Consider the following 111,337-nt stretch of genomic DNA (forward strand, 5'->3'; position numbering starts at 1 on the left):
CAGCCGGGAGGCCGCAGTACGCTCGTTGCGCTCCTCAGTCGCTCGCTTCGCTCGCTCCCTCCGGTGCTTACGTCGCCTACTGAGGCCTCCCGGCTGCCCCTTTGAGCCCCACCCGACCGCGACCGCACAGCACCTCACGCCTCCCCAGCCTCGTCAGTCGCCTCCGCTTCGCTCCGGCGACTGACTCCCTCGCGCGTGCTCCTCGCGGCCGCAGAAGGCGGCCACTCGGAGGCACGCGCCACCGCCTACATTTATAAGCAACTGTCGCCGTCGCGTACACCTCTTAAAAAAACGCATCGCTGCTGTCGATCCGGTTGGATCGCCCCCGTGGCCGCTACCCGGTCCGGACGCGCCGGTCGAACAGCTCGCGGAAGACGACCGTCGGGAACAGCGGCACGAGCCGGCTCGGGGGGCGCCCCTTGCCGTCGCTCTGATGGACGGTGACGCGTTCGAGCAGGCCGGCGTCGGCCAGCTCGTAGAGCACGCGCCGCACCGTCGACGCCGAGAGGTCGACGCCCGGGCGGGCGGCGATGGCCTCGGTCGCCACGCCGACCGTCGACCGCTCCTCCTCGGAGAGCCCGGCGAGCTCGTAGAGGAGGCGCTGGCGGCTCTCGGGGAGCGCGAGCACCCGGCCCAGCGCCACGCAGGGGCGCGGGACGCCGTCGATGCCGGCGTCGACGTCGCCGGAGCGGACCGTCGACGCCCCCGCCCGCTCCGCGTTGACCGCCGCGCCCATCACGGCGGCGAGCGCGTCGTGGGCGTCGCCCGCGGCCCACTCGACGATCTCGCGGATCTGGTCGTGCGAGAGCGCTTCGCGGCCGAGCCCGGTCGAACACCGGCTCGTCAGCAGCTCGACGAGCACGTGCCGGCGGTACTTCGCGAACTCGACGGTCGTCTCGGGCTCCCAGTCGATCGCGTCCGGCGGGTCGCGGCCGATACAGGCCGGCGTGACCCGATCGCCAACGTCGTTCAGCCAGTCGATCAGCGTCGCCGCCGTCGGCGTCTCGGTCTCGTTCGTGTGGTCGACCGCGACGACGAGGTCGGGGCCCGTGCGCATCGCGTCGCGCAGCGAGTCGGCCAGCTCCTCGGTCCCGATCCCGTGGTCCGGGACGGGGTCGTCGCTCATCGCGGCCAGCATCGCGTGGTACAGCCGGAATCGGGTCGACGCCTTCCGAGCGTCGACGTAGACGAACCCGGGGATCGTCGGCTCGACCGCCCGCGTCGTCGTCTGGATGGCGCGCCGCGGACCGCTGTGGCTCGCCAGCCGGTCGAACAGCGCGGAGACGACCGCCGACTTCCCGCTCCCCTTCGGGCCGTACACGTAGACGCTCGGCGGGAGCGAGCCGGAGAAGGCGGGCTCGAACACGTCGAGGAGCCGCTCTATCGCCGGGCCGCGGCCGACCGGCGAGTCGACGTGTCTGACCGGTGAGACGGCTTCGAAGTCGGCGAGAACGCTCATGCCGGCGTCGTAGCCGAGCCGCCGTTCGATCCGGTCGTCGATGTTCACGGCCGACCCTCCGAGACAGCCGAACAAAACTGGCACGAAGCGGAGTCGGTGCGCGGTCGATCGCGGTCGGGACCGGCGTCGGCGGCAGGGGCGTCGGGACCGGCGGGTGCGTCGGGAGCGACGGAGCGGCCGCGAGCGGCGGCGACGCCGGCCGAGCGACGGCCGTCGCTCTCGAACCGAGCGCCTCGGCGTTCGCGTGTCCGGTCTGGTCTCATTGGTATCCGGCGGCTTGGTCGGAGGGTGTGTCTCGCGTGCGGAACGGTCCCAGGCCGCTACGGGAGAGCCGACGCGGCGTCGGCTCCCGCGAGCGGTCTCAGAGGTACCCGGCGTTCGGCAGGATGCCGAGGATGGCGAGGACGCCCACGACGAGCATCATGATCGCGATGGCCATCGCCGGGGGGTCCACGTGGGTCCCTGAGTGCGAGTAGAACAGCCGCTGGGTGACCTCGCCGACGAGGCCGCTGAGGGCCCCGAGGACGCCGCCGGCGAGCAGCGCGACGACGGCGCCGCTCGTCCCGACCGACGCGAGCGGCGTCACCGCGCCGATGTCCCCGAACGCGCCGACGCCGATCACGGCGCCGACGGAGCCGAGCAGGGTGATGTGGTGTGTCACCGGGATCTTCTCGACGCCGAGGTTCAGGAACAGCAGGCTGATCGCCGAGATGCCGTAGCCGAGGAAGATGCTCCCCGTCTGGAGGTAGATGTACCCGCCGAGGATACCGCCGACGAGGCCGATGGCGGCGACGCCGGACCACTTGTACTGGTGGGGGAGCCACGGCTCGGTCGCCGGCCGGCCGGCGTGCTCTTCCGGACCGCCGTCGGCCTGCGGATGCATGTCGCCGCGCTCGAACGGCGACATGTCGAGCAGCCCCTTCCCGGCCGGCTTCCCGACGATCGGGTAGCCGAACACCGGGCGGGCGAGGAACGCGGTCGCGAACACCGACACCGCGATGAAGTCGGTCGGCGGCGTCATCCCGATGACGTTGATGAAGACGCCGTTCAGCACGCGGGTGAGCAGCATCCCGATCACGCCGAAGACGGCCCCGACGGCGAGGATGTCCGGCTTCGTGCCGAACGCGTACGTGATGTCCTTCCCGAAGTGATATCCGCCGTCGGCGGGGTTCATGTCGGGGTACTTCTTGCCCGCGTACGCCGAGGCGGCGACGCCGCCCGCGAACGCGATGTGCGGGCCGGTTATGGCACCGAACCCGATGACGCCGGTGATGCCCGCGGCGAGCTCGCCCGCGGGGATGCCTTCGATCGCGCCGATCTGTCGCTGAAGGATGCCGATACCCTCGCCGAGGAAGACGACGAACCCGGTGAAGATGAACGCCGGGAGCGCGCCGATCGCGGCCCCGAACGCGCCGCCCGCCAGCGCGGTGATGAGCAGCATGACGAACAGCTTGACCTCGATCCCGAGGACCGGGATCTGGAGGAGGAGCTCGTTCATTTACTCGTCCTCCTCGTCGATCGCCCAGTTCTTCGAGCGCTCGACCGCGTCGTCCCAGCGGCTGTACAGCTTGTCGACCTCCGCCTGGTCCTTCTCGGGCGTGAACTCGCGGTCGATCTGCCAGTTGTCGCGCAGCTCGTCGACGTTGTCCCAGTAGCCGACCGCGAGCCCGGCGGCGTACGCCGAGCCGAGCGCGGTCGTCTCGTCGACCTCAGGCCGCGCGATCTCGGTCTGGATGATGTCGGACTGGAGCTGACAGAGGAAGTTGTTCTTCACCGCGCCGCCGTCGACGCGGAGGCTCGTCGTCTCCACGCCGGAGTCGGCCTCCATGGCCTCGGCGATGTCGCGGGTCTGGTAGGCGATCGATTCGAGCGTCGCCCGCACGATGTGCTCCTTGCTCGTGCCGCGGGTCATCCCGACGATGGTGCCGCGGGCGCGGCCGTCCCAGTGCGGGGCGCCGAGGCCCGTGAACGCCGGGACCATGTAGACGCCGTCGGTCGAGTCGACCGAGCGCGCCAGCTCCGCGGTCTGGGCCGCGTTGTTGATCAGGTCGACGTCCTCGAGCCACTCGATCGCGGCGCCGGTGATGAAGATCGAGCCTTCCAGCGCGTACTGGACGGGCTCGCCGGACATCTGGAAGCCGATCGTGGTGAGGAGCCCGTGGTCGGACTCGACGGCCTCGTTGCCCGTGTTCATCAGGTAAAAGGAGCCCGTGCCGTAGGTGTTCTTCGCGTCGCCCTCGTCGAAACAGGTCTGGCCGAACAGCGCGGCCTGCTGGTCGCCGAGCGCGCCCGCGACGGGCACCTCCTCGCCGAGGAAGCCGTCGGGGTCCGTGTGACCGTAGTAGTCCTCGTCTGAGGAGGGGCGCACCTCGGGCACCATCTCCTTCGGTACGTCGAACTCGTCGAGCAGCTCGTCGTCCCACTCCAGGTCCCGGATGTTGTACAGCATCGTCCGGGAGGCGTTGGTGACGTCAGTGATGTGGTTGCCCGTCAGGTTGTAGATGAGCCACGAGTCGATGGTGCCCATCACCAGCTCGCCGGCGCGGGCGCGGTCGCGGAGGTCGCCCCCGCGGGAACTCTGCATCTTGAGCGGCTCCGCGTTGTCGAGGATCCACTCGGTCTTGGTCGCGGAGAAGTACGCGTCGGCCTCGAGGCCGGTCTTCTCGCGGATCTCCTCGACCTTGTCCGCCTCCTGGAGCTCCTCGACGCGGTCGGTCGTCCGCCGGTCCTGCCACACGAGGGCGTTGTGGACCGGTCGCCCGGAGTCTTTGTCCCAGACGATGGTCGTCTCGCGCTGGTTGGTGATGCCGATCGCTTCGAGCTGGTCCGCCTCCAGCCCGGCGTCCGCGAGGCCGTCGAGGACGACCTGCTGGGTGTTCTCCCAGATCTCCATCGGGTCGTGTTCGACCCAGCCCGGGTTCGGGTAGATCTGTTCGTGCTGTTCGTAGGCGTTCGCGACGACCTGGCCCTCATGGTCGAACACCATGAATCGGGTGCCGGTCGTCCCCTGGTCTATCGCACCGACGTACTGTGTCATGTTGTGGATCCCTCCTGTGGCGCTGGTCCGTGCGCGGCGGTGGCCGGGTCGCACTCGCCGTCGAGAGCGATCCCGACGCCGCGTCCGCTGTCGCGTCGCGCGTCCGCTCGGTCAGACCCGTCCGGAGCCGACCCGAGGCGGCCGCGAGGCGTATCGACGCCGCCGCGACATATCTTCACGGAAGCTACCACGCCAATCGTGAACATAATGTACTACCATAATAATCTTCCTGTTAAAATCCGGATACCGGCGGGAATGAAAAAGTATAGTATATAAACGCACCGGCACCGACAGCGATTACACTACTTGAATGACCCTGATAGTTATGGGTAGGACGCCTCGGGAGGTAAAGTAAAGTGGTCGTGGTCCAAGGGCCTCGCATGGACAGACAAGTGGACGTCGTCGTCGTCGGTGGGGGGTCGACGGGGTGCGGCGTCGTCAGGGACCTGGCGCGGCGCGGGCTCGATACGGTCCTCGTCGAGAAGGGGAACCTGACGCACGGCACGACCGGACGGATGCACGGCCTCCTCCACAGCGGGGGCCGCTACGCGGTCTCGGACCGGAAGAGCGCGAAGGAGTGTATCGAGGAGAACATGGTCCTCCGCGACATCGCGGGTCACTGCGTCGAGGAGACCGGCGGGCTGTTCGTCAAGCGACCGGAGGACTCCGAGGAGTACTTCCAGGAGAAGCTGGAGGGGTGTAAGGCGTGCGACATCCCGGTCGAGGTGATCGACGGCGAGGAGGCGCGGCGCCGCGAGCCGTACCTCGCGCGCGACGTGGAGAAGGCGATCGCCTTGCCCGACGGCGCGGTCGACCCCTTCCGCCTCTGCGTCTCCAACGCCGCCGACGCCCGCGAGCACGGCGCGCGGGTCGAGACGCACGCCCCGGTGACCGACGTGCTCGTCGAGGACGGCGAGGTCGTCGGCGTCGAAATCGAACACGAGACCGGCCCCGGGAAACGCGTCCATCGCGAGCCCGGGACGACCGAGGAGATCCGCGCGCGCCACGTGGTCAACGCGACCGGCGCGTGGGCGGGCAACGTCGGCGAGATGGCCGGCGTCGACGTGGAGGTCCGCCCCTCGAAGGGCGTGATGACGGTGATGAACACCCGGCAGGTCGACACCGTGATCAACCGGTGCCGGCCGAAGGGCGACGCCGACATCATCGTCCCGCACGAGACCGCCTGCATCCTCGGCACGACCGACGAGGAGGTCGACGACCCCGAGGACTACCCCGAGGAAGACTGGGAGGTCGACCTGATGATCGAGACCCTTTCGGAGCTCGTGCCCGCGCTCGAAGACGCCCGGACGCTCCGGTCGTTCTGGGGCGTCCGCCCGCTCTACGAGCCCCCGGGAACGGGCACCGAGGACCCGACGGACATCACGCGCGACTACTTCCTCCTCGACCACGGCGACCGCGACGACCTGCCGGGGATGACGACCATCGTCGGCGGGAAGCTCACCACCTACCGGATGATGGCCGAATCCATCTCCGACCACGTCTGCGAGACGCTCGACTACGAGGCGACCTGCGACACCGCCGAGGCGCCGCTGCCGGGCTCGGAGAGCGAGGCGCGCATGGAGGAACTGATGGACGAGTTCGGCCTCCGCTCCCCGGTGGCGCGGCGCTCGGGCCAGCGGCTCGGCTCGCGGGCCGACGACGTCCTCGACGAGTACGACCCGAACCCGATCGTCTGTAACTGCGAGAGCGTGACCCGCGCGGAGGTTCAGGACGCGATCGGCGAGGCCGGCTCCGACCTCAACGCGGTCCGCCTGCGGACCCGCGCCTCGATGGGGAACTGTCAGGGCGGCTTCTGTACGCACCGGATCGCCGCGGAGCTGGCCGAGGAGTACCCCGAACCGGTCGTCCGCGACGCCGAGGACGAGCTGTATCAGGAGCGCTGGAAGGGCCAGCGCCACGCGCTGTGGGGCGAACAGCTCTCGCAGGCGATGCTGAATCACATGCTCCACGCGACGACGATGAACCGCGACGGCGACCCCGCGAGCCGCGACGAGGACGTCGACTTCGGCGCGTTCGACGCGGGCGCCGACGCCGGTGCGACCGATGTCGACGGGTCGGGAGGCGAGGAAGGTACCGTGGCCACCGACGGAGGGCGCTGAATGGCGATAAACAGCGACGTCCTCGTGGTCGGCGGCGGCCTCGCCGCGGTCACGGCGGCGGTGTCGGCCGCCCGCGAGGGCGCGGACGTGCGGCTCGTCTCCCACAAGGCGAGCACGCTGCGACAGGCCTCCGGGCTGATCGACGCGCTCGGCTACGTCCCGGCGACCGAGCCGGCGAAGCCGCTGCGCGACGGGCCGCCGACCGCGGGTCGGGAGCTCGACCCCGACGAGTGGCCCGACCCCGAGGGGCCGCTCGCGGAGCCGTTCGAGGGGGTCGACCGGCTCCCCGAGAGCCATCCCTACCAAATCGTCGGCACCGAGGCGCTCCGCGACGGGCTCGACCTGTTCGACGACCTCGCGGGCGACGCGTACCGCGGCGGCCACACCGACCGCAACGCCCTCGTGCCGACGTTCGGCGGCGCGGTGAAGCCGACGGCGCGGTATCCCGCCGCCGCCGAGGCCGGGCTCGCGAGCGACGACCGACCGATGCTCGTCGTCGGGTTCCGGTCGCTCACGGAGTACGACGCACGCGCCTTCGCCGGGCGGCTGGAGGCGGCGGGCGTCCCGTTCGACGTGGCAGGGGCGGAAGTCGAGTTCGCGGAGGCGTTCCGCGCCGACGCGAAGATAACCCGGCTTGCGAAGGCGCTCGACCACGACGAGGCGATCGACGGGACTCCCGCCCGCGAGGCGCTCGCGAAGGCGGTCTCGCCGCACCTCCACGACGCCGTCGACGAGTCCGGCGGCGTCGAGCGCGTCGAGCGCGTCGGCTTCCCGGCGTTCCTCGGCGACGACCGGGGCGAAGAGGTCCGCGAGGAGCTCGCCGACCGGCTCGGTGCCGACGTGTTCGAGATCCCAATGGGGCCGCCAAGCCTCCCGGGGCTCCGCTTGGAGGACCGGCTGTTCGACGCGCTCGACGCCGAGGGCGTCCGGTTCGAGACCGGCAATCCCGTCGTCGGCGTCGAGTCCGCGAGCGACGGTCGGGTGGAGGCGGTCGCGGTCGACCGGAAGGGGCGGACGGCGCCGTACGGCGCCGACGCCTTCGTGCTGGCGACCGGCGGCCTCGTCGGGAAGGGGCTCGACTCCGACCGCGAGGGCGTCCGCGAGCCCGTCTTCGACCTGTACGTCGACCAGCCGGATGACCGGTACGAGTGGTTCGTCGACGACGCGTTCGGCGACCAGCCGTACGCGCGGTTCGGCGTCCGGGCCGACGAGCGGTGTCGGCCCACGGACGCTGACGGCGAGGTACAGTACGAGAACGTGTTCGCGGCCGGCGGCGTCGTCGGCGGCGCGGACGCGGCGCGGGAGAAGTCCGCGAGCGGGGTGTCGCTCGCGACCGGCATCGTGGCCGGGCGGCAGGCGGCGACGGAGGCGAACCAATGACACGACACACGGAGGACGACGGAGACGCAGGGGATTCGAACCGAGCGAGCGAACCGAGCGTCGACGGGCCGACCCCGGGCGTCCCGGAGGCCGGTCGCGACGAGCAGCCGTCCATCTTTGTTCCCGATGAGGGGGAGATTCCGGAGGCGAATGCGACTGACGGCCGCGACGCGGGGCGGACCGGTGGGGGGCCGGCCGCCGACCGCGCCGCCACCGACGGCGGCGTCGAGAGCGCCTCGGGCGGGGCCGAGAGCGCGACCGGTGGAACGGACTCGGCCGAGCTCGACCCCGACGCGTACGACCCCGTCGACGTGTTCCCGGGCGGTGACCTCGACCTCCGCGAAGGGGCCGACTCCTGTTACAAGTGTACGAGCTGCGATACCTCCTGTCCGGTGGCGGAGGTCGACGACGAATTCCCCGGCCCGAAGTTCCAGGGCCCCGAGCAGTGGCGGCTCAAGCGGAAGGACGACCACGACATCGACGAGTCGATCAACTCCTGTTCGAACTGTATGCGCTGTGATGACGCCTGCCCCTCCTCCGTGCCGCTCTCGCAGATGCACAACGAGGCCCGCGGGCAGTTCGTCGAGCGGCAGATGGAGAAGCTCTCGGTCGAGTACATTCGGAATCGGATTCTGGCCAACTACCGCACGTCGGCGAGCCTCGCGAGCAAGTTCCCGCGGACGGCGTCGTTCGCGATGAACTTCGGGCCCGCGCGGTGGGCGATGGAGAAGGTGATGGGGATCCCCAAGGAGCGCGACTTCCCCGAGTTCGCCACGGAGACGTTCCGCGAATGGTGGAAGGCGCGCGGCGGGGCGCAGGTGGAGAACCCCGACAAGCGCGTGGCGTACTTCCACGGCTGCTACTCCAACTACAACACTCCCGAGGTCGGCAAGGCGATGGTCCGCGTCTACGAGCACTTCGGCTACGAGGTCATGGTGCCGCCCCAGAAGTGTTCGGGCACGCCGATGTTCGCGAACGGGATGTTGGACGACGCGCGCCGCCACGCCGAGACGAACGTCGAGAACCTCGTGGAGGCCATCGGCGAGGGCGCCGACGTGATCGCCTCCTGCACCTCCTGCTCGATGTCGCTGCGTCAGGAGTACCCCGAGCTGTTCGACCTCCACGGGATCGAGGACCTCGCCGAGCACACCTTCGAGGCGCTGGAGTACCTCCGGATCCACGAGGACTTAGAGGGCGAACTCGACGCGGCCGGCGGGCTCGACGACGAGCGCGCGTTCGCGTACCACGCGCCGTGTCACGCCCGCAACCAGGGGCTCTCCCGGCAGGCGGTCGAGACGTTCCGCGACGTCGACGGCGTGACGATGGAGGACGTCGGCGACTCCTGTTCGGGCATCTCCGGCACCTACGGCTGGAAGGAGGAGAAGTACGAGAAGTCGATGGAGATCGGCGCGGAGATGTTCGAACACATGGAGGACGCCGAGGGCGAGGTCGGGATGACGGAGTGTCCGACCTGCGCGATGCAGATGGAACACGGCACCGGCTACGAGATCGAACACCCCCTCCAGCTGCTGGAGGACGCGCTCGGCGCGTAGGCGGCGCCGGTCGTTCTCAGGCCCGATAACCGAGTGGGAATTCTTATCAACCGAACTCGCCGACTCCGGCCCACGTGACTCTCGAACAGTTTCTCGATCGCTTCGACGGACCCGAGCGCTCCGTGGTCATCGTCAACCGAACCGACCCGGATCCCGTCCTGAACATGCTCGTGGACACGTTCGGCGACGACGCAGTACGGGTGGTCGACGGTCGGGTCACGCCGGGCGACGCCGAGCGACCGGCGACCGACGGCGCCGGGATCGCCGGTCCCGACCGACGGGGCGGGCTGACCGCCCGGAAGCTGACGACGACCGCCGTGGTCGACGGGGCGGGCGAGGCCGTCCCATCGATCGACGTGGACGTGCTGCGCCGCCACGACGACGTCCCCTTCGACGGCGACGACCCCGACGAGATCGAGAACCTCGTGCTGCTCATGGAGGGAGACGAGGTGGTCGCCGGCTCGACGCTCGGCGAGCTCGGCGACGCGGTGCTGTTCGTCAACTCGGACCTGTACATCACCGGGAGCCGGTCGCTCGCGGACGTCGACCTCCCCTCGGTGATAAGCGGCCTCGACGACGCGACGTTCACGCTCCGGGGGTACCCCGAGTCGAACCGACAGAAGCTGCTCCTGATCACCATCTCGCGGTTCATCGAGCGGGCGGCGTGGACCGCCGGCGACGGCACCCTGCGCTCGTCGTTCCAGCGGCTCTCGCGCATCGACGACGAGGTCGGCACGCGCGAGGTGTACGAGCGGATTTCGGCCACGGGCGTCGACACGCACCTCTACGGCGTGCCGGACGAGCTCCCGGCGGACCTCGACGCGGTGATCCACGCCGGCGACAACCCCGACTTCACCGACAGCTGGTTCGTGGTGTACCGCCCCCCGGAGGGGCCCCATCCGGCAAAGAGCGACCCGGACAGCGACCTCGTCCGGGGGATCGAGGGGGGCGTCGGCCTCCTCGCGGTCGAGACCGAGCCGCGCGTCTGGCGCGGCCTCTGGACGTTCGACGCGGACCGGATCTCGCGGGTGAACCGGTACATCGAACGGAACCTGTAGGCGCGGCGTCCATTTCCTCCCGCCGGTCGCTGCCCGTATCCAACCCGTGCGTTCATATTCTCGGAGCGGTGACGGGCGGCCATGTTCACGGAGCGGTCCGCGCTCGTCGACGACGCGCGCCCGATGCGGGGGTACGGCGTCGCGGTGACGCCCGGCCGCGGCGGGCCGCTCGTCTTCGTCGCCGGTTACGGCGAGCCGAACCGGCTATACGCCCGGGAGGACGACCGCTTCTCCGACACCGCCTGCGGCATCGTCGCCGACGGGACGCGCCACGGAATGGGGGTGTGCGCGGCCGACCTCGACGCCGACGGCTGCGAGGAGGTGTACGTCCACAACTGCGCGCGCGGCGTCGACGGCGGCGACCCCGACCTCCTCTTGAGCCGCCTGGAGGCCGACCGGTACCGCTGGACGGACGTCTTCGCCCGCGAGGTGAACGCCGACCGCATCGACGTCCGCGCCGGCCGGTCGGTCGCCGCCCTCGACCGGCTCGGGACCGGCCGGTACGGCGTCGCGGTCTCCGGCTACGCCGCCCCGCTCGCGTTCTACGAGCTGGGCGACGACGGCGAGGTGACCGACATGGCCGAGGCGGTCGGCTTAGAGGTCGAGGGGGGCTGCCGGTCGCTGCTCGCGGTCCCGTACCGCTCCCGCGAGGGCGACCTGTTCGCGGGCGTCGAAGGGGGGCCGAACCGGCTGTTCAGCAACCGCGACGGCCACTACGCCCGGACCGACGGCGGCCCCGACCTCTCGGACCCCGGCGGCGACACGCGCGGCGCCGCGCTCGTCGACGAGGGCGGGACGTTCGCGCTCGCGGTCGGCAACGAGTCGGCGCCGAGCCGCCTCCTCCGCTGTTCGCCGGACGGCGGCTACGACGACGTGGCCCCCGATCCGCTCCGCGACGTGGGTCCGGTCCGGACGGTCGTCGCCGCGGACCTCGACAACGACGGGCGAGAGGAGCTCTTCTTCAACGTCTGCGGCGCCGAGAACCGGCTGTTCGAGCGCGTGGACCGCCCCGACGAGCCGCCGGAGTGGGAGCCCGTCGACCTCGGCGCGGCCGCGGAGCCGGACGGGTTCGGCACCGGCGCGGTGGCGGCCGACCTCGACGGCGACGGCGCCCTCGAGCTCCTCGTCGTCCACGGCGAGGTCGCCGCGCAGCCGGTGACCGCCTACGGGGACCCTGACGCGCCCGACGCCGGCTGGCTCCGCGTGCGGCCGACGACGCGCCACGGCGCGCCGGCGCGCGGCGCCGTCGTCACCTTAGAGACCGCCGACGGGGTCCAGCGGCGGACGATAGACGCGGGCGGCGGCTGCCTCTGTCAGACGGAGCCGGTCGCCCACTTCGGGCTCGGGAGCGCGGAGCCGCTGCGCGTGGACGTGCGGTGGCCGGACGGCCGCGAGCGGACCGTCGTCGGTCCGAGCGCGGACCGAGAGATGACCGTCAAACACCCGTCGCTGAAGGCGACCGACCGCGACGCGCGGACGCGGCGATAGCGGCCGAGACGCACCGGGAGCGGGGGCCGCCGGAACGGTAGCCACAGCCGTGGCCAGAACTGCCGCCCTTCGCGGGTTCAAGTGTCCCCGGGCGAACGGGGAGGTATGGTGGATCCGACCTCGGAACTCGAGGAGGACGTCGACGAGGAGTCCGCACCGAGCTGCGCCGCGTGCGGCGAGCCGGCGCTGGGGACCGGGCGACGGACGGTCACGTGGGTCGACGGCGACGACGTCGTCCACCGACACTTCTGTTCGGAGTCGTGCCGCGAGGACTGGGACGACGAGCGGCCGGCGGCGACCGAGTAGTCGGCCGCGGCGCGCGAACTCGGCCCCCGGCAATCCGATTCGACGTGACGGCCGGTGACGGCGGGAGGCTTTTTGCCCGCGGGGGTGGTATCGTTCGGTATGATATCGCTCGACGAGGCCGTGACGGCCCGACTGGAGTCACACGGGGAGCGCTTCGAGGTCCTGATCGACCCCGACGCCGCGCTCGCGATCAAGCGCGGGGAGTTCGAGGGGGACCTCGAAGAGGTCATCGCGGCCGAGGACGTCTTCGAGAACGCCTCGCGGGGCGATCGACCGGCCGAGGAGGACTTAGAGACGGTCTTCGGCACCACGGACCCGCTCGAAATCATCCCCGAGGTCGTCGAGCGCGGGGAGATCCAGATCACCGCCGAGCAGCGCGCGGAGATGCAAGAGCGGAAGCACAACCAGCTCGTGACCACCATCACGCGAAACGCCGTGAACCCGCAGATGGACGACTCGCCGCACCCGCCCGAGCGGATCGAGCGCGCCTTGGAGGAGGCCGGCTTCCAGATCGACCCGATGGAGCCGGTCGAGAACCAGGTCGACGACGCGCTCGACGCGCTCCGACCGGTGATCCCGATCCGGTTCGAGGAGGTGACGATGGCGGTCCAGCTTCCCGCCGACTACGCGGGGTCCGGACAGGCGCAGATCCGCGAGTTCGGCGACTTAGAGCGAGAGGAGTGGCAGAACGACGGTTCGTGGGTGGGGGTCCTCACCTTCCCGGCTGGGCTCCAGAACGACCTCTACGACCTCGTCAACGAACTCACCTCGGGAGAGGGCGACGCCCGCGTGATCAAGGACAAGGACGAACTGCGGACCCGCTGACGGGCCCCCGACGGCCGGCCCGCGGACGCAGTTTCACCGCCTCCGGGAGGTTGATACCGGCGGGACGCGGCTCGGATCGCATGCATCCACGCGCGGCGGAGTTCCAAGAGCGAGCCAGGGATCGGTACGAGGTCGACGTCGAGGTGCTGGAGTTCGACGCGGGCACGGAGACGGCGGCCGCCGCGGCCGACGCCGTCGGCTGCGAGACGGGCGCCATCGCGTCGACCATCGTCGTCTCGCTCGCCGGTGGCGAACGCGACGGCGGCCTCGTCGCGGCGGTCACGAGCGGCGCGAATCGGCTGGACCTCGACGCGGTCGCCGGTCACTTCGGCGCCGACGCCGCCGAGATGGGCGACCCGAGCCGGATCCGGGAAGTCGTCGGCTGGAGCATCGGCGGCGTTCCGCCGATCGGTCACGACGCCGCGCTCCAGACCGTCTTCGACCCGACGCTCACCGAGTACGACACCGTCTACGGTGCCGCCGGGACGCCGAGCGCGGTGTTCGCGGTCGACCCCGAGACGCTCGCCGAACTCGCGGACGCGACCGTCGTCGACCTCACGGAGTGAGGCGGTCGGTCCGAGGCCCGTTCCCCGCGCGCGACCGGGCGGAGTTGTTAATCTCGGGCGCTCTCGGCGGCCGAGTTATTAATTGAGAGTTGTGAAATAATAGCTTTTTTCTATTAACCCGCGCTACCGATCGGTATGACTCACTCACGGCGGTCGGTGCTGCGGCGGGGCGCCGGGCTCGCGGTCGCGGGGACGGCCGCGTCGCTGGCCGGGTGTTCCGGCGCCGCGGACGGCGGGTCCGAGGGGTTCGACTCCGGCTACGCCGCCTTCTTCACCCTCAACGACTGGGCGAACGAGGTCGCGGGCGAGAACGCGAGCTTCGAGGACCCGGTCGACGTGGGGCAGCTCGGTCACGGGTGGACGCCGGACGGGACCCTCGCGGCGGACGTCGCCGTGACGGACGCGTTCGTCTACCTCGACAGCCCGGAGTTCTCGTGGGCGCAGGACCTGGCCGCGACGCTGGAGAGCGACTACGACTCCGTCGCCGTCATCGACGGGCTGGACGGGCTCGAAGGCGACCTGCTCGACTGGGACCACTCGCACGGCGGCGAGGGGGTGGGCCACGACGAGGGGAGCGGAGATCAGGCGGGCGACGACGGGGCCCACGAAGACGACCGCCAGCACGACCCGCACGTCTGGGTCGATCCGGTGTTCGCCGCCGACATCGTCGACACGATCGCGACCGGACTGGGCGAGGCGGACCCGGACCACGCCGACGCGTACGCCGCGAACGCCGAGGAGTACGCCGCGGAACTCGACGCGGTCGACTCGGCCTTCCAGTCGATCGCCGACGAGGCCACTCGCGACGTGGCGGTGCTCGCGGGCCACAACTCGTTTCAGTACCTGGAGGCGCGCTACGGCTTCCGGCTTCGCTCGCCGGTCGGCGTCTCGCCGCAGAACGAGCCGACGCAGTCGGAGATCGCCGACACGATCGAACTCGTCGACGCCGAGGGGAGCGACGTCGTGCTGTACGACCGCTTCCAGTCGCCCCGGCTCGCCGAGTCGATCGTCGAGAACAGCGACGCGACGGAGGCGGTCCCCGTCACGCCTGCCGGCGGGACGACGCGGGAGTGGAACGACGCCGGCTACGGCTACCTCGAACAGATGACCGAGATCAACGTCCCCGCCTTCGAGCGGGCGTTCGGCGCACAGTGAGCCGTTCGGCCCGCGCGACGACCGTCGAGCCGCCCGGCGACGGCGACGCCGCCGGACTAAAAGAGCTAAACGTGCGGCCGCCCCAGATCGGAGACACGCAGTGAGCGCAATCGTCGACCTCGACGGCGTAACCTTCTCCTACGGCGATACCGTCGCCGTGAGAGACGTCTCCCTCACCGTCGAGGAGGGGGACTTCCTCGGACTCGTCGGCCCGAACGGCTCCGGGAAGACCACCCTCCTCCACCTCATGCTCGGTCTCCACGAGGCGGACGAGGGGTCGGTCGAGCTGTTCGGGCGCCCGATCGAGGAGTTCGACGACGGCGGTCGGATCGGCTACGTCTCACAGAAGGCGACGAGCCGCGGCGGCGCGATGCCGGTCACGGTCCGCGAGTGCGTCACCATGGGCCGGTTCGCGCACGCCGGACGGGGGCGCCTCTCGGACGCCGACCGCGCCGCCGTCGCGGACGCCATCGAGACGGTGGGTATCGGTGATCTGACCGACCGGCTCGTCTCGGAGCTGTCCGGCGGGCAGAAGCAGCGCGCGTACATCGCGCGGGCCCTCGCGAGCGACGCGGACCTGCTCGCGCTCGACGAGCCGACGGTCGGCGTCGACGCCGAGTCGCGCGACGCGTTCTACGCCCTCCTCGACGATCTCAACGACGAGGGTATCACGATCATCCTCATCGAGCACGACATCGGCGTCGTCACCGACCGCGCGAACCGCATCGCCTGTATCAACACCGAGCTGTACCACCACGGGGACACCGAGTCGTTCGTCGAGAGCGACGCCCTCGCCGAGGCGTACGGGACGACCGGACAGGTCGTCCACCACCACCACTGATGGCGGGGAACTCGGCCGAGGAGGACGGGGACCGCACGGGCGGCGGGCGGGGGCGCCGCAGAACCGCGGAGCTCGTCGGAATCGGCATCACGGGCGTCGTCGCGGTCGGCATGCTCGGGTTCCTCCTGCTGTACTGGGCGCAGGATCTCCCGGTCGCGAGCGAGCTGTACGCCGCGTTCCGCTCGCTCGGCCGCGCGATGGACGCCGCGTTCGGCACGAACGTGTTCCGGCACCCGATCATGTGGCAGTCGATGTCGGTGGGCGTGCTCGTCGGGGTGGTCGCCCCGCTCGTCGGCTCGTTCCTCGTCCACCGCGAGATGGCGCTGATCGGCGAGACGCTCGCGCACACGGCGTTCGCCGGCGTCGCCCTCGGCATCCTCGTCACCTCCTCGACCGGGTGGAACGGGTCGCTGCTGCTCGTCGCGCTCGCGGTCGGCATCCTCGGCGCGCTCGCGGTCCAGTGGCTCACCGAGCGCACCGAGGCCTACGGCGACGTGCCGATCGCGATCATGCTCAGCGGGAGCTTCGCGGTCGGCACGCTGATCATCAGCTACGGCGACGGGCTCACCGGGGTCAACGTCGAGGGGTTCCTGTTCGGGAACCTCGCGGTGGTCACCCCGGAGGGCGCGCGGCTGATGGGCGCGCTCTCCCTGATCGTCGTCGCCGGCGTGGCGCTGACGTACAAGCAGCTCCTCTTCATCACCTTCGACGAGCAGGCCGCGCGGGTCGCGCAGCTGAACGTCACCGGCTACAACACCCTGCTCGTGGTGCTGACCGCGGTCGTCGTCGTCGGCGCGATGCAGGTGCTCGGCGTCATCCTCGTCGCCGCGATGCTCGTCGTCCCCGTCGCGGCCGCCTCGCAGGTCGCCCGGAGCTTCCGGGAGACGATGTACCTCGGCGTGATCTTCGGCCAGCTGTCGGTGCTCGGCGGCTTCGCGGTCTCGATCGGGTTCGGCCTCCCCTCCGGGGGGTCGATCGTCGTCACGGCCATCGCGGTGTACCTCGCGAGCGTCGTCGGCTCGGGCTCCTCCGTGACGGCCGTCTCGGCGCACGGGTGAACCCGATCGGTCCGCACGGTTTCGACCCGACGCCCGCCCGCGTCCGGTTTCCACAGACCCTTATGTCGCGGCCGCGACCCACGCCTATGGGAGACACCGAGACCTACACGATCACCGGTCCCGACGGTGACGAAGAGTCGTTCGAACTGCCAGCCGGCCTCGTCGACGTGCTCAGCGAGCAGGGCGAGCCCGCGACGGCCGTCGTCTCCGACGTGATCGTCCAGGCGATGGCCCAGCAGGCGCACGTCATCGTCCACCACAGCGAGGGCGACGTGCCCGAGGACATCGCGGAGATGGAGGAGACGGCCGCGGAACTGTTCGAGGAGCGGTTCGGGCAGCCCCTCGAAGAGGCGCTCGGCCACTCGCACTGAGCGGGATCGGCGGCGCGTCGCAGCCGCCGGCCGCGCCCCCGTAACGGCCGAACACGCGCCCCCGTGACGCCCGAACGAGTTCGGCCGACGGGCCGCTTAAACCGATAGAGACCCTACTTTTCGACATGCCTACCGACCCGGACGACGCGGACGCGCCGGTGTTGATCTTCGACGGCGACTGCCCGTACTGCTCGGTCGCGGCCGTCGCGCTCCGCCGGCTCGACGGCGTCGTCGCGGTCCCGTGGGCGGCCGACCCGGTCGGCCCGTTCCTCGACGCGCAGTTCGGCTCGCGCCCGTTCGCGATGGTGCTCGTCGACCCCGCCGAGCGCCGGGTGTACGCCGGGCGCTCGGCCGCCGAGGAGCTGGCCGAACGCGCGGGCACGCCCGGGATCGTCGGGGGGCTCGTCCGCGACAACTACGACCGCATCGCCGACGTCGTCGGGACGCTCTCCGGCCGCGGCCGCGACCCGGCCGATGTCCACGACACCTACCGGCTCGACGACGACGCCGGCGAGATGGTCGGCTCGCTCCGGGCGGCCGCCGACGAGGCGCCGGCCGCGCTGTCGTGAGCAGGGCGTCGGCGGGGAGAGCCGAGGTGACCGACCGATGAGCGACGGCACCGGCGGCAGCTACACCCTCGTCGTCGCCCTGACGGACGACGCGACGGTGTCGGCGGGCGCGCTCGGTGAGTACCGGCTGTCTGCCGGCGCGTACGCCTACACCGGGAGCGCGCTCGGGGCGGGCGGGTTCTCCCGGGTCGACAGGCACCGCCGGACCGCCCGCGGCGACAACGACACCCGGCACTGGCACGTCGACTACCTGCTCGGCCACCCGGCGGCGCGGATCGACCGCGTCGTCCGCAGCGTCGGCGTCGACGTCGAGTGCGCGGTCGCCGAGCGGCTGCCGCCGGGACCGGTCGACGGGTTCGGCGCCTCCGACTGCGGCTGTCCGAGTCACCTCGCGAGCGGGGATCAGGGCGAGCGCAGCGGCGACGCCAACGACGCGCTCGACGCCCTCGCGGAGCGCGCGCTGGCGGCACACGAGGCGGCGGCCGCGTCGTCGGGCGATCCGGACGCGACGGTCGAGGTCGTCGCGGGCTCGGCGGAGTAGTCCCCGAGCTCCGCCTCAGAGGTCGTACCGGTCGACGACCTGCCGCAGCTGCTCCTCCCGGCCGTCCATGGCGTCGTCGCGGAGGACTTCCTCGTCCTCGGTCGGACACGCCAGGTCGGGGACCGGCGTCGGGCGGCCGTCGTCGTCGAGCGCGACGAACGTGAAGTAGGAGGTTGTCGTCCGGCGCGTCTCGTCCGTCCGCGGGTTCTCGGCGCGCACGTCGACCTTCACGTCGACGCTCGTCCGGCCGGTGTTGAACACGTATCCCTCGATGATGGCGACCTCGCCCATCTCGATGGGCGCGATGAAGTCGACGTGGTCCATCGAGGCGGTGACCACCTGTCGGTTCGAGAAGCGCATGCCGGCGATGGCGCCGCAGATGTCCATCCAGTGCAACACGGCGCCCCCGAGCGCGCGGCCGAGGTTGTTCGTGTCGTTCGGGAGCAGCATCTCCGTCATCTCGGTGTGCGAGGAGGCGAGCGTGGCCGTCTCGTCCATGCCCGTCGTGGGAGGGCCGGCGACTTGAACGGCCGGCTTCGGCGGCGGCCGAGCGGGAAGCGAAGCCGAGACCGAAGCGCCCCCTCAGCGCTCCCCAGGGGGGTCCTCGGAAGGGTCGTCGTCGCCGAAGCGGAGCGAGTCCCGCGAGCGGCCCGCCTCGTCAATCACCTCGTCGGTCACGACGATCGGACAGTCGACGCGCACGGCGAGCGCGAGCGCGTCCGAGGGGCGGGCGTCGAAGACGAACTGCTCCGGCTCGCCGTCGTCGTAGCGCTCGGCGTCGACCTTCGCGTAGAAGGTGCCGTCGTGGAGGTCGTCGACCCGAACGCGGTCGATGGCGCCGCCGAACTCCGTGAGGATGTCCACGAGGAGATCGTGCGTGAGCGGTCGGTCGAACGGTTCGCCCTCCAGCGCCAGTCCGATCGAGCGGGCCTGGTCGCCGCTGACGAATATCGGGACGTACTCGCCGCGCGCGGAGAGGATCACCGCCGGGACGTCGCCGCTCGGCGCCGAGCCCGCGCCGACACCGACGACCTCGGCTTCGTGTTCCATACGCGAACGTGGTGGCGGCGGCTTGAATAGCTGTCCCACGCGCGGCCCGCTCGCTCGCGTCCGGTCCGAACACGCGTCCCTCAGTTCGACGCGCGGTGTCCCTCAGTTCGACGCGCGGTACCAGTACGCCCACGCGAGCGTGAACACGACCGCGGCGCCGACGAAGAAGACGACGCCGGGCTCGACGAGCGAGACGGCGTACTCCGCGAGCGGGTCGCCGACGAGCTCGATCGCGCCGTCCGCGCTCTCGGCGGCGGTGTTCTGGTCCGGCACGCTCTCTATCGTGGGGCCGTCGGCGCCGTCCGTCGCGCCCCCGTCGCCGCCAGCCGTGGTGGCCGTCCCCGCGTCGCCGCCGGAGCGCACGGTGAACCGCGAGCCGCCGAGCGACCCGACCGCGAGCAGGCGCTGGACCGCGACCGCCGCGAGGCCGATGATCCCGTACCCGCCGAGCAGCCGCATGAGCGCGGTCTTGATCCCGGTCGACTCCTCGGAGCCGCCCGAGAACAGCACGAGCGGTTCGTCCGCGGCGGCGTACACGTCCATCTCCCGGCCCTTCTCGGAGTAGGCGGTGTCGACGACGTCGACGAGGTCGGCCTCGTCGAGCCGCGAGAGGTGGTACTGGACGTTCTGGAGCGAGGTGTCGACCTCGTCGGCGAGCTCGGACTTCGTCGCCGGGCGGTCGTGGAGCGTCGAGAGGATGGCCCGCGCCGTCTCGGAGCCGAGGGCGGCGATGAGGTCGTCGGCCTCGTCGTCGTCGACGCCGACGACCCGGGGCTCGCGCTCCTCGGGGGTCGCGTCCGGCAGGGAGGGCAACAGCCGGGACATACGAACACGTGAGACGCGTGAGAATACAAATTTGTTGGATCGGCGGGAACGCGCGGACGGTCGGGGTGCGGCCCGGAGCCAGCGACCGACTCACAAACCCTAAACGCGGCGACCGAGTACGAGGGGTGATGACAGAGCCGTCACGGGGGAGCGAGGAGGCGCCCCCGTCGACCGACCGATCCCCGCGGGCCGACGGCGGCGACCTTGACAGCGCGCCGCGCGGCGACGCGGCCGGCGAGGGGAGGGTCACGGTCGTCGGGACCGCGCACGTGTCGGAGCAGTCCGTCGACGAGGTTGAGGAGGCGATAGAGCGGGAACGACCCGACGTCGTCGCCGTCGAGCTCGACGAGGGGCGCTACCGCCAGCTCAACGGCGAGACTCCCGACGACCTCGACGCCGGCGACCTGCTCAAGGGGAACACCGTGTTCCAGTTCCTCGCGTACTGGATGCTCTCGTACGTCCAGACCCAACTGGGCGAGCGGTTCGACATCGAGCCGGGGGCGGACATGAAGGCCGCCGTCGACCTCGCGGAGTCGCTCGGCATCGACGTGGCCCTCGTCGACCGCGACATCCAGACGACGATCCAGCGCTTCTGGGCGCGGATGACGGTCACGGAGAAGCTCAGGCTCGTCGGCGGACTGGCGTTCGGTGTCAGCGACCCGCGCGTCGCCGGCGTGATCGGCGGGCTCTTCGTCGGGATCCTCGCGGGGCCGGCGATCGGCCTCTTCGGCGGCGCGGTGGGGATCACGACGGCGATCCTGACGAGCGTCGCAGCGGGCGTCCTCGTCGCGCTCGCCGTGGGCGTCGTCGTCGACCAAGTGGGCACGCTCGCGCTCTCGCCGGACCAGCGGCTCTACGCCGCTGTGGGCACCGGACTGGCCGCCGGCGTCGCCGCCGGGGTTACGGGCGTCGCGAACGGCGTCGTCTCGACGTACCTCGGCGGCTTCCCCGTGACGGCGATCGGCGGCTTCGGGATCGGCATCGGCCTCGGCCTGGTCTTCGGCGCCGTCCTCGCGGTCGCGGTCGGGGCGTTCGCCGGCGGCGAGGTCGACGCCGAGGCCGGCGGGATCGAGGAGCTCGACGAGGCCGACCTCACCGACACCGACGTGGTGACGATGATGATGGAGGAGTTCCGGCAGTTCTCCCCGGGCGGTGCGGAGGCGCTCATCGACGAGCGCGACGCGTTCATCGCCCACCGGCTCGTCGCGCTCCGCGAGGCCGGGCACGACGTGGTCGCCGTCGTCGGCGCCGGCCACCGGGCGGGGATCGAGGGGTACCTCAGGAGTCCCTCGACGCTCCCGCCGATGGAGGACTTGGTCGGGCAGGAGACCGGACGCGGGCTCCCGTGGAAGAAGGCGGTCGGCTACGCGATCACCGTCGGCTTCGTCGGCTTCTTCCTCCTGCTCGCGCTCGGCGGGGCCGGCAACGCGTTCCTGCTCCGCTTATTCGGCGCGTGGTTCCTGATCAACGGGATCTTCGCGTTCGCGTTCGCGAAGGTCGCCGGCGCGCGCTGGCTCTCGGCCGCCGTCGGGGGCGCCGTCGCGTGGCTGACCTCGATCAACCCGCTGCTCGCGCCCGGCTGGTTCACCGGCTACGTCGAGCTCCGCAGCCTGACCGTCAACGTCGCCGACATCGGCGCCTTGAACGACCTGCTCGCCGACGAGACGCGCTCCGCGGCGGAGCTGGTCTCCGCGATGCTCGACGTGCCGCTGTTCCGGCTCATCGTCGTCGTCGCGATGACGAACGTCGGGAGCATCGTCGCGAGCTTCCTCTTCGCGGCGTACGTCATCCCGGCGATGTTCGGCGCCGAGGTCGGCGGCGTCGAGGACGTCGGGCGACTGCTCGTCGAGGGCGCGATCAACGGCGCCGACCTCGTCCGCGGCGCCGTGGGGGGGATCGCATGAGCGGCGACAGCGCGGTCTCCGGGCGGCGGATCGCGGGCCTCTACTTCAGCGGACAGGAGATCCGCGACCTCCTCGTCGCGTGGCTCGCGCTCGGCGTGGCGTTCACGCTGTTCTTCGTGAACGGAACTGCTGGCTTTGATCGGCTGCTCGCGGCCGGAGTGGTCCCGCCGCTGCTCGTCGGACTGCTCACCGCCGGGGTCGCCTTCCTCCTCCACGAGGTCGCGCACAAGGTCGTCGCGGTCCACTACGACCAAGTCGCGGAGTTCCGCGCGGACAACAGCATGCTGTTTTTGGCCGTGATGAGCTCGCTTCTGGGATTCATTTTCGCTGCGCCGGGCGCCGTCCACCACCGCGGCCAGCTGACGCCCCGCGAACACGGCCACATCGCGCTGGCGGGGCCGGTCGTCAATCTGCTGCTCACGCTCGTGTTCCTACCGGCGCTTCTGATCGGCTCCGTGATCGGAAGCCCTGTGATTACGCTGATCGGGTCCCGCGGGATCGCGATTAACGTCTTCCTCGCGGCGTTCAACCTGATCCCGTACGGCCCCCTCGATGGGAAGACAGTGCTCGACTGGAGCAAGCCGGTGTGGGCCGGCTTCTTCGTCGTTTCCGTCTCTCTCACGGTGTGGCTCGTGGTCGTCCGCAGACTCGGATTCAGCGGGCCATTCTGACAGAGCGCCGCAGTTGTTGACGCCGAACCCCGTGGACCGCCGCGGGGAACGGTGCGCTTTTGCTCCGCGGGCGTGCCCCCTCACACATGACCGAGGGCAACGGCGGCGGCGACGGCGGATCGGCGGGCGAAGACGGGGGACAGGGCGACGGCGACGAACTCACTTACGCGGACGCGGGCGTCGACATCGACGCGAGCGAGGCCGCGACCGCGGCGCTTATCGGCGCGGTCGGGGCGGACACCGAGGCGGAGGGGTCCGGGAGCGAGTACGCCGGCCTGCTCGACATCGGCGACCGCTACCTCGCGCTCGCGACCGACGGCGTCGGGACGAAGCTGCTCGTCGCGGAGGCGCTCGGCGACTACTCGACGGTCGGCATCGACTGCGTCGCGATGAACGTCAACGACCTCGTCGCGGCCGGGGTCCGCCCCGTCGCGTTCGTCGACTACCTCGCGGTCGACGAGCCGGACGAGCGGTTCGCCGAGCAGGTCGGCGAGGGGCTCGCCCGCGGCGCGGAGCTCGCCGACATGGAGCTCGTCGGCGGCGAGACGGCGGTGATGCCCGACGTGATCTCGGGGCTGGACCTAGCGGGGGCCTGCGTCGGCCTCACCGCGAAGGACGGCGTGTTCGACGGCCGGGCGGAACCGGGCGACGCCCTGGTCGGCTGGCGCTCGTCGGGGATCCACTCGAACGGACTCACGCTGGCGCGGGAGGCCGTCACGCGCGACCACGCATACACGGATCCCTGCCCGTTCGAGGGGTACGAGACGGTCGGCGAGGCGCTGCTCGAACCGACGCGGATCTACGCCGACCTGCTCGACCCGATGCGCGCCCACGGCGTCCGCGGCGCGGCCCACGTGACGGGCGGCGGCTGGACGAACCTCGAACGCCTCGGCGGCCACCGCTACGTGATCGACGACGCGTTCGACCCCCAGCCCGTCTTCGAGTTCGTGCAGTCCGAGGGGAGCGTCTCCGACGAGGAGATGTACCGCACGTTCAACATGGGGACCGGCTTCGTCGCGGCGCTTAACTCTGATGACGCCGAGTCGCTGGCTGACGAGACCGATGGTCGCGTGATCGGGCGCGTGGAGGAAAGCGAGGGCGACGAGGGGAGCGTCGCGATCCGCGGATTGAATTTATAAGTGGTTGCTGTGGAATCCGCTCTCGATCGTTTATAAATGGACGGTGGCGTGAGGGTCATTTCTCGCGGGTTTCTACGCGGTCGCTGAGAAGCCGGTACTCGCGCGGCGGACCGCTTCCGATCCTCAGCTGATCGCTTATAAATCGTTGACTCTGGATCTGCGGTGAACACCGCCAAGGTCTCAATCGCTCTTTTATAAATAGCGGATCGCGGATCAACGGCAAACACCGCCAAAGCCCCAGCCGTTCGTTTATAAATAGCGGACCACGGATCGACGGCGAACACCGCCAAAGCCCCAGTCGCGAGCAAGCCGTACGCTCGCTGCGCTCCTCGGTCGCTCGCGCTGCTCGCTCCTTCCGGTGCTTGCATCGCCTACGGCTTGCTCGCGACTGCCCCTTTGAGTCCCACCCGACCGCGACCGCACCGCACCTCACACCTCCCCAGCCTCGCGGTTCGCGCTCTTCGAGCGCTCACCGCGTCCCTCGCGCGCGCGACTCGCGGCCTGCGGCCGCTCGTCGGCACGCGCCACCGCCCAGTTCGTTTATAAATCCCCGTCGTCGCCGTTTCGCGCGGCTTCGACGCGGTCCGCCGTCGACTCCAGCGCCTCGGCGAGCGTTCTCGCCTGCGCGGGCGAGAGGTCGATCTCGTCCGCGTGGGCGGCGAGGTCGTCGATCGCCGTGTTGTCGAGTTCGACCGCCAGCGTGACGTGCTCGGGGTCCTCGCGGGGCGCGGTGACGTTCACGACGCCGGGGGCGTCGGCCTCGAACTCGTGGCCGCGGGCGCGCCCGTCGACGAGGTCCAGCGTCGTGTAGGCGTTCACGCGGATGAGGCGATCCGGCATCGTCAGTCGTCCGCCGGCGTCGGCGGCGCGTCCTCCATCGCGTCGTCCTCGGCGTACGGGTACCACGTGCGCTTCGTGTTGTGCAACATCGGGTCCTCGTAGTCGGTCTCCTCCGGCTCCACGAGGGCGTCGAGTTCCTCGTCGTCGTGGCGGGCGACGAACGCCCGGAACGACTCGTCCCCGTCGCGCTCGGCGGTGAACGACTCGATCAGGTTCGCGATCGCGCCCGGCACCTCGTCGGCGGGCACGCGCTGGGTGACCCACCGAGCGAACCCGGGGTCCTCACCGAGCCCGCCGCCGAGGCCGACGTCGAGCGCCTCGACCGGGTCGCCGTCCTTGCGGGTCTTCATCCCGCGCAGGCTCACGTCGGCGATCTGCGGCTGCGCGCACGAGGCCGTACACCCGGAGAGGTGGATGTGGAACTCGTCGACGCCGTCGGGGAGGTCGACGTTCTCCTTCAGCCAGCGCGCGAACCGGACCTGCCGGTTCTTCGTCTCGACGATGGACAGCGAGCAGAACTCCGTGCCGGTACACGCGACCGAGCCGCGCATGAACGGCGAGGGGTCGGGCGAGTAGTGGTCGAGGAGGTCCGCGTCGAGGAACTCGTCGAGGGCGTCGTCCGGCACGTCGGTGACGATGACGTTCTGTCGCTGTGAGAGCCGGACCTCGCCGGAGCCGTACGCCTCGGCGAGGTCGGCCAGTTCGAGCACGTCGGCCGCGCCCATCCGCCCGACGAGCACGTTCAGCCCGACGAAGTTCGACCCGTCCTTCTGGTCGTGGATGCCGATCAGGTCGTTGCGCTCGCCCTCGCCCGCGTTGTACGTGTACTCCTCGCGGACGTCGCGGCCGGCGGTCTCCAGCTCGAAGTCGACGTACTCCTCTTGGAGCGTCTCGCGGACCTCCTCCGCGCCCCACTCGTCGACGAGGAACTTCACCCGCGCGTTGTACCGGTCCTCGCGGTCGCCGTAGTCGCGGAACAGCGCGGAGAGCCCGCCGGCCACGTCCGACACCCGCTCCGGCGGCACCCAGACGTCGATGTCGCGGGCGAGCCGCGGCTCGTTGCGCGCGAGTCCGCCGCCGACCCTGACGTTGAAGCCGACCGCGTCCTCGCTCTCGCCGCCGTCGGCCTCGCCCTCACCTTCGCCGACGTCTCCGCTTACCGCCTTGTACGCGGGCTCGAACGCGAGGTCGTTGATGTCGCCCTGTCCGGAGCCGTCGGCCGAGCCGGTCACGGACACCTTCCACTTCCGCGGGAGGTTCGCGTGGTCGTCGTTCCCCTTGAACGTCTCGTTGAGGTCCCGTATCACCGGCCACGCGTCGATCACCTCCTGTCCGTCCTTGCCCGCGACGGGGTTCCCGACGATGTTCCGCCACGAGTCTCCGCAGGCCTGCTGGGTCGAGAGGCCGTTCGCCTCCAGCTTCTCGAAGATCGCCGGGACGTCCGACAGCTCGATCCAGTGGAGCTGGATCGACTGTCGAGTGGTGAAGTCGGCGTACGCGTCGCCGAACACCGGGTTCGTCCCGGGGCCGCGGGCGTACTCGTCGGCGATCTCGCCGACGACGCGGAGCTGTCCCGGTTCGAGCACGCCGTTCGGCGTCCCGATCCGCATCATGAAGTACCCCTCCTGGCCGTTCCGCTGGTGGTACAGGCCCCACCACTTGAACCGCTCGAACCACGCGTCCCGCTCGTCGTCCGGGATGGAGTCGAACCCCTCCTCGGCGAACTCGAACAGGCGGTCGCGGATCTCGTTGCCGTACACCCCCGATTTCCAGTTCTCGACGTCCGTTGGCATCGCCCCGGCCTACAGCCGACACCTACATAGCTGACGGCGTGGCGTCAACCTTCCCCGGTGCCCCGCCAACGTGGCACGTGTTGCCGCTACCCTCAGCGCCGCACCCGCCGGACGGCGGCGCGGTCGAATTCGGCGAACTCGCCCCTACGTACCCGCCCGAGCGGGACCCAGCCGGTCGTCCCCGTCGCCCCACACGCGATACACTGGCCGTACACCTTCGCCTCCACGGTGGAGGCGTCGACGCCCACCGACTGGAAGTTCTCGACGACCAGATCCGCGAGCGCGCACTCGCACAGGTCCGGCGCGTCGAGCCGCCACAGTTCGCTGACGCGCACTTCCCGACTGTCGTTGACGGAGATCCACGCACCGTCGTCGAGGACGCGCAATCGAGTGGTCACGCCCGAGGTTCGGGCGCGGCGACCCAATGAGTGACGGTGCTCGCAACCGGCGAGGGTTTCGATGACGGTCCGGTATCGAGAAACCGGTAGACTACACCGCCATACAGGGTGAAATTACTCTCCGGATTACCGGACATGAAATCCGGTATCCGAGAGTAGTGGTTCGATTTACACGCGTACCGACACTTATGGCTCGCGCCCGGTTACGACGGTGTAATGACGGACTCAGTTCCCGGCCCCGCCGACGATCGACCCGACGGCTCGACCGACGACGAGCACCGACAGCACGCGTCCGCGGACGTGGCGCCCGAACTCTTCGACGACGTCTCGGAGCGACGATGACCGAGCGAGGCGGTTCCCGAGCGACCGACGACGACCGAAGAGACGTCGAAAGCGAGGCGAACGCGGACGAAGAGACGGACGCCGGACCCGACGGCGGTGCGGACCACCTCGACGACGTGGAGGACGGCGCGGGCTGTACGGAGATCTGGGAGCGGCTCTCCGAGCGACGGGAGGAGTAGGGCGCGGTCCGGCGCGGTCGGCCCCGCGGAGCGTTACGACAGCTGCGCCGCGATGTCGGCCTCCGTGATGATCCCGACGGTCTCGCCGCCGTCGGTGACCATTACGGCCTTGTAGTGGTCCAGCAGGTTCCGGACCTCGTCGACGGTCGCCGAGGGGGCGACCGTCGGGAACGACTCGCTCATCACCTCGCTGACGGGGTGGTCGCCGACGTTCTCGCCGGCGTGGACCACGTCGCCCTGGCTGATCGAGCCGACCGGCACGCCGTTCTGGAGGACCGGGAGCTGCGAGTACGCCTCCGCCTCCATCAGCTCGACGGCCGCGCTCACGGCGTCGTCCGGCGCGACGCTAATGACGGTCTCGTTCATCAGGTCGGCCGCGCGCACGACCTCGCCTTCCGCCTCTTGGAGGGCGTTGACGATGCGGCGGAGCGTCGAGAGCCGCGGGTCGACGTCGCCGCCCTCGATCCGCGCGATGAGGGGCTGGGAGACGTCCGCGGCGTCGGCGAGCTCGCTCTGGGTCAGATCGAGCGCGGTCCGGCGCTCGCGGAGGTCCTGTGGCGTCGGCAGTTCCATGCCAACTAATTACTTATGGTTATTAGAAAAGCTTTCGGCACCGACCGAACTCGCGCCGGGGCGTCGCGCCTATCGCTCGGCCGTCTCCTCGTCCTCGTCGCCCTCGGTCTCGTAGACGTCGATGACTTCGAGGGGAACGTCGCGGAGCGCGCCGCCGACCTCGCTTTTCGCGATCCGCTCGGCGTGTTCCTCGCTGTCGGCGTTGAAGATATCGATCTCCAAGAGGAGTCCGACCAGGGCCGTGTTCGCCGCGAGGAACGCGGCGTCGAACGGCTCGCCGCAGGCCGGACAGCCGGTGACGCCGGGCTCGACCTCGACGTACTGCTTGTCCGTCTCGTTGAGTCGCTTGCCGGCTTCGCTGACCGCGACGCCGATTGCGTCGTCGGTCTCCTCGACGTCACGGACCAACCAGGCGGCTTCCATCGCGACTTCGTAGTTGCTCATATCCGGGCGGAGGGGCCGCAGGGTTTCCTGTCTTGTGGTTCGCCCGCGGTCGCCGACGGGCCGCCGGCCCCTTCGATCCGGCCGTGAGACACGCCTTACAACCGATCGACGATCGCCGCGGTGACCTCGTCGGTCGTCGCCGCACCGCCGAGGTCGCCGGTTCGCGGCCCGTCGGAGAGGACGCCCTCCACGGCGTCGCGCACCCGCTGGCCAGCCTCGACGTGCCCGAGGTACTCTAACAGCATGGCGGCCGAGAGGATCGCCGCGGTCGGGTTCGCGACCCCCTCGCCCGCGATGTCAGGCGCCGTGCCGTGGACCGGCTCGAACAGCGCGTTGTCGTGGCCGACGTTCGCCGACGGCAGCAGGCCGAGCCCGCCGACGAGCCCGGCGGCCAGGTCGGAGAGCACGTCGCCCGCGAGGTTCGGGCAGACGACCACGCCGTACTGCGTCGGGTCGAGCGGGAGCTTCGTCGCGAACGCGTCCATCAGCTCCTCGTCGGCGTCGACGCCGCGCTCCGCGGCGACCGTCATGACCTCCTCGCGGAACCGACCGTCCGTCTCGCGCATCACGTTCGCCTTGTGCGCGACGGTGAACCCCTCGTCGGGGTCGCCCGCGGGGCCGCGGCCGTCCTCGACGAACTCGCAGGCGTACTCGGCCAGCTCGCGCGAGGCCGACGAGGTGACGACGCGCGTCAGCGTCGAGAGGTCGTCCGACAGGCGGTCCTCGTGGCCGGAGTAGACGCCCTCGGTGTTCTCGCGGAGGAACACCACGTCGGTCTCCGGGCGGAGCGCGTCGACGCCCGGGTACGCCTTGGCGGGCCGGACGTTGACGAACGAGTCCACGGCGTCCCGGAGCGGGAGGATGACGTCGGCGGCCGTCTCGCCGGCCGCGCCGAACAGCGTCGCGTCCGCGTCGGCGGCGAGATCGTACGTCTCCGCCGGGAGCGCCTCGCCGGTCGCCTCCTTCGTCGCGTCGCCCGCGTCCGCCTCGACGAACTCGAAGTCGACCGGAAGCGCCTCCAGCACCTCGACGGCGGCGGGGACGACCTCGCGGCCGATCCCGTCGCCCTCGATGACGACGACCTCGTGGCTCACGCGTCCTCCTCCGGGATGTCCTCGGCAGGAACGTACGGCAGCGACCGGGCGGTCTCGCGGACCGCGCCGGCGTTCGCGCCCATCAGCGCCGTGGTGTCCCAAACGCCCTCGACGAGCGCCTTCCGTTGCGCGTCGTGAACCTCCGCGTCGATCACGGTGTCGCCGTAGGTGACCGTCTCCTCGGCCACGTCGATGTCGACCTCGGCGTCGGGGTTGGCCTCGACGTAGTCCTGAAGCGCCTCGATGTCGCCTTGGTCGGCCGTGACCGTCGGAACCCCGAGCGCGAGGCAGTTGCCCGCGAAGATCTCCGCGAACGACTCGCCGACGACGGCGTCGATCCCCCAGCGCATCAGCGCCTGCGGGGCGTGCTCGCGCGAGGAGCCGCAGCCGAAGTTGGCGTTGACGACCAGGACGTTCGCGCCCCTGTACTTCTCCTCGTTGAACGGGTGGTCCTTCTCGTTGTCCTCGTCGTCGAACCGCTGGTCGAAGAAGGAGAACTGGCCCAGCCCGTCGAAGGTGACGACCTTCATGAACCGCGCCGGGATGATCTGGTCGGTGTCGATGTCGTTGCCCCGGACCGGGATCCCGGTGCCGGAGACCTCGGTGACCTTCTCCGCCGGCGCCTCGCCGTCGCTGAACTCGGGCGAGCTCATACGGTCGCCACCTCCTCCATCTCGCGGACGTCGGTGACCTCGCCGGTCACCGCCGCGGCCGCGACCATGATCGGACTCATCAGCACGGTGCGTCCGTCCTTCGAGCCCTGCCGGCCGACGAAGTTCCGGTTCGAGGAGGAGGCGCTCGCCTCGTCGCCCTCCAGCTGGTCGTCGTTCATGCCGAGACACATCGAACAGCCGGGCTCGCGCCAGTCGAAGCCGGCCCGCTTGAAGATCTCGTCGAGCCCCTCGGCCTCGGCGGCGTCGCGGACGCGCTGGCTGCCGGGGACGACCATCGCGCGCACGTCGTCGTCGACCTCGCGGCCCTCGACGAACGCCGCGGCCTCGCGGAGGTCCTTCAGGCGCGCGTTGGTACACGAGCCGAGGAACGCCACGTCGATGTCGTACCCCTCCATCGTGTCGCCGGGCTCGACGCGCATGTGCTTCTGCGCGCGCCGCGCCGTGTCGCGGTCCTCCTCGGGCAGGTCGTCGGGGTCCGGGATCGGCTCGGTGATGCCCGCGGTCTGTCCGGGCGTGGTCCCCCACGTCACGGTCGGCTCGATCGCCGAGCCGTCGATGGTGACCACGTCGTCGTACTCCGCGTCGTCGTCGGTCCGGACCGACTCCCAGTAGGGTTTCAGCCGCTCGAACTCCTCGGGGTCATCTTCGAAGGCGTCCGTCTCCTTCAGCCACTCGTAGGTGGTCTCGTCGGGGTTGACGTACCCCGCGCGGGCGCCGCCCTCGATCGACATGTTACAGATGGACATCCGTCCCTCCATCCCGAGGTCCTCGATGGCCTCGCCGGCGTACTCGTACACGTAGCCGACGCCGCCGTCGGTCCCGAGCTTCCCGATGATCGTGAGGATGACGTCCTTCGCGGTGACGCCCTCGCCGAGCTCGCCGGTGACCTCGATCCTGCGTACCTTCTGTTTCTCCATGGCGACGCAGCCCGTCGCCAGCACGTCGCGGATCTGCGAGGTGCCGATGCCGAACGCCAGCGCGCCGAACGCGCCGTGCGTCGACGTGTGCGAGTCGCCGCAGACGATCGTCATTCCCGGCTGGGTGAGCCCCTGCTCCGGGCCGATGACGTGGACGATCCCCTGATCGCCGGAGTCCGGGTCGGAGAAGTCGATCCCCGAGCCGCGGACGTTCTCCTCTAACTCCGCCATCATGCTCTCTGCGGCCTCGTCGCGGTAGGGCCGGTCGCGGTTGCCCGTGGGCACGATGTGGTCGACCGTGGCGTGGGTGCGTTCCGGGAACGCGACCTCCTGATCGCGCTCCTTCAGCATGCCGAACGCCTGCGGGCTGGTGACCTCGTGGACGAGGTGGAGCCCGACGAACAGCTGGTCCTGTCCGGTCGGTAACCGAGTCACCTTGTGGCGGTCCCACACCTTGTCGTACAGCGTCCCCTCGCTCATCGGCGCTCACCCGCGTGGCGCGCCGACCGGGCGGTCTCCGAGTGACGGTGCGCGTCGCCGCGTACGCCCATCAGGCGGTCACCTCGGCGCTCTCCTCCTCGTCCTCGTCCGTCGACTCCTCCCACGCGAACAGGCCGCGCAGCTCGTCGCCGACGGCCTCGATCTCGTGGTTCTTCTCCGCGTTCCGGAGCTGCGTGTAGGAGGGTCGTCCCGCCTGGTTCTCCGCGATCCACTCGCGGGCGAACTGCCCGTTCTGGACCTTCTCAAGGACTTCCTCCATGTTCTCGCGGGCGTGCTCGTCGACGACGACGTCCCCCTGCGTGAGCCCGCCGTACTCGGCGGTGTCGGACACCGAGTCCCACATCTCGCCGAGCCCGCCCTCATACATCAGGTCGACGATGAGCTTCAGCTCGTTGAGACACTCGAAGTACGCCATCTCCGGGGAGTAGCCGGCGTCGACCAGCGTCTCGTACCCCTGCTTGACGAGGGAGGTGACGCCGCCGCAGAGGACGGCCTGCTCGCCGAACAGGTCGGTCTCCGTCTCCTCGCGGAACGACGTCTCGACGACGCCGGCGCGGGTGCAGCCGATCGCGGCCGCGTACGCGAGCCCCTCGTCGTGGGCGTCGCCGGTCGCGTCCTGGTACACCGCGAGCAGCCCGGGCGTCCCCTGGTCGTTCTCGTAGTTGCGGCGGACGAGGTGGCCCGGCGACTTCGGCGCGACCATCGTCACGTCGACGTCCTCCGGCGGCTGGATCTGGTTGTAGTGGATGTTGAACCCGTGCGCGAACTGGAGCGTGTCGCCCGCGTCGAGGTTCGGCTCGATCGCCGCCTCGTACACGTCCGGCTGGACCGTGTCGGGGACCAAGACGCTCACCACGTCGGCCTCGGCGGCCGCGTCCGCGGGGGTCTCCACGCGGAGCCCGTCGCTCTCGGCGGCGCTCCGGGAGGAACTGTCCTCGCGGAGGCCGACGATCACGTCGACCCCGCTCTCGGAGAGGTTCTGCGCGTGGGCGTGGCCCTGCGAGCCGTAGCCGAGGACGGCCACCGTCTTGTGGGCGATGGCCTCCTCGTCGGCGTCGTCGTCGTAGTATACTGTCGAGTCGAACGTCTGCGTGTCGTCTTCGGTCATGTGTATCGTGTGTCAGTCGTCGTGGGTGGTCGGTTCGCCGGCCGTTCCGGGTTTCTCTCCTGGGGCCGTCGGGGTGTCTCCGCGCGCGAGCGCGGTCGGCCCGGTCCGCGCGATCTCGACGATGCCGAACCGGTCGAAGGCGCCGATCGCGTTGTCGATGCTCGCCTTGTCGCCGGTGAGCTCGACGGTGATCGTCTCCGGGCCGGCGTCGACCGTCCGGCCGTCGTACATCTCGGAGACGGCGTGGACCGCGGCCGGGTCGTCGGCCTCGACCTTCAGTAAGACGAGCTCGGAGGTGACCGCGTCGCCGGCGACCTCGCCGACCGAGATGACCGGCTTCAGCTTCGCCATCTGCTTTTCTATCTGGTCGATGCCGGGGTCCGTCTCCTCGACGACCATCGTGATACGCGAGTGGCCGTCGACGGTGGTCGGCCCGACCGTCAGGCTCTCGATGTTGAACTGCCGGCGAGAGACGAGCCCGGAGACGCGCGCGAGCACGCCGGGCTCGTCCTCGACGAGCGCGGAGATAACCGCGCGCCGCGACTCGTGTTCGGCCTCGACCACGGGGTCGATCCGGATCCCTTCGAGGTTCCGGCGCCCCTCGGGATGGTCGCGGTCGTCCGGCCCGGGCTGTTCGTCCGGGAGCGGTCGGGAGTCGGCGTCGGGAGTCGTGCGCGAGCCGTCCGCGACGGCCGCGTCGTCCGAGGCGTCGCCGCTCATAGCTGGTCCTCCGCGGCCGCGAACTTCCCGTTCGCGCCGCCGCTCGGCACCATCGGCAGGACGTTCTCCTCGGGGTCGACGTGGAAGTCGACCACGGCCGGTCCCTCGTAGTCGAGCGCCTCCTCGACCGCGGGCGCGACCTCGTCGTAGTCGTCGACGCGCAGGCCGAGGGCGCCGAACGCCTCCGCGAGCTTGTCGAACTCGGGCATCCACGTGTAGTCGGAGGCCATGTGGCGGCCCTCGTAGAAGGCGTCCTGCCACTGGCGCACCATCCCGATGTACTCGTTGTTGAGCACGGCGATGGTGATGTCCAGCTCCTCGCGGACCGCCACCGACAGCTCCTGCATCGTCATCAGGAAGGAGCCGTCGCCGTCGAAGCACACCACGTCGCGGTCCGCCTCGCCCATCGTGTCGGCCGCGACGCGCGCTCCGACCGCGGCGGGCACGCCGTACCCCATCGTGCCGAGCCCGTGCGAGGAGACCCACGTCCGGGGCTCCGAGTACGTCCAGAACTGCGAGGCCCACATCTGGTGTTGGCCGACGCCGGTGGTGACGATCGTGTCGTCGTCGGTCGCCTCGTCGAACGCCTCGACGACGAACTGCGGCTTCAGCGGCTCGTCGTCGGGCGTCGCGTACGTGAGCGGGTACGTCTCCTTCCACTCCTCGCACCGGTCGCGCCACGCCTCGGCGTCGGGCGCCTCGCGGACCGCCGCCGTCAGCTGGTCCAACACGCGGCCCGCGTCGCCGATCAGCGGGTAGTCGGCGTGGACGTTCTTCGATATCTCCGCGGGGTCGATGTCGACGTGGATCACCTCGGCCTCGGGCGCGAACGTGTCGATCCCGCCGGTGAGCCGGTCGTCGAACCGCGTGCCGACCGCGATCAGGCAGTCGGTGTGGGTGATCGCGAGGTTGGCGTAGCCGGTGCCGTGCATCCCCGCCCACGAGAGGCAGAGGTCGTCGTCCTCGGGGAACGAGCCGATCCCCGGCATCGTCGTCGTCACCGGGATCCCGTAGCTCCGGGCGAACGTCCGCGCCTCGTCGCTCGCGTCGGCCTTGATCACGCCGCCGCCGAACAGGCAGACGGGCCGTTCCGCCGACTCGATGGCGCGAGCGGCCTCCTCGACCGCCTCTTGGTCCGCGTTCGGGTCGGGGTCGGTCCCCGCGGGGGCCGTCGCCGGACCGGGCGTCCGGTCGGTGTCGTCCTGCGTGACGTCCTTCGGGAGGTCGACCAGCGTCGGGCCGGGACGCCCCGCCCGCGACAGCTCGAACGCCTCGCCGACCGTGTCGCCGACGGTGTCCGCGCCGCCCGCGAAGTAGTTGTGCTTCGTGATGGGGCGCGTGACGCCGACCGTGTCCGTCTCCTGGAACGCGTCGTTGCCGACGAACTCGGTCGGGACCTGACCGGTCAGCGCCAGCATCGCGTCCGAGTCCATGTCCGCGTCGGCGATGCCGGTGACGAGGTTCGTCGCGCCCGGCCCGGACGTGGCCATACAGAGCCCCGGCTCGCCGGCGACGACGCCGTACGCGTCCGCGGCGTGGGCGGCGCCCTGCTCGTGGGCCATCGTCACGTGCCGGATCGAGGAGTCGTACAACGCGTCGTAGACGGGCATGATCGCGCCGCCCTGAACGCCGAAGGCGGTCTTCGCGCCCGCGGCCTCGAGGGCGGCGACGACCGACTCGGCGCCGGTCGAGACGGGGCCTGCGGCCCCTTCGTCGTCCGGTTCGGTCGGCTCGTCGGTCGCGGTCTCGGCCGACGAGTCGTCGGCCTCGTCGCCGTCGGATCGCGGCTGTGCTGCTGTGTCGCTCATTGTCGTGGTGGTGTGCGGTGTGGCATCTGGCGGGTTGTCGTGTCGGTCGCTGCGAACGCGGGACGAACGGGCGAACGCTCCACGCGCGGGAAACGGCCCGGCCGCCGGCGTTCGGCGGTGCGTCGCGTCGGTGAGGAAAGGGTAGTGTAGGGGGTTATACCCCTACAATAATCGGCGCGACGGCTCCCGGGACGCTCGCGCGCGCCGCGGCCGCGGTGTGCCGTCGCATCTCGCCCGGAGCAACGCGGCCGGGGTATAAATTCCTGTCGGGCGACGCGGCGCGCCGCGCGGCGACGGGCGCCGCGGGGTCGACGCTGGCCCCGGTCAGTGTTCTCCCGCGACCGCGAACGCGGTCGCTCGGGGGGCGATCCGGTCGGGGAAAGGGTCATCAGACCCTGACCTCCTCCTCGCGCGTGACGTCCGCCTCCTCGGCGAACCGCTCGACGTCGCCGGCGGTCACCTGCCGCTTGCCGGCGCCGTACTCCTTGACCCGCTTGGTTATCTTCCGGACCTCGCTGTCCGTCGGGTCGAAGCCGGCCTCCACCAGGTGCTTGCGCACGCTGTGCGTGCCGGTGTGTTTGCCCAGCACGAACTCGCGCTCGGCGCCCACCATCTCCGGGGTCATCACGCCGGTCTCGAACGTGTCGCTGTTCTCGATGACGCCGGCGGCGTGGATGCCCGACTCGTGGGCGAACGCGTTCCGCCCGGTGACGGGCTTGTTCGCGGGTACCGGGATGTCCGAGGCCTCCTCGACGATCCGGGCTAGCTTGGTGATCTGGGTCGTGTCGATGCCGGTGTCGACGCCGTACACCGACTCGACGGCCATCACGACCTCCTCGTAGGCGGCGTTGCCGGCGCGCTCGCCGATCCCGTTGACCGACACCTGCGCCTGCTCCGCGCCGTTCTCGAAGCCCATGACCGCGTTCGCGGCGGCCATGCCGAAGTCGTCGTGGGTGTGGACGTCGACGCGGGCGTCGGTCGCCTCGACGACCGCGTTCACCGTCTCGCCGAAGCTGGTCGGCATCCCGACGCCGCAGGTGTCGGGGATGTTGATCCAGTCGGTTCCGGCGTCGGAGACGGCCTCGACGATGTCGATCAGGTAGTCCGGGTCCGTCCGGGTGGCGTCCATCGGCGAGAACATGCACTCGACGCCGGCGTCTTTCACCTGCTCGACGGCGTCGACCGCGCGCTGCTTCGCCTCCTCGCGGGTCGCGTGCATCGAGTCCTCCAGCTGGACGTCGCTGGTGGAGACGAACACGTGGACCATCTCGACGCCGGAGTCGATGGCGGCGTCGATGTCGCCCTCGACGACCCGCGCCAGCCCGCAGACGGTGGTGTCCGTCGCGGCGGCGATGTCGCTGACGGCCTCGAACTCCGCGTCCGAGTTGACCGGGAACCCCGCCTCGATGACGTGGGTGTTCATGTCGTCCAGCGTCGCCGCTATGCGGCGTTTCTCGTCGTAGCTGAACGAAGTGCGTGGTGACTGTTCTCCGTCTCGCAGGGTCGTGTCGAAGATCCTGACAGGACCGATATCGACGTTAGAAGCTATCGTGCCCTGGAAGAACTCGATCCGCCGGGGTGTCCGACGAAGCCTCCGTGATGTCTGTCATCGGTTCACGACAAGACGGTCGGGTACTTAACGGTTTGGACGATCGCAAAATCGGAGCGGACCGGCAGTTCGGGGCGACGCGGTAGGTTCGGAGGAAACCGCAGGACTGCGTTGATGTCTATACACCTTAATGAGGTAATACACACACCGAGGGTCGACCCCGTATTCCGATCCGGAACTCGATTAATAACACCGGTCGACGTTCGTTTCGTTCGGACGGCGGCCGGCGCGCGGTGCGTGCCAGCCATCCGCACTGACCGAGCCCGGTCGTCACGACCGCCGGATCGCGGACGTCGCTACCGGCCGAGCGCCTCGGTCACCTCGCGGCGGAGCGCGACAAGTTCGGCGTCCGCCCGGTCGCGGGGGCGGTCGATGTCGACGTCGACGACGGACTCGACCGTGCCCGGCTGGCCGCCGAGGACGACGACGCGGTCCGCCAGGTAGACGGCCTCCTCGACGTCGTGGGTGACGAGGACCACGGTCGTCCCGCGTTCCTCCCACACGTCGAGCAGGTGGTCCTGCTGGTCCGCCTTCGTCAGCCGGTCGAGCGCCGAGAACGGCTCGTCGAGCAGCAGCACCGAGGGGTCGTAGGCCAGCCCGCGCGCAAGCGCGACGCGCTGGGCCATCCCGCCGGAGAGCTCGTCCGGCCGGCTCCCGGCGAACCCGTCGAGGCCGACCGTCTCGATCAGGTCGTCGACGCGCTCGCGGGCCGCCGGAGCGTCCGGGTCGACGTCGGCCGGGAGCCCGACCGCGACGTTCTCGCGCACGTCCGCCCAGTCGAGCAGCCGCGGCTCCTGGAACACCATCCCGACGGCGTCGCTGCCGCCGTCGCGCACGTCCGTCCCGTCGACCGCGACGCGCCCGCCGAACTCGGCTTCGAGCCCCGAGAGCACGCGGAGCAGCGTCGACTTCCCGCAGCCCGAGGGGCCGACGACGGCGACGAACTCCTCGTCCGCGACCGCGAGGTCGACGCCGTCGAGCGCGACGGTGTCGTCGTACCGCTTCCGGAGGTCGTCGACCGCGAGGACCGGGTCCGCGGTCGACGAGTCGGGATCGGCCTCGCCGGTCGGCGTCGCCGCATTGACCTCGTCGGCCGACGACGGGGTGACGTCCGCGTCAGCGTCCGACGACACGGTCCCTCACCTCCTTCACCGCGACGTCCGAGCAGTTACCGAGGAAGGCGAAAAGCAGGATCGAGCCCACGATGATGTCGGGCCGCGCGAGGGCCCGCCCGTCGCTCAGCAGGAACCCGATCCCCTGGCTCGCCGCGATCAGCTCGGCGGCGACGACGAACATCCACGCCAGCCCGACGCCGCCGCGGATCCCGACGAGCAGGTCCGGGAGCGCGGCCGGGAACACGACCCGCCGCAGCGACTCGACGCGCCCGAGGTCGTACACCTCGGCGACCTCCAACAGCTCCTCGTCGACCGCCGCGATGCCCGTCGAGAGGTTGAGGTACACCGGGAAGAACGCGCCGACGGCGATGAGCAGCACCTTCGCGGTCTCGCCGATGCCGAACCAGAGGAGGAACAGCGGCACCCACGCCAGCGACGGGATGTTCTTCAGGCTCTGGAGCAGGGGGTCCAGCAGGTCGCTCGCCGTCCGCGAAAGGCCGGTGAGAGTCCCGAAGACGGTGCCGACGACGATTCCGAGGCCCGCGCCGAGCGCCACGCGCTGGAGCGTGATGGCGACGTGGCCCCACAGCTCTCCGGACGCCGCCATCCCGTAGAGGGTCTTCGCCACCCGAAGCGGCGGCGGCAACTGGTAGGCGGCGAAGACGCCGGTCGTGACGAGTGCGTGCCAGACGACGACGAGAGCGAGGGGGACGAACAGTCCGAGCAGGGGGCGGAACCGGCTCGCGGCGGGGAGGGGAACCGGACCGAAGCTGTGGGGCTCGGAGCCGTGAGCCGACCCGCTCGCCGTCGACCCGCGGCCGGAGTCGGACTCGCGGGAGACGTCCGACTCCCGGCGAGTGTCGGCGGCCATCTCAGACGACCTCGCTCGCGAACTCGGAGTCGATCAGCTCGTCGACGTTGCCGGCGGGGTTCGCGTCGTCGGTCACGAGGTCCTCGCGTTCGAGGATCGGCGAGAGGTTAGAGAGGAGCTCGCGGTGCGGTTCGCCCGGAATCGGCTCGGAGAGGTCGTTCCGCTTGGTGAAAACGCGTTCCGCGACCGGCTCGGACATCTCGGAGGCGTCCGCGAGGATCCCCGCGGTCGCTTGGGGATTTTCGATCGCCCACTCGCGGCCCCGCTCGTACGCCTCGAGGACGCGCGTCGCGTCCTCGGTGCGGTCCGCGAGGAACCCGTCGAGGAAGTTCAGGAAGCCGTAGGTGTTGTACCGGGGCTCGCGGAAGAACAGCTCCGCGCCGTCGTGTTCGAGCTCGAGCTCCGCCATGTGGGGGTCGAGCCCGGCCCACGCGTCCACGTCGCCCCGAACGAGCGCGGACTGCCCCTCCGGGTGCTGGAGGTTGACGATTTCGACGTCGTCCGAGCTCAGCCCCGCGTCTTCGAGCGCCTGAAGCAGGAAGAAGTACGGGTCGGTGCCGCGCGTGGCGGCGACCCGCTTCCCCTCCAGGTCCGCCACCGATTCGATGCCGGTCTCCTGGAAGGTGACGAGCGCGGTCCACTCGGGGTCCGAGTAGATGTACGGCGTCGTGATCGGCACGCCGTTCGTGCGGGCCATCAGCGCCGCGATGCCGGCGGTCGAGGAGACGTCCGCCTCGCCGCTCTGGGCGTACTCGTTCGCCTGGTTGCTCCCGAGGCTCAACACCCACTCGACGTCGGTGCCGGTGTCCGCGAACGCCTCCTCGAGCCAGCCCTTCTCGCGCAACACGAGACTGACCGGGTTGTAGTACGCGTAGTCGACCGTCACCGTCCCCGATTCGCTCCCGCCCCCGACGCAGCCGGCGACGAGCGAGCCGCCGATCGCCGCGCCGGTACCGCGCAGGAACTGTCTTCGTTCCATCGTGACTCCTCGTAACGGTGCCACTCATAAGGAGATATGGCTATGGAGAATATTCAACTCCGGCTATGATGTATAGTGGTTATTTAATTTCGTCAATGAGTGCCGTTCACACGGGCGTCGATCGTCGCCTCACGACGTCTGACGGCTCGCCGCGCGTTTCCGATCCGACCTCACGCACCCACGAAGCCGTTCGGCTCGCGTTCCGGGTGCCGGATTATGTTGCTGGTTTCGGCGCCGTCGGCGACATCAACCGCGAGAAAGCACCGACTGCGCCGGCCGGGCGGTCCGCCGCCGCCACGGCTACATCCCCATGTCGGCCGCGGCGTCCGGCACCGGGAGGTCGGGGACGTCGACGCCGAGCAGCTCCGCGGCGTGGTCGAGCGCCATGTCGAACCCGTAGTACCGCTCCAACTCGTCGCCGTCCGGACCGTTCCGGACCTTCAGCATCGCGTACCCCTCGGCGTTCTGCGCGACGGTCGCCTCGCGGCCGTCCCGCGAGAAGGTGAGCAGGCGCTCGCCGTCCGTCTCCTCGTAGCGGGCCGCGACGCCGTTCGCCGTCGCGGTCTCCGTGTCGGTCATACCCGTGATAGGGGCCGGTCCCTGTCGAACCTGTCGGTCGCCGAGCGAACGGAATCGGACCGCGGTCGGCGCCCCGCTATCGCGGGTCCCAGCCGTGGAACTCCGTCCCCGGCTCCAGTTCGAGGTCGAACGCGTCGATCATCCCGCCGAGCGCGTCGTACCCCTCGGCCGCCGCGGCGATGCCGACGATAGTCTCGTCGTCGTACAGCGCCGCGATCCCGTCGTGGGCGACCGCGTCGACCTCGCCGCGGACGACCGCGAGCGCGTACTCGACCAGCGCCGTCTCTCCGTCGCCGAAGGGCGCGAAGTCACCGCGCCCGAGCGCCGCGATCTCGTCGTCGTCGATCCCGACGCCGCGGGCGATGTTGACGTGCTGGTGCCACTCGTAGCGGTTCTCGATCTCGCTCGTGACCGCCAAGATGACGAGTTCGCGCTCCCGGTCGGTGAGGCCGCTGTCGGTCCACAGCGACCCGAGGAACGACCGGATCCCCGCCAACACCTCCGGGTTGTTGCCGACCGACTGGTACACGTGGAGCGGTTTGCCCTGAAGCGACGACTCCAAGAGGTCCTCGTACTCGTCCGGCACGTCCGACGCCTCGGCGTAGGGAACGCGGGCCATGGCGAACGGTCTCGTCCCCGGGGCATAGGTGTACGCGACTCGGTATCGTTCGCCGCGAACGGTATCGGACCGTTCGGTCGAACGGGGGTCGGGGAGCCGTCGGTGCGGTGACGCGACGCTCCGCGATGGCAAGCTTAAGGGACGCCACGCACCAACCTGCGACAATGAGTACCGAGGTGACCCGCCGGCGGGCGTGGGTGATGGCCGCCCGCCCCCAGACGCTCCCGGCCGCGGCCGCGCCGGTGATCGTCGGCGTCGGACTGGCGCTCGGCGACGGCGTGTTCGCCCCGCTGCCCGCGCTGGCGGCGCTCGTCGGCGCGGCGCTGATCCAGGTCGGCACGAACTTCGCGAACGACTACTACGATGCGATCCAAGGCGCCGACACCGACGACCGCGAGGGGTTCACCCGCGTCGTCGCCAGCGGCCTCATCGAGCCGAACGAAGTGAAGCGGGCGATGTGGCTCACCTTCGCGGCCGCGATCCTCGTGGGGACCTACCTCGTCGCCGTCGGCGGCGTCCCGATCCTCGTGATCGGGCTCGCCTCCGTCGCGGCCGGGATCGCCTACACCGGCGGCCCGTACCCGCTCGGCTACCACGGGCTCGGCGACCTCTTCGTGTTCGTCTTCTTCGGCGTGATCGCGGTGACCGGGACCTACTACGTCCAGGCCGCCGCGCTCCTCTCCGGCTGGTTCCCGGTCGGAGTTCCGGGGGGGACCGTCACGCTCGCGGCGCTCGTCGCGGGCCTCCCGATCGCCGCGCTGTCGACGAACATCCTCGTCGTCAACAACCTCCGCGACCGAGAGGAGGACGCCTCGACGGGCAAGCGCACGCTCGCCGTCCGGTTCGGGTACCGCTTCGCCCGCGCCGAGTACCTCGCGATGCTCGCCCTCGCGTACCTCGCCCCGCTGTGGTTCGTCGCGCGCGGCGACGGCCCCGGGACGCTGCTCCCGCTCGTCACCCTCCCGCTGGCGGCGGCCGTCGCGCGGACTGTGCTGACCGAGACCTCGGGCGAGGCGCTCAACCCCGCGCTCGAATCGACCGGCAAGCTGCTCGCGGCGTACGCCGTCGCGTTCGCGGTCGGACTGGCGCTGTGACCGCCGACGCCCCCGGCGGCGAGGACCGGATTCGCGCGATGCGACACCGGCCGTTCGCGCTCGGCCTGGCCCGCCCGCTCGGTACCGCCCGCGGGGAGATCCGTCGCCGAGAGGGGTTCCTGGTCGCGGTTGAGCGCGGGGACGGCGGGAACGGCAGGGGCGGCGCGGTCGGCCTCGGCGAGGCGACCCCGCTTCCGGGGTGGACGGAGTCGCGCGAGGCGTGCGCGGCGGCGCTCGACGGTCTCGACGCCCGGGCTGAATCCGAACCCGTGCTGGAGGCGCTCGACGCGGCGTCGACGCCGGCGGCGCGACACGGCGTCTCCCTCGCGCTCGCCGACGCCGCGGCCCGCGACGCGGGAGCGCGACTCGCGGACCGGCTCGCGGTCGAGGCCGGCGTCGACCCGACGCCCGCGGACGCCGTCCCGGTCAACGCGACCGTCGGAGACGGCTCCCCGCCCGAGACCGCCGCCGAGGCGAGGCGGGCGGTCGAGGCGGGGTTCGACTGCCTCAAGCTGAAGGTCGGCGCCCGAGACGTCGACGCCGACGTCGAGCGCGTCCGCGCGGTCCGCGAGGCGGTCGGTGACGCGGTCTCGCTGCGCGCCGACGCGAACGGGGCGTGGGACCGCGAGACGGCGCGCCGCGCGCTCGACGTCTTGGCCGGCTTCGACCTCGCCTACGTCGAGCAGCCGCTCCCCGCGACCGACCTCGACGGGCTGGCGGCGCTCCGTGAGCGCGACCCGGCCGACGCCGCGGGCGACGGCGTCCCGATCGCGGCCGACGAGTCGGTCGCCGCACGCGGGATCGACGCGGTGCTGGACGCTGGCGCCGCCGACGCGGTCGTCCTCAAGCCGATGGCGCTCGGCGGGCCGGACCGCGCGCTCGCGGCCGCGCTGCGGGCGCGGTCGGCCGGCGTCGACCCCGTCGTCACCACCACGATCGACGCGGTCGTCGCGCGGACGGCCGCCGCCCACGTCGCGGCCGCGATCCCCGACGTGTCTCCGTGCGGGCTCGCGACGGGATCGCTGCTCGCCGAGGACCTGGCGCCCGATCCCTGTCCGATCGCGGACGGGCGGATCGCGGTCCCGGCCGGTCCGGGCCTCGCGGGCGACGCGTTCGACGACCTGCTGCGGTGGTAGCGGGCGGGGGTCGAGCGCGGGTCGGGCGCAGCCCGGAGGACAGCGGACCCGGCTCGCCGCGGGGGGACGGACTTTTCACCGCGACCGGCGAACGGGGGCGTATGAGCGAGTGGACCGACGCCATCGTCGGCGAGCGGATGACGGTCGACAACCAGTTCAACGAGCGCGTCGCGGCGTCGCGCTTCTCCAGCCAGGAGTGGGGACTGATCATGACGGCGACCGAGCTGGAGATCGAGAACGCCGACGACCCCGAGGCCGCTCAGGTCGTCGCGGACACGTCGAGCCTCCCCGCGATCATGCCCGAACTGGAGAACCTCCGGTCGCAGATGTCCGGGATGGGCGGCGCTCCCGGCGGCGACGGCGCCGGCGACTCCGGCGGGTCGGGCGGCAGCGGCGTCGTCGACTCGATCAAGGGCGCGCTCGGCCTCGGCGGCGGATCGGACGGCCCCTCGGACGAGGAACTGGAGGCCGCCGAGCGTCTCGTTCAGGAGTACGCCGACGAGCTACAGGCGCACTTAGAGGAGGTCGGCAAGTGGGAGCAGGTCCGCGTCGCGTACCAGGAGTAGCCGGCGGCCGACGCTCGGCCGGTCGGCGGGCCCTCGTCCCTGGGCGTCACTCCACGTCGCTGCCGCGGAACAGCGTGAGCTCCTCCGCCTCGTAGATGCTGATCAGTTCGCTCACGATCTCGTCGTACTCCTCGTCGTCGACCCGGAGCGCGTCCAGCCGCTCGACCGTCTCCTCGTCGAGGTGTATCTGGGGCATATGTAGTGATTCTCCGTCGGTCGAATAAAAAATGTCGGCGGGGAGTGTCGGACGAGACCGTTACAGACGCAAACCGGTCATCGGTCGGCCGCACGGAGTCAGTCGTGACATTCGGCTTCGTCCCGCAGATCGGTCGGGCCGTCGACGTTCGAATCCTCAGCCGCGAGGGCTCGACGAGCCGACTCCTCGACGTCTTCGACCGTGAGATCGACAGTCGGAGACACGAACTGCCCGTTGAGGAACAGCGTGGTGTCTGGTTCGGTCGAGCAGTCGGCCACCACCTCCGAGGAGAGCATCGGCCGCTCTGCCGGGTCGCGACCGACGAGCCGGGCCTTGTCGTCGAAACAATCGTACACGATCTGATACTCTGCTCCGAGCCACGAGACGGGGGAAAGCACGGTCCGCCACGTGAGACGGTGTTTCGATTCCGTCGCGGATTCGAAGAATGCGAGCCGGGGCGTAGGGGGATTCGGAGGGACCACAACCGTAGAAGCGTCGCCCGCGAACCGGACGGGGGGCCGACCGGAGAGTTGTAGCGTAGCGAGGGACGTGTCGAGGGGGAGACCCACCGAAGCAAGCAACTCGACCAGCGTTCGTATCCGGTCGTCCGGAATCCGACCGTCCACCACCGCGGAACCGGTGCCGCCGCGTCGGACCGCGTCGATGCCGACGGCGACGCGTCGGCTGCCCTCGAAGACGCTAACGGCGGGTGCCGACCGACCGTCCGCTGCCGCGCGGTGAGGGAACTCGACTCGACCGGAGTCCACGATCGGGGCGCCCCCGTCGAGGGGGAGGTCACAGTACAGCAGGTCGACCGATGGGTCCGAGAGTACCTCCGCGACGGTGTCCGCGGTCGGCGTTTCGAGGACCGAAAGCGATCTGACGCCGGCTGCCAGCGACGGGTCCGTGAGCGTCTCACGGAGACGCCGCGCTCGATCGGCGGAATGGACGAGGAGCGTGACGTTCGCTTCCCCGGCGCTCGGAGGGGTCCGCAGAAGTTCGTGTTCGTACGCCGCAGGGAGCGCCGCGGCGGTCCGCGACGGGATCGGATCCGCGTCCGGGTCCGGTACCGGGTCGTCGTCGCGTGGGGAGGACTGTGGACCGTCGGTCGGCCGATCCGCCGTCGTGAGCCCTACCGGGTCGCCCGAGCGCGTCCGCTCGGCCGAACCGCGGACACGGACCGGTGTGAGGACGTGCGCGAGGTGCGGCAGTAGCTCCGCGCCCGCAGGACCGGGGCGGAGTACCGCTTCGGTCGACCATTCGGGGGTATACGCTTCGACCGTCGCCGGGTCGACTTCCAGGTACTCCATCAGCCGCTCGCTTAACGAGCTGTCGTCCAGATTGGGCGGGTAAAACGGGAGTTGCGGGCCGACTTGCTCGTACTCCTCCCTGTCGGAGAGCATGTAACCGTCGGTCCGGACGAGCGTGTCGAGAAAGAACCAGGTGCGTAGCAGTTCCTCCGCTCGTTCTTCGAGTTGGCGCCCGTCGGTGGGAAGCCGCTCCGTGTATCCGGTGTCGAGCCGGACCGCCGGTTCCTCGCCGATCGTCATCCGCGCGCCGAGGTAGTACGCCAGCGTCGAGAGGCGGTACACGTCTGCGTACGTCGGTCGGACGACGACCTCGACGCCCGTGTCGGGGACGGTCAACGGGCTCGGAATATCGAGCGACTCGCCTCGCCGGATTCGGGGCGGATACCCCCGCAGCGTCGGCCAGGACCGCTCCGCGGAGAACTCTTTTATCGACGACCCCAGTACCGACACCGCCTCCGCGAGCGCTTCCGGGTCGTCGGGGACGATGATCGTCGCCTCCGGGCGGCTGTGGAGCGACCGCCCGGCAAGGGTGACCGTCGCCGGACGGTCGAGCGCGATTTCGATCGGATCGGGGCCTTCGACTCCGCTGACGGAGAGCTCCGCGTCTTCGAACCTGAGGGACGCCTTCGTCACACCGGTTATCTCGATACAGTACGTTCCCCGCGGGAACTCCGTCGGCTCGTTGGGCCGCTCGATGAACTCGCCCTCGGCGTCTCGGACGGCGATCGACGTGTACTCCGGAACGGTAAGCCACTCCGCCTCGAAGCTGACCGCCTCGTCGACCGGAAGGGGAAACAGTTCGGGAAGCGCCGGACGGAGATCCGGTTCGCGGTCGACGCCGAGCCGCATCTCCTCGCCCTCGATCACGTCGCGGACCGTGAGCGTCGTTCCGTCGACTTCGAACCCGATCCGCTTGCCCGATGACCCGTCGTTCACTGGATTCTTCTGTTTCGCCAACACGTATGAGGATGTCGGTGATCGCCGCGATACGGGAGTGTAACGCGTGTGAGTCGGCTTCTCGTGGCATGGCTGCGGACACTGACAACAATATTATCACTGTCCGGGCGGGACTGAATCCCATGAACGGCACCGGGTCGGAGCCGATCGAACGGGCCCTTCGTGCGGCGTTTCCGGACCGGACCGTGGACCGGGTGACTGGCGTCGGGCCCTCCTGGAACGGCGCCAACGAGACGGTCGGCGTCGTCTTCGCCGACGGGGAGCGAGCGTTCCTAAAGGTCTCCCTCGCCGACGAGAGCCGACGGCTCGCCCGAGAGTGCGCCGTCCTCGGGTACGTGGGGGAACACGGCCCGCTCCCGGTCCCCGAGGTGGTGGCGGCCGACCCCGACGGCGACCCGGCGTACCTCGCGACGGCGCCGGCCCCCGGCCGCGGGCTGCTGGAGGTCTGCGAGGCCGCGAGCGACGCCGAGCGCGAGCGACTGCTCCGCCGCGTCGGGCGCACGCTCGCCGCGCTCCACGCCGACCGGTTCGCGAGCCACGGGGAGATCGTCGGCGCGGGGGCGAAGAGGGGGACTGCTGCGGAGGGGACGACGGCGGACGGCGGACCGACCGCGTCGGCCGAGTCCGCCGGCCTCTCGATCGAGTTCGCGTCGTGGACGGAAGTGCTGCTCGCGACTATCGAGCGGACGCGCGAGATCGGCACCTCGGAGCGGCTCGCGGACCACTACGACGCCGTGATCGACTGCGTCCGCGCGAACCGGGATCTGCTCGACGGTGCGCCCGCGGCGCTGGTCCACGGCGACGTCACGAAGCCGAACCTCTTCGTGACGACCGAGGGTGAGGAGGCGTCCGCGACCGTCGCCGATGGCGCGGGAATCGCGATGATCGACTGGGAGCTGTCGCACGTCGGCGACCCCGCGCGCGACCTCGTTCGCGCGGAGGACCAGCTGCTCAACGGGTTCGACTCGACCGGTCCGGATCGGTTCGCCGCCGCGCTCCGCGAGGGGTACCGCGAGCGCGCCGGCGGGCTCCCGAGGGGGTTCGACCGACGGCGGCCGGTCTACGAGGCCGTTCGGATGCTCGGTCGCTCGGGCTTCGTCGACCAGTGGGCGACGTACCTCGACGAGCCGCTCGACGACCTCGTCGAACGCGCGGACGCGGCGCTCCGGGCCCGGCTCGACGCGGTCTGACCGGCGGACCGCCCCGGCGGAAACGGCGGCGCTGCCGCCGCTACCGGTTCCACGCGGCGTCGTCCGGGTCGATCTGCCGCTCACCGGGGTCGAGCGCGTCGATCTCTGCGAGGTCGTCGTCCGGCAGGTCGACGTCGACCGCGCGAAGGTTCTCCCGGACGTGGTCGCCGCGCGCCTTCGGGATCGGCACGATCCCGCGGTCGAGCGCCCACGCGAGCGCGACGACCGCCGGCGAGAGGCCGTTCCGCTCCGCGATCTCGACCACCGCCGGGTCGTCGAGGATCTCGCCGCGGCCGAGCGGGGAGTAGCCGACGAGGCGATGGTCGAGCTCGTCGGCGAGGGCTCGCAGTTCCGGCTGGCGGAACCGCGGGTGACACTCGACCTGGTGGGCCGCGATCGGCGCGTCGAGGATATCGGCGGCCTCGCGCAGCAGGTCGGGGGTGAAGTTCGAGACGCCGACGTGGTCGGTTACCCCCGCGTCGCGGAGGTCGTCGAACGCCGGCAGCGTCGCCGCCGCGTCGTACGCACGGATCGGCCAGTGGACGTACAGGAGGTCGACGCGGTCGAGGCCGAGCCGGTCGAGGCTCGCCCGCGCCGTCTCGCGCACGTCCTCGGGGGCGAGGTTCTCCGGGTGGACCTTCGTGGCGACGACCACGTCGTCGCGGTCGACGTCGCTCGCGGCGATCCCCTCGCCGACCGCGGCCTCGTTGTCGTACATCTGCGCGGTGTCGACGTGGCGGTAGCCCGCGTCCAGCGCCGCGGCGACGGTGTCGGTACAGGTCTCGGGGTCGTCGAGCCCGGACGTTCCGAGCCCGATCGACAGGTCCAGCGGTGGCACGCGTTCCGCTTTCGAGCGCGGGGCCAAAAAGGCGCGCGAGCCGGCACGCCGCGATCCCGCGGCCTCGTGCGCGTCTCGCGTCGCCGCAACGTCCCGCATCCTTAATCCGTCGCGCCCGTAGGATCGGTCGATGGCGACCGGTCCCGCGCTCCCCTCGACCCCGGAGCCGCTCCCGCTGGGCGCGCTCTCGGACCCGATCCTCGTGGACCCCGGACCGCGGCTGCTCCGCGCGGTCGTCGAGGCGTACGGCGAGGCCGCCCCGGCGCTCGTCGAGCCGAGCGTCGCGGATCTGGCGAGCGAGGCCGACGGGGCAGACGGGACCGACGGGGCCGGCGACCACGGACCGTCCGAGATCCCGACGCTGAACGTGTTCGCGGGCGAGGCCGCTGTCGACGTCGCGACGGCCGGATTCCGGCCGGCGAGCCGACTCGCGGCGCTCCTCGACGCCGACGTAATCGACCTCCGCGTCATCGACGCGCCGCAGCCGAACCCGGTGCTCGCTGGCGAGGAGACGGGGTTCGCGCTGGTGGAATCGGAGGACCGTGAAGCGGCCGGAGAGGCGAGTCGGTGGCACCGTGTCGGCGACGACGCCTCGCTCCGCGAGCGGTACGCCTCGGCGTTCGCAGCGGCCGAGCCGTACGGGCTCCGGACGCCGAGCCGGCGACGCGTGTTCGAGGGGTTCGCGGGGCGGTGCGACGAGTCTGTCGCGGCCGCGGTGCTCCGCGCGCTCGACGTGGCGGCGAATCCGGACGCCGCGGGGACCGACGGGCCCGACTCCGAGGAGACCCGCGTCCGCGCCTACGCGGTCGGCGCCCGCGAAGGTATCCTCGACCGCACCCTCCGGCGGGCCTGCGAGGACGCCGGGCTCGGGAGCCCCTCGACGTTCACGCGGATAAAGCGGCTCCTTCGCGAGGCCGACCTGATCGAGACCGCGTCCGAGCCGCAGCCGGTCGGGCGGCCGCGAGAGCGGCTCGCGGCTCGCGGCGCGCTCGCGGGGGCCGAGACGCCCGAAGAGACGGTCGCGGCGGTTCGCGGCGTGGCGGAGTGAGAAGCGTTCTAACGCCCATCTCCGGGCGTCATCCCGGAAGGGTTAGTCGTCTTTCGTCTTGATGTCCGCGGAGAGCCCCTGGGCCATCTCGATCTCCTTCGAGTTGTTCAGGGTCCACGCGGTGCGGTCGGTGACGGCCTCGATCGCCTCCCGGGCGGAGGGGTAGCCGTTGCCGGACTTCTTCACGCCGCCGAAGGGGAGCTGGACCTCGGCGCCGATGCACGGGAGGTTCCCGTACGCCAGCCCCAGCTCGGCGTGGTCGCGGTAGTAGTTTATCTGCCGGTAATCCTCGGAGATGATCGCGCCCGCCAGCCCGTAGTCGGTGTCGTTCTGGATCTCCACGGCCTCCTCGATGTCGCCGTCGTACTCCATGAGCGCGACGTGAGGCCCGAACACCTCCTCCCGAGTACACGTCAGGTCGGCGTGGGCGTCGGCCTCGTAGACGAACGGACCGACCCAGTAGCCGTCCTCGTGGCCGTCCGGGATCTCTTCGTCGTCGAGCTCGGTCCGGTCGACGAGTACGTTCACGCCCTCCTCGCGGGCCGCCTCGTTGTTCCGGGTGACCTTCTCGCGGTGTTCCGCCTCGATGAGCGGCCCCATGAAGGTGTCCTCGTCGAGGGGGTCGCCGACCGCGACCGACTCCGCGACCTCGACGAACCGCGCTTTGAACTCGTCGTACACGTCCGTGTGGACGATCAGGCGCTCGGAGGAGACGCAGCGCTGGCCGGTGGTCTTGAAGGAGGACATCACCGCGGAGTGGACCGCGACGTCGAGGTCCGCCTCCTCGGTGACCACGACGGCGTTCTTGCCGCCCATCTCGCAGGCCGCGCGCTTGCCGGCGACGCCGCCGAGCTTCTCCTGGATGTGGTGGCCGACCTCCGCCGAGCCGGTGAAAAGCACCGTCGAGACGTCGTCGTGCTCGACGATCGCGTTGCCCGCGTCACCGAACCCCTGTACCATGTTGAAGACGCCGTCGGGGATCCCGGCGTCGTCGAACATCTCCGCGATGATCTGCGCGCACCACGGCGTCTGCTCGGCCGGCTTGAACACGACGGTGTTCCCCTCGACCAGCGCGATGGCCATGTGCCAGTAGGGGATCGCGACCGGGAAGTTCCACGGCGTGATGCAGCCGGTGACGCCGCGCGGCTTCCGACGCATGTACGCGTCCTTCGAGGGGATCTCCGAGGGGACGATGTCGCCCTTCGGGTGGCGGGCGTCGCCCGCGGCCCACTCGACCATGTGCGCGGCCTCGACCACGTCCGCTCTCCCCTCGCTTATCTCCTTGCCGCACTCCTTGGTGACGATCTCTCCGAGCTCGTCCGTGCGGTCGCGGAGCTCGTGGTACACGTCCCAGAGGTACTCCGCGCGCTGGATCCGCGAGAGCTCGCGCCACTCCTCGAACGCCGCGTCCGCGGCGTCGACCGCGCGGTCGACGTCTTCGGGGGTTCCCTGACGAAACTCCCCGAGCGTCTCTCCGGTCGCGGGGTTCTCGCTCTCGAAGGTCTCGGACCCGTCGCCGTCGACCCATTCGCCGTCGATGTAGTGCTGGTAGGGCTGCGCCATGTTCGGCACATCCCGTCGGCACGTCCAAATAACCCACCCTACCATGGTCGGCAGGGTCTTTGTCATGTGGTGCCAAGGAAAGGTGAACAATGGCGACAACCGACGCGGACGGGGCGGGAGAGTGGGCCGGAACCAGGCTCACGCTGGACCTGTGGCATCCGAACTGCTGGGCGATCGAGGCGACGAAAAAGACCGGCGGTGGCGTCCTCGCACACGCGATATACAACTCACCGAGGGCCGAGAGCGACGCGCCGAACACGGTGAACGGCCTGTTCACGGCGTTCGGAGACACGAACGAGGAGGTCGAAGCGCTGCTCGACGCGATCCGCGAGTCCGACCGCGCGGGGAACCTGCTCGAACTACAGGAGCGGTTCGGGCGCGCTCGGGACGCCCCGGGAAACGTCGTTCGCGAGTTCTTCTTGGAGTACGACCCGGCGGACATGGTGTGCCCGACGCTGCTGGAGTACGGCTTCGTCCACAGCGCGCCGGTCCGGATCGAAGAGGGACGAGAGGAGTGGCAGGTGTGTTTCGTCGGGGAGCGCACGGAGATCCGGGAGTCCCTCGACGCGGTTCAGGAGGCGGCCGGCGCGGAGGTGACGGTAGAGTCGATGTCGTCGTCGGGACACGCGGGGCGGACCCCCCGCGAGCAGCGGCTCGACACGCTGACCACGACCCAGCGGAAGGTGTACGAACACGCCCGCGATGCGGGCTACTACGAGTGGCCCCGAGAGGCGTCGACGCGCGAGCTCGCCGACGACCTGAACGTCTCGAAGACGACGCTGCTCGAACACCTTCGGAAGGCGGAGTCGAAGCTGCTGGACCCCTAATCGGCGGTGTCGACAGCGGAGCGAGTGTTACGGAGCGTCAGTTGCGATACGATATTTAAATACCCGCAAGTGGCGGCGACGAGTGCTTATAAATGAAGGCGGTGGCGCGTGCCGGTGAGCGCCGCACCGCGGCGCGAACCGCACGCGCGAGGGAGTCGGGCACGACGAGGGCGACCGAAGGGAGCCCGAAGGACGCGCCCGACGAGGTTGGGGAGGGATGAGGCTGCGGTGCTGTGCGGTCGGGTGGGACTCAAAGGGGCAGCCGCGAGGCGGGCGCACGCTCGCTGTCGTTCGAGACGCCGAGGGCGTCTCGTGATGACGAGAGAGCTTTGCTCTCTCGAACCACGCTCCTCACTCGGTCGCTACCGCTCCCTCCCTGCGGTGCTTGCGTCGCCTGCGCCCGCCTCGCGGCTGGGGCTTTGGAGGTACTCGCCACCGATCTGCTGGTAGCTATTTATAAATAAGCCGTTGAGGCTTTGGAGGTACTCTCCGTCGATCTACTGTCAGTTATTTATATGCGAGCGGCTGGGGCTTTGGCGGTGTCCGTTGTCGATCCATCAATCACTTATAAACAGTTGACCGCAACACCACGCTCTGATTGATAAATCGTAACGCCCGATCGCCGGTCTCTGACCCAGTTCGTTCAGCTCCCGACGACCGCGCGCAGCGCGAACAGCGCGTTCGACTTGCGCTCCCGGATCCGCCGGTAGAAGTAGGAGAACCACTTGGAGCCGTACGGGATGTACTGGTAGACCGTCACGTCGTCTTCGGCGGCGAGTTCGAACTGCGCCGACTCCCGGACGCCGGTCAGCATCTGTACTTCGTAGGAGGTCCCGTGTTCGGCGTACAGCTCCGTCGCGTACTCTATCATCGCGGGGTCGTGGCTCCCGACGGCGACGCCGTCGTCGAACGCCTCGAACATGTAGGCGAGGCAGTCGCGGTACGACTCGTCGACTCGCGCCTTCTTTTTATAAGAGATCTCGGCCGGCTCGTCGTACGCGCCCTTGACGAGTCGGACCTTCCCCGGGAGGTCGGCGAGCCGTTCGAGATCCTCGCGGGTCCGCTTCAGGTTCGCCTGTACGCAGACGCCGACGTTGCCGTCCGTCTCGACCGCGTGCCGTTCGAACGCGTCGAGCGTCACGTCGGTGGTCTCGTGGTCCTCCATGTCGATCCAGACGAACGTGCCCGTCCCGTCGGACCCGGTCGCCGCCGGGGCGTTGGCCGCCTCGACGATGCGCGCGAGGTTCTCTTCGAAGACGTCGTCGCCGACGTCGAGGCCGATCTGGCTCGATTTGACGGAGACGCAGGCGTCGACGCCGCGCTCCGCGATCGCCTCGACGAGGTCGACGTACGCGTCGGCGTCGGCGTCGGCGGGGGGCCGTTCCTCGTAGTGTTCGCCGAGCAGGTTCAGGATGCCGGCCACGCCGCGGTCGTTAAGCCCCTCGACGTGAGCGAGCGCCGCCTCCGGCGTCTCGCCGGCGACAAAGTTGCTCGCGATGGGCGGTATCATACGATCACCGCGGATCCGAAGCGGTATATATTGGTACCCGACCAATTGTTCCGAAAATAAATTTCTGTATAAAATGTATTCACTGCCACTACCTGCTGATTCACCGATCTGTCCCGCTCGTCCCGACCATGGACGGGCCGGGGTTAAGGTAGCCGAATGTGCTCGGGACTATCGGAAACATATGTCACGAGATACCACGGACACGACGGACCGGCGAACGCTGCTGAAGCTGACCGGCGGTGCGGGGCTCGTCGGACTGTCGGGCTGTCTCAGTACGACCGACGACGGGGGCGAGGGCAGCGACGGCGGCGACGGCGGCGAGGGCGGCGAGGGCGACGACGGCGGCGAGGGCGACGACGGCGGCGAGGGCGACGACGGGGGAGACTCGACCGAGGCCTACGAGATCGGGATGGTCGACTCCCAGACCGGGTCGCTGTCGGCGTTCGGCGAGCGGAACCAGCGCGGCGTCAACCTCGCCCTCTCGCGCGTCAACGAGATCGGCATCAACGGGCGAGACCTCGACATCGTCGTCGAGGACTCCGAGAGCGAGAACCAGGGCGGGATCGCGGCCGCCCAGAAGCTCGTCAATCAGGACGGCGTGCCGTTCCTGATCGGCGCGGTCGGCTCCGGCGTCTCGCTGGCCATCTACGAGAGCGTCATCGAGGGGACCGACGTCGTTCAGCTGAGTCAGAACTCCACCGGACTCAACCTCACAGAATTCCCGGGACTGCTCCGGATGTCGCCGTCGGGACGGAGCCAGTCGCTCGCGCTCTCGAACCTCATCACCGACGACGGCTACGACGAGGTGGCGATCACCTACGTCAACAACGACTACGGCCAGAGCCTCACGGACGCGTTCGTCGACGCGTACGACGGCGAGGTCGTCTACAACACGCCCCACGACCAGGACCAGCAGTCGTACTCCAGCGTCATCTCGGAGATGAACAGCTCCGGCGCCGACGCGTGGCTGTTCATCACCTACCAGGCCGAATTCGCGACGATGGTCAACGAGGTGTACTCCTCGGGGTACGAGGCGCAGTTCTACGGCGCCGACTCCGTCTCCGGCGACAACGTCTTAGAGAACACCCCCGAGGGGAGCATCGAGGGGATGAAGATCGTCGTTCCGTCCGCGCCCGTCGAGGAGGAGAACTACCAGTCGTTCGCGGACGCCTTCGAGTCCGAGTACGGCCGGCAGCCGACCTCGTGGGCGGCGTACGCGTACGACTGCGTGATCAACGCCGCGCTCGCGATTCAGGCCGCCGACGAGTTCTCCGGCGCGGCGCTTCAGGACACCGTCCGGCGCGTCTCCGGTCCGGAGGGCGAGGAAGTGACCTCGTTCGAGGCCGCCAGCCAGATCCTCGCGGACGGCGGCGGCCCGGACGACGTCGACTACCAGGGGGTCAGCGGCCCCATCAACTTCGACGAGAACGGGGACCCGGTCGGCTTCCTTCAGGTCCTAGAGGTCCAGGACCACGCGTACGAAGGCATCGACTTCATCGAAGGCTAATTCCGACCGATGACCGTCCTCGGATACCTGGCCAACGGGTTGGTGTTCAGCAGCATCATCGTCCTCGGCAGCATCGGGCTGTCGCTGGTGTACAGCATCGCGGACTTCGCGAACTTCGCGCACGGCGACACGATGACGATCGGCGCGTACTCGGCGCTCGTGACCTTCGGCGCCGTCGGCGGGCTCGGCGGCGCGGTGTTGGGGCTCCCGTACGGCTTCTTCCTGGCCTTGGTCGTCGGGATCGCCGTGGCCGCGGTCGTGGCGGTCGCCACCGAGAAGCTCATCTACGAGCCGCTCGACGTCGACTCGATCGGCCTGCTGATCACGTCGATCGGGATCGCGTTCATCTACCGCGCGGTGATCCAGATCCGGTTCGGCTCCGACTTCACTCGGTTCGACGTCCGGCCGCTGCGGCCGATCGAGGCCCTGGTACAGTACGGCGTCCGGATAACGCTCCACGACGTCGCGATATTCGGATCGGCGGTGGCGCTCGTCGTCGGGCTCCACGTCCTGCTCCAGTACACCGACCTCGGTCGGAAGATGCGCGCGATGGCGGACAACCCCGACCTCGCGCGGGTCAGCGGTATCCGGACGAAGCGGGTCAAGCTCTGGACATGGGTCATCGGCGCCGGGCTCGCCGGCGCGGGCGGCGTGTTCCTCGGGCTCTTCAACCAGCTTGCGCCCCGGATGGGCTTTAACCTGCTGCTGGTGATATTCGCGGCGGTGATCCTCGGCGGGATAGGCTCCGTCTACGGCGCGATGGCGGGCGGGTTCCTCATCGGCATGATAAATCAGCTAACGCCGTTCTTCTCCAACGTGGTCGAGGCGCTACCGATCCGTCCGAACTGGCTCGCGACACTGATCGAGAACCTGGTCACCATCGAGTACGCGAACGCGATCGCGTTCGTGATCATGGTCGTCGTGCTGTTGGTCCGCCCCAACGGGATCGCCGGGGAGGGTGCGACATGAGTCTCCTCGACGACCCGAAAGCGGCGTTCGCCGACCTGACCCGCCCGGAGTGGTGGGTGCTCGGCGTCAGCGTCGCGTTCCTGCTGTTCCTCTTCGTCGCGATGCTCACCGGCGGGCTCAGCCCGACGTACTTCCTGTTCCTCGTCGGACTGGCGGGGATGTACGCGCTGTTGTCCTTCGGCCTGAACGCCCAGTGGGGGTTCACGGGCCTGATCAACTTCAGCGTCGCCGCGTTCTTCGGCATCGGAGCGTACGGCACTGCGCTGATGACCGCGAGCGGCTCGCCGATAGCGGGGGGGTTCAACCCCCTCGTCGGGCTCGCCGTCGCGCTCGTCGTCGCGTTCGTGCTGGCGCTGCTGATCGGTATCCCGACGCTCCGGCTCCGGGCCGACTACCTCGCCATCGCGTCGCTCGGACTCGCGGAGGTCGTGCGGCTGATCGTACTCAACGAGCGGTGGCTGACGAACGGCAGCGCGGGCCTTCGCGGTATCCCCGGATTCTTCGTCGGGTGGCCGGTGCTCTCGACGTTCCCCGAAGCGATGCCGGGACTCCGGTTGGAGGTAGTACCCGGGTCGCCGGTGTTCCTCGAAACGCCGTTCTGGCAGGCGTCGCTGAACGGCCTGTTGGTGGTGGCGTTCGCGGGGGGCGCGTACCTCGTACTCAGGCGTGCGCACCGGTCGCCGTGGGGGCGCGTGCTGCGCACGATCCGCTCCGACGAGGACCTCGCGCGGGCGCTGGGCAAGAACACCTACTCGTTCAAGATGCAGTCGTTCGTCCTCGGCAGCCTGATCATGGCGCTGGCCGGCGTGTTCTACGCGCATCTGAATCTCTACGTCGGGCCGGGCGACCTGGACCCGATCACGACGTTCTACGCGTGGGTCGCGGTAATCCTCGGCGGCAGCGGCTCCAACCGCGGGGCGCTGTTCGGCGGTGTCGTCATCGTCACGATCCGCGAGGGGACGCGCTTCCTGAACGACGTGGCGCTCCCGATAGACCCCGCGCCGCTACGGTTGCTGTTGATCGGCGTCGTCATCGTCGCCGTCATGCGCTACCGGCCTCAGGGGGTCCTTCCGCCGCAGCGGGAGCTGATCTGGCCGAGCGCCGTCGACGGGGGCGGAACGCCCGAGACGCCGGACAGCGGCGTCCGCGAGCGCAAGGGAGGTGGCGGCGATGAGTGACGCCGACACCGAGAACGTCGTCCTCCGCGTCGACGACCTCCAGAAGTCGTTCGGCGGGCTCGCGGCGACCGACCACGCCACCTTCGACGTCGAGCGCGGGACGATCACTGGCCTCATCGGTCCGAACGGGGCCGGCAAGTCGACCATCTTCAACCTCATCTCCGGGTTCTACGAGCCGGACGGGGGGACGGTCGAGGTGAACGGGACGGACGTGACCGGCATGGAGCCGTACGAGGTCGCCGAGCGCGGCCTCGTCAGGACGTTCCAGACGCCCCGGAAGCTGGAGGGGATGACGGTGCGCGAGGCGATGCTGGTCGGGCCGCGGAAGCAGCCCGGCGAGTCGTTCCTCACGCTGTTCACCTCGCCCGGCACGGTCGCCGAGAGCGAGTCGGCCAACCTCGCCGAGGCGGAGCGGATCTTGGAGGAGTTCGAGATCGACCACCTCGCGACCCAGCCCGCCACCGACATCTCCGGCGGGCAGATGAAGCTCGTCGAGCTCGCGCGGGCGATGCTCGCCGAGCCGGAGGTGCTGCTGCTCGACGAGCCCGTGGCGGGGGTGAACCCGACGCTGGCGAAGAAGCTCAAAGAACAGATCCGGCGGCTCAACGAGCAGGGGACGACGTTCCTGCTCATCGAACACGACATGGAGTTCGTGATGGACTTGGCGGACCCGATCGTCGTCTTAGATCAGGGACACGTCCTCACCGAGGGGCCGCCGCACTCGGTCCGCAACGACCAGCGCGTCATCGACGCGTACCTCGGAGGCGGCGCATGAGCGACGGAATGACGGACGACACGACCGGGGCCGCGGACGGGCCTCACGGCGGAACCGATCCCGTGCTCTCGCTGTCGGGCGTCGACAGCGGGTACGGCGAGGTACAGGTGCTCGACGACTGCTCGGTCCGGCTCAATCCGGGCGAGATCGTCTGTCTGGTCGGCCCGAACGGCGCCGGCAAGTCGACGGTCCTCAAGACCGCGTTCGGGATGTTGACCCCGTGGACGGGGACCGTGGAGTACCACGGCCGCGACATCGGCGGGATGGCGCCCGAGGAGATCGTCCGCGAGGGGATCGGCTACGTCCCCCAGACCGACAACGTGTTCGGCTCGCTGACGATCGACGAGAACCTCCGGATGGGCGGCGTCGCCCGCGACGGGGGGCTCGAAGAGGTGATCGAGACGCTGTACGACCGGTTCCCGATCATCGACGAGAAGCGCGGCTCGAAGGCGAAGACGCTCTCCGGCGGCCAGCGCCAGGTGCTCGCGTTCGCCCGCGCCCTGGTGATGGAGCCCGACGTGCTGCTCATCGACGAGCCCTCCGCGGGGCTCGCCCCCAACACGGCCGACGACGTGTTCGAGGACGTCCGGGAGGTCAACGACATGGACACGGCGATCCTCATGGTCGAGCAGAACGTGACGAAGGGGCTCGGCATCTCCGACCGCGGCTACGTCCTCGATCAGGGGACCGTCCGGTTCGAGGGGACGCCGGAGGAGCTGCTGAACGACGAGGAGGTCTCCCAGCTGTACCTGGGCGGCTGAGTCCTCTCCCGGCTCGCCTCCCGATTCCACTCAATGCCCACGTTCGGACGGTACGCGTTCGCCCTCGCGCCCCTCGCAGCCGCGGCGCTGTGGGGCGGGATGTACGTCGTCAGCAAGTGGGGGTTCGCGCTGATCCCGCCGGTGACGCTCGGGTTCCTCCGGGTCGCGCTGGGCGCCGGGACGCTCTGGCTCGTCGTCGCCGGCCGCGGCGACGCCGCGCCGTCGCGCGAGGAGTGGCCGACGTTCGCGGCGCTCGGCGGCTGGGTGACCCTGACGGTCGCCACGCAGTTCGTCGGCACGGAGCTGACGAACGCCAGCCAGGGCTCGCTTTTGACCGTCCTCACCCCGGTGTTCACCGTCGCGCTGGGGGCGCTCGTGCTCGGAGAGCGCGTCACGCCGGCGAAGGCGGGAGGGATGACGCTCGCGGGCGTCGGCACGGCGGTCGTCCTCGCCGGGCGGTACGAGCTCGCGTCGATCGCCGCCGGCAACCTCCTCGGCGTGGCGCTGCTGCTCGTCGCGAGCGCGGCGTGGGCCGGGTACACGGTCTGGGGGCTCCGCGCGGTCAGGCGACACGGGGCGCTCCGCGCGGCGACGTACTCCTCGCTTGCGAGCGTCCCGATGCTCGGAGCCCTCGCGGCCGGCGAGCTGTGGTATCTCTGCCGCTCGCCGACCGAACTCCCGCTCACCGTCGAGTCGGCGGCCGCCGTGTCGTACCTCGGACTCGCGTCGACGGCGGCGGCGTGGTTCCTCTGGTACAAGGGACTGGAGTACGTCTCCGCCGGGACGGTCGCCGCGTTCTTCTTCGCACAGCCCGTCGTCGGCGCGGCGCTCGGGGCCGCGCTGCTCGGGGAGTCGCTCGGCCCGGACTTCCTCGCCGGCGGCGCGCTGATGGCCGTCGGCATCTGGATCGTCAGCCGCGAGCGCGCGGGTCCCGTCGACGGACCGGCGGACTCGACCGGGGACTGAGACGGGTATCGGCGGCGAGGAACCCCTACGCCGTGCGCTTCTCGAGTTCGCCCGTCAGCGTCGCAGCGTCGAAGTCGTGGTCCGGGCGGATCGCGACGAAGTCGAGGAACCGGCGCGCCGCGAGGAGCTCGTCGGGCGAGTAGCTCGTCAGCGCGGCCTCGATCGCGTCGGCCGCGCCGATCAGCGGCTCCAGCGCCGCGAGCGCGCTCGCGAGGTCGTAGGCGCGGGCCGCCTCGCGCCCGTCCTCGCTCACGCGGGTCGCGTCGATGACGTAGAGCTCGCCGTCCGCGACGAGGACGTTCTCGGCCCGGAGGTCGCCGTGGGCGAGCCCGGCGTCGTGGACCGTCCGGAGCGTGGCGAAGAGGTCGGGCGCCAGCCCGGCGACGGTCTCCGCGTCGAGCTCGCCGAGGGTGCGGAACTCGGGGAGGTACTCTAAAACGAGCACGCCGAGGCCGTCGACCTCGAACGCCTCGATCGGCTCGGGCGCGTTGACTCCGAGCTCGCGGACTCGCCGCGTCGCCTCCAGCTCGTGGCGCGCCATCTCGTACGGGGTCTCGTGGCGTTCGAAGAAGCCCTCCGTGCCGGCCGAGAACGCCCCGAGATTCCGCCCCGTCGTGAACAGCGCGTGGACGAGCGTGTTCTGTCGCGTGATCACCTTCACGAAGAGGTCGTCGTCGACGACCATCGGCGTCGACAGCCAGTTGTCTGCGTCGAGGAACCGCACGCGGGTCTCGTCGCGGTCGTACCGGTCCGCCAGCTCGCGCGCGACCCGCTCGATGTCGGGCCAGTCGACGCGACCGCGGACGAGCTGCCGGAACTCCATACCGGTGGAACGCGGCGACGACGCTTAAAAGGCGTCCTCGGGCGCCGTCACCGCTCGATCGTCGCGGAGCCGCGTCGGTCGCGCGAGGACCGGCCCACCTCGACGACGTGCTCCCCCGCGTCGACCGTCCACCCCGCGGAGGCGTCGTACCGCTCGAACGCGCGCTCGTCGAGCTCGATCTCGACCGTCGTCGACTCGCCGGGAGCGAGCTCGACCGCGGCGAACCCGCCGAGCTCGCGGGGCGGACGGATGCGCTCGTCGGGCGCGGCGGGCGCGGCGGGCGTGTCGGAGACGCCGACGTACGCCTGCACGACCTCCCGACCGGGTCTGGCGGCGACGTTCGAAAGCGTCGCCTCGACCGTCGACGGGCCGACCGCCTCGACGCCCTCGTACCGGAACTCGGCGTAGCTGTGACCGTGTCCGAAGGGGTAGGTCGGGCCGTCGCCGGTCGCGTCGAAGTGGCGGTAGCCGACGAGCAACCCCTCGTCGTACACCGCCTCCCCGTCGACGCCCGGGAAGCGGCGCTCGTCGGCCGTCGGATACGCGTCTTCGGGGGCGAACGTCACCGGGAGCCGCCCGCCGGGGTCGGCGTCGCCGTAGAGGACCGCCGCGGCCGCCTCGCCGTGCGCCTGTCCGGGGTACCAGCCCGCGAGGACCGCGTCGACGTCGTCGCGCCACGGCGTCTCGATCGGCCCGCTCGCGTTCGCGACGACGACGGTCCTGTCGGCGGCGTCGGCGACGGCGGCGATCAGGTCGTCCTGTCGCCCCGGGAGCCGGAGCGAGTCGCGGTCGGCGGCCTCGGTCGCGCGGTCGCGGACGAAGACGACGGCGACGTCCGCGCCGGCGGCCGCCGCCGCGGCCCCCTCGATATCGACCGATCGCTCGTCGTCCCCTTCGGCGTCGACGGCACCCGGATCGTCAGGACCGCCCTCGGGAGCGACCTCGTCCTCGCCGGGATCGCCCGCGCCGTCCATCGCCTCGAACATCGAGATCCCCTCGACGCGGGGCAGCCCGGGGGCGACGGTCACCGCTCCGTCGGCGCGCGCCTCGATCCCCTCGCGGGGGGTCGTCCGGACGAACGGCGTCACCTCGGAGGAGCCGCCGCCCCCGAGCAGCGCCTCGTCGACGTTCGGACCGACGACCGCGACGTCGGCGTCGTCCGCGAGCGGCAGGACGCCGTCGTTTTTCAGCAGGACGGTCCCGCGGGTCGCGACCGTCGCCGCGAGGTCGCGGTGTTCCGGGGTGTCGAGCGCGCCCGTCGTCGCGTCACCGCCCGCCTCGCCGTCGCCGCTCGCCTCGCCGTCGAGGTGCCCGACCGCGTCGAGCGACCGGAGGATCCGCGTCACCATGTCGTCGAGCCGAGACTCGGGCACGTCGCCGCGCTCGACCGCGGGACCGAGCTCCGTCGCGTATCGCCCACCGCTCGTCGGGTCCGGCATCCCGCCCGCGAACGGGGAGTCCGCGGCCGCGTCGAAGAGGCCCTCCGGGGCGGCTTCCTCCCCCGCGGCGCCTGCTCCCTCTGTCCCGTCCACCCCCGCCGCGTCGCCGTCCGTCGGTTCGACGCCGGCGTCGGGGGCGACCCCCATCGATTCGAGCAGCTCCTCGACCGAGGTACCGGGCATCTGGAGGTCGAGCCCGGCGTTCGCGCTGTCGACGACGCTCTCGGTGCCGAACCAGTCGGAGACGACGTAGCCGTCGAACCCCCACTCGCCCTTGAGTACGTCGGTGAGGAGTCTCTCGTGTTCGCTCGCGTACGTCCCGTTGACGCGGTTGTACGACGACATCACCGAGCCGGCGCCGGCCTCGACGGCGTCGCGGAACGCGGGCAGGTACAGCTCGCGGAGGACGGACTCGTCCACCCGGGCGCTGACCTCGGCGCGGCGGGTCTCCTGGCTGTTCGCGACGTAGTGTTTCGGCGTCGCGACGACGCCGGCGGACTGGATCCCCTCGGTCACCGCGGCCGCGAACGCGCCGGCGTGGACCGGGTCCTCGGAGAAGTACTCGAAGTTGCGTCCGCAGTGCGGCACTCGGATCAGGTTCGTTCCGGGGCCGAGGAGGACATCCTGCCCGCGCGCGGTCGCCTCACGGCCGAGGGCTCGCCCGAAGCGCTCGGCGAGGTCGGGGTCGAACGTCGCCGCGAGCGCCGGCGACGACGGGAAGGCGGTCGCCGGCTCGTCGGTCCGGACGCCGAGCGGGCCGTCGGTCAGCCTGATCGGCGGGATCCCGACGCGCTCCACGCCGGGGACGAACCCCGTCGCCGTCCCCTCGACGTCTTCGGCCCCGTGAACGAGGCCCACCTTCTCCGCGAGCGTCAGCTCCGCCACGACGGCCGCGATCCCGTCTCGGTCCATGTCGACCGAACTCGGCGAGGACGCACTTAGCTCTTTCAGCGGCGAGGCGTGCGGTCTAACACGGTCGTTCGCATCGTTTATGCCCGCCGGCCGCAATTCTTGCCCATGGACTTCGAGGTACCCGCCGAACATCGGATGATACGCGACACCGTCCGGGAGTTCTGCGAGGAGGAGATCGCGCCCATCGCGCAGGCAATCGAGGACGAACACCGGTTCCCCGAGGAGGTGTTCGACTCGCTCGCGGAGCTCGACGTGATGGGGATCCCAGTCTCCGAGGAGTACGGCGGCCTCGGCGGCGACCAGCTGATGTACGCCCTGGTCACGGAGGAGATCGGGCGCGTCTCCGGCGGGATCGGCCTCTCGTACGCCGCGCACACCTCGCTGGGCGCGAAACCGATCGAGCTGTTCGGCACCGACGAACAGAAGGAGCGGTGGCTCCGCCCGCTCGCGGAGGGCGAGAGGCTCGGCGCGTGGGCGCTCACGGAGCCGGGCAGCGGCTCGGACGCCTCCGACATGGACACGACCGCCGAGCACGACGCCGACGCGGGCGAGTACGTGCTCAACGGCACCAAGCAGTTCATCACGAACGCGAACGTCGCCAACTCGATCCTCGTGAAGGCCGTCACGGACCCCGAGGCCGGCTACGACGGCATTTCGACGTTCATCGTCGACCCGGAGAACGACGACGGCTTCGAGGTGACGACCGTCTGGGACAAGATGGGACTCAACTCCTCGCCGACCTGTGAGATCCAGTTGGACGACGTCCGGATCCCGGAAGACCGGCTCCTCGGCGAGGAGGGCGAAGGGTGGACACAGACGATGAAAACGCTCGACGGCGGACGGATCTCCATCGCCGCGCTCTCCGTGGGCCTCGCGCAGGGCGCCTACGAGGCCGCGAAGGAGTACGCGGGCGAGCGCGAGCAGTTCGGCAAGCCGATCGCGAAGTTCGACGCGATCCGCGACAAGGTGGTCCACATGCACCGTCAGATCGAGCGCGCCCGCCTGTTGACCCACCGCGCCGCGTCGAAGTACGACGCCGGCGAGTCGGTCACGCGCGAGTCCGCGCTCGCCAAGCTCGACGCCAGCGAGGCGGCCCGCGAGGTGGCCGAGGAGGCGGTCCAGACGCTCGGCGGCTACGGCTACACCACCGACTTCGCCCCGCAGCGCTTCTACCGCGACGCGAAGCTGATGGAGATCGGCGAGGGGACCAGCGAGATTCAACACGTCGTCATCGGCCGCGAGCTCGGCCTCTAGCGGGGAACCGGACCCCTCGGACCGTCGGCGCGGCGCGCCTCAGGGGAACGCTATCAGGTCGTCGTCGACGGCCCGAAGGCTCTCGGCGAGCCGCGAGTCGTCCGGTACGGCCCGCTTGAACGGCTCCGAGCCGAACTCGATCTCGCCGTTGACCGAGACCAGTCCGAGGTCGGCTGGGTCGCCGTCGAGGCCGGTCAGGAACGCGACGGTGCGGACGGCGGGCACGTCCCCCGCTCGCGCCTCGGGGTCGACGGAGCCGTACAGCGTGCGGTTCGTCGCGACGTGGTGGACGCAGGTCGGCGTCGGCGCGAAACACAGCAGGTAGCGCGCGCCCGGATCGGTGCGGCCGAGCTTGGGACGGAGCGCGTGGCGCTCGTCGGCGTGGAAGTACCGCTCCATCCGCCGGTACTGCCGGAGGACCTCGTTCGCGCCGGTGGCGCGGCGCACCGCGGCGTCGGCCTTGAGCTCGATCACCCGGTCGACCGGCTCGGGGGTCCGGGTCCGGACGACCAGGTCGACGACCCCCTCTCGCCCGTCGGCGTCGTACGGCTCTTCGAGCCGGATCGTCGGATCGTCGACCGTCGCCTCGTAGTGTTCGACGAGCCGGGTCGCCAGCGCGTCTTCGCGCATTGGTCGCCGGGAGGGTCCGGAGCGCGATAAACCCGCCCCTCACGGCGCGGGCACCGGACTCCGAGCGGGTCGATCGGGGTCCGATTCGTTCCCGGTGGCCGAGAGCCGTCCGGGGGTTTGTATGTCTTCAGCCCCTAACTCAATCGATGTCTGACAAACTGTCCAGACGGCGGTATCTCGCCGGAACCGGCGCCGCGCTGACCATCGGAACGCTCGCCGGCTGTTCCGGCGGCGGCGACGGCGGCGACGGGTCTGACGGCTCCGACGGCGGCGACGGCGGGACCGCCGTCGATGACGTGCCCAGCGAGATCGACGAGTACCTCTCGGACGCCCGCATGTACGAGGGTACGATCATGGATTTCACCGGGCAGGACGAGGTGACGGTTCAGGTCGGCGCCGGCGACGTCGGGTTCGCCTTCTCGCCGGCGGCGATCCGCATCGACTCCAGCACGACCGTCGTCTGGGAGTGGACCGGGACCGGCGGCGCGCACAACGTCGAGTCGGTCGAGGGGTCCGAGTCGGACTTCAGCAGCGGGAGCGCCGTCTCCGAGGAGGGACACACCTTCGAGCAGTCGTTCGACAACACCGGCATCCAGCTGTACCAGTGTACGCCCCACCAGGCGAACGGGATGCTCGGCGCGATCGAAGTCGTCGAAGCCTGAGCGGCCGGCCGCTGCTCGGTCCGGAACGCGAACGCGACTTTTTCCGTGAAGTGCCGGAATTCACGAGAGGAACGACCAGCGGACGTCGACGATCCGGTCGTGTTCGCTGGTGACGGTCGGTCGCGCGAGGTGGTCGTTGGCGTTGGCGCCGACCTCGTCGAGCCGGGACAGCGCGTCCTCGAGCGTGCGGTCCGAGCGCTCCACGGCGGAATCGCGCTCGTAGGGGGCGTCGATCGGGTTCGCTCGGGAGTTCGCGATCGAGATAGCGTCCGTGAGCTCGCCGCCGATCGCGTGCGGCGGCTGGTGGAAGTGCCAGTCGCCGACCGTGAGGAACAGCCACACGTCGCCGTTGATGGCGTGGTACTCGCCGGTGACCCGATCGGCGTCGTACGCGACCATCCGCGAGAGGACGGCGGTCTTGAGCCGGTAGAGGGCGTCCTTCCGCGCCGAGCGGACGTTGCTCTCGGTGACGTCGCCGCGCTCGTAGGCCGCGGTGGCCTCGTCGGCGAACTGCTTCGCGACCTTGTTGACGACGTACAGCGATTCGAGCAGGTCGTCCGTCGGTTCGAGCGGAGTCACGGCGGATATCGGTCGGGGCTGCGACCGGCCGGAGTTCCGGCCGTCGCGCGGATATGCGTTTCGGGATCCGAAACCTCGGCGCGGCTCCGTTCGACGCCGGCGCGCGGCCTGCTCGATGCCGGTGCGCGGCCCGCTCGGCGTCGACACCGTACACCCCGGATGGTTAATTCTTTAAGCGCAGGGACGAAGTGGAGTGTAAGATGGCGCACGACTCCGTGAAACTGTACTCGGCGATCTACGTCGCCCTCCTCGTCGCGGCGACGTTGAACTTCGCGCTCTTCGAGACTTCGTTCATCGAGTTCACGTACACACAGGCTATCGTCGGGACGCTGGTGATCGCGTCGGTCAAGACGCTGCTCATCGTCGCGTACTTCCAGCACCTCCGCTGGGAGAACCGCTCGCTCACCTACCTGATGGGGCTCGCGCTCGCGCTCACCATGCTGCTGATGGCGGCCGCGACGTACTCGATCTCGTAACGACTCTCGTTCCTGCGGACGGTTCTTTCCGAGTCGCCCCGTCTCCGCGGTATCCCCACTTCGCCCCGTTCGAGGTTCGACTCTTGAGATCACCGGCTCGCTGCCGATTTATCACTTAGTAATATTAATTAGTTATATCAGGGTGCGGAACGAGCGGCCGACGAGATGGGCTTCAGCGACCGACTCCTCGAAGCCGGATCGGAGATATGGGACGCGCAGAAGGAGCACCCGTTCGTCGTCGAACTCGCGGACGGCAGCCTCGACGAGGCGGCGTTCCGCCACTGGGTGAAACAGGACTATCGGTACCTGCTCGACTACGCTCGCGTCTTCGCGCTTGCCGGGGCGAAGGCCGACGACGAGGCGACGACGCGGCGGCTCACCGGAACCGCCCACGCCACGCTCGACGACGAGATGGACCTTCACCGCTCGTTCGCCGCCGACTACGGGCTCTCGCCCGCTGACCTAGAGGCCGTCGAGAAGGCGCCGACCTGCGCCGCCTACACCGACTTCCTCGTGCGAACGGCCCACGAGGGGTCGATCGCGGAGATCGCGGCCGCGGTCTACCCGTGCGGACAGGGGTACCTCGACGTCGCCGACCACATGGCGTCGCTCGCGGCCGAGGAGCACCGGTACACCCCGTTCATCGAGAAGTACACGAGCGACGAGTTCCGCGAGACGGTCGGATGGATGCGCGAGCTCGTCGACCGCTACGGCGAGGCGTACCCGGGCGAGCGCGACGCGATGCGGGCGGCGTTCCTCCGGAGCGCCCGCCTCGAACACGCGTTCTGGGAGATGTGTTACACCGAGGAGGAGTGGTGCGTCTAAGGCGACGAGCCGACCGAGGCGTCTCGGTCAGCGGCCGCGCAGCGGGTGAGACCCGCTCAGAACGGGTACTCGCGCGGCTCGTGCTGGATCGAGATCCACTTCGTCTCGGTGATCTCCGAGAGGAACGCGTCGCTGTTGTAGTGGCCGACGCCGGAGGCGCCGACCCCGCTGAACGGGACGTGCGCCTCGTCGTTGATCGGCTGGTCGTTGATGTGGACGTTGCCCGTCTCCATGCGGTCGGCGATCTCCTTCGCCGTGCCGAGGTCGCCGGAGTGGACCGCACCCGAGAGCCCGTACTCGGTGTCGTTGGCGATCGCGACCGCCTCGTCGACGTCCGAGAACGGGATCACGGGCGCGATCGGGCCGAAGTGCTCGTTCGCCGCCGCGGGCATGTCGTTCGTCACGCCCGAGAGGACGGTCGGCGCGACGACGAGGGAGTCGTCGACGCCGTCGACGTCGACCGTGTGGCCCCCCGTCTCCAGGGTCGCGCCCGCCTCGACCGTCTCGTCGACGTACTCCAGCATCTCGTCGCGCTGCGACTCGTCGATGATCGGGCCGACGATCGTCTCCGGATCGTGGACGCCGCCGGTCGGCAGCGACTCGGCGCGCTCGACGAGGCCCGCGACGTACTCGTCGTAGATGTCCTCGTGGACGACGTGTCGGTTGATCGAGATACACACCTGTCCCTGATGGACGAAGGAGCCGAACGCGGCGGCGTCGAGCGCGCGGTCGAGGTCGGCGTCCGCGGTGACGACGTGCGCGTTGTTGCCGCCCAGCTCCATCGCCGGGACGGCGAGGTTCTCGCCGGCGAGGCCCGCGACGTGCTTGCCCACTTCCGTCGAGCCCGTGAAGGCGACGACGTCGCTCTCGGGGTGGCTCGCGACGCGGTCGCCGATCTCGGAGCCGCGGCCGGTGACGACGTTCAGGACGCCGTCGGGGAGGTCGGTCTCCTCGAACAGCTTCGCGAACAGCAGCCCGCCGGTGATCGGGGAGTTCGTCGAGGGCTTGAGGACGACCGAGTTCCCGGCCGCGATCGCGGGCGCGACCGCCCGCATCGAGAGGTTCAGCGGGAAGTTCCACGGCGAGATCACCGTGACGACGCCCTTCGGGCCGACCCGTAGCTGGTTCTCCTTGCCGGGGATGTTGGAGGCGGCGTGTTCGCCCTTCATCCGGCGCGGGAGCGTCGCGGCCTCGCTCGCGTGGTCGCTCGCGATCTGGATCGACGTCTCGCCCATGATGGCGGAGCCGCCGACCTCGTGCTCCAGCAGCTCGATTATCTCGTCGGCGTGCGCGTCGAGCGCCTCGTGGAACTCCTCGATCACCGCCTGCCGCCGGGCGGGCGGCTGCTCGCCCCACGCCTCCTGCGCCTCGGCCGCTGCCTCGTAGGCCGCGTCCACGTCGGCCTCGGTCCCCGAGGCCACCTCGGTCACCGTCTCTCGCGTCGAGGGGTCCTCGACCGCGATGGTCTCGCCGCGCTCGCTCGCGCACCACTCGCCGTCGACGTAGAGCTCGTCCCACGCCGCGTCGATCGATAGGTCACTCATTGCGTTTTACCAAACGGTAGAAAAAGGGAAAAGGGGTTAGATAGCGGTGATGCCGACCGGATCGCGGGCGACGTGCGACCGAGGAAGGCGACGCCGCGACGACCGCTCCAACAGACTTTACCGCTTGGTAAACGACGGGGGACGTATGAGTCAGTTCGACCGGTCCGCCGGCGTCCCGGCCGACGGAGAGCGGACGGACCGCATCGACGGCGCCGACGCGTCGGCAGCGACCCCGCGGACCGAATCGCGGGTCCCGCCCGCCGAGGTGTTCTCGGTCCTCGGTAACGAGACGCGGGTCGAGGTCCTCCGCGCGCTGCTCGACCTCGGCGGCGACGAGTCGCCCGTGAGCTTCACCGACCTGTTCGAGCGGGTCGACGCGACGGACAGCGCGAACTTCAGCTACCACCTCGACCGGCTCACCGGCCACTTCATTCGCCGGGGCGACGACGGCTACGAGTTCCGCGCGCCCGGACGGAAGGTCGTGAGCGCCATCTTCACCGGCGCGCTGACCGAGCGCGCGCAGCTGGGCTTCTTCCCGGCCGAGGGGTCGTGTCACGCCTGCGGCGGGGACCTCCACGCCTGGTACGTCGACGACACGCTCTCCGTCGGCTGCGCCGACTGCGGCGCGATCCAGGTGAGCTACCCGTTCCCGGCGGGCGCGCTCGACGGCCGCTCGACCGACGACCTGCTGGACGCCTTCGGCCACTACGTCCGCCACCACTACTGCCTGGCCGCGGACGGCGTCTGCCCCGAGTGTACCGGGACGGTCGAGACCGACCTCGTGCGCACCCCCGAGGAGGAGGGTCAGGAAGTCGCCGTCGAGCACGCCTGCCGGCGCTGTAGCTACGACCTCCGATCCACCGTCGGTCTCCTGCTGCTCGACGACGCCGACGTGCTCCGATTCCACGCGGACCGCGGCGTCGACCCGAGCTCGGCGCCGTTCTGGACGTTCGACTGGTGCGTGAGCGACGCCGCGACGACGGTCGTCTCCGAGGAGCCGCTCCGCGTTCGCCTGACGATCTCCTGCGCGGGCGACGAGATGCGCGTGGGCGTCGACGAGACCGGAACGGTCGTCGAGACCGACGCACCCGAACTCGACGCGCGGTAACCGCCTGAATACAGACGGTCAGCGCTCGACGAACGCGAGTAGCGACGATTTTTAATAAAAGAAGGTGCGGGGGCGGGGGCTTCCGCGGCCGCCCGGGGCCCGCGCCGGGGAGGACCAAGTGCCCCCCGGGAACCCGGCCCTCCGCGCCGGCGACAGCACCGCGCGAGGGAGTCGGCCGGTCGGAGCGAAACGGAGACCGGCCGACGAGGCTGGGGAGGCGTGAGGTGCGGTCGCGGTGCTGTGCGGGTGGGGCTTTGGAGGCGTTCACCGCCGGTCACCAGTTTATCATTTATAAGCGAACAACCGTTTCGGACGGGAGAGTCTCCGGAGCCCCGACGTTCCATAGCCGAGAAGGGAGAGAAATCGCCGCCGAGACCGCCCACAGTATCGATCCGTCACCGGCGGCGGGCGCACGGAGCGCGGAAACGTCACGTCAGACCAATCGCGCGGTCGACTACCTAATTACTCGAACAGCTCGACGGCCTGCTCGTAACGGCTGGACGGCTCGTCCCAGTCGACGACTTCGAAGAAGTTGTCGACGAACTCGCCGCGGGCCGGGCCGTAGTCGTGGTAGTAGGAGTGCTCCCAGACGTCCAGCGCGAGGATCGGGTGGCCGCCCCAGATCGCGCCCTGGTCGTGCTTGTCGACCACGACGTTGCGGAGCTGGTTCGAGAACGTGTCGTACACCAGCAGCGCCCAGCCGCTGGCCGCGGAGGCTGCCGCCTCGAACTCGCCCTTCCAGGCCTCGTACGAGCCGAAGTCCTCCTCGATGCGGTCGGCCAGCGCACCCTCGGGCTCGTCGCCGCCCGCCGGCGACATGTTCTGCCAGAACAGGTCGTGGAGGATGTGGCCCGAGGAGTTGTGGGTCACGTTGCGGATGGCCCCGCCGGACGAAGAGAAGTCGCCCGCCTCGCGGTTCTCTTCGAGCGTCTCTTCGGCGGCGTTCCAGCCGTTGACGTACCCCTGATGATGGGTGTCGTGATGCCATTCGAGCACCTGCTCGGAGATGTGCGGCTCAAGCGCGTCGTAGTCGTACGGCAGCGGATCGAGTTCGTAGCTCATTGTTGCGTTCCCACCTACTCGCGGCAGAGGTAAGAAGCTTCTCTGTAGCGTATTCAAGTAAAATATCAGTACGTTCTATACACCACTAAATATAGCTTTCAAGCCTTTCAAAAACGAATATAGAGAAATTAGCTAAGAGAGCTGTCTATTTCTCGGTTCCGTAATCGTGATGCTTATCGTCTGTAATCGACACCCTTCGAACGTGACTGAAAACGAGTCGAGCGCGACCCGACCGGCGCCCCTGTCGGGCCAAATCGTCCGCCACGGCACCGGGGTGAACTCGAACCGGGCCTTCCCGACCGAGGAACATCCGCAGCACCTCGATCCGTTCGTCCTCTTCGAGCGGTTCTACATCGAGCCGGACCAGGGGTTCCCGATGCACCCGCACCGCGGGTTCGAGATCGTCTCCTACATGATCGAGGGCGGCATGGACCACGAGGACAGCCTCGGGGTGACGAACACCGCCCGCGAGAACGAGGCGATGCACATCACGACCGGCGGCGGGATCCGGCACTCGGAGTTCCCCGCCGACGGCGCCGGCTGTAACGGGCTCCAGCTCTGGGTGAACCTGCCTCGCGAGGACAAAGAGATGGATCCCGACTACTCGGACGCCGCGGTCGACGAACTCCCGACCGAGGAGTTCGGCGGCGCGACGGTCACCGCGGTCGTCGGCGACGGGTCGCCGCTGTCGACGCACACGCCGCTGGAGTACCTCGACGCCGAGGTCACCGACTCGTGGCGGTGGGAGGTCCCGGACGAGTGGGCCGGCTTCCTCTACGTCGTCGACGGCGCGGGGACGGTGAACGTCGATGGGGCCGGCTCCGCGGACGCGATCGCCGAGGGCGAGGTCCTCCCGGTGACGGACGCCGAGGCGGTCGACGTCGCCGCCGACGAGTCGCTCCGCGCGGTTGCGGTCTCGGGTCGCCCGCACGGGGAACCGATCCGCCAGCAGGGCCCGTTCGTCCTCTGAGGGCCGCCGGCCCGCGACGAGGGGACGACGCCGGCCACGCGCGACGGAAGATCCGACCGAGTTTTTTGTAGCCGGAGCGGTATCTGCCCGCATGGACCTACGCGAAGCAACCGCCGAAGACGTCGACGCGGTCCGGTCGGTCGCCCGGGAGTCGCTCGTGGCGTCGTACGGACACGCGGTCGACGAGGAGCTGTTGGACGAGGCCGTCGAGGAGTGGTACGACGCCGGCGACCTCGGCGACGACGTCGAGGACGACGACGCGGTGTTCCCGGTCGCCGTCGTGGACGGGGTCGTCGTCGGGTTCGCGGAGAGCTACGTCGTCGGGCGCCGCGAGCGCGTCGGCGAGATCGACTGGCTCCACGTCCATCCGGACCACAGGGGGTCGGGAATCGGCTCCGCGCTCCTCGAACGGGTCGAGTCCGCGCTCCGCTCGGCCGACGTCGACCGCATCGAGGCGCGCGTGCTCGCCGACAACGAGGCGGGCACGGAGTTCTACGAGCGCGAGGGGTACGAACTCACCGGCGAGCGCGACGTCGACATCGGCGGCCAGACGTTCACGGAACGGGAGTTCCGGAAACAGGTCGGCCGGCTCAGGGGTATCTCCGAGGCGACCTACCAGACCGAAGACGGAAGGACGGTTCACGTCGCGTTCGACGAGAGCGACCGCGGCTCGCAGGCCCCGTTCTACGTCGCCTACGTCGACCCGGACCACGAGCGTCGGTACGGCTACCTCTGCGGCAACTGCGAGGGGACGGATATCGCGATCGACACGATGGACCGGATGGAGTGCCGCGACTGCGGGAACCGCCGGAAGCCGGCGCGCTGGGACGCGGCATACTGACCGCGAATTACCCACTGACCGCGAATTGCCCCGCGGAGCGGTGCGGGCCCCTCAGAGCGTCTCCTTCACGCCGATGACGCGCTCCTCGGCCTCGCGGCCGGGATCCCACTCGCTCCCGTCGCGGTCCGACTCGCGGTGTTCCTCGACGGTCCGCGCCATCGCCTCGTCGACCGGCGTCGACTCCCAGCCGAGGTCGCCGAGCGCGCAGGTGTCGAGCAGGTGGGGGTACTCGCGGTAGAGCGTGAAATCCTCCGGATCGAGGTCGCCGGCCGCCAGCGCGTCGTCGCTCGCCGTGACGACTTCGCACTCGGCGCCCGCGACGTCGGCGATCGTCTCCAGCGTCTCCCGCAGCGTGAGCGCGTGCCAGTCGCCGACGTTGTACGCCGCGCCCGGCTCGCCGCGCTCGGCGACGATCCGCAGCGCGCTCGCGACGTCCTCGACGTACGCCCGGTGCCAGAGGTTCTGCCCGTCGCCAGGGACGACCACGCGGTCGTGGGTGAGCACGCGGTCGATCCAGTAGTCGAGCCGCTCCGTGTAGTCGTGTGGGCCGTAGACGATACACGGGCGGACCGCCATCGCGGAAACCCCCTCCTCGGCGGCCGCGAACACCGCGCGGTCGCCCTCGGCCTTCCGGTTGCCGTACGTCTCGTGCGAGTCGTCGGTCGCCTGCGCGTCCGTACACGGCTCCAGCGGCGTCTCCCCCTCTCGTTTGGGGATCTCCTCGGCGGCGTAGCTGGACCCCGAGGAGATGTACACGTAGCCGTCGACGTCGGCGAAGACCTCCGTCGCAGTCTCCACGTCTGCTGGGTGATAGGCGACGCAGTCGATCACGACGTCGGGCTCGACCGAGAGCTTCGCGGCGCGTAACGCGGTCTCGTCTTTCCGGTCGCCCTCGACGTGGGTCACCCGGTCGTCGTCCGCGAAGGGGTTCTCGTGGTTCCCCCGGTTGAATATCGCGACCTCGTAGTCGTGCGCCAGCAGTTCCTCGACGGTGTGGCGGCCGATGAATCGCGTGCCGCCGACGACGAGCGCCGTGTCTGTCATACGCGGGATCGGACGAGCGAGGTAAAAAGCGTGGCCGAACCGGAACGCGACGGGCCGGCTCAGTCGTCGCCGCTCAGGCGTCGTCGCCGCGAGGACCGTCGCCGCGCCACCGGCGGTACAGGAGGTACGCAATGCCGAGGCCGATGCCCCAGGTGCCGACCCCGAACACCGCGAACGCGGCCCCGTAGAGGAACTCACCGAGCGGAACGCCGAACATACCCGAGTTCGGCGCGTCCGGCACATAAACGCTCCGAGAGATGGGTAGCTTATCGGGGCGGGAACTCCTACTGCCGTCCATGGCAGAACGCACTCGCCGGCGGCCCTGGCTCGCCGCCCTGCTCGCGCTCGTCGTCTCCGGACTCGGTCACGCCTACCTCCGCCGATGGGCCCGGGCGCTCGGCTGGTACGTGGCGGTCACCGCGGCGGTGTTCGTGTTCGTTCCCGAGTCGGCGATATCGGGCGTGTTCGCCGGAGACCCCCCGACGGTCCGAGAGGTCGCCCCCGCCGCAGCGGTCGTCGGCGCCAGCGTTATCGACGCGTACGTCGTGGCGCTCCGGAACAACCGGGCGTACGAGCGAGAGCGGGAGGCTGCCCTCGCGACCGGCCGCACGGAGTCGACCGACCACGGGACGGCGGAGGAACCGAACGCGCCGTCCGCGGGGACGGCAGAGGAACCGAACGCACCCTCAACGAGGACGACGGACGACGGCGGGACCGTGCGCTGTCCGGAGTGCGGGAAGGAGACCGATCCGACGTTCGACTTCTGTCAGTGGTGCGCCGAACCGGTGGGTGAGGACGACGCGTAAGAGAACAAAAAACCGAACCGCGAACCGCCTCAGAAGAGGTAGAACAGCGGGAAGATGAACACCCAGACGATGTCCACGAAGTGCCAGTAGAGGCCGAAGTACTCGATCGGCCGCTCGTCGTCGAGGTAGTGCCCCTGGTACGCCCTGACGAACAGGAAGATGGCGATCACTAAGCCGAGCAGCACGTGGATCCCGTGGAGCCCGGTCGTGACGTAGTAGATCGACGCCTGGATCGGGTCACCGTGGGCGTTCGCGGAGATGGTCACGCCCCGGTCGAAGATCTCGTGGTTCCACTCCCACAGCTTGATCGCCATGAACGTGAACCCGAGCAGGATGGTCGCACCGAGCGTCGCCAAGAGCCCCTGCCGGCTCTCGCGGCGAGCCGCGACCAGCGCGAGGATGACGGTGAACGAGGACGTGATCAGCACGAAGGTGTTGATGAGCCCCGGCAGCGACTCCGTCAGCGGCGACCAGGTCATCCAGCCCGCGTTGTAGCGGACGAAGATGGCCGCCGAGAGGAACGCGCCGAAGACGATCACGTCGGAGGCCAGGAAGAACCACATCCCCAGCTTCACCTTCTCGACGCCGTTGAACGGCCAGCGCTCGGCGAACTCCGAGGGCGGCGCGTAGAAGTCCTCAAGCCCCCACTTCACGCCGGTGTAGAGGAGCCCGACGAGGCCGGCCACGATAGCGGTCGGGTACAAGGCGTTAGAGATGACGACGTCGCTCTGCATGGCCGTCTCGCCCAGCTCGACGGTGACTGCCTCCGCGAAGCCGGAGAAGCCGAACAGCGTGACGCCGAGCGCCACGGCGAGCGCGAACGGCCAGATGCTGGCGTGGCTCGGGTGTTTGTCCCAGTACGGGTACTCGGAGATGTGCGCCGAGTGGCTGTCGCCGCCGTCGGTAGCGACATCGCCGTTGTCGTCCGTCTTCATCGCGGGCCCGCCGTCCGGCACGTAGTCTTTCACGAACTCCAGCTTCCCGGAGGCGTACGACGGTCGGTTGGGCCAGTTCTCAAGCGGCGGGGGCGAGGAGACCGCCCACTCCGCGGTCCGCGAGTAGTCCCACGGGTTGTCGCCGGCGGGCTCGCCGGAGACGAAGGACTTCGCGAAGTTGTAGAACATGATGAAGAAAGAGAACCCGAGCACGAAGGCGCCGATCGTCCCGAACTGGTGGTAGATCTGGAACTCGGGGTTGTACTCGAACACCCGGCGGGGGGTCTCCCAGCCGAGGAACATCGAGAAGTAGACGGCGTTGAAGCCGATGAAGAAGATCGCGAAGTGGAGCTTCCCGAGGAACTCGTCGTACATCTTCCCCGTGATCTTCGGGAACCAGTAGTAGGCCCCGCCGAACAGCGCCGTCGCGCCGCCGAACATCACGTAGTGGAAGTGCGCGACCACCCAGTAGGTGCCGCGGAACTCGTAGTCGAGCACGATGGCGCCGAGGAAGACGCCTGTGATCCCGCCGAGGATGAACAACAGCAGGGCGCCGAACGCGAACAGGAACGGGGTCGTGAACTGTATCCGCCCCTTGATCAGCGTGTAGATCAGCGCGAAGACGACCAGGTCGAAGGGGAGCGAGATGCCGATGGTCGTCGCCATCATCAGCGTCTTGATCTCCAGGTTGATCGTCGTCAGGAACATGTGGTGCATCCACACGAGGAACGACTGGACGGAGATCAGACAGATGGAGATGATCACCCACTTCCGCCCGACGAGGCGGCGACCGGAGAACGTCTGGAACAGCTCCAGCATGACGCCGAGCGCCGGGAAGAAGACGATGTACACCTCGGGGTGACCGAAGAACCAGAACAGGTGGCCCCACAGGAGGGAGCCGCCTTCGGTCGCCGAGAAGTAGACGCTGCCGAGGACGCGGTCCGCGGCGAGGATGAGCCCGACCGCGAGCAGCGCGGCGAACGCGAACAGCATCATCCACACGGTCGCGAGCATCGACCAGGTGAACATCGGCATGTCCATGATCCCCATCCCCTCGGCGCGGGAGTGGTGGATGGACGTGAGGAAGTTCACCGTCGACGCCGTGGTCCCGGTGACGAACATCGCGAGCGCGAGTACTGCGCCGGTCGAACCGATACTCGGCGTGTACATCGGCACGTTGAGCGGGGCGTAAATCGTCCACCCCGCCGACAGCGTGCCGCCCTGGAAGAAGCTGATCGCGAGGAGGAGGCCCGAGCCCAGGTACAGCCAGTACGACAGGGCGTTCAGCCGCGGGAACGCGAGGTCGTCCGCGCCGATCTGAAGCGGCACGAAGTAGTTCGCGAAGCCGAACGCGAACGGCGAGAGGAACCAGAACACCATTATCAGCCCGTGGGCGGTGACGGCCTCGTTGTACGCCAGCCCGGAGAGTATCTGGCTCGTCGGGTCCCACAGCTGGAGGCGGATGAGCAGCGCCATCACGCCGCCGAACAGCAGGAAGAACAGCGCGGTGATCGTGTAGAGGATTCCGATGTCCTTGTGGTTGGTCGTCACGAACCAGCGCTTGACGGAGGTCGTCGGCGGGAGTCCGCTCATGCGCTCACCCCGCCGGGCGCGGCGAACCCGGCTCCCGGCGCCTCGATGCTGGCGCTGGACGTGCCGTTGCTCGCGGAGCTGTTACCGGTACCCGCGTACCACTCTTCCCACTCGTCTTGCGGGATGACCGTGATCTGTCCCTTCATCGCGGAGTGACCCGCACCGCACAGCTCGAAGCACTGGACGCGGTAGGTCGCCTCCCCGCCTTGTGCCTCGACGTCCTCGGAGCTCACAGCGAACCACACCTGACTGTAGTCTCCGGGGATGGCGTCGGACTTTATCCGTAAGTCCGATGAGCCGAAGTTGTGCCAGACGTCTCTCGACGTGATGTTGAGGTCGATCCGCTGATCGGCCGGCACGATCAGTTCACCCCGTTCGGTGTGCCCGTTCGGGTACTCGTAGGCCCAGCCGTACTGGTACCCCTCGACCATGATCTCGATGTCTCCCTCGTCGCCGGTGTCCGGTCCCTGCTCGACGTAGAGGAGCAGCCCGTACGCGTACACGACGAGGCTGATGACGACGATCGCGCTCAACCCGAACGAGAGGAAGAGCTTCTTCGCTTTCGGACCGCCCTGTCCCGTCGGGAGCTCGCCGACGACCGGTGCGTCGAACTCCTCGTCCGATCGGTTTCCGTCGTCGCGGTACTTGTACACGTTCCACAGCGTGTACGACACGACGATGGTGCCGACGAGGGTGCCGAGCGCGAGGAAGACGAAGAAGATCTCGTCGAAGACCTCCGCCTGTGCGCGCCAGTCGCCCCCTTGTTGTAGGATAACTGGATCTATCATGTTCGTCTGTCTGCTCTTGTACCACCCTTAGCGATGGTACACTTATCTCTTGTGTAGCGGGGCGGGCGATCGGGGGGCCGAAGCGCGGATCTTCCGCTCCGGACGCGACGACGCCGACCGGTCGATCGACGCGTCGAGCGCAGGACCGTCGAGCGTGGCGAAGCCCGCGCGTCGAAGCGTCGAAGGGTATTTGTACGCGCGAACGGAGCCCCTAACAACGGACATCCATGACATCACTGACCCTCTTGAGTACGGGGCTGATGGGCCTCCTCGTCGTCGCCACGTTCGTCGCCGTCGCCGAAATCGGAGCGAAGCGAGTCGCTCCCGGCCGCGACGAGGCGGGCGGACGCTACGAAGCGATCGTCGGGACGCTCGGCGACGTCGCCCGGACGCCGGTCGTGTGGGCGGTCTCGTTCGTCGGCATCACCGTCCTCGTCGGCGGGAGCATCCTCCTCGGCGTCGGGAGCTTCGGGATCCCCGAGGGGCTCGCCGGGACGCTGGTGAGCGTCGCGTACCTGACCGTCGGACTGCTCCTCGTCGGCTTCGTCTTCCTCGGCGCCTACTTCGCGACGCGGAGCCGCGGACTCGGAAACGCACACGGCGTCGCCGCCGGGTCCCTCGCGACCGGCGCCGCGGGCCTCGTCCTCATCACCGTCCAGCTGATCTTCGGCGTCGTCGGCTGACCCGCTCGGTTTCCGCTTTGCCGTCCGGTCGAATGTCGCTCGCCGGTCAGCGCCCGCGCTCGGCGCCGGACCCGCGGAGCCCGTCGTCGAGACCGAGACCGACCAGCCCGCCGTACCGGTCCCACACGACGACGAGCGACGGGACGAGCAGGATCGAACAGAGGTACGCGTAGAACACGCCCAGCGCGAGCAGGACGCCGAAGTCGCGGAGCAGGGGAATGACGGCGAGCCACAGGACGCCGAGCCCGGAGACCGTGGTGAGCATGCTGCCGGTGAGCGCGCCGCCCGTCCCGGCGATGGTGACGTCGAGCGCCTCGTCGATCGGGAGTCCCCGCTTGTACTCGTCGACGAACCGGTGGACGAAGTGGACGGTGTAGTCGACCCCGAGCCCGATCGAAACGGAGAGGATCGGCGCGTTGATCGGCGTCAGCGGAATGGCGAAGAGCCGCATCGACCCGACGAGCAGCCCGACCGTGACGAGGACGGGGACGAGGTTGAGGAGCCCGTACACCGCCTTCCCTTCGAGGTACGCGTACGACAGCGCCAGGAACAGCGCCGTGAGCCCGAAGGCGGCGAAGAGGCTGCGGATCGCCGACTCGGTCAGTAAGTCGATCACCGCCTCGTTGACGACGAGGGAGCCGGTCGGCACGGCCTCAAGGGGGGTCCGCTCGGCGAGCTCGCGCACGTCCGCGACCGCCTCGGAGTTGTCGACGCCCGGGCGGATCGTGTAGTCGATCCGCGCGCTGCCGCGGTCGGCGGCCACGTAGCCGCGCGCGCGACCCTCCGCGGAGGAGTCGAGGAGCGCGTCGTACACCTCGTCGACGTTCCGGTCGGGCACGCCGTTGCCGAGGCGGTCGTTGCGCTCGACGAGCGCCGCGAACTCGGGGTCCCGCTCCGCCCGGTCCTCGATCACGGTGACGACGCTCGTCGCCTGCGCGCGCCGCTCGTCGGTCGTCGCGAAGGTGTCGGGGGGGTTGCGCGTGGTCCGGTCGATCAGCTCCAGCGAGGTGTCGTCTCTGACGGACTGGTCGATGTACAGCGTCACCGACCCCACGAAGTCCTGTTCGAACTCCTCCTCGAAGAGGGTCAACACGTCGAGGAACGTGTACTCCGTCGGCGCGAACGGCTCCGGGAGGTCCGCGTACGTCTCCAACCGCTCTTGGTCGGGGAAGAACGCCTCCTCGGAGAACTCCGTGTTCACGCCGGTCCCGTAGGCGCCGCCGACCGCCCCGCCGACGAGGAGGAGGGCGACGACCGCGACGGGGGCGATCCGCGAGAGGTCGACGCCGACGTGGAGGACGCGCGCGAGCCGGGACCCGCCGGCGCCGAGCGCGCTCGTGCCGAACGTCGGGATCGGGAGCCGCTCGCGCCACCGGTCGGAGAGCACCTTCGCGGCCGGGAGGAAGACCCCGAAGATGATCAGCGTGAACGTGATCCCGGCGGCCGCGACGATCCCGAAGTCGCGGTTGGGGTCGAACGGGCTCACGACGTTTGAGACGAGCCCGAACACCGTGGTGATCGTCACCAGCAGGAAGGCGATAAGCAGCTGGTCCGTCGTCGTCCGCATCGACGCCTCGATCCCGGTCCCGGTCGACCGCTCCTCGCGGTAGCGGTTGACGATGTGGATCCCGAAGTCGATCCCGACCGCGAGCAACAGCGGGAAGACGGTCACCAGCGAGTCGGAGAACGGAATCCCGGCGTACCCCATGAAGCCGAAGGTCCACAGGAGCGACAGGAGCAGCGCGGCGATCCCGATCGCCATGTCGAACGGGTCGCGGTACGAGAAGATCAGGAAGCCGACGATCAGGATTAGCGCCGCCGGGAACACGATGATCGCGGTGTCCGTCAGCAGCGCGGTGATCTCCGACTGGAGGACGCCGTCGCCGAAGAGGATCGCGTTCTCGCCGGCCTCGTTGCCGGGGACGGAGTCGACGACGTCGACGCTTCGGGTCTGAAGCTCGGTCACCCGCGCCGTCGTCGCCGATTCGGGCAGGTCGTAGGTGATCCCCACGATCGCGGTGTCGGCCGCCTGCGCGGTGGGGTTGTAGTCGACCGACACCTGCGCCGCGATCGCGCCGGTCGCGTCGGCGTCGGCGATCGCGGTCCGCAGTTCCGCGGGCGTCGCCTCGGCCACCGCGTCGCGGCGCTCGGCCGCGCTCGCCGCGTCCGGCTCCAACTGCCGCGCGATCGCGTCCGCGTGGCTCGACGTGGACGCGACCCGGAGCGTCGACCGCGACTCCAGCCTGTGTTGGGTCTCCAGGGTCCGGACCAAGGCGTCGCGGGAGAGGACGTTGTCGTCGGAGACGATCACCTGCGCCGATGTCGCGGAGCCGCCGATGGACGTCTCGAACTCCTCGTCGATCTCGTCGAGCGCCCGCTGAGCGGGGATGTCCTGCGTGAACTGGTCCGCCCCCGCGCTCGTCTCGATGCCGGTCAGCCCGCCGGCGAAGCCGGCCGTGACGAGGAGAAACACGGCGATCACCGCCAGCGGCCGCTCGGTGACGACGCGGTCGATCCGCTCGATCACCCGGTCGGCCGCGGTCACCGGCGCCCCCCTGTCCGGCGCGTCCTGTCTCGGGGTCCTGTGACGTGTCTCCTCATCCGATCACCGCCGTCGGTACCAGACGGCGCCGCCGACCGCGGCGACGACGAGGAGGACGCCGACGGCGATCAGGCCCGCGGGCGTCCCGCCGTCGTCGGCGGCGGCGGTCACGGTGACCGGGACCTGCGCGACGTCCGAGATGCGGTCGTTGCCCCGTTCGTCGTCGTACCGGAAGTCGAGTTCTATCGGGTGTTCCTCCACGCTCGCGCTCCCCGCGGCCGACACCTCGAACCAGATCCTCGCGGACTCGCCCGGTTCGAGCTCGTCGACGAACGCCTCGTCGTTGACCGCCGTCAGCGGGCTGTCGGCGTAGAGGCCGGCGTTGATCGACGAGAGGGTCTCCGGGCGCTGGTTCGTGATCGTGGCGTTGATCCGCCGGGTCTCGCCGGCCGGAATCGTGGCGTTGTCGACCGCGAGGTCAAACTCGGGCTGGCGGGGCGCCACCTCGACGCGGCGGGTCTCCTCGGCCGCGAGCGTCGCGTCGCCGCTCTCGTACTCGGTCGTGAACCGGAACTGTCGCGGGCCGGGGTCGGCGCTCCCGCTCACGTCGACGTCGAAGGTGAAGTTCGCAGACTCGCCGGCCGGGATCGTCGGAAGCGCGTACCGGCTCTCGCCGAGGCTCACGCGGTTGCTCCCGGAGTCGGCGACGAGGACCGCGTTCTCGACGTCGAGCGGTCCCTCGTTCGTGATCGTGCCGGAGACCGTCCCCGAGTACCCGACCTCGAGCGTCCCGGAGACGTCGTCCAGCGAGAACGCCTGCTCGCGGAGCGGGACGACGCCGGCGCGCGCGGGCGCCGCGGCCTCGTCGATCCCGTTCGGATTCCGGTAGTCGACGGTCGAGGAGAGCGCGTACGCGCCGCCGCCGAACGCCTCGCTGACCGACGAGTCGAACGTCACCGTCCGGTTCTCGCCGGGCGCCCAGTCGCCGACGAAGGACTGGCCGCCGCCCTCGCCGGCCCCGAGCCGGACGCCCGGGCTGGTCGTCGTTCCGGAGACGACGGCGTCGCGCGCGGTCTCGTCGCCGACGTTCGCCATCGTGACCGTCACGTCGCCGCTCCCGCCGACCTGCGCGTCGGTGTCGGTCTCCAACACCGCGAACCGCGCGCCGTCGTCGACCACGATGGTCAGGTCGAAGTCGTCGATGCCGCGCCGGTCCTTGTGGTCGTTGAACTCGGGGATTATCTCGAAGGTGTACCGGTAGCGGGCGGTCGCCTCCACCTCGTACCTGCCGTCGGGCACGTCGTCGGGCACGGTCACGTCTAGCTCGACGGGGACCGGGCTCGCGGCGGTCGAAACGTCGCCGACCGGGATCTCGCCGTCCTCGACGTCGATCGGCACGTCACTGTCGTCGATCTCGAGGGTGAGCCCGCGAGCGGTCGTGACCCGTGAGTCGAGCTGGTTGCCGATCTCCATCTCGCCGGTGTTGACGATGTCGACCGTCACGGTCGACTCCGCGCCGCTGGGCACCGACCCCCGGGAGAGGAACAGCTCCAACACGGGCGACCCGCGGACCTGTCGGGGAGTGGGATCGCTCGTCTGCGCGACGGAGCCCTCCGCGTTCGGGCCGTCGATCCCGGAGAGCGCCGCGGCGTCGCCGCCGCCCGCCGTCCCCGCGCTCGGGGCCGCGGCGCCCGCGAGCGAGACGCCGACGAGTAACGCGCTCACCGCGACGGCGGCGAGCGCGGCGGTCGCGAGCCGCGTCGACCGACTCATCGATTCCCTCCGCCGGACCGGTGGGAGGGTCTGGTCGCGCGCGGCGATCGGTCGTACCGTGACGCGTCGGGTCGAGTCATACGTTGCTGTCAGGGGCCCGCGGCATAAGCGTGTTGAATGAACGTTCAATCAGGACCGATATATACCGGACCCCTCTATGCGTCGTATGAACGACCCGTTCGCGGAGCCGTCGGACACTCGACAGGCGATCCTCGGCGCGGCGTTCCGCGCGCTCTGTGAACACGGGTACGCGAACGTCACGATCCAGCGGATCGGCGACGAGTTCGACAAGAGCCCCTCGCTCGTCTACCACCACTACGACGGGAAAGACGACCTGCTGATCGACCTCCTCGGCTTCCTGCTCGACGAGTTCGAGGCGTCCGTCGCGGACGGGGCCGTCGCGGACCCGTCGGGAGCGGATGCGGCTGCCGCGGAGGAGGACGCGCCGGAGATGGCCCCCGAGGAGGCCTTCGAGCGCTCTGCGCGGGAGCAGCTCGACGGCTACCTCACGGCCGCCGTCGACCCCGCGTCGCTCGACGACGCGTACGCGCCCGACGAGCGGTTCGTCACGGTGATGACCGAACTCCGCTCGCAGGCCGCGAGCGACGAGGCGTACCGCGACCACTTCGACCGCAGCGACCGCGTATTCGGAGAGTACCTCGAACGGCTCGTGCGCGAGGCGGCGGCCGAGGTCGCCGGCGGCGGCGCCGGAGTGGCGGACGACGACGCGTCCGATGCCTCGCCCGACGCCGTCACCGCGTCGGAGGTGGCCGCGACGCTCCAGACGTTCGCGACCGGCGGGATGTTCCGCTGGGCGACGACGAACGACGAGGCGTGGATCGCGGGCTCCCGCGCCGGGATCGACCGGTACTTGGAGGCGATGCTCCCGCTCGTCGAAACCAGCGCTTCGGGCGAGTAGGGCCGGAAGCGTCGTTTCGGGGCCGAGACGCGCTCAGCGGTCGGTAACGCCTTCGGCGTCCATTCGCGAGACCTCCTCTTCGAGCCACTCGCGGAGCCACTTCACGCGCTTGATGCGCTGGTGCGCGATGCTCTCGGCGGTGTCGGAGACGACGCGCTCGGTGTGGTCGTGGGCGCGCTGGAGCACGCGGTCGACCATCTTCGCGGCGTCCATGTGCGTGCGCGACTCGTACCCCATCCGCAACAGCATGAGGACGGCGCCGTTGGCGCCGACCTTGTCGAGCACGTCGGCCTCGATCAGACACCGGCTCTCCAAGGGCACGTCGTCGAGGTCGCCCGTGTACGAGTGGTCGACGACCGCCCCGCACACCTCCTCGATGAACGACTCGGGGTAGTTGCCGCGGCTCTGGAGGTACTCGCGGGTGACGCGCGCGCCGGCCTCCGCGTGGACGTCCTGTTCGGCCTCCAGCTTCGCGACATCGTGGAAGACGGCCGCGACCCGCACGACGTCCACGTCGGCGCCCTCGGCCTCGGCGATTTCCGTCGCGAGGTCGACGACGTTGAGGATGTGGTTGAACCGGTACGACGCCGAGTGCCACGGGTACCAGCGCATCCGTCCGCCGTCGTCCTCGCCCTCGACGCTGGCCGCGAGGTAGTCGCGGACGAACCCCTTCATCTCCTCGAAATCCTCGTCGCTCACCTCCGTTTCCTTAATTTCGACGCCCACCGGGACCACCTCGGGCGAAAAGATCGTGATTCATTACCGTCACCGAGGAGCGTTTCGGTCTTAGGCGTTACGACGGAGTCTCGCGCCGATGCGTCGGCGGACGGCCGTCGAGGGAAGCGGCCGTCGGCCGATCGGAGTGCGTCGACGCGACGCGGGACGCTTAACAGGGTCGCGGGCGCATCGACCTCTATGTCGAGCCCCTTCGGGAGCGGCGACCGCGCTCGGTTCCAGCGGGCGGCGGCGGTGAACGTCGCCGGCAACGCGGTGAAGATCGCCGTCGAGGGGGCGGTGGGGATCACGTTCGGCAGCGTCGCGCTGGTGGCCGACGCCGCCCACTCCGTCGCCGACCTCGTCGCGAGCGCGGTCGTGTTCGTCTGGGGGGGCTCGCGGTACGAGAGCGCCGACGAGACGCACCCGCACGGCCACCAGCGGATCGAGCCGCTGACGGCGCTGCTCGTCGGCGCGACCATCCTCGTCCTCGGGCTCCTCCTGTTGCGCGAGTCGGTCCTCGGGCTGCTCGGGACGCACAGCCCGCCCCGGAAGAGCCTCCTCCTCGTCGCCGCGCTGCTGTTCGCGATGGCGGACATGTACCTGCTGTACTGGTACACGGAGCTGGTGAACGCCGACCTCGGCTCGACGGCGCTCGCCGCCCTCGCGGTCGACTGCCTCAACGACATCTACACCACGATCGCCGCGCTCGTCGGCGTGTTCGGCGTGTTCCTCGACGTCCCGATCCTCGACCCGGTCGCGGGCGCGCTCGTCAGCGTCCTCGTCGTCTACCAGGGGGTCGAGATCGGCCGCGAGAACGTCACCTACCTCGTGGGCGCCGCGCCGCCGCCGGGCGACCGCGAGCGCGTCGTCGCCGCGCTCCGCGATCACCCCGCGGTCGAGGGGGTCCACGACCTCACCGTGTTCTACGACGGGACCGACCTGGAGGTCGAGGTCCACGTCGAGGTCGACGGCGAGATGACGCTCCGAGAGGCCCACGACGTGGAGACGGACCTCGTCACGAGCCTGCGCGCGCTGGAGGACGTCGGCGACGTCCATGTCCACCTCGACCCCTCGGGGCTGGGCGAGTGGAAGGACGCGCCGGAGGGGCCGGACGTCGTGGAGTGAGCCCGCGCGAACTGCACTGAAACCGCCGGCGGCGTGCGGGTTTTGCTCCTTCGGTCCCTACGATCCGACATGCTCGGCCGCCGCTTGCTGGAGATGACGTGGCGCGACGCGCTGTTCTGTCACTGGCCCGTCGATCCCGCCGTCGTCTCCGCCACGCTCCCCGACCGGCTCTCGGTCGCCACCCACCGAGGCGACGCGTACCTGAGCGTCGTCGCCTTCGTGATGGACGACATCCGTCCGCGCGGGGCGCCCGTCGGGCTCTCGTTCCCGGAGCTCAACCTCCGGACCTACGTCGAGGGCCCCGGCGGTCCGGGCGTCTACTTCTACAACCTCGACGCGGCCGACCGGATCGGCGTCGCGGCCGCGCGGCGTCTGTTCGCGCTCCCGTACTACCGCGCGGCGATGGACGTGTCTCGCCCCGAAGCCGCCGATCGCTCGGAGCGCGCGAGCGCCCCCGTTCGGTTCACCAGCCGCCGGACCCACCCCGGCGTGCCCCACGCGCGGTTCGACGCGACCTACGAGCCGACGGGCGAGGCGTTCGCGGCCGAGCCGGGGTCGCCCGACGAGTTCCTCGCCGAGAACTACCGGTTCTACGCCGCGGGGAACCGACTGTACTGCGGGGAGATCGCTCACGACCCGTGGCGGCTCCGCGAGGCGACCGTCGACCTCCGGGCGAACACCCTGTTCGAGGCGAACGGGTTCGACCGGCCCGACGGCGACCCGATCGTCCGCTACGCGGAGCCGATCGAGGTGGGCGCGGACCGGATCCGATCGGTCTGACGAACGGTATTTAAATGATCACGAGCGACGACGGCGATTACTTATAAAGAGCGGTGCGGTGGCGCGCCCCGGTGAGCGGCCCGGAGGGCCGCGAACCGCGAGGGACCTTCGGTCCCTCTGGCAGCCGGCGCGTAGCGCCGGCGACGCCGGTGCGAGGGAGTCGGTCGCCCGGAGCGAAGCGGAGGGCGACCGACGAGGCTGGGGAGGCGTGAGGTGCTGTGCGGAGCGGTGCGGGGTGGGACTCAAAGGGGCAGTCGCGAGGACGAAGCACGGCGACGGAAGCACCGCAGCGAGTGAGCGGAGCGAACGAGCGAGGAGCGCACCGAGCCGCGCGAGTCCTCGCGACTGGGGCTTTGGAGGCGTTCACCGCCGATCCAAGGTGACTCAGTTATAAACGAGTGGCTGGGGCTTTGGAGGCATTCACCGCCGATCCAAGGTGACTCAGTTATAAACGAGTGGCTGGGGCTTTGGAGGCGTTCACCGCTTCGTCTATCACTTATAAACGGCCGGCAACGGAACCGAGAGTCTGGTTATAAACAACCACGCGACTACCCCGATTCGATAACCCTCGCTAACGCTCGTCGCTCGCCGGCTACGGGAACAGGCCGCGGTACTCGTGGGCCCTCGCCGTGCGCTCCAGCGCGAGCGTGTACGCCGCGGTCCGCAGGTCGGGGAGGTCCTTCGTGTCGTACTGCTCGATCGTCTCGTCGAACGCCGTACCGATGCGGCGCTCCAGCTCGGCGTTAACCGTCTCCAGCGGCCAGGAGAACTCCTGTGCGTTCTGGACCCACTCCAGGTACGAGACGATGACGCCGCCCGCGTTCGCGAGGATGTCCGGCACGACCTGGATGTCGCGCTCGGAGAGCGCCTCGTCGGCGGCGACCGTCGTCGGCCCGTTCGCGGCCTCGACGACCGCCGACGCGCGGAGTTCGTCGACGTTGTCGGCGGTGATCACGCCCTCGACGGCGGCCGGGATGAGGACGTCGACGTCGAGGGTCAGAAGCTCCGCGTTGGTGATCGCGTCCGGGTCGTCCCAGCCGGAGCCGTCCGCGTTCCCGCGGTACTCGCCCGCGACGTACTCCTCGATCAGCCCGCCGGCGTCGACGTGCGCGCCGAGCGCCGCCACGTCGAGGCCGTCCGGGTCGTACGCCGCGCCCGACACGTCGGAGGTGGCGACCACGTTGGCGCCGGACTCGTCGAGGAGCCGGGCCGCGTTCGACCCGACGTTGCCGAACCCCTGGATCGCGACGGAGGCGTCGGAGAGGTCGCGGTCGAGGTACTCGAAGAGCCGCTCGGTGACGAGCGAGACGCCGCGGCCGGTCGCCTCCACGCGACCCGGCGTCCCGCCGATCTCCAGCGGCTTCCCCGTGACGACCTGCGGGATGGAGTGTCCCTCGTACATCGAGTAGGTGTCCATCATCCACGCCATCGTCTGCGGGTTCGTGTTCATGTCCGGGGCCGGCACGTCGGTCTCGGGGCCGATCATCCGACGGATCCCCTCGGTGTACCGGCGGGTGAGCCGTTCGAGGTCCTGGTCGGTGAGCTCCTTCGGCTCGCAGATCACGCCGCCCTTCGCGCCGCCGTACGGGAGGTCGACCAGCGCCGTCTTCCAAGTCATCCACCCGGCGAGCGCCTCGACCTCGCGCTGCGTGACCGAGGGGTGGAACCGGACGCCGCCCTTGAACGGTCCGCGGGCGCTGTCGAACTGACACCGGTACCCCTCGAACACCTCGACCTCGCCGGACTCCAGCCTGACCGGGAGCGTCACCTTCAGCGTGCGCTCCGGGTGTTTGAGCCGCTCGAACACCCCGTGATCCACGTCTGCGTACTCCTCGGCGCGGTCCATCTGGGCGAGCATGTTCTCGAACGGGTCGTCGGCCATGGCCGGGACGACTCGATGACGGGTGATATCGGTTTCGGCAAGTATCGCCTCCGAAAGAGAGTGTCTCACACGATCTTTCGTCCGTTCTCCTCGGCCGTTTCCGGCCGGACTTATACGTCGGGGCCGTCAACCGCCGTTCATGACACACGGACACGCGACGGGGGACCGTCGATGACGACGCAGACGCTTCACCCCCGAGTCCAGGTCGTGTGGGTCCTCCGCGCAGTGCTGCTCTCGGCGCTGGTCACCGCCCCGTTCGCCGCCGGCGCGTACCTCGAGTACCTCCCGCGGTGGGCGCCGGTCGCCGTCGGGGTCGTCGCCCTGACGCTCACCGTCGCGCACGCGCTGCTCCGCTACCGCCGCTGGAGCTACGAGATCCGCGAGGACGCGATCTACCTCGACCGCGGCGTGGTCACGCAGGTGCGGACGACGGTGCCGCTGGTGCGGATCCAGCACGTCGACTCCCGCCGCGGCCCGATCGAGCGGACCGTCGGACTCGCCTCCTGCGTCGTGTACACGGCCGGCTCGCGGGGCGCGGACGTTCGGATCCCGGGGCTGACGCCGGACGGCGCGAGCGACCTCCGCGAGGAGCTGAAGCGGCTGGCGATCCGCGCCGACGGGGAGGACGCGGTGTGAAGTTAGCGCCGCAGTCGGTCCCGTACCGCGCGCTCCAGAAGGCGGCCGGGACCGCCGTCGCGCTGTTCGTCATCGTGAACAGCGGCGGGTTCGGCCTCCCGCTCGCGGTCGGCGGGGGGGTCGCAATCGTCCTCGCCACCCTCGCGTACGAGGTCGCGTACTACCGCCGGTTCGAGTACGTCCTCACGGAGGACACGCTCGACATCTCCTCCGGCGTCATCTCGCGGCGCGAGCGGGAGATCCCGTACCGGCGGATCCAGAACGTCGACGTGAGCCGCGGCGTGCTCCAGCGCGCGATCGGCGTCGCCGCGGTCGACTTAGAGACCGCCGGCGGCTCCAGCACGGAGGGGTCGATCCGGTTCGTCACGCCCGCGGAGGCGACGCGGCTCCAGCGCGAGGTCCAGCGCCGGAAGTCGGGCTCGACCCGCCGAGGCGACGCCGGCGAGGGGACCGCGGCCGAGTCCGACACGCTCGACCGCGGGCGCGACGACGCGTTCGCGCCCGACGAGGAGGAGCTGTTCGCCATCTCGCCGAGCGAGCTGGCCTTAGTCGGGGCGCTGTCGTTCGACGGTCGCCTGATCGGCCTGCTGGCGTTCCTGAGCTCCGGGTCGTTCCCGGTGCTGTCGAGCTTCCTGCCGGAGACGTCGGCCGCCGCGCTCACCGCGACGGCGTTCGTCGGCGTGGCGGCGCTTTTCATCGCGTCGTGGCTCATCGGCGCGGGCGTCGCCTTCTCGAACTACTACGGCTTCCGGCTCTCTCGCGCCGGCGACGAACTCCGGTACGAGCGCGGGCTGTTCCGCCGGTACAGCGGGTCGATCCCGACCGAGAAGGTCCAGACGCTGCGGATCACCGACAACCCCGCCAAGCGCGCGCTCGGCTACGCGAGCCTCTCGATCGAGACCGCGGGGTACGCCCCCGGACAGGACTCGGAGTCCGGCAACCAGTCCGCCGTGCCGATCGCCGCGACGGAGCGCGTCTACCGGCTCGCACACGAGATCGAGTCGTTCGGAACGCCGGATTTCAACCGGCCGCCGAAGCGGATCCGGTGGCGGTACGTCATTCGGTACGCGCTGGTCGTCGGGGTGCTCACGGCCGTCGCGTACGGCGTGGACTGGTACGTCTCGCCGTCGCTCCCGTGGTACGGCGTCGCCGCGCTCCTCGTCGTCGTCCCGCCCGCGGCGCACCTGAAGTGGAAGCACCGCGGCTACTGGGTGGGCGAGGACCACCTGCTCACGCGGAACGGCTTCTGGAGCCGGACCGTCGCCGTCGTCCCGTACTACCGGATCCAGAACGTGATCGACAGCCGGACCGTCTTTCAGCGCCGGTGGGGCGTCGCGACGATCGTCGCCGACACGGCGGGGACCAGTTCGCTGACCGGCAGCGACGCCGCGGCCGTCGACTTCGAGATCGACGAGGCCGAGGACCTGAAGGAGACGCTCACCGAGCGCCTCGCGACCGCCGTCGCCGAGCGGCGCGGCGAGGGGACCGACTCGTTCGAGTGGATCGAGGCGGACGCGGACGCGACGCCGGCGGAGGCGGCATCCGGGAACGCGACGCCGGCGGAGACGGCGTCCGGGAACGCGACACCGACGGAGACGTCGGCCGCGGACGCACCGTCGACGGACACGGCGCCCGGGGACGCCTCGCCGGCGGAAGAAGCGTCCGAGGACGCGCGGACCGGCGGGGAGCGCGCTGACGAGACCGAGCAGAACGGCGACGACCGTCCCGGCGCCGCGAGCGGCGGGGAATCCTCCGACGAAACCGAGGCCGACGACGCGCCGGAGATCCCCGAGGACGGCGTCGTTCGCCCGGACTTCTCGCCGAGCGACCGCGACTACTCGGAGCCCGCGGAGCGGATCGACACGGGCGGATACGCGGTCGACCAGAACCCCTCGGACGCCGACGTCGCGCACGGGCCCGGCACCGAGAGCGACGAGCAAGAGCCGGCCGATGACGATGGATCGGGCGACGACGGCGAAAGGGACGACGACGAAGAGACGGACGAGGAACCCGGCACGGGCGACGACGGCGAGCCGCGCCCGTAACCGACGCGGCCGGCGGCCTTACTCGTCGAGCAGCTGCTGAGCGATCGTGTTCCGCAACACTTCGCTCGTACCTTCGTAGATCTCCGAGAGCTTCGCGTCGCGGTAGAAGCGCTCGGCGGGGAAGTCCTTGGTGTAGCCGTAGCCGCCGTGGATCTGGATCCCCTCGTTGGCGACCTCGCGAGCGATCTCGGAGGCGTACAGCTTCGCCTGCGCGGCCTCCTTGATGTACTCCTCGTCGCGCATCTTCAGGTCGGCCGCCTCGTGCATCAGCAGCTCCGCGGCGCGGGCCTTCGTGTCCATGTCCGCGAGCTTGTGCTGGATGGCCTGGAAGTCGGAGATCGGGCGGTCGAACTGCTCGCGCTGTTGCGCGTACTCCTTCGCCTCGTCGAGCGCGGCGCGCGCGATGCCGACCGACCGGGCCGCGATCGTGATCCGGCCGCCGTTGAGCGTCTTCAGCGCGTGGACGAACCCCTCGCCCTCCTCGCCGAGCAGCCGGTCTTCGGGGATCCACATGTCGTCGAACCGCAGCTCGGCGGTCGGACACCCCTTGTCGCCGAGCTTGTCCTCCGTCCCCTCGACGACGAACCCGTCGTCCTCCTCGGGGCGCACGACGAACGACGAGATACCCTTCCGGCCGGCGTCGGGGTCGGTCTTGGCGAACAGCGTGACCGTGTCGGCGACGGAGCCGTTCGAGATCCACAGCTTCCCGCCGTTGACGAGGTACCCGTCGCCGTCGCGCTCCGCGGCGACGCCGCTCCGTTCCGAGGCGCTCCGCGCCTCGCGCTCGGCCGTGGTCGACATCGCCGGCACGTCCGAGCCGGCCTCGGCCTCCGAGAGCGCGAACGCACCGATGTCCTCGGCCGTGTTCAGGGCGGTGAGGTACTCCTCCTTCTGCGCCTCGTCGCCGAACTCGTAGATCATGTTGCCGGCCAGCGACGTGTGGGCCGCGACGACGGTCCCGAGCCCGCCCGAGCCGCGGGATATCTCTTCGAGCCCGATCGCGTAGCTGTGGTAGTCGAGGCCGGCGCCCTCGTACTCGACCGGGAACGGCATCCCCATGAGGCCGAGGTCGGCCATCTCCTCGACCAGGTCGGCGGGGAACTCGTCGGCCTCGTCGATCTCGGCCGCGCGGGGGACGACCTCCTCGTCGACGAACGCCGCGACCGTGTCGCGGATCTGACGCTGCTCTTCGGTGAGCGTGAACTCCATGTCGGGGCGTTCGGGCGGGCGGACTTAGCCGTTTCCACACGGTTGTACACGGGTCGGCGGTTCGTCGGCGCGGGCGGGGACCGAGTCGTGCGGTTTCGTCCGGTCGTCCCGCGGGCAGCGCCCGACGGACGTTCCACGAGGGTTTTTATGCGTTGTGCCGTAAAGGCTGGCAACTGAATGAGCGGACGAGAACACGGCCCCGCGGAGGCCGACCTCGCGTGGTGTCACGAGGCGGTCCAGGGGGTCTCGCGGACCTTCGCGCTGACGGTCGACGTGTTGGAGGAACCGATGGCGTCGCAGATCTGCGTCGGCTACCTCCTCTGTCGCGTCGCCGACACGGTCGAGGACGCCGGGCACATCCCGCCGGACGCCCAGAGCGACGTGTTGCGGACCTATCGGCGAGCGATCGACCCGGACGACGGGAGCGACATCGGCGAGTTCCGCGAGGCGGTCGACGAGTGGCTGCCCGAGGAGCGCGACGACGACTGGACCGTCGTCGCCGAGGCGCCCACCATCGCCGCGACGTTCGAGGAGCTCGACCCCGAGGCGCAGGAGGCCATCGTGCCGCCCGTACTGGAGATGGTCGACGGGATGGCGATGTTCGTCGACCGCCACGCCACCGAGGGCGGGCTCCGCATCGACGACCGCGACGAGCTGGAGCAGTACTGCTACTACGCGGCCGGCACCGTCGGCAACCTCATCACGAACCTCCTCACCCGCGGCGACATCGGCGAGGAGCGCGCGGAGCGCCTGCGGGAGACCGCCGAAGAGTTCGGGCTCCTCCTCCAGCTCGTGAACGTCTCGAAGGACGTATACGACGACTACACCGAGGAGAACAACGTCTACCTCCCCGCCGAGTGGCTGGAGGCCGAGGGGGTCGACCAGGAGCGCGTCGTCCACCCCGAGAACCGCGAGTCGTCCGCGCGCGTCGTCGACCGCACCGCCGACTACGCCCGCTCGTTCCTCGACGACGCGCAGGCGTACCTGGAGACGATGCCGCTCTCGAACGGGAACACGATGGAGGCGTGGACCGTCCCGTACCTGCTCGCGGTCGGCACCCTCCGCGAGCTCGGGAGCCGCCCGGAGGACGCGCTCACCGAGACCGGCGTGAAAGTGTCTAGACAGGAGGTGTTCGCGGTGATGTCGGCCGCGAGCGACGTTGGCCGCGACTCGCTCGCGGAGCTGCGACAGACCATCGCCCGGACCCCGTTCCACCGCGCGGTCGGGTCGGCCGACTGAGCGTCGACGCCGGGGCAACGGTTCTCCTCGTCCGTTTCTCACAGCCGCGACCGCGCCCGCGACACCGCGGGGACGCTGACCCCGATCGTCTCCCCGAGCGCCTCGGCCGCGCTCAGGAGCCACTCCGCGCGCTCGACCCGCGAGTCGAGGTCGCCGGGCCCGATCCGGTAGCGCTCGACCAGCTCCTCGACGGTCGCACCGCCGATCCACTCGTCGAGGATGCGCGCCGTCTTCACCGACTCCAGCCACGCCTCGAAGTCCTCCGGCTCGGTCATGTCCGTGGTGAGGTGCGCGGCGTTCGTCCGGGCGAACTGGTAGACGTCGGCGCGCTCGGCGTTCCCGAGGTACGTGTCCTGCATGTCCGGCGTGTCGCAGATCACCTCGAAGGCGGTGAGCGTCGTCGCCGACATGTCGGCGGCCGCGCGGAGCCCGGCGACGATCCGCTCGCCCGTCTCGGGACGGACGTACTGCTTCGAGGTCGTCTCGCCGACCGCGGTCGCGACGAGCCGGTAGTCCTCGACGCCGCCCGTCTCCCGGGCGACCATCCCGGCCGCGACGAGGTCGTCGACCGCGACGGCGACGGCGTCCGCGAGGCCGCCCGCCCCCGTCTCGCGGGCGTAGAACGTCCCCTCGAACACGTCGAGGATCTCCGACTCGGTCGCCGCGAACCCGGTCGCGACCGCCGCGAGGACGTGGGTCCGGAGCGCCCCCGGGTCGGCGAGCTGCGACTCGACCGCCTCGGGCTCGCCCTCGACGTACCGCTCGCGGACCTCGTCGCGCGTGTCCGCGTCGGCGACGAGGACCGCCTCGCCGTGGGGGTCGAGCCCCGGACGCCCCGCGCGGCCGCACATCTGGTGGACCTCCAGCGTCGGGATCCACGCCATGCCGCCCTCCCCGTACCGTCGCTGGTCCCGAACGACGACGCGGCGGGCGGGGACGTTGACGCCGGCCGCCAGCGTCGGGGTGGCGCAGATACAGGCCACGTCGCGCTCGCGGAACGCCGACTCGACGACCGCGCGGTGCCCCGAGCGGAGGCCAGCGTGGTGGAACGCGACCCCTGCGCGCAGGCAGTCCCCGAGCTGCCGGCCGGTCAGCGTGCCGTCCACGTCGGTCGCGTCCTCGGCCGCCGCCGCGGCCGCTCCCTCGACCCCCAGCGCCGCCGCGAGCCCCTCGTCCGCGAGCCGCTCCGCGAGGTCGACCGCCTCGCGGCGGGAGCGGACGAACGCGAGGCACTGGCCGCCGTCGGCGACCGCGTCGGCGACCAGGGCGGCCGTGACCTCCGTGGGGTCGTGATCTTCCTCCGGGTCGGCAACCTCGTCGCCGGCCACACCGTCGGCGTCGGTCGCACCGTCGGCGTCGGTCGCACCGCCGTCGCTTTCCGCCTCGCCGGCGGCCGCGACCTCGACCGACAGGCTCGTGCCGTCGTCGAACGCGACCTCGCCGCCGACCGCGACGCCGGTCCGGAGCTCGACCGGGCGCCAGTCGGACTCGACGAGGGCGGCGTCGAGCCAGTCCGCGATCGCCTCCGGGTTGTCGACCGTCGCCGACAGCGCCACCGTCTGGAGGTCGGGATTCCGGCGCCGGAGCGTCGCCAGCGTCACTTCGAGGGTCGGTCCGCGCCGCTCCGCGCCGAGCAGGTGGACCTCGTCGACGACGACGCACGCGAGTTCGTCGACCCACGAGGCGCCGTTGCGGATCGCGGAGTCCACCTTCTCGCTCGTGGCGACGACGACGTCGTTGCCCGCGAGCGCCTCGCCCGTCGCGTCGAAGTCGCCGGTGGAGATGCCAACGTCGACCCCGGGTAGCGCCGCGAACGTCTCGTACTTCTCGCGGGCGAGCGCGCGGAGCGGACAGACGTACAGCCCGGGACCGTCCGCGGTCAGGAGCGCGAGCTGGGCGACGAACGTCTTCCCCGACGCGGTCGGCACCGCGGCGACGACGTCGGCGCCCTCGCAGACGCCCGCGTCGACCGCCGCGCGCTGCGGCGGGTACAGCTCGCGCACGCCGCGCTCGGCGAAGTGGTCGACGACGGGCTGAGACAGCGGCAGGTCCCGGACGCGCATGTACCGCTCGTTCGTCGGGACCGGTGATAAAGATACGAGGGAATACCCCCGTCTTTAGGCGGGGGTCAAGCGGACAATAGCTGACACACCCACCGACGACGCTATGGCCGGATTTCCAACCGTTCTATCAGTAGCATTAAAACGCCGACAGACTATAGTATGCGATACGGATGAAGACCACACGGCATGCGACCTATAACCTCAATTATCACATAGTGTGGTTGCCGAAGTACCGCAACTCGGTACCCAAAGGCGAGGTCGCCAGCCGCGTCCGGTCCATCCTCCACGAGATAGCCGACAACAAGGGCGTCGAAATTCTTGACCTCACCGTCCAGCCCGATCACGTTCACCTCTTCGTCAGTAGTCCACCCAAGAACGAACCGGCGCTCCTCGCCAACTGGTTCAAGGGGATTTCCTCGCGCAAGTACAACCACCGCTACGCCGACCACGACGGCGAGAAAATCGGATGGGCGCGAGGGTACTACGCAGGGACCGCCGGGCACGTTTCGAGTGAGACTGTCGAGAACTACATCCAGCAACACAAGGAGGGCGATTCGTGACCGAACTCACGAAGACGCTTGAACTCAAGCTTGTGGACCCGAACGCCCACAAGCGGCGGAAACTCCAAGAGACACGAAAGGCATACCGGCACGCCCTCCAAGACGCCTTCGACCAGAACTGTACCACACAGACCGAAGCGAACGACGTGGTGGTCACCTACGATCTGAGCGGGTACGCGAAGAACGCGCTCAAAAAATACGTCCCGCAACTCACGACGACCTACAACGCGGACGAACTTCACGACGACCACCCTGTTCGATTCACCAACGAAGGGCTACGGCTCGATCACAAGCCCGAGAACGCTATCGAGTGGTACGTCAAGATTCCGCACCACGAGGACTACCACCTCTGGCTGCCAGCACAGCCGAATCCCGAACAACGAGACTGGCTCGAAGCGGTGAACGCTGGGGACGCGGAGATGGGGGAGAGTCGGCTGTTCGAGCGAGACGGAACGTGGTATCTCCACGTCACCGCCACCCGCGACGTGGGGGAACGCTCTGAGGCGGCCGCCGAAGAACGGACGCCTATCGGAGTGGACATCGGGGAAGCGTCACTCGTCACGGTGTGTCACCGCGACGACCACGGTTCTCCGACCGCGCCAGAACCGTGGGCCGACGAGGGAAAGACCGTTCGTCGGCTCCGCAAGACCTATTTCACCGCCAAGCGCCGACTCCAGACACGGGAAAGCGAGCGGATCGCGGAGTCGTTCGGGGACGACCTGTGGAACCAGATAGACGACGTGTTCCACCGCGTCACCCGCAACGTCGTGGAGTACGCAGAGTCCGTCGAGAATCCCGTGCTGGTTCTGGAAGACCTGACGTACATCCGGGAATCGATGGACTACGGCGAGTATATGAATCGGCGTCTCCACGGGTGGGGATTTGCCAAACTCCACGCGCAGATACGCTACAAGGCCGTTGAGAAGGGTATCCCCGTCGAGACGGTGAATCCACGCAACACGTCGAAGGAGTGCCACGCTTGCGGTGAGGTAGGATACCGCCCGCGACAGGCGACGTTTAAGTGTACGAACGACGCTTGCTGGATGGGCGAGTACCAAGCGGACGTGAACGGCGCGATTAACATCGCAGACCGCTACCTCAGCGGAGAGAGCCATTCAAGAGAACACACGGATGGCGATGACTCGGCTGAGGATGGGGGGCGTTTGACCGCCCCGCAAGACAGCCACGCCGATGCTGAGACCCAGCAGGCGACGCGTGGAACGAATGCGTCTTGAAACCGTCAGGCCACGCTCGGCCTGAAATCCCGTGGTGGGATTCCCGCGTCTTCAGACGCGGGAGGAGGTCAAAAAGAGTCGGCGGCGTCCCCCTCGGTCCGGTTCGGTCGCGGGCTACCCGTCGGCGTCGAAGTCCTGGAAGAGCTTCTCGTAGTCCTCGTCGTCGGTCGCGACCGCGTCGCGCGACTCGTCGGCCCGCTCGCGGAGCTCCTCGATCCGCTCGGTGAGCCGCTGGTACTCCTCGTTGTCGGCGAGGTCGCTCGCGCTCTTCTCCGACTCCAGCATCGCCTTCTTCGAGGTCAGCGAGAACAGCTCTTGGACCTCGGAGTCGTACTCGCCGCGCCGCAGCAGTCCCTCGACGGTCTCTCTGAGCGTCTCGCTCGTGACGGGCTTGACGAGGTAGTCGTCGAACCCCATCTCCAGGATGTCGAAGTCGGGCTCGACGGCGGTGACCATCGCGACCCGGCAGTCGATGCCGCGGTCGCGAACGGCCGTGAGGACCTCGTCGCCGGAGAGGCCGGGCATCCGGCGGTCGAGGAGGATCGCGTCGACCTCGTCGTCGGCCTCGTCGAGCTGATCGAGCGCCTCGCGGCCGCCGTACGCGGTTCGGACGCGATACTCGTCGCCGAGCCAGGCGGCGTACAGGTCGGCCAAGTCGGGTTCGTCCTCGACCACGAGGACCAGCGGCGGTTGCTCACTCATGGATGACGGGAGCGAGGGGGTGTTCGCTCACACGTTTCGTCTCGCCGCTGGCTATATTAAAATACCTCTTCGACGCGCCGGGAAACCGGTCCCGCCGTCGCGCTCGGGTCCGGTCGCGTCCGCCCGAGCCGGCCGTCCGGGTTACTCGGCCAGATTACTTGCCTGGGTTATCCGTCCGGGCTACTCGTCCGGGCTGTAGTTGGGCGCCTCGTCCGTGATCATCACGTCGTGCGGGTGGCTCTCGCTCTGGCCCGCGGTCGAGACGCGGACGAACTCCGCGCGCTCGTGGAGGTCGGGGACGGTCTCCGCGCCGACGTACCCCATCCCGGAGCGCATCCCGCCGGTGAGCTGGTGGAGCTCGGAGGCGAGGCTCCCCTTGTACGGGGTCGCCGCCTCGACGCCTTCGGGGACGAACTCCTCGTCTTCGTCCTCCTCCTTGAGGTAGCGGTCGCCGCCGCCGGACTTCATCGCGCCGACCGATCCCATCCCGCGGTACTGCTTGTACTTTTTCCCCTGCATCGTGATGACGCGGCCCGGCGCCTCGTCGGTGCCGGCGAAGTAGGAGCCGAGCATCACCGCGTCGGCGCCAGCCGCGAGCGCCTTGATCGCGTCGCCGGAGTAGCGGATGCCGCCGTCGGCGATGACGGGCACGCCGTGACCGGCGGCGACGTCCGCGACCTCCGCGACCGCGGTCATCTGGGGCATCCCCGCGCCGCTGACCACGCGCGTGGTACAGATCGAGCCCGGCCCGATGCCCACCTTCAGCCCGTCGGCGAAGTCGACCGCGGCCTCGGCGGCCTCGCGCGTCCCGACGTTGCCGACGACGACGTCGGCGTCGACGGTCGCCTTGATCGCCTCGGCGGAGTCGAGCACGTTGAGGTTGTGCGCGTGCGCGCAGTCGATGAAGATGACGTCGACGCCGGCCTCGTCGGCCGCGACGGCGCGCTCCTCCTCGAAGGGGCCGACGGCGACGCCGGCGAGCAGGCGCCCGGTCTCGTCGCGGGCGGCCTCCTCGTGCTCGCGGCGCTGGAGGATGCCCTGCATCGTGACGAGGCCGACGAGCCGGTCGTCGCCGTCGACGACCGGGACGCGCTCGATCTTGTGGTCGTACATCAGCTCCAGCGCCTCGCGGGCCTCGACGTCCTCGGGCGCCGTGATGACCTCGTCGGTCATCGCCTCGCGGACGGCGTCTTCCTCGCCGACCTCGAGGTACGGGCGGATGTCGGTGCCGGAGATGATCCCGAGGACGGCGTCGTCCTCGTCGACGACGGGAGCCCCGGAGACGCCCTGTCGCTCCATCACGGCGTCCGCCTCGCTGACGGTGTCGTCCGGCGAGACGGTGACGACGTTCTCGCGGCGGATGACGAGCTCGTGCGCGCGCTTGACGCGCTCGACCTCGGCGGCCGTCTCCTCGACGGTCATGTTGCGGTGGAGGACGCCGAGGCCGCCCTCGCGGGCCATCGCGATCGCGAGGTCGCTCTCGGTGACGGTGTCCATCGCCGCCGACAGCACGGGGACGTTGAGTTCGACGTTCTTCGACACCCGCGTGCTGAGGTCGGCGTCGTCGGGCTCGACCCGACTCTCCTTGGGGCGGAGCAGTACGTCGTCGAACGTCAGCGCTTCCGGAACCTCGAGCTTCGCCGAGAACCGGCCAGAATCTGTCGCCATATAATGCGTCATGAACGGCCGATGAAAAGCGTTGCGAGACGGCACGGACGTGGTGGTTAGTCACATTCGAATCCGTGTTGTATACACGATTATGTGTATTCAACCGCGGAGCGCGCTCACACGTGACCCGTCGGACGCGGCTCGTCGTCCGACGGAGATCGCCGCTCACGGAGCGGGAGAGAGCCGAGAGATGATCGGGGAAACCCCGTGTGTGTCGACGTATCGTCATCGAAGGCGATTTTTCTCCGTCGATCCATCGTGTCGTGCGGACACGTCTCACACAACCTTTAACGCGACCGAAACACGTATATCAGATATGGACTCCGACAGTCCCGTGAACGTGCGCATCGCCGGCCAGCCGAACGCCGACCTCGGCGTCCGCTTTACAGCCGGCAATCCGCGCAAACGCTTCACATGGGCTCGTCGGGCCTCCCGCGGCGTGGACTCCGCGTGCCGGTCCCCAGACCACCGCGAGTCGCACGCGTCCCACCGCCACCCCGCCGGTCAGGGCTATCGTCCCTAAATGAGCACGTCACGCCACCCGGTCGCCCTGCGGCTCGAACAGCAGGTCGGGAGCGCGACGAAGCTGCTCGCGACCGTCATGGCCCTGCCGCTCGTCGACGGCATCTTCCCCGCCCTCGTCGTCGCCGGCGTCCTCGGCTCGGCCACGGGCGTCGTCGAGACCGGCATCCTCATCTTCGGCGGCTCCGCGACCGCCGCGGTGATCCTCGCGGAGATGGACGGCTCGCGCCGGGAGATGGCGACCTCGGTGCTGCTTATCGGCGCGGTGATCATCCCGGTCGCCGCCGTCGAGGCCGCCCTGGCGCCGACGCTCCAGGGGCTCCTCGATCTGCCCGTCTTCGAGCGGTTCGCCGGGCTCGTCATCCTGACCGTCGCCGCCAAGACCGCCAGCTCGGAGGTCGGCGAGTACCTGCCGAGCCCGGGCGTGATCATCGGGCTCGGCCTCGTCGCGAGCTTCGACCCCTCGGGGTTCGCCTTACGGACCTCGACCGAGTACGTGGTCAACGGCACCGCGGCCGCCGCCGTGGGCGTCGCGTTCGCCCTGTCGATCGCGCTGCTGTCACCGCACCTCCGAGGCCGCGTCGACATCGACCGGTTCCGGTTCGGCTCCGCGGTCGCGCTGGGGGTGCTCGCGCTGCCGATCCTGCTCGGCCCGTTCGACCTCATGCAGACGGACGCGCCCATCGCGCTCGCGGTACTCGCCGTGACGACCCTGTTCGCGTACGACCCGAACACTGACGGCGTGGCGGGCCCCACCGGCGACGGTGACGCGCCCGACGGTGACGAGTCGACGGACGAGGGCGCGGACGAGGAAGACGGAGACGCGACCGACGACGAGGGCGCGGACGAGGAGCCGCCGAGCGACCCGCCGCTCGACGCACCCCCGGAGGGACCCTCCCCCGTCGTCGACGACGACGTCGCGGTCCTCGCGAACGGCGGCGAGGGGCGCGAGACCGACGACGACCCGGACCCCTTCACGGACGACGACTCGCGGGCGCCCTGGCTGTAGTTCCGGGATAATCGGTCGCGGACCCCGGCACGTTCGACCCGCGTCGGTCGTCGATCCGCGTCCCGCGCGTGTCGCCGGGGTTTAGGTACTCGACCCCGAACGGCAGGTATGTCGAACCGCGTCGTTCAGGGGCGGATGGTGACGCCCGAGAAGCTCGCAGAGCTGGTCGAAGGGGAGTCGGTACTGGAGGCCGAGTCGATCGCGGACGCCGACCGCGACTGCCCGGAGTGCGGCGGCGACGTCATCTCGGTCGGCTACATGCCGAGCGTGACCGAGTTCGTCACCGGCTACAAGTGCCAAGACTGCGACTGGAGCGACGACGACCGGGAGTAGCGTCGGTCGGATCGCCGAGGTGTCACGCGTTTTCGGTCGCCGCCGTCGCGCCCGCGAACGCCCTCGATCGAAACCCCTTTATCCGCGTTTCGGCAACGTTCTGATGCGAGATCACGCGGGGCTGTGGCCAAGCCAGGCATGGCGACTGACTCCAGAGGCTTGCGCCCGGGACGACACTCCAGACTGATATACCGAGCGGCCGACTGATCATCGGTCGTGTTGACGACCCTCTGGAGTTCCGAGGCGCACCGGAGATATCAGTCGATCGGGGGTTCAAATCCCTCCGGCCCCACTTCCCGCCGTCGCGAGCAACACCGCGAGCGACGGCGACGTGCTGAGGTGGGATTTGAACCCAGCGGACGAGCGGAGCGAAGTCCGCGTGGTTCACAATCCCTCCGGCTCCATATTACTCCGAAACGCTTCGTAATTGGCAGCAGAGGCTCTGTTCATTAAGTTCTCCGCCTCCAAGGATAATGGTATTCATTCGATCAGGGAATAATGACACGCGACATGATACAATTTGGAAAGATGATGTAAAGCGAAAGTAGACTATCTTGAGCGTCCTCAATGCGCCTAATCTCTCCACCCTATTCTGGCAAAAACACCGTGAGAGGTATAGAAAACAGATAGCCCTCTCAACAGAAATCAGAATCGGAATTCAAATGACTGAATGGTTGTAACACAGGATGTCCGAATGTCAGAAGATAGCAGTTCTACCCACGTACCCAGCCAGCCCGTTGTTGTCCAAGAAGATACCCATCAAAACGAAATTCCGGAGAATATCGACTCAGAGCTGTATTCAGCAGATAGCCCCACTAACTCGTTCCACGAGTTCACAATCGAGCGTGGAGACGAACTCGTTGAAGCACTCCGCAATAACGGCTACACGGTCAAATTCAGAGAGCGGTGACATTCCGCTTGGACTTCGATGGGAGCGGATAGGTTCGGTGTGCTCAGTCTGTCTGAGGCATGGCTCACTCCTCGCCAGTCGGTTCCAACGGAAGACGCTCGGGATCGACATCCTCGTATGGTTTGTCAGAGCTTAAGATGGGATGCCACGAGTTTCGGCAGTAGCGGCATGGAACGAATCGAACGCGATCATTCGGTCATCGAAATAATTCACAGCCGTCAACAACCCCACCCTACTTCGCTCACCCTGACGGGTTCGCTCGTTGAGGGAGGGGCTTGTCCGTGAACTCAGCCTCAAACCCGTCCGGGTGGGCGGTGAATCCGCCACTTGGCGTCACTGTTCCAGACTTGAGGGCGAGTTGACTGTCGCCCGTCCGCCGAGACGACTGTTGGCCTCGACGGACATACCGCATCCCGATGTTCTTCGCCGCGTTGTAATCCGCGTTCGCTTCCGATTCGCACTTCACGCACCGGAACTCCGTGCGAGTTCGGCGATTCTCGTCTGCCGTGAATCCACACTCGGCGCACCGTTGCGACGTGTACGCCGAACCCACTTGCTTCACAGAGATGCCGACTGCTTCGGCTTTGTACGCCACTTGCTCGTACAGCGTTCCGAACGCCCACTTGTGCCCCCACGACGCACCCGTTCGGTCGCGGATGTCAGTCAAGTCCTCGAACGCGATCACGTCGCACTCGTATCGAAGTGCTTCATCCACAATCGCGTTCGACGCTTGGTGAACAACGTCACGAACATATCGTCGTTCGCGTCCACTTGATTGTTCGAGCGTTCTGTGGGCGCTTCGCGTGCCTGTCTGTTGGAGTCCCGCACGGACTTTCTCGAACTCGCGGAGGTTGTGTGAGAGTTCGCGCCCACTGATGAATCGTGCTGTGCTGGTGACGGCGAGGTTTTCAATACCGAGATCAACCCCGAGAACCGTTCCGTCCTCGGCGGTGTCTCGCTCAGTGTCGGTCTTGGGTCGGCGGAAGCCGATGTGTAAAAAGTAGTCGCCGTCACGAGCGGTGAGTGTGCTTTCCGTGACGCTCCAGTGGTCGGAGTCGAGGTACTGCCGTTGGTAGCCATCCTCGGCTTCAGGGAGCGCAAGTTCACATCGGACGCGACTCTCCGTCGTGGAGAGTGACACTGTATCGTCATCGAACAGCGTCATCGTTCGAGTGTCGTACGTTACCGTGGGTGCGGTGAACGTGGGTTTACTGGCCTGCTTGCCGTTCGAGTGGCGTTCGAGACAGCCGGTGATGGCTTGTGCGGCTTGATGGGTGGCGAGGATCGCGTGCTGACTCCCGAGGTCGGTTTCTTCGCGCACGTCGTCGTAAGCGAGGGGTTGTACGTCGCTCTTGGCGTTACACTTCCCCCACGCCATGTCCGTGGCGAGTTGGCACCCACGCTTCCACTCGGAGATGGTTTCCTCAAGCAACTCGCGTTGCTCATCGTCTACCGAGAGGCGAGTGATTGCCGTCCGACGCACGTAGTCGTCTGCCACAGTTTCAATGTGTGTGAGCGGCAATTTATAAGCTGGTGTTTGTTACAGATACGAACGCGCTCCTCCCCTCCCTACTCGCTCCCCTCGGTCGCTCCTTGAGGAAGGGGACTCCGCGCTATCGCTTCAGTTGAAACCCTATTCTTCAAATATAAATTAGGATGAAACACCCGGTCGCTGAATGGTGCTTCTCGATCGGTAGCGGGAGTGGGTATAGCACGTCTTGAGAGCGGTCGTTTATAAGTCAGATTGCGGTGTTGCTGTCGGCTGTTTATAAGTGGCCGACGCTACCGCGGCGAGTGCCTCCAAAGCCCCAGTCGCGAGGCGGGCGCACGCTCGCTGTGCTCCTCGCTCAGTCGCTGGCGCTCCTTCGCTGCGGTGCTTGCGTCGCCTGCGCCCGCCTCGCGACTGCCCCTTTGAGTCCCGCCCCGCACCGCTCAGCACCGCAGCCTCACGCCTCCCCAACCTCGCCGCTCACGCCCTGCGGGCGTTCGCGGCGTCCCTCGCGGGCTGGCTCGCGGCCGCCGGTGGCGGCCGCTCGCAGGCGCGCCGACCGCAGCCGGGTTTATAAGCGATCGTCGGCATCGCTCTCGGTCATTTAAATACGACATCACGGCAGGCGATCTGCGATACTCACTCCCGTTCTCGCTCATCTCTTCCTCTGTACTGACCACGCCCCGGTCAGAATGTATCACTTCCTAAGGATTTCAACAGAGCCGTTCAGCCCAAGGTTGGTCTGAATCGTGATCGGCCCCTAACGGAGTAGGGAATAGAGACGTACTCGACGGACAGGAACAGGCTCGTCGGCCGGTCGTCGGCGTCGAAAATTCGATTTGGCTTCCAACTACCGACGAGCCACGATCCGCGCGGCCATCACGCCGACGAGCGCGATCATCCCCGCCATCGCGAGGTAGATTCCCAGCCCGATCAGTTCGCCGTTCGCGCCGTTCACGCCCGCGAGGCCCAGGAACACGACGGCGATGACGGCGTGGAGCGCGAGCACGCCGGACGGGACGTTCGCTCCGAGGTCGAATCCGATGTCCATGCCGTTCGCTTCGGCGGGCGTCGGAAAAAGTCGTCCGGTCGGACCGCGCGACAGCGGCGCTACGAGCGCGGCTCGTCGGGCAGGTCGAACACGTCCTCGACGCGCGCGTCGAACTCGCGCGCGATGCGCCAGGCCAGCTCCAGCGAGGGGTTGTACTCGCCCTTCTCGACGTAGAGGACGGTCTGTCGAGTCACGTCGACGCGGTCGGCAAGCTCGGCCTGGGTCAGCCCCGCCTCCTCGCGGAGCTCGCGGATGCGAGTGTCGAACTCCACGATCACGCCTCCACGCCCCGCCGCCGCACCCAGGCGCGCGTGCCGTGGGCGACGGAGGAGACGCAGATCGCGGCAGCGGCCCAGACGACCACGACGCGGGCCTGCGCGTAGGCGGTCTGTGCGACGCCGTCGATCCCGCCCGTCGCTTGGAGCGCGGACCCGACGAGGAAGACGGCGAGCGAGGCCCCGAACAGCAGCACCGCGGCGCGGCTCGCGGCGGTCCGCGTGAGCGCTCGGGTACGCTCGTCGGTCGGCGTGTAGCCGACGCGGTCGGCGAGCGTACGGCTCACGGGGAAGAACGCGACGAACAGCACCGCGCCGCTGGCGATGAGCGGGGCCGACTCCCGGGCCAGTCCGAGGTTGAGCGTCAGCACCGTGACGAGCATGTGAACGGCCCGTCCGATGCGGTACTTCGTGCGAGGTCGCATGCGGTTGTCACCTCTGTGTGTTAATTCAATCTAACGTTATATATTTCTTACTCCGATCGGTGAGGCGGGGCACCGTCGCTCGCGAGGGGCAGGTCAGATCGCACAACGAGAGCGGATTCGACGGGGCGGTACCGAGTCGGGGTCGTCAGAGGAACGGCCGGCGAACGGGCGGCAGTCGCCCGTTACAGCACGTCCCCGATCCGGACCGGCTCGCCGTCCAGATCCGGGTCCTCGGCGACGATCGTCAGGACCTCGTGGTCGGTGACGTCGCGGTACGACTTCCCGGTCGCATCCTCGATCAGCGTCTTCTCTAGCTCGAACTCGGTCCCCTCGTAGACGACGTCGACCCCGCGGTCGGTGAACGTCAGGTCGGTACTCATGCGTCGGCGTAGGCGGCGTATCTGTAAAAGGAGCGCGACACTGGTCGGGGCCCGCTGAGGGCTATCGGGTGCGAGGGTCTCTCGACGGCGGCTACTCCTCGTCGTCGTCGCGCATCTCGGAGAGGCGGCCGACGAGGTCGTCGGTGTCGGCGTCGCCCTCGATGGAGACGTCGCCGTCGTGGTCGTTCTCGTGGACGTTCACCGCGTCGTCCTCGTCGGTGTCGACGTCCTGGTCCTTCTGTTCGCTCTCGTCGTACGATCCGAATCCCATAGGTGCCTCTTCGGCGGCGCACTGAAAAGCGCAGCGACCGTGATCCGCCGCGGTAGGGATTCACGTCCCATCTCGGGCGAGGCCGCGGCGGAAGTACAGCGGAGGCGCCGCGGAGGTGCGGGGGAGGTGCGGCGGAGGTCGGCGGAGACGCGACGCCGTGCGCCCGCGTCCGACGCCCGTCCGACGCCCCGTACCGTTTATACGGGCGGGGCGACTGCTCCCGGTGTGTCGCTGCGAGGAGACGGTCCGATAGAGGAGCTCGCGATCCCCTCGGGGACGACCGTCGAGGAGCACGACGTCGTCGTCGACGGCGACGTGCTCGTGGGCGGCCAGTCGACCGTCGAGCTCGGCGTCCGCGGCCGCAACGTCGCGATCGGCGAGCGCGTGCGCGTCGGCGACGACATCGAGGCCGAGGGCGACTGCCGGCTCGACACCTGGTGTTCCGTCGACGGCAACGTGCTGGTCGGCGAGGACGCGTACCTCGGCGAGCGGGTGACTGTCACCGGCCGCCTGATGGTGTCCGGCGACCTCGACATCGGCGACGACGTGACGATCGAGGAGGGGTTCGAGGCCAACGGCTGGATCGTCATCCGGAACCCGGTGCCGACGATCGTCTTCTACTTCATCGTCCTCTCGCAGCTGCTGCGCGTCGGCGAGACAGACGCCGCCGACGAGCTGGCCGAGGCGCTCGCCGACGGCGACGACGTCCGGGATCCCCTGCTGGTCCCGCGGAGCGCCGAGATCTCCGACGACGCCTGGCGCGTGTCGACGCCTGCCACGGTCGGCGACGACTGCCGCCTCCACGGCAACCTCCGCGCGGCGTCGATCCGCGTCGGCGAGCGCAACGAGGTGTTCGGCTCGCTGCGCGCCCGCGAGGACGTCACCGTCGGCGCCGACACGGTCATCCACGGCGACGTGACGACCCGCGGCGGGACCGTGACCGTCGAGAGCGGCGCGCGCGTCCTCGGCGACGTCTCCGCGGGCGACCTCGTGGTGTACGACGGCGCGGAGATCCAGGGCACCCTCCGGGCCCGCGGCGAGATGAAACTGATCCAAGAGACGGACGGAGAGGCCGACGGCGCGAATGAGACCGACGCTGACGACGCGGACGAAGCGGACACTCCCGACGCGGACGAAGCGAACACTCCCGACGCGAGCGAGACCGACGCTCCCGACCCGGACGAGGCGGACACCGACGACGTCGACGGCGGCGCCGATACCAACGGCGACGAATCCGAGACAAACGACGAGTCGGCCGAGAACGAACCGTCGGCGTCCGGCGACGTAGATGGACGGGAGGCTGCCGACGACGAGACCGCCGACGGCGACGAAACCGCCGAAATTGACGAAGAGGCCGACGACGAGACCGCCGAGGAGGCCGCGCCGGTGACCGCCGACGCGGCGACAGCCGAAGACGAGTCCTGAGCGCGGACGGGTCAGGCGTCGGGTTTCGCGGAATTCTCCTGCGCGCTGACGACCTCGGCTACCCGTCATGAGGCCGTACTCGGCGTCCGCCGGCTGTCAGGTCCCTCTCAGTCGCCGTCTCCGTCGGGAGCGACGAACACCTCGTCGTCGAGCCGTGCGCAGACCTCGTCGGCGAGCGCCCGGAGGTTCACGGTGTCCTCGCGGTTGTACGAGACGAGCGTCTCCAGCGCCGCCTCGTCGCCGCGCTCGTACTCGCGCCAGAGACGGACCGCGTCGCGCCCGGAGATGTCCGGGCGGTCGCGGTCGATGCCGAGCCGTTTCTCGATCGGTTTCAGCCCGCCCGAGAGCCCGATCCGCTTCGCGGGGTACATCAGGTCGAGGTGGGGGGTGTCGATCTCGACGTCGAAGGAGGTCTCTAAGAAGGGGACGTCGAAGCGCGCGCCGTTGAACGTCGCGAGCAGGCTCGCGTCGGCGAACTGCTCACGGAGGCGCCGCGCGGTGAGGTCCTCGTCGGCGACGAGCGTCGTCGTCTCGCCGCCCTGGTGGAAGCTGACGGTCGTCACCCGGTCGCGCCGCTCGTCGAGGCCGGTGGTCTCGATGTCGAAGAAGCAGGTCTCCTCGCGGAAGTTCTCGTAGAGCCGCCAGCGCTCCCCCGAGGGAAACTCCCGGTCGAAGTAGGCGGCATCGCCGTCGTCGAGTCGCGCGAGCGCCTCCGCGATGAACGACTCGATCCGATCGGCGGTCGTCGCCCCCACGCCCGCGACGTCGACCGCGGGGTCAAACTCCTCCCACCTCGTGACCCCTCGCTCCCAGAGGCGCCGTTCGGTCGTCTCGCCCACCCCCTCGACGGGGATGAAGCTGTTCTCGATGCGCATGTCCGTCCCGGAGCGACGCGCGGGCAAAAAGCCGACGGGAACGTCCGCGGGTCCCGGACGACGAAGAGCTAACACGGTCCGAGTCCGACAGGGACGCGTGACCGACCGCGCGAACAGACGAGGGGAAGACGCGAACGCCGAAACCGACCGGACGGAGCCGTCCGACGTCACCCTGATCGGTCACCGCGGCTGCGCCGGGCAGTACCCGGAGAACACGGTCGCGGCCGTCGAGCGCGCGGCGTCCCACGTCGACGCCGTCGAGGTCGACGTGCGGCGGTGCGCGAGCGGCGAACTCGTCGTCTTCCACGACGCGGAACTGGATCGGCTGACCGACGCCGCCGGGCGCGTCGCGGACGCCGACTGGGACGAGCTCCGCGAACTGACGGTCCTCGACTCCGGCGAGCCGATCCCGCGACTCGAAGAAGCGTTCGACGCCGCGCCCGACGGTCTACTCCTCAACGTCGAACTCAAGGTGCCGGGGATCGCGGTCGACGCGGTCGACGCCGCTCGACGGGCGGCCAACGACGTGCTGTTCTCGTCGTTTCATCCCGAGGCGCTGGCGTCGCTTCGGGACCGCGACCCGTCGACGGACCGCGCGCTGCTCGTCGCGGACGGGGGCGTCGAGCGCGCGGTCGAAGCGGCGACGAACCTCGGGTGCGTCGCGGTCCATCCCCCGATCGACCTCGCGACCGGACCGGGGTTCGTCGACGCGGCGCACGAGGCCGGGCTCGCGGTGAACGCGTGGACCGCGCGCGACCGCGAGGACGCGGAGCGGCTCCTCGCGGCCGGGGTCGACGGAGTGATCGCGGATCGGTGGGACCTGCTGCCGGGAGCGAGGGAAACGTCGCGAGATTAAGTGAGTCCCGCCCCAAGCTCGTCGACATGTGCGGCCGCTACACCCTCTTCACCCCGACCGCCGACCTCGAAGCGCGGTTCGGCGCCGACTTCGGCGACCACGAACCCAGTTACAACTGCGCGCCCGGCCAGTCGCTCCCGGTGATCGCCGAGGAGGACCCGTCCGAAGCGACGCGGATGGAGTGGGGACTGACGCCCTCGTGGGCCGACGAGTCGTTCGATCTCATCAACGCCCGCGCCGAGACGGTCCGGGAGAAGCGGAGCTTCGCGGACGCCTTCGAGCGGCGGCGCTGCCTCGTCCCCGCCGACGGCTTCTACGAGTGGGTCGACGGCGAGCGGGGGTCGGGCAAGACCCCCTACCGCGTCGCCTTCGAGGACGACCGCCCGTTCGCGATGGCCGGCATCTACGAGCGGTGGGAGCCGCCCGAACCGGAGACGACGCAGACCGGCCTCGGCGCGTTCGGCGGCGGGAGCGCGGGCGGTGAGAGAAGCGAGGGGGACGACGACGGCGTCGTCGAGACGTTCGCGATCGTGACCTCCGAGCCGAACGACCTCGTCGCGGACCTCCACCACCGGATGGCGGTGATACTCGACCCCGACGCCGGCGAGGAGGAGACGTGGCTCGGGGGCGACGCGGACGAGGCGGCCGCCCTGCTCGATCCCTACCCGAGCGACGAGCTGGCCGCGCACCCGGTGTCGACGCGGGTGAACTCGCCGAGCGTCGACGCGCCGGAGCTGATCGAGCCCGTCGCGGGGGACTGAGCGACAGAGAAGGGTCGCAGCGTTCGCGACCGCTCAGGGCGCGACCAGGTCGACGACCGTCTCGTCGTCGACGACGACGTTGTACGCCCCCTCGTCCTCGTTCCAGAGGACGAGCCCGTTCTCCACGAAGACGACCGACCCGTAGCCGGCCTCTCGGAGGTCGCGGTTCAGCGCCGTCTCGCGGGTACAGACGAGGTAGTGGTCGGTCGCCTGCGAGCCGTCGCCGACGCGGTAGAGGGCGTTGTCCCCCTCGCTCAAGTCGTGGCTCAGCTTCACCGCGAGCAGGTTCACCCGGTCGGTGACGTGGCGCTCCGACTCGGCCATGCGCGCGCACCGCTCCGCGCTCGCCTCGACGTCGACCCGGCGCTTGCCGTCGCGGCGGAGGATCGAGTAGGCGAACTGGACGTCGACGTTGACGAACTCGCCCGGCTCGTCGGTCTCGCCCCGCGCCGTCGCCTCGTCGAGCCGGCGCTGGAACGGCGGGACCGCGATGTCGGGCGCGACGTCGAACGACCAGCCGCGGTCGCTCGGCACGGCGTCGGGCCACAGCCGCAGCGCCGGCGAGTAGATTTCGGCGTCGCGCCCCGGGTTGCCGCCGGACGCGACGAGCTCGCGCTCGACCCGACGGAGTCCGATCGCGGTGTTCCGGTCCGCGGGCGCGAACGCGACGAAGCTCCCGTCGGGCGCGAGCGCGTCGAGCGCGGCGTCCGCGACCGCGACCGGGTCGGCCAGCTCCGAGAGGACGTTGCCGAAGAGAACGAGGTCGAAGGGGTCGTCCGTCGCGGGATCCGCCCCCCCGGCGTCGCCGCCCTCGCCGCCCCCTTCGAGCCCGAGGAACGCCTCGGCGGTCGTCTCGTGGACCGTCGTCCGGAAGTTGCGGCCGGTCTCCTCTAACATTCGGTCGAGGACCTCGGTGGCCGCGCTCGGCTCGACGGCGTGGTAGTCGACGACGGCGTCGTCGGGGAGGTAGTCGTGGAGCCCGAGCGCGGGCCCGCCGACGCCCGCGCCAACGTCGAGGACGCGGAGCGTCCGGTCCAGCAGCCCGTTCTCGGTCAGGTCGTCGAGGACGTAGCCGACCGTCGCGTAGTACGCCGGCAGGTGGTAGATCGCGTAGCCGAGCGCCGCGACGCGGTCGTACTCGACCTCGTTCTCGTAGAGGTAGTCGGTCTTCAGCCGGCGGACGCGCTCGCGGAGCGCGTCGCCGGACTCCCCGCGG

Annotated in this window: 109 protein-coding genes, 1 tRNA gene and 1 pseudogene (1 of these 111 cut by a window edge); 56 read left to right on the plus strand and 55 right to left on the minus strand. The window is 69.6% G+C overall.

Features of this window, described 5'->3' with window-relative positions; all coding sequences use genetic code 11:
* Positions 1-334 precede the first annotated feature (334 nt).
* From AC4NMM_RS02170 to glpK, 3 genes are all read right to left on the minus strand, one after another.
* Positions 335-1,507: a Cdc6/Cdc18 family protein gene (locus tag AC4NMM_RS02170; RefSeq protein ID WP_491923416.1), complete on the minus strand. Its 1,173-nt coding sequence runs from the start codon at positions 1,505-1,507 to the stop codon at positions 335-337.
* A gap of 313 nt (positions 1,508-1,820) precedes the next feature.
* Positions 1,821-2,957: a DUF7973 family transport facilitator gene (locus AC4NMM_RS02175; RefSeq protein WP_096393333.1), complete on the minus strand. Its 1,137-nt coding sequence runs from the start codon at positions 2,955-2,957 to the stop codon at positions 1,821-1,823.
* Positions 2,958-4,496 carry a glycerol kinase GlpK gene (gene glpK, locus AC4NMM_RS02180; protein ID WP_491923417.1) on the minus strand — a complete coding sequence of 513 codons (1,539 nt, stop codon included), beginning with the start codon at positions 4,494-4,496 and terminating at the stop codon, positions 2,958-2,960.
* Positions 4,497-4,876: 380 nt separating this feature from the next.
* Here glpK and glpA point away from each other — a divergent pair, with 380 nt between their 5' ends.
* The 14 genes from glpA (at position 4,877) to AC4NMM_RS02250 (ending at position 18,327) form a co-directional block, all read left to right on the plus strand.
* The gene (glpA, locus tag AC4NMM_RS02185) at positions 4,877-6,616 is read left to right on the plus strand and encodes an anaerobic glycerol-3-phosphate dehydrogenase subunit GlpA (RefSeq protein WP_491923418.1); all 1,740 of its coding nucleotides are present in this window, start codon (positions 4,877-4,879) and stop codon (positions 6,614-6,616) included.
* A complete protein-coding gene (gene glpB / locus AC4NMM_RS02190) occupies positions 6,617-7,996 on the plus strand; it encodes a glycerol-3-phosphate dehydrogenase subunit GlpB (protein WP_491923419.1) in 1,380 nt (459 codons plus the stop codon). It abuts the gene before it with no gap.
* Entirely contained in the window at positions 7,993-9,549 is a 1,557-nt protein-coding gene (locus AC4NMM_RS02195; protein WP_491923420.1) for an anaerobic glycerol-3-phosphate dehydrogenase subunit C, read from the plus strand. The genes glpB and AC4NMM_RS02195 overlap by 4 nt, the downstream gene beginning before the upstream one ends.
* 74 nt (positions 9,550-9,623) lie before the next feature.
* A complete protein-coding gene (locus tag AC4NMM_RS02200) occupies positions 9,624-10,607 on the plus strand; it encodes a hypothetical protein (RefSeq protein WP_491923421.1) in 984 nt (327 codons plus the stop codon).
* 81 nt (positions 10,608-10,688) lie between these two features.
* Positions 10,689-12,095: a CRTAC1 family protein gene (locus AC4NMM_RS02205; RefSeq protein ID WP_096393327.1), complete on the plus strand. Its 1,407-nt coding sequence runs from the start codon at positions 10,689-10,691 to the stop codon at positions 12,093-12,095.
* Between the two features lie 105 nt (positions 12,096-12,200).
* A complete protein-coding gene (locus tag AC4NMM_RS02210; RefSeq protein ID WP_096393326.1) occupies positions 12,201-12,401 on the plus strand; it encodes a DUF7576 family protein in 201 nt (66 codons plus the stop codon).
* Positions 12,402-12,500: 99 nt separating this feature from the next.
* The gene (locus AC4NMM_RS02215; protein WP_096393325.1) at positions 12,501-13,226 is read left to right on the plus strand and encodes a ribosome assembly factor SBDS; all 726 of its coding nucleotides are present in this window, start codon (positions 12,501-12,503) and stop codon (positions 13,224-13,226) included.
* Between the two features lie 80 nt (positions 13,227-13,306).
* Positions 13,307-13,792 (plus strand): aminoacyl-tRNA deacylase, encoded by a 486-nt coding sequence (locus AC4NMM_RS02220; protein WP_491923422.1) that lies wholly within the window; start codon positions 13,307-13,309, stop codon positions 13,790-13,792.
* A 135-nt stretch (positions 13,793-13,927) separates the two neighbouring features.
* Positions 13,928-14,947: a metal ABC transporter substrate-binding protein gene (locus AC4NMM_RS02225; RefSeq protein ID WP_491923423.1), complete on the plus strand. Its 1,020-nt coding sequence runs from the start codon at positions 13,928-13,930 to the stop codon at positions 14,945-14,947.
* 100 nt (positions 14,948-15,047) lie between these two features.
* Complete coding sequence (locus AC4NMM_RS02230; RefSeq protein ID WP_096393322.1) at positions 15,048-15,788, plus strand: metal ABC transporter ATP-binding protein; 741 nt, start codon at positions 15,048-15,050, stop codon at positions 15,786-15,788.
* Entirely contained in the window at positions 15,788-16,846 is a 1,059-nt protein-coding gene (locus tag AC4NMM_RS02235) for a metal ABC transporter permease (protein ID WP_491923424.1), read from the plus strand. The genes AC4NMM_RS02230 and AC4NMM_RS02235 overlap by 1 nt, the downstream gene beginning before the upstream one ends.
* A gap of 86 nt (positions 16,847-16,932) precedes the next feature.
* Positions 16,933-17,217: a DUF7545 family protein gene (locus AC4NMM_RS02240; protein WP_096393320.1), complete on the plus strand. Its 285-nt coding sequence runs from the start codon at positions 16,933-16,935 to the stop codon at positions 17,215-17,217.
* A 125-nt stretch (positions 17,218-17,342) separates the two neighbouring features.
* A complete protein-coding gene (locus AC4NMM_RS02245; RefSeq protein ID WP_491923425.1) occupies positions 17,343-17,786 on the plus strand; it encodes a DUF393 domain-containing protein in 444 nt (147 codons plus the stop codon).
* A 37-nt stretch (positions 17,787-17,823) separates the two neighbouring features.
* The gene (locus AC4NMM_RS02250) at positions 17,824-18,327 is read left to right on the plus strand and encodes a GIY-YIG nuclease family protein (protein ID WP_491923426.1); all 504 of its coding nucleotides are present in this window, start codon (positions 17,824-17,826) and stop codon (positions 18,325-18,327) included.
* 15 nt (positions 18,328-18,342) lie between these two features.
* On the opposite strand, the gene AC4NMM_RS02255 is transcribed toward AC4NMM_RS02250, so the two are convergent.
* From AC4NMM_RS02255 to AC4NMM_RS02265, 3 genes are all read right to left on the minus strand, one after another.
* Positions 18,343-18,825, minus strand: coding sequence for an acyl-CoA thioesterase (locus AC4NMM_RS02255; RefSeq protein ID WP_491923427.1), 483 nt, complete (start codon positions 18,823-18,825; stop codon positions 18,343-18,345).
* Positions 18,826-18,909: 84 nt separating this feature from the next.
* Complete coding sequence (locus AC4NMM_RS02260; protein ID WP_096393316.1) at positions 18,910-19,377, minus strand: bifunctional nuclease family protein; 468 nt, start codon at positions 19,375-19,377, stop codon at positions 18,910-18,912.
* A gap of 102 nt (positions 19,378-19,479) precedes the next feature.
* Positions 19,480-20,202 (minus strand): ArsR/SmtB family transcription factor, encoded by a 723-nt coding sequence (locus tag AC4NMM_RS02265; protein ID WP_096393315.1) that lies wholly within the window; start codon positions 20,200-20,202, stop codon positions 19,480-19,482.
* A 128-nt stretch (positions 20,203-20,330) separates the two neighbouring features.
* On the opposite strand from AC4NMM_RS02265, the gene AC4NMM_RS02270 reads away from it, so the two are divergent.
* The 3 genes from AC4NMM_RS02270 (at position 20,331) to purM (ending at position 23,916) form a co-directional block, all read left to right on the plus strand.
* Positions 20,331-22,106 carry a TraB/GumN family protein gene (locus AC4NMM_RS02270; protein ID WP_096393314.1) on the plus strand — a complete coding sequence of 592 codons (1,776 nt, stop codon included), beginning with the start codon at positions 20,331-20,333 and terminating at the stop codon, positions 22,104-22,106.
* A complete protein-coding gene (locus AC4NMM_RS02275) occupies positions 22,103-22,777 on the plus strand; it encodes a zinc metalloprotease (protein ID WP_491923428.1) in 675 nt (224 codons plus the stop codon). Before AC4NMM_RS02270 ends, AC4NMM_RS02275 begins: the two co-directional genes overlap by 4 nt.
* An 86-nt stretch (positions 22,778-22,863) precedes the next feature.
* The gene (purM, locus tag AC4NMM_RS02280; protein WP_491923429.1) at positions 22,864-23,916 is read left to right on the plus strand and encodes a phosphoribosylformylglycinamidine cyclo-ligase; all 1,053 of its coding nucleotides are present in this window, start codon (positions 22,864-22,866) and stop codon (positions 23,914-23,916) included.
* A 540-nt stretch (positions 23,917-24,456) separates the two neighbouring features.
* On the opposite strand, the gene AC4NMM_RS02285 is transcribed toward purM, so the two are convergent.
* From AC4NMM_RS02285 to AC4NMM_RS02295, 3 genes are all read right to left on the minus strand, one after another.
* Positions 24,457-24,756: a DUF6360 family protein gene (locus AC4NMM_RS02285; protein WP_491923430.1), complete on the minus strand. Its 300-nt coding sequence runs from the start codon at positions 24,754-24,756 to the stop codon at positions 24,457-24,459.
* Positions 24,757-24,758: 2 nt separating this feature from the next.
* Positions 24,759-26,549 carry a nitrite/sulfite reductase gene (locus AC4NMM_RS02290; RefSeq protein ID WP_491923431.1) on the minus strand — a complete coding sequence of 597 codons (1,791 nt, stop codon included), beginning with the start codon at positions 26,547-26,549 and terminating at the stop codon, positions 24,759-24,761.
* 92 nt (positions 26,550-26,641) lie between these two features.
* A complete protein-coding gene (locus tag AC4NMM_RS02295; protein WP_172863921.1) occupies positions 26,642-26,947 on the minus strand; it encodes a DUF8134 family protein in 306 nt (101 codons plus the stop codon).
* A gap of 216 nt (positions 26,948-27,163) precedes the next feature.
* Here AC4NMM_RS02295 and AC4NMM_RS02300 point away from each other — a divergent pair, with 216 nt between their 5' ends.
* Positions 27,164-27,289, plus strand: a complete 126-nt coding sequence (locus AC4NMM_RS02300; RefSeq protein ID WP_269459581.1) for a hypothetical protein — start codon at positions 27,164-27,166, stop codon at positions 27,287-27,289.
* Positions 27,286-27,468: a DUF8595 family protein gene (locus tag AC4NMM_RS02305; protein ID WP_491923432.1), complete on the plus strand. Its 183-nt coding sequence runs from the start codon at positions 27,286-27,288 to the stop codon at positions 27,466-27,468. The genes AC4NMM_RS02300 and AC4NMM_RS02305 overlap by 4 nt, the downstream gene beginning before the upstream one ends.
* Positions 27,469-27,501: 33 nt before the next feature.
* On the opposite strand, the gene AC4NMM_RS02310 is transcribed toward AC4NMM_RS02305, so the two are convergent.
* From AC4NMM_RS02310 to AC4NMM_RS02375, 14 genes are all read right to left on the minus strand, one after another.
* A complete protein-coding gene (locus tag AC4NMM_RS02310; protein WP_096393308.1) occupies positions 27,502-28,041 on the minus strand; it encodes a CBS domain-containing protein in 540 nt (179 codons plus the stop codon).
* A gap of 69 nt (positions 28,042-28,110) precedes the next feature.
* Positions 28,111-28,485 carry a DUF555 domain-containing protein gene (locus tag AC4NMM_RS02315; RefSeq protein WP_096393307.1) on the minus strand — a complete coding sequence of 125 codons (375 nt, stop codon included), beginning with the start codon at positions 28,483-28,485 and terminating at the stop codon, positions 28,111-28,113.
* Between the two features lie 95 nt (positions 28,486-28,580).
* Positions 28,581-29,579, minus strand: a complete 999-nt coding sequence (locus tag AC4NMM_RS02320) for an isocitrate/isopropylmalate family dehydrogenase (protein WP_491923433.1) — start codon at positions 29,577-29,579, stop codon at positions 28,581-28,583.
* Positions 29,576-30,232, minus strand: coding sequence for a 3-isopropylmalate dehydratase small subunit (gene leuD, locus AC4NMM_RS02325; RefSeq protein WP_491923434.1), 657 nt, complete (start codon positions 30,230-30,232; stop codon positions 29,576-29,578). Before leuD ends, AC4NMM_RS02320 begins: the two co-directional genes overlap by 4 nt.
* Positions 30,229-31,650: a 3-isopropylmalate dehydratase large subunit gene (leuC, locus tag AC4NMM_RS02330; RefSeq protein WP_491923435.1), complete on the minus strand. Its 1,422-nt coding sequence runs from the start codon at positions 31,648-31,650 to the stop codon at positions 30,229-30,231. Before leuC ends, leuD begins: the two co-directional genes overlap by 4 nt.
* A gap of 70 nt (positions 31,651-31,720) precedes the next feature.
* On the minus strand, positions 31,721-32,779 hold the full coding sequence (gene ilvC / locus AC4NMM_RS02335; RefSeq protein WP_491923436.1) for a ketol-acid reductoisomerase: 1,059 nt from the start codon (positions 32,777-32,779) through the stop codon (positions 31,721-31,723).
* A gap of 12 nt (positions 32,780-32,791) precedes the next feature.
* A complete protein-coding gene (gene ilvN, locus AC4NMM_RS02340; protein ID WP_096393302.1) occupies positions 32,792-33,499 on the minus strand; it encodes an acetolactate synthase small subunit in 708 nt (235 codons plus the stop codon).
* The gene (ilvB, locus tag AC4NMM_RS02345) at positions 33,496-35,307 is read right to left on the minus strand and encodes a biosynthetic-type acetolactate synthase large subunit (protein WP_491923437.1); all 1,812 of its coding nucleotides are present in this window, start codon (positions 35,305-35,307) and stop codon (positions 33,496-33,498) included. Before ilvB ends, ilvN begins: the two co-directional genes overlap by 4 nt.
* A 388-nt stretch (positions 35,308-35,695) precedes the next feature.
* The gene (locus tag AC4NMM_RS02350; RefSeq protein ID WP_491923481.1) at positions 35,696-36,877 is read right to left on the minus strand and encodes a LeuA family protein; all 1,182 of its coding nucleotides are present in this window, start codon (positions 36,875-36,877) and stop codon (positions 35,696-35,698) included.
* A gap of 335 nt (positions 36,878-37,212) precedes the next feature.
* The gene (locus AC4NMM_RS02355) at positions 37,213-38,049 is read right to left on the minus strand and encodes an ABC transporter ATP-binding protein (protein ID WP_491923438.1); all 837 of its coding nucleotides are present in this window, start codon (positions 38,047-38,049) and stop codon (positions 37,213-37,215) included.
* Complete coding sequence (locus AC4NMM_RS02360) at positions 38,033-38,902, minus strand: ABC transporter permease (RefSeq protein ID WP_096393298.1); 870 nt, start codon at positions 38,900-38,902, stop codon at positions 38,033-38,035. Before AC4NMM_RS02360 ends, AC4NMM_RS02355 begins: the two co-directional genes overlap by 17 nt.
* Position 38,903: 1 nt before the next feature.
* On the minus strand, positions 38,904-39,881 hold the full coding sequence (locus AC4NMM_RS02365) for a substrate-binding domain-containing protein (protein ID WP_491923439.1): 978 nt from the start codon (positions 39,879-39,881) through the stop codon (positions 38,904-38,906).
* 300 nt (positions 39,882-40,181) lie between these two features.
* A complete protein-coding gene (locus AC4NMM_RS02370; RefSeq protein ID WP_096393296.1) occupies positions 40,182-40,460 on the minus strand; it encodes a DUF7111 family protein in 279 nt (92 codons plus the stop codon).
* Positions 40,461-40,536: 76 nt separating this feature from the next.
* Positions 40,537-41,079, minus strand: a complete 543-nt coding sequence (locus AC4NMM_RS02375) for a carboxymuconolactone decarboxylase family protein (protein WP_096393295.1) — start codon at positions 41,077-41,079, stop codon at positions 40,537-40,539.
* A 164-nt stretch (positions 41,080-41,243) separates the two neighbouring features.
* Between AC4NMM_RS02375 and AC4NMM_RS02380 the strand changes: the two genes are divergently transcribed.
* The 3 genes from AC4NMM_RS02380 to AC4NMM_RS02390 all read left to right on the plus strand — a co-directional run bounded on the left by AC4NMM_RS02380 (position 41,244) and on the right by AC4NMM_RS02390 (position 43,875).
* Positions 41,244-42,173, plus strand: a complete 930-nt coding sequence (locus AC4NMM_RS02380) for a 1,4-dihydroxy-2-naphthoate polyprenyltransferase (protein WP_491923440.1) — start codon at positions 41,244-41,246, stop codon at positions 42,171-42,173.
* Entirely contained in the window at positions 42,170-43,309 is a 1,140-nt protein-coding gene (locus tag AC4NMM_RS02385) for a mandelate racemase/muconate lactonizing enzyme family protein (RefSeq protein WP_491923441.1), read from the plus strand. The genes AC4NMM_RS02380 and AC4NMM_RS02385 overlap by 4 nt, the downstream gene beginning before the upstream one ends.
* Before the next feature lie 101 nt (positions 43,310-43,410).
* The gene (locus tag AC4NMM_RS02390) at positions 43,411-43,875 is read left to right on the plus strand and encodes a DUF5799 family protein (RefSeq protein WP_491923442.1); all 465 of its coding nucleotides are present in this window, start codon (positions 43,411-43,413) and stop codon (positions 43,873-43,875) included.
* Between the two features lie 46 nt (positions 43,876-43,921).
* Here the strand turns inward: AC4NMM_RS02390 and AC4NMM_RS02395 are convergent, their stop codons facing one another.
* Together AC4NMM_RS02395 and AC4NMM_RS02400 are read right to left on the minus strand one after the other, a co-directional pair.
* On the minus strand, positions 43,922-44,071 hold the full coding sequence (locus AC4NMM_RS02395; RefSeq protein WP_017342927.1) for a DUF7557 family protein: 150 nt from the start codon (positions 44,069-44,071) through the stop codon (positions 43,922-43,924).
* A 98-nt stretch (positions 44,072-44,169) separates the two neighbouring features.
* Positions 44,170-46,317 (minus strand): hypothetical protein, encoded by a 2,148-nt coding sequence (locus tag AC4NMM_RS02400; protein ID WP_491923443.1) that lies wholly within the window; start codon positions 46,315-46,317, stop codon positions 44,170-44,172.
* 143 nt (positions 46,318-46,460) lie between these two features.
* Here AC4NMM_RS02400 and AC4NMM_RS02405 point away from each other — a divergent pair, with 143 nt between their 5' ends.
* The gene (locus AC4NMM_RS02405; protein ID WP_491923444.1) at positions 46,461-47,528 is read left to right on the plus strand and encodes a phosphotransferase family protein; all 1,068 of its coding nucleotides are present in this window, start codon (positions 46,461-46,463) and stop codon (positions 47,526-47,528) included.
* A gap of 40 nt (positions 47,529-47,568) precedes the next feature.
* Here the strand turns inward: AC4NMM_RS02405 and AC4NMM_RS02410 are convergent, their stop codons facing one another.
* A complete protein-coding gene (locus AC4NMM_RS02410) occupies positions 47,569-48,366 on the minus strand; it encodes an aldo/keto reductase (protein ID WP_491923445.1) in 798 nt (265 codons plus the stop codon).
* A 130-nt stretch (positions 48,367-48,496) separates the two neighbouring features.
* On the opposite strand from AC4NMM_RS02410, the gene AC4NMM_RS02415 reads away from it, so the two are divergent.
* Positions 48,497-49,414 (plus strand): transcriptional regulator TbsP domain-containing protein, encoded by a 918-nt coding sequence (locus tag AC4NMM_RS02415; protein WP_491923446.1) that lies wholly within the window; start codon positions 48,497-48,499, stop codon positions 49,412-49,414.
* A gap of 42 nt (positions 49,415-49,456) precedes the next feature.
* On the opposite strand, the gene AC4NMM_RS02420 is transcribed toward AC4NMM_RS02415, so the two are convergent.
* A complete protein-coding gene (locus tag AC4NMM_RS02420) occupies positions 49,457-50,977 on the minus strand; it encodes an aldehyde dehydrogenase family protein (protein ID WP_491923447.1) in 1,521 nt (506 codons plus the stop codon).
* Between the two features lie 89 nt (positions 50,978-51,066).
* Here AC4NMM_RS02420 and AC4NMM_RS02425 point away from each other — a divergent pair, with 89 nt between their 5' ends.
* Positions 51,067-51,804 carry a helix-turn-helix domain-containing protein gene (locus AC4NMM_RS02425; RefSeq protein WP_092921624.1) on the plus strand — a complete coding sequence of 246 codons (738 nt, stop codon included), beginning with the start codon at positions 51,067-51,069 and terminating at the stop codon, positions 51,802-51,804.
* Between the two features lie 643 nt (positions 51,805-52,447).
* Here AC4NMM_RS02425 and AC4NMM_RS02430 read toward each other — a convergent pair.
* On the minus strand, positions 52,448-53,314 hold the full coding sequence (locus AC4NMM_RS02430) for a proline dehydrogenase family protein (RefSeq protein WP_491923448.1): 867 nt from the start codon (positions 53,312-53,314) through the stop codon (positions 52,448-52,450).
* Positions 53,315-53,495: 181 nt separating this feature from the next.
* Between AC4NMM_RS02430 and AC4NMM_RS02435 the strand changes: the two genes are divergently transcribed.
* The 6 genes from AC4NMM_RS02435 to AC4NMM_RS02460 are packed head-to-tail and all read left to right on the plus strand — an operon-like array spanning position 53,496 to position 59,470.
* Positions 53,496-54,821: an ABC transporter substrate-binding protein gene (locus AC4NMM_RS02435; RefSeq protein WP_491923449.1), complete on the plus strand. Its 1,326-nt coding sequence runs from the start codon at positions 53,496-53,498 to the stop codon at positions 54,819-54,821.
* A gap of 9 nt (positions 54,822-54,830) precedes the next feature.
* Complete coding sequence (locus tag AC4NMM_RS02440; RefSeq protein WP_491923450.1) at positions 54,831-55,790, plus strand: branched-chain amino acid ABC transporter permease; 960 nt, start codon at positions 54,831-54,833, stop codon at positions 55,788-55,790.
* Positions 55,787-56,968, plus strand: coding sequence for a branched-chain amino acid ABC transporter permease (locus AC4NMM_RS02445; RefSeq protein WP_092921616.1), 1,182 nt, complete (start codon positions 55,787-55,789; stop codon positions 56,966-56,968). The genes AC4NMM_RS02440 and AC4NMM_RS02445 overlap by 4 nt, the downstream gene beginning before the upstream one ends.
* Positions 56,961-57,743, plus strand: coding sequence for an ABC transporter ATP-binding protein (locus AC4NMM_RS02450; protein ID WP_096396100.1), 783 nt, complete (start codon positions 56,961-56,963; stop codon positions 57,741-57,743). The genes AC4NMM_RS02445 and AC4NMM_RS02450 overlap by 8 nt, the downstream gene beginning before the upstream one ends.
* Positions 57,740-58,504, plus strand: a complete 765-nt coding sequence (locus tag AC4NMM_RS02455) for an ABC transporter ATP-binding protein (protein ID WP_172863919.1) — start codon at positions 57,740-57,742, stop codon at positions 58,502-58,504. The genes AC4NMM_RS02450 and AC4NMM_RS02455 overlap by 4 nt, the downstream gene beginning before the upstream one ends.
* Positions 58,505-58,537: 33 nt before the next feature.
* Positions 58,538-59,470, plus strand: a complete 933-nt coding sequence (locus AC4NMM_RS02460; RefSeq protein ID WP_096393283.1) for a DMT family transporter — start codon at positions 58,538-58,540, stop codon at positions 59,468-59,470.
* 25 nt (positions 59,471-59,495) lie between these two features.
* Here AC4NMM_RS02460 and AC4NMM_RS02465 read toward each other — a convergent pair whose 3' ends face one another.
* Together AC4NMM_RS02465 and AC4NMM_RS02470 are read right to left on the minus strand one after the other, a co-directional pair.
* On the minus strand, positions 59,496-60,293 hold the full coding sequence (locus AC4NMM_RS02465; protein WP_096393282.1) for an RIO1 family regulatory kinase/ATPase domain-containing protein: 798 nt from the start codon (positions 60,291-60,293) through the stop codon (positions 59,496-59,498).
* A 47-nt stretch (positions 60,294-60,340) separates the two neighbouring features.
* Positions 60,341-62,644 carry a beta-glucosidase family protein gene (locus tag AC4NMM_RS02470; protein WP_096393281.1) on the minus strand — a complete coding sequence of 768 codons (2,304 nt, stop codon included), beginning with the start codon at positions 62,642-62,644 and terminating at the stop codon, positions 60,341-60,343.
* A gap of 105 nt (positions 62,645-62,749) precedes the next feature.
* Here AC4NMM_RS02470 and AC4NMM_RS02475 point away from each other — a divergent pair, with 105 nt between their 5' ends.
* Entirely contained in the window at positions 62,750-63,898 is a 1,149-nt protein-coding gene (locus tag AC4NMM_RS02475; RefSeq protein ID WP_096393280.1) for an acyl-CoA dehydrogenase family protein, read from the plus strand.
* A gap of 39 nt (positions 63,899-63,937) precedes the next feature.
* Here the strand turns inward: AC4NMM_RS02475 and AC4NMM_RS02480 are convergent, their stop codons facing one another.
* The gene (locus tag AC4NMM_RS02480; protein WP_096393279.1) at positions 63,938-64,528 is read right to left on the minus strand and encodes a hypothetical protein; all 591 of its coding nucleotides are present in this window, start codon (positions 64,526-64,528) and stop codon (positions 63,938-63,940) included.
* Between the two features lie 146 nt (positions 64,529-64,674).
* Between AC4NMM_RS02480 and AC4NMM_RS02485 the strand changes: the two genes are divergently transcribed.
* Complete coding sequence (locus AC4NMM_RS02485; RefSeq protein WP_096393278.1) at positions 64,675-65,190, plus strand: halocyanin domain-containing protein; 516 nt, start codon at positions 64,675-64,677, stop codon at positions 65,188-65,190.
* A 60-nt stretch (positions 65,191-65,250) separates the two neighbouring features.
* On the opposite strand, the gene AC4NMM_RS02490 is transcribed toward AC4NMM_RS02485, so the two are convergent.
* On the minus strand, positions 65,251-65,769 hold the full coding sequence (locus AC4NMM_RS02490) for a hypothetical protein (protein ID WP_096393277.1): 519 nt from the start codon (positions 65,767-65,769) through the stop codon (positions 65,251-65,253).
* A gap of 200 nt (positions 65,770-65,969) precedes the next feature.
* Here AC4NMM_RS02490 and AC4NMM_RS02495 point away from each other — a divergent pair, with 200 nt between their 5' ends.
* Together AC4NMM_RS02495 and tenA are read left to right on the plus strand one after the other, a co-directional pair.
* The gene (locus AC4NMM_RS02495) at positions 65,970-66,245 is read left to right on the plus strand and encodes a cytochrome C oxidase subunit IV family protein (RefSeq protein ID WP_096393276.1); all 276 of its coding nucleotides are present in this window, start codon (positions 65,970-65,972) and stop codon (positions 66,243-66,245) included.
* A 165-nt stretch (positions 66,246-66,410) separates the two neighbouring features.
* Positions 66,411-67,070, plus strand: coding sequence for a thiaminase II (tenA, locus tag AC4NMM_RS02500; RefSeq protein WP_096393275.1), 660 nt, complete (start codon positions 66,411-66,413; stop codon positions 67,068-67,070).
* 56 nt (positions 67,071-67,126) lie between these two features.
* Here the strand turns inward: tenA and AC4NMM_RS02505 are convergent, their stop codons facing one another.
* On the minus strand, positions 67,127-68,614 hold the full coding sequence (locus AC4NMM_RS02505) for an aldehyde dehydrogenase family protein (RefSeq protein ID WP_096393274.1): 1,488 nt from the start codon (positions 68,612-68,614) through the stop codon (positions 67,127-67,129).
* Between the two features lie 145 nt (positions 68,615-68,759).
* Here AC4NMM_RS02505 and AC4NMM_RS02510 point away from each other — a divergent pair, with 145 nt between their 5' ends.
* Positions 68,760-69,722 (plus strand): winged helix-turn-helix domain-containing protein, encoded by a 963-nt coding sequence (locus tag AC4NMM_RS02510; RefSeq protein WP_096393273.1) that lies wholly within the window; start codon positions 68,760-68,762, stop codon positions 69,720-69,722.
* Between the two features lie 462 nt (positions 69,723-70,184).
* Here AC4NMM_RS02510 and sod read toward each other — a convergent pair whose 3' ends face one another.
* Entirely contained in the window at positions 70,185-70,784 is a 600-nt protein-coding gene (gene sod / locus AC4NMM_RS02515; RefSeq protein ID WP_096393272.1) for a superoxide dismutase [Mn], read from the minus strand.
* A gap of 202 nt (positions 70,785-70,986) precedes the next feature.
* On the opposite strand from sod, the gene AC4NMM_RS02520 reads away from it, so the two are divergent.
* Positions 70,987-71,754 (plus strand): pirin family protein, encoded by a 768-nt coding sequence (locus AC4NMM_RS02520; protein WP_096393271.1) that lies wholly within the window; start codon positions 70,987-70,989, stop codon positions 71,752-71,754.
* Positions 71,755-71,845: 91 nt separating this feature from the next.
* Positions 71,846-72,595, plus strand: a complete 750-nt coding sequence (locus AC4NMM_RS02525) for a GNAT family N-acetyltransferase (RefSeq protein WP_096393270.1) — start codon at positions 71,846-71,848, stop codon at positions 72,593-72,595.
* Positions 72,596-72,646: 51 nt separating this feature from the next.
* Here the strand turns inward: AC4NMM_RS02525 and AC4NMM_RS02530 are convergent, their stop codons facing one another.
* Together AC4NMM_RS02530 and AC4NMM_RS02535 are read right to left on the minus strand one after the other, a co-directional pair.
* Entirely contained in the window at positions 72,647-73,639 is a 993-nt protein-coding gene (locus AC4NMM_RS02530) for an NAD-dependent epimerase/dehydratase family protein (protein WP_491923451.1), read from the minus strand.
* A 73-nt stretch (positions 73,640-73,712) separates the two neighbouring features.
* Positions 73,713-73,856: a hypothetical protein gene (locus tag AC4NMM_RS02535; protein WP_172863918.1), complete on the minus strand. Its 144-nt coding sequence runs from the start codon at positions 73,854-73,856 to the stop codon at positions 73,713-73,715.
* Positions 73,857-73,935: 79 nt separating this feature from the next.
* Between AC4NMM_RS02535 and AC4NMM_RS02540 the strand changes: the two genes are divergently transcribed.
* Positions 73,936-74,445 (plus strand): zinc ribbon domain-containing protein, encoded by a 510-nt coding sequence (locus AC4NMM_RS02540; RefSeq protein ID WP_096393268.1) that lies wholly within the window; start codon positions 73,936-73,938, stop codon positions 74,443-74,445.
* A 29-nt stretch (positions 74,446-74,474) separates the two neighbouring features.
* Here the strand turns inward: AC4NMM_RS02540 and AC4NMM_RS02545 are convergent, their stop codons facing one another.
* Together AC4NMM_RS02545 and coxB are read right to left on the minus strand one after the other, a co-directional pair.
* On the minus strand, positions 74,475-76,973 hold the full coding sequence (locus AC4NMM_RS02545) for a cbb3-type cytochrome c oxidase subunit I (RefSeq protein ID WP_096393267.1): 2,499 nt from the start codon (positions 76,971-76,973) through the stop codon (positions 74,475-74,477).
* Positions 76,970-77,761: a cytochrome c oxidase subunit II gene (gene coxB, locus AC4NMM_RS02550; RefSeq protein WP_096393266.1), complete on the minus strand. Its 792-nt coding sequence runs from the start codon at positions 77,759-77,761 to the stop codon at positions 76,970-76,972. The genes AC4NMM_RS02545 and coxB overlap by 4 nt, the downstream gene beginning before the upstream one ends.
* Before the next feature lie 260 nt (positions 77,762-78,021).
* Here coxB and AC4NMM_RS02555 point away from each other — a divergent pair, with 260 nt between their 5' ends.
* A complete protein-coding gene (locus tag AC4NMM_RS02555) occupies positions 78,022-78,444 on the plus strand; it encodes a hypothetical protein (protein ID WP_096393265.1) in 423 nt (140 codons plus the stop codon).
* A gap of 46 nt (positions 78,445-78,490) precedes the next feature.
* On the opposite strand, the gene AC4NMM_RS02560 is transcribed toward AC4NMM_RS02555, so the two are convergent.
* Together AC4NMM_RS02560 and AC4NMM_RS02565 are read right to left on the minus strand one after the other, a co-directional pair.
* Positions 78,491-80,989 (minus strand): efflux RND transporter permease subunit, encoded by a 2,499-nt coding sequence (locus tag AC4NMM_RS02560; RefSeq protein ID WP_096393264.1) that lies wholly within the window; start codon positions 80,987-80,989, stop codon positions 78,491-78,493.
* Positions 80,990-81,049: 60 nt separating this feature from the next.
* The gene (locus tag AC4NMM_RS02565; RefSeq protein ID WP_096393263.1) at positions 81,050-82,759 is read right to left on the minus strand and encodes a COG1361 S-layer family protein; all 1,710 of its coding nucleotides are present in this window, start codon (positions 82,757-82,759) and stop codon (positions 81,050-81,052) included.
* Between the two features lie 166 nt (positions 82,760-82,925).
* Between AC4NMM_RS02565 and AC4NMM_RS02570 the strand changes: the two genes are divergently transcribed.
* Positions 82,926-83,678 carry a TetR/AcrR family transcriptional regulator gene (locus AC4NMM_RS02570; protein WP_096393262.1) on the plus strand — a complete coding sequence of 251 codons (753 nt, stop codon included), beginning with the start codon at positions 82,926-82,928 and terminating at the stop codon, positions 83,676-83,678.
* Positions 83,679-83,711: 33 nt separating this feature from the next.
* On the opposite strand, the gene AC4NMM_RS02575 is transcribed toward AC4NMM_RS02570, so the two are convergent.
* On the minus strand, positions 83,712-84,413 hold the full coding sequence (locus AC4NMM_RS02575) for an HD domain-containing protein (RefSeq protein WP_004596336.1): 702 nt from the start codon (positions 84,411-84,413) through the stop codon (positions 83,712-83,714).
* 180 nt (positions 84,414-84,593) lie between these two features.
* Here AC4NMM_RS02575 and AC4NMM_RS02580 point away from each other — a divergent pair, with 180 nt between their 5' ends.
* Both AC4NMM_RS02580 and AC4NMM_RS02585 read left to right on the plus strand, forming a co-directional pair.
* Positions 84,594-85,520 (plus strand): cation diffusion facilitator family transporter, encoded by a 927-nt coding sequence (locus tag AC4NMM_RS02580; RefSeq protein WP_491923452.1) that lies wholly within the window; start codon positions 84,594-84,596, stop codon positions 85,518-85,520.
* A gap of 69 nt (positions 85,521-85,589) precedes the next feature.
* Positions 85,590-86,300 carry a YqjF family protein gene (locus AC4NMM_RS02585; RefSeq protein WP_491923453.1) on the plus strand — a complete coding sequence of 237 codons (711 nt, stop codon included), beginning with the start codon at positions 85,590-85,592 and terminating at the stop codon, positions 86,298-86,300.
* A 592-nt stretch (positions 86,301-86,892) separates the two neighbouring features.
* Here the strand turns inward: AC4NMM_RS02585 and AC4NMM_RS02590 are convergent.
* Positions 86,893-88,182: a Glu/Leu/Phe/Val family dehydrogenase gene (locus AC4NMM_RS02590; protein WP_491923454.1), complete on the minus strand. Its 1,290-nt coding sequence runs from the start codon at positions 88,180-88,182 to the stop codon at positions 86,893-86,895.
* Between the two features lie 171 nt (positions 88,183-88,353).
* Here AC4NMM_RS02590 and AC4NMM_RS02595 point away from each other — a divergent pair, with 171 nt between their 5' ends.
* Complete coding sequence (locus tag AC4NMM_RS02595) at positions 88,354-88,818, plus strand: PH domain-containing protein (protein WP_491923455.1); 465 nt, start codon at positions 88,354-88,356, stop codon at positions 88,816-88,818.
* A complete protein-coding gene (locus AC4NMM_RS02600) occupies positions 88,815-90,863 on the plus strand; it encodes a PH domain-containing protein (RefSeq protein WP_491923456.1) in 2,049 nt (682 codons plus the stop codon). The genes AC4NMM_RS02595 and AC4NMM_RS02600 overlap by 4 nt, the downstream gene beginning before the upstream one ends.
* 18 nt (positions 90,864-90,881) lie before the next feature.
* Here AC4NMM_RS02600 and AC4NMM_RS02605 read toward each other — a convergent pair whose 3' ends face one another.
* Positions 90,882-92,072: an acyl-CoA dehydrogenase family protein gene (locus tag AC4NMM_RS02605; RefSeq protein WP_491923457.1), complete on the minus strand. Its 1,191-nt coding sequence runs from the start codon at positions 92,070-92,072 to the stop codon at positions 90,882-90,884.
* A 177-nt stretch (positions 92,073-92,249) separates the two neighbouring features.
* Between AC4NMM_RS02605 and AC4NMM_RS02610 the strand changes: the two genes are divergently transcribed.
* Positions 92,250-93,311, plus strand: coding sequence for a phytoene/squalene synthase family protein (locus AC4NMM_RS02610; protein WP_491923458.1), 1,062 nt, complete (start codon positions 92,250-92,252; stop codon positions 93,309-93,311).
* A gap of 38 nt (positions 93,312-93,349) precedes the next feature.
* Here the strand turns inward: AC4NMM_RS02610 and AC4NMM_RS02615 are convergent, their stop codons facing one another.
* Complete coding sequence (locus AC4NMM_RS02615) at positions 93,350-95,374, minus strand: DEAD/DEAH box helicase (RefSeq protein WP_491923459.1); 2,025 nt, start codon at positions 95,372-95,374, stop codon at positions 93,350-93,352.
* A 170-nt stretch (positions 95,375-95,544) separates the two neighbouring features.
* Here AC4NMM_RS02615 and tnpA point away from each other — a divergent pair, with 170 nt between their 5' ends.
* Positions 95,545-95,934, plus strand: coding sequence for an IS200/IS605 family transposase (gene tnpA / locus AC4NMM_RS02620; RefSeq protein ID WP_491923460.1), 390 nt, complete (start codon positions 95,545-95,547; stop codon positions 95,932-95,934).
* Positions 95,931-97,169: an RNA-guided endonuclease InsQ/TnpB family protein gene (locus AC4NMM_RS02625; protein WP_491923461.1), complete on the plus strand. Its 1,239-nt coding sequence runs from the start codon at positions 95,931-95,933 to the stop codon at positions 97,167-97,169. The genes tnpA and AC4NMM_RS02625 overlap by 4 nt, the downstream gene beginning before the upstream one ends.
* 114 nt (positions 97,170-97,283) lie before the next feature.
* On the opposite strand, the gene AC4NMM_RS02630 is transcribed toward AC4NMM_RS02625, so the two are convergent.
* Both AC4NMM_RS02630 and guaB read right to left on the minus strand, forming a co-directional pair.
* Positions 97,284-97,871, minus strand: coding sequence for a HalX domain-containing protein (locus AC4NMM_RS02630; protein WP_491923462.1), 588 nt, complete (start codon positions 97,869-97,871; stop codon positions 97,284-97,286).
* 180 nt (positions 97,872-98,051) lie between these two features.
* Entirely contained in the window at positions 98,052-99,539 is a 1,488-nt protein-coding gene (gene guaB, locus AC4NMM_RS02635) for an IMP dehydrogenase (RefSeq protein ID WP_491923463.1), read from the minus strand.
* Between the two features lie 316 nt (positions 99,540-99,855).
* On the opposite strand from guaB, the gene AC4NMM_RS02640 reads away from it, so the two are divergent.
* From AC4NMM_RS02640 to AC4NMM_RS02660, 5 genes are all read left to right on the plus strand, one after another.
* On the plus strand, positions 99,856-100,062 hold the full coding sequence (locus AC4NMM_RS02640) for a DUF8099 family protein (RefSeq protein ID WP_096393252.1): 207 nt from the start codon (positions 99,856-99,858) through the stop codon (positions 100,060-100,062).
* Entirely contained in the window at positions 100,063-101,070 is a 1,008-nt protein-coding gene (locus tag AC4NMM_RS02645) for a DUF5794 domain-containing protein (protein ID WP_491923464.1), read from the plus strand. It abuts the gene before it with no gap.
* A gap of 108 nt (positions 101,071-101,178) precedes the next feature.
* Positions 101,179-101,403, plus strand: a complete 225-nt coding sequence (locus AC4NMM_RS02650) for a DUF5795 family protein (protein WP_008445657.1) — start codon at positions 101,179-101,181, stop codon at positions 101,401-101,403.
* A 117-nt stretch (positions 101,404-101,520) separates the two neighbouring features.
* A tRNA-Trp gene (locus AC4NMM_RS02655) sits at positions 101,521-101,695 on the plus strand.
* Between the two features lie 402 nt (positions 101,696-102,097).
* A complete protein-coding gene (locus tag AC4NMM_RS02660; RefSeq protein WP_082224245.1) occupies positions 102,098-102,313 on the plus strand; it encodes a hypothetical protein in 216 nt (71 codons plus the stop codon).
* A gap of 64 nt (positions 102,314-102,377) precedes the next feature.
* Here the strand turns inward: AC4NMM_RS02660 and AC4NMM_RS02665 are convergent.
* From AC4NMM_RS02665 to AC4NMM_RS02695, 7 genes and pseudogenes are all read right to left on the minus strand, one after another.
* Positions 102,378-102,538: pseudogene (locus tag AC4NMM_RS02665) on the minus strand (PIN domain nuclease); the annotation flags it as partial.
* Between the two features lie 16 nt (positions 102,539-102,554).
* A complete protein-coding gene (locus AC4NMM_RS02670; RefSeq protein ID WP_491923465.1) occupies positions 102,555-103,811 on the minus strand; it encodes an RNA-guided endonuclease InsQ/TnpB family protein in 1,257 nt (418 codons plus the stop codon).
* Between the two features lie 841 nt (positions 103,812-104,652).
* Entirely contained in the window at positions 104,653-104,853 is a 201-nt protein-coding gene (locus AC4NMM_RS02675) for a hypothetical protein (protein WP_096393247.1), read from the minus strand.
* A gap of 59 nt (positions 104,854-104,912) precedes the next feature.
* Positions 104,913-105,125 carry a helix-turn-helix transcriptional regulator gene (locus tag AC4NMM_RS02680; protein ID WP_096393246.1) on the minus strand — a complete coding sequence of 71 codons (213 nt, stop codon included), beginning with the start codon at positions 105,123-105,125 and terminating at the stop codon, positions 104,913-104,915.
* 2 nt (positions 105,126-105,127) lie between these two features.
* Positions 105,128-105,553: a hypothetical protein gene (locus tag AC4NMM_RS02685; RefSeq protein ID WP_231899202.1), complete on the minus strand. Its 426-nt coding sequence runs from the start codon at positions 105,551-105,553 to the stop codon at positions 105,128-105,130.
* Between the two features lie 182 nt (positions 105,554-105,735).
* The gene (locus tag AC4NMM_RS02690) at positions 105,736-105,933 is read right to left on the minus strand and encodes a DUF5800 family protein (protein WP_096393244.1); all 198 of its coding nucleotides are present in this window, start codon (positions 105,931-105,933) and stop codon (positions 105,736-105,738) included.
* Positions 105,934-106,024: 91 nt separating this feature from the next.
* The gene (locus AC4NMM_RS02695) at positions 106,025-106,204 is read right to left on the minus strand and encodes a DUF5786 family protein (protein ID WP_008445673.1); all 180 of its coding nucleotides are present in this window, start codon (positions 106,202-106,204) and stop codon (positions 106,025-106,027) included.
* 225 nt (positions 106,205-106,429) lie between these two features.
* Between AC4NMM_RS02695 and AC4NMM_RS02700 the strand changes: the two genes are divergently transcribed.
* The gene (locus tag AC4NMM_RS02700) at positions 106,430-107,629 is read left to right on the plus strand and encodes a polymer-forming cytoskeletal protein (RefSeq protein ID WP_491923466.1); all 1,200 of its coding nucleotides are present in this window, start codon (positions 106,430-106,432) and stop codon (positions 107,627-107,629) included.
* Positions 107,630-107,736: 107 nt separating this feature from the next.
* Here AC4NMM_RS02700 and AC4NMM_RS02705 read toward each other — a convergent pair whose 3' ends face one another.
* On the minus strand, positions 107,737-108,504 hold the full coding sequence (locus AC4NMM_RS02705; RefSeq protein WP_096393242.1) for a ribonuclease H-like domain-containing protein: 768 nt from the start codon (positions 108,502-108,504) through the stop codon (positions 107,737-107,739).
* A 97-nt stretch (positions 108,505-108,601) separates the two neighbouring features.
* On the opposite strand from AC4NMM_RS02705, the gene AC4NMM_RS02710 reads away from it, so the two are divergent.
* Both AC4NMM_RS02710 and AC4NMM_RS02715 read left to right on the plus strand, forming a co-directional pair.
* Positions 108,602-109,360, plus strand: a complete 759-nt coding sequence (locus AC4NMM_RS02710; RefSeq protein WP_491923467.1) for a glycerophosphodiester phosphodiesterase — start codon at positions 108,602-108,604, stop codon at positions 109,358-109,360.
* Positions 109,361-109,386: 26 nt separating this feature from the next.
* Entirely contained in the window at positions 109,387-110,121 is a 735-nt protein-coding gene (locus AC4NMM_RS02715; RefSeq protein WP_491923468.1) for an SOS response-associated peptidase, read from the plus strand.
* 33 nt (positions 110,122-110,154) lie between these two features.
* Here AC4NMM_RS02715 and AC4NMM_RS02720 read toward each other — a convergent pair whose 3' ends face one another.
* Positions 110,155-111,337, minus strand: partial view of a small ribosomal subunit Rsm22 family protein gene (locus tag AC4NMM_RS02720; RefSeq protein WP_491923469.1) — the 3' portion only. Its footprint extends 293 nt past the window's final position; 1,183 of the gene's 1,476 nt are visible here — the last part of the coding sequence; its start codon lies beyond the right edge, outside the window; it ends in the stop codon at positions 110,155-110,157.

The sequence above is a fragment of the Halorubrum sp. SD41 genome (assembly GCF_058630335.1).

Excerpts from the sequence above, each read along its gene's own strand:
- glpK (WP_491923417.1), bottom strand. The coding sequence starts at position 4,496 with ATGACACAGTACGTCGGTGCGATAGACCAGGGGACGACCGGCACCCGA.
- AC4NMM_RS02630 (WP_491923462.1), bottom strand. The coding sequence starts at position 97,871 with ATGAGTGAGCAACCGCCGCTGGTCCTCGTGGTCGAGGACGAACCCGAC.
- AC4NMM_RS02255 (WP_491923427.1), bottom strand. The coding sequence starts at position 18,825 with ATGGACGAGACGGCCACGCTCGCCTCCTCGCACACCGAGATGACGGAG.
- AC4NMM_RS02175 (WP_096393333.1), bottom strand. The coding sequence starts at position 2,957 with ATGAACGAGCTCCTCCTCCAGATCCCGGTCCTCGGGATCGAGGTCAAG.
- AC4NMM_RS02275 (WP_491923428.1), top strand. The coding sequence starts at position 22,103 with ATGAGCGGCGACAGCGCGGTCTCCGGGCGGCGGATCGCGGGCCTCTAC.
- AC4NMM_RS02460 (WP_096393283.1), top strand. The coding sequence starts at position 58,538 with ATGCCCACGTTCGGACGGTACGCGTTCGCCCTCGCGCCCCTCGCAGCC.
- AC4NMM_RS02565 (WP_096393263.1), bottom strand. The coding sequence starts at position 82,759 with ATGAGTCGGTCGACGCGGCTCGCGACCGCCGCGCTCGCCGCCGTCGCG.
- AC4NMM_RS02240 (WP_096393320.1), top strand. The coding sequence starts at position 16,933 with ATGGGAGACACCGAGACCTACACGATCACCGGTCCCGACGGTGACGAA.
- AC4NMM_RS02470 (WP_096393281.1), bottom strand. The coding sequence starts at position 62,644 with ATGGACCGAGACGGGATCGCGGCCGTCGTGGCGGAGCTGACGCTCGCG.
- AC4NMM_RS02450 (WP_096396100.1), top strand. The coding sequence starts at position 56,961 with ATGAGTGACGCCGACACCGAGAACGTCGTCCTCCGCGTCGACGACCTC.
- glpB (WP_491923419.1), top strand. The coding sequence starts at position 6,617 with ATGGCGATAAACAGCGACGTCCTCGTGGTCGGCGGCGGCCTCGCCGCG.
- AC4NMM_RS02430 (WP_491923448.1), bottom strand. The coding sequence starts at position 53,314 with ATGATACCGCCCATCGCGAGCAACTTTGTCGCCGGCGAGACGCCGGAG.
- AC4NMM_RS02300 (WP_269459581.1), top strand. The coding sequence starts at position 27,164 with ATGACGGACTCAGTTCCCGGCCCCGCCGACGATCGACCCGACGGCTCG.
- AC4NMM_RS02250 (WP_491923426.1), top strand. The coding sequence starts at position 17,824 with ATGAGCGACGGCACCGGCGGCAGCTACACCCTCGTCGTCGCCCTGACG.
- AC4NMM_RS02510 (WP_096393273.1), top strand. The coding sequence starts at position 68,760 with ATGAGTCAGTTCGACCGGTCCGCCGGCGTCCCGGCCGACGGAGAGCGG.
- AC4NMM_RS02580 (WP_491923452.1), top strand. The coding sequence starts at position 84,594 with ATGTCGAGCCCCTTCGGGAGCGGCGACCGCGCTCGGTTCCAGCGGGCG.
- AC4NMM_RS02235 (WP_491923424.1), top strand. The coding sequence starts at position 15,788 with ATGGCGGGGAACTCGGCCGAGGAGGACGGGGACCGCACGGGCGGCGGG.
- AC4NMM_RS02535 (WP_172863918.1), bottom strand. The coding sequence starts at position 73,856 with ATGTTCGGCGTTCCGCTCGGTGAGTTCCTCTACGGGGCCGCGTTCGCG.
- AC4NMM_RS02585 (WP_491923453.1), top strand. The coding sequence starts at position 85,590 with ATGCTCGGCCGCCGCTTGCTGGAGATGACGTGGCGCGACGCGCTGTTC.
- AC4NMM_RS02380 (WP_491923440.1), top strand. The coding sequence starts at position 41,244 with ATGAGTACCGAGGTGACCCGCCGGCGGGCGTGGGTGATGGCCGCCCGC.
- AC4NMM_RS02425 (WP_092921624.1), top strand. The coding sequence starts at position 51,067 with ATGGCGACAACCGACGCGGACGGGGCGGGAGAGTGGGCCGGAACCAGG.
- AC4NMM_RS02290 (WP_491923431.1), bottom strand. The coding sequence starts at position 26,549 with ATGCCAACGGACGTCGAGAACTGGAAATCGGGGGTGTACGGCAACGAG.
- AC4NMM_RS02220 (WP_491923422.1), top strand. The coding sequence starts at position 13,307 with ATGCATCCACGCGCGGCGGAGTTCCAAGAGCGAGCCAGGGATCGGTAC.
- AC4NMM_RS02445 (WP_092921616.1), top strand. The coding sequence starts at position 55,787 with ATGAGTCTCCTCGACGACCCGAAAGCGGCGTTCGCCGACCTGACCCGC.
- AC4NMM_RS02540 (WP_096393268.1), top strand. The coding sequence starts at position 73,936 with ATGGCAGAACGCACTCGCCGGCGGCCCTGGCTCGCCGCCCTGCTCGCG.
- AC4NMM_RS02495 (WP_096393276.1), top strand. The coding sequence starts at position 65,970 with ATGGCGCACGACTCCGTGAAACTGTACTCGGCGATCTACGTCGCCCTC.
- AC4NMM_RS02545 (WP_096393267.1), bottom strand. The coding sequence starts at position 76,973 with ATGAGCGGACTCCCGCCGACGACCTCCGTCAAGCGCTGGTTCGTGACG.
- AC4NMM_RS02615 (WP_491923459.1), bottom strand. The coding sequence starts at position 95,374 with ATGCGCGTCCGGGACCTGCCGCTGTCTCAGCCCGTCGTCGACCACTTC.
- AC4NMM_RS02455 (WP_172863919.1), top strand. The coding sequence starts at position 57,740 with ATGAGCGACGGAATGACGGACGACACGACCGGGGCCGCGGACGGGCCT.
- AC4NMM_RS02610 (WP_491923458.1), top strand. The coding sequence starts at position 92,250 with ATGAGCGGACGAGAACACGGCCCCGCGGAGGCCGACCTCGCGTGGTGT.
- purM (WP_491923429.1), top strand. The coding sequence starts at position 22,864 with ATGACCGAGGGCAACGGCGGCGGCGACGGCGGATCGGCGGGCGAAGAC.
- AC4NMM_RS02690 (WP_096393244.1), bottom strand. The coding sequence starts at position 105,933 with ATGAGTACCGACCTGACGTTCACCGACCGCGGGGTCGACGTCGTCTAC.
- AC4NMM_RS02305 (WP_491923432.1), top strand. The coding sequence starts at position 27,286 with ATGACCGAGCGAGGCGGTTCCCGAGCGACCGACGACGACCGAAGAGAC.
- glpA (WP_491923418.1), top strand. The coding sequence starts at position 4,877 with ATGGACAGACAAGTGGACGTCGTCGTCGTCGGTGGGGGGTCGACGGGG.
- AC4NMM_RS02390 (WP_491923442.1), top strand. The coding sequence starts at position 43,411 with ATGAGCGAGTGGACCGACGCCATCGTCGGCGAGCGGATGACGGTCGAC.
- AC4NMM_RS02715 (WP_491923468.1), top strand. The coding sequence starts at position 109,387 with ATGTGCGGCCGCTACACCCTCTTCACCCCGACCGCCGACCTCGAAGCG.
- AC4NMM_RS02685 (WP_231899202.1), bottom strand. The coding sequence starts at position 105,553 with ATGCGACCTCGCACGAAGTACCGCATCGGACGGGCCGTTCACATGCTC.
- AC4NMM_RS02570 (WP_096393262.1), top strand. The coding sequence starts at position 82,926 with ATGAACGACCCGTTCGCGGAGCCGTCGGACACTCGACAGGCGATCCTC.
- AC4NMM_RS02435 (WP_491923449.1), top strand. The coding sequence starts at position 53,496 with ATGTCACGAGATACCACGGACACGACGGACCGGCGAACGCTGCTGAAG.
- AC4NMM_RS02595 (WP_491923455.1), top strand. The coding sequence starts at position 88,354 with ATGACGACGCAGACGCTTCACCCCCGAGTCCAGGTCGTGTGGGTCCTC.
- ilvN (WP_096393302.1), bottom strand. The coding sequence starts at position 33,499 with ATGAGCGGCGACGCCTCGGACGACGCGGCCGTCGCGGACGGCTCGCGC.
- ilvB (WP_491923437.1), bottom strand. The coding sequence starts at position 35,307 with ATGAGCGACACAGCAGCACAGCCGCGATCCGACGGCGACGAGGCCGAC.
- AC4NMM_RS02705 (WP_096393242.1), bottom strand. The coding sequence starts at position 108,504 with ATGCGCATCGAGAACAGCTTCATCCCCGTCGAGGGGGTGGGCGAGACG.
- AC4NMM_RS02310 (WP_096393308.1), bottom strand. The coding sequence starts at position 28,041 with ATGGAACTGCCGACGCCACAGGACCTCCGCGAGCGCCGGACCGCGCTC.
- AC4NMM_RS02195 (WP_491923420.1), top strand. The coding sequence starts at position 7,993 with ATGACACGACACACGGAGGACGACGGAGACGCAGGGGATTCGAACCGA.
- tenA (WP_096393275.1), top strand. The coding sequence starts at position 66,411 with ATGGGCTTCAGCGACCGACTCCTCGAAGCCGGATCGGAGATATGGGAC.
- AC4NMM_RS02415 (WP_491923446.1), top strand. The coding sequence starts at position 48,497 with ATGGCGACCGGTCCCGCGCTCCCCTCGACCCCGGAGCCGCTCCCGCTG.
- AC4NMM_RS02265 (WP_096393315.1), bottom strand. The coding sequence starts at position 20,202 with ATGTCCCGGCTGTTGCCCTCCCTGCCGGACGCGACCCCCGAGGAGCGC.
- AC4NMM_RS02590 (WP_491923454.1), bottom strand. The coding sequence starts at position 88,182 with ATGGCCGACGACCCGTTCGAGAACATGCTCGCCCAGATGGACCGCGCC.
- leuD (WP_491923434.1), bottom strand. The coding sequence starts at position 30,232 with ATGAGCTCGCCCGAGTTCAGCGACGGCGAGGCGCCGGCGGAGAAGGTC.
- AC4NMM_RS02640 (WP_096393252.1), top strand. The coding sequence starts at position 99,856 with ATGGACTCCGACAGTCCCGTGAACGTGCGCATCGCCGGCCAGCCGAAC.
- AC4NMM_RS02245 (WP_491923425.1), top strand. The coding sequence starts at position 17,343 with ATGCCTACCGACCCGGACGACGCGGACGCGCCGGTGTTGATCTTCGAC.
- AC4NMM_RS02270 (WP_096393314.1), top strand. The coding sequence starts at position 20,331 with ATGACAGAGCCGTCACGGGGGAGCGAGGAGGCGCCCCCGTCGACCGAC.
- leuC (WP_491923435.1), bottom strand. The coding sequence starts at position 31,650 with ATGAGCGAGGGGACGCTGTACGACAAGGTGTGGGACCGCCACAAGGTG.
- AC4NMM_RS02215 (WP_096393325.1), top strand. The coding sequence starts at position 12,501 with ATGATATCGCTCGACGAGGCCGTGACGGCCCGACTGGAGTCACACGGG.
- AC4NMM_RS02405 (WP_491923444.1), top strand. The coding sequence starts at position 46,461 with ATGAACGGCACCGGGTCGGAGCCGATCGAACGGGCCCTTCGTGCGGCG.
- tnpA (WP_491923460.1), top strand. The coding sequence starts at position 95,545 with ATGAAGACCACACGGCATGCGACCTATAACCTCAATTATCACATAGTG.
- ilvC (WP_491923436.1), bottom strand. The coding sequence starts at position 32,779 with ATGACCGAAGACGACACGCAGACGTTCGACTCGACAGTATACTACGAC.
- AC4NMM_RS02465 (WP_096393282.1), bottom strand. The coding sequence starts at position 60,293 with ATGGAGTTCCGGCAGCTCGTCCGCGGTCGCGTCGACTGGCCCGACATC.
- AC4NMM_RS02205 (WP_096393327.1), top strand. The coding sequence starts at position 10,689 with ATGTTCACGGAGCGGTCCGCGCTCGTCGACGACGCGCGCCCGATGCGG.
- AC4NMM_RS02365 (WP_491923439.1), bottom strand. The coding sequence starts at position 39,881 with ATGGAACGAAGACAGTTCCTGCGCGGTACCGGCGCGGCGATCGGCGGC.
- AC4NMM_RS02505 (WP_096393274.1), bottom strand. The coding sequence starts at position 68,614 with ATGAGTGACCTATCGATCGACGCGGCGTGGGACGAGCTCTACGTCGAC.
- AC4NMM_RS02475 (WP_096393280.1), top strand. The coding sequence starts at position 62,750 with ATGGACTTCGAGGTACCCGCCGAACATCGGATGATACGCGACACCGTC.
- sod (WP_096393272.1), bottom strand. The coding sequence starts at position 70,784 with ATGAGCTACGAACTCGATCCGCTGCCGTACGACTACGACGCGCTTGAG.
- AC4NMM_RS02480 (WP_096393279.1), bottom strand. The coding sequence starts at position 64,528 with ATGCGCGAAGACGCGCTGGCGACCCGGCTCGTCGAACACTACGAGGCG.
- AC4NMM_RS02285 (WP_491923430.1), bottom strand. The coding sequence starts at position 24,756 with ATGCCGGATCGCCTCATCCGCGTGAACGCCTACACGACGCTGGACCTC.
- AC4NMM_RS02225 (WP_491923423.1), top strand. The coding sequence starts at position 13,928 with ATGACTCACTCACGGCGGTCGGTGCTGCGGCGGGGCGCCGGGCTCGCG.
- AC4NMM_RS02485 (WP_096393278.1), top strand. The coding sequence starts at position 64,675 with ATGTCTGACAAACTGTCCAGACGGCGGTATCTCGCCGGAACCGGCGCC.
- AC4NMM_RS02525 (WP_096393270.1), top strand. The coding sequence starts at position 71,846 with ATGGACCTACGCGAAGCAACCGCCGAAGACGTCGACGCGGTCCGGTCG.
- AC4NMM_RS02260 (WP_096393316.1), bottom strand. The coding sequence starts at position 19,377 with ATGGAACACGAAGCCGAGGTCGTCGGTGTCGGCGCGGGCTCGGCGCCG.
- guaB (WP_491923463.1), bottom strand. The coding sequence starts at position 99,539 with ATGGCGACAGATTCTGGCCGGTTCTCGGCGAAGCTCGAGGTTCCGGAA.
- AC4NMM_RS02645 (WP_491923464.1), top strand. The coding sequence starts at position 100,063 with ATGAGCACGTCACGCCACCCGGTCGCCCTGCGGCTCGAACAGCAGGTC.
- AC4NMM_RS02420 (WP_491923447.1), bottom strand. The coding sequence starts at position 50,977 with ATGGCGCAGCCCTACCAGCACTACATCGACGGCGAATGGGTCGACGGC.
- AC4NMM_RS02530 (WP_491923451.1), bottom strand. The coding sequence starts at position 73,639 with ATGACAGACACGGCGCTCGTCGTCGGCGGCACGCGATTCATCGGCCGC.
- AC4NMM_RS02605 (WP_491923457.1), bottom strand. The coding sequence starts at position 92,072 with ATGGAGTTCACGCTCACCGAAGAGCAGCGTCAGATCCGCGACACGGTC.
- coxB (WP_096393266.1), bottom strand. The coding sequence starts at position 77,761 with ATGATAGATCCAGTTATCCTACAACAAGGGGGCGACTGGCGCGCACAG.
- AC4NMM_RS02440 (WP_491923450.1), top strand. The coding sequence starts at position 54,831 with ATGACCGTCCTCGGATACCTGGCCAACGGGTTGGTGTTCAGCAGCATC.
- AC4NMM_RS02315 (WP_096393307.1), bottom strand. The coding sequence starts at position 28,485 with ATGAGCAACTACGAAGTCGCGATGGAAGCCGCCTGGTTGGTCCGTGAC.
- AC4NMM_RS02395 (WP_017342927.1), bottom strand. The coding sequence starts at position 44,071 with ATGCCCCAGATACACCTCGACGAGGAGACGGTCGAGCGGCTGGACGCG.
- AC4NMM_RS02675 (WP_096393247.1), bottom strand. The coding sequence starts at position 104,853 with ATGGACATCGGATTCGACCTCGGAGCGAACGTCCCGTCCGGCGTGCTC.
- AC4NMM_RS02695 (WP_008445673.1), bottom strand. The coding sequence starts at position 106,204 with ATGGGATTCGGATCGTACGACGAGAGCGAACAGAAGGACCAGGACGTC.
- AC4NMM_RS02555 (WP_096393265.1), top strand. The coding sequence starts at position 78,022 with ATGGGCCTCCTCGTCGTCGCCACGTTCGTCGCCGTCGCCGAAATCGGA.
- AC4NMM_RS02210 (WP_096393326.1), top strand. The coding sequence starts at position 12,201 with ATGGTGGATCCGACCTCGGAACTCGAGGAGGACGTCGACGAGGAGTCC.
- AC4NMM_RS02650 (WP_008445657.1), top strand. The coding sequence starts at position 101,179 with ATGTCGAACCGCGTCGTTCAGGGGCGGATGGTGACGCCCGAGAAGCTC.
- AC4NMM_RS02360 (WP_096393298.1), bottom strand. The coding sequence starts at position 38,902 with ATGGCCGCCGACACTCGCCGGGAGTCGGACGTCTCCCGCGAGTCCGAC.
- AC4NMM_RS02375 (WP_096393295.1), bottom strand. The coding sequence starts at position 41,079 with ATGGCCCGCGTTCCCTACGCCGAGGCGTCGGACGTGCCGGACGAGTAC.
- AC4NMM_RS02660 (WP_082224245.1), top strand. The coding sequence starts at position 102,098 with ATGTCAGAAGATAGCAGTTCTACCCACGTACCCAGCCAGCCCGTTGTT.
- AC4NMM_RS02370 (WP_096393296.1), bottom strand. The coding sequence starts at position 40,460 with ATGACCGACACGGAGACCGCGACGGCGAACGGCGTCGCGGCCCGCTAC.